Origin of the sequence: Corticimicrobacter populi (assembly GCF_003123725.1) — a bacterium.
GTDB classification, from domain to species: domain Bacteria; phylum Pseudomonadota; class Gammaproteobacteria; order Burkholderiales; family Burkholderiaceae_B; genus Corticimicrobacter; species Corticimicrobacter populi.
Genome location: NZ_QETA01000003.1, coordinates 281110 through 396452, shown reverse-complemented (window position 1 = coordinate 396452; position 115343 = coordinate 281110). Strand labels below are relative to the sequence as shown.

The window sequence follows — 115343 nt, the reverse complement described above, 5'->3', positions numbered from 1 at the left end:
CGGATTTCGTGAATGGGCATGGCGAGGTCTGGTGCAACAAGGCTGGCAGGGTCAATGGCATGTCCGGAGCGGAGCCGGATGCCGATGGTGGCATTTTACATGCCTGCCAGGGCCGGGAAACGGTAGGTCGGCCCTGACGGGACAGAAAGGGCTACATGCCCGAGTAGACCGGACCCTCGCCGCCTTGCGGCGCAACCCAGACGATATTCTGGGTCGGATCCTTGATATCACAGGTCTTGCAGTGCACACAGTTCTGGGCATTGATCTGCAGCCGTTCCGCACCATCCTCCCCGGCGACAAACTCATAGACCCCGGCAGGGCAGTAGCGGGCTTCCGGACCGGCATAGCGAGCCAGGTTGACGTCAACCGGAACTGCCGGATTCTTGAGCGTGAGGTGGATGGGCTGGTTTTCTTCGTGGTTGGTATTCGAGAGAAAGACCGAGCTCAGCCGATCGAACGTCAGCACGCCGTCAGGCTTGGGATAGTCGATCGGGGTGCATTCCGCCGCCGGCCGCAGACAGGCATGGTCGGGTTTGGTGCGATGCAGAGTCCACGGGACGTTGCCGCGCAGCAGCAATTGCTCGACACCCGTCATTAGCGTGGCGATGGTGCGGCCCTTCTTGAACCACTGCTTGAAGTTGCGAGCCTTGTGCAGTTCCGAATGCAGCCAGGATTGCTGGAAAGCGGCCGGGTAGGCTGCCAGGTCGTCATGGCTGCGATCAGCCGTGAGTGCGTCAAAGGCCGCCTCGGCAGCCATCATGCCGGACTTGATGGCTGCGTGGCTGCCCTTGATACGGGAAACATTCATGAACCCGGCTTCACAGCCGACCAGCGCGCCGCCCGGGAACACCAGCTTCGGTAACGACAGCAGGCCGCCGGCAGTCAGCGCCCGTGCGCCGTAGGCAATGCGACGCCCTCCTTCAAAGAAGGAGCGGATGGCAGGATGCGTCTTGTAGCGCTGGAACTCTTCGAAGGGGGACAGCCAGGGGTTGGCGTAGTCCAGTCCGACGACCAGTCCGACCGCGACCAGGTTGTCCTTGAGGTGGTACAGGAAGGAGCCGCCATAGGTGTCGGTGTCGAGCGGCCAGCCTGCCGTGTGGACCACCAGGCCGGGCTGCGAGCGGGCAGGGTCGATTTCCCATAGTTCCTTGATGCCGATGCCATAGCTCTGCGGGTCGGCATCCTTGTCCAGGCCATAGCGCTCGATCAACTGGCGGCCCAACTGGCCGCGCGCGCCCTCGGCAAAGATGGTGTAGCGGGCTAGCAGTTCCATGCCTGGCTGGTAGCCCGGCGTGTGGCTGCCGTCGCGGGCCACGCCCACATCGCCAGTAGCGACGCCGCGTACCTTGCCGTCGTCGGTATAGAGCACCTCACAGGCGGCAAATCCGGGAAAAATATCGACGCCGAGTGCTTCGGCCTGCTCGCCCAGCCAGCGCACTACATCGCCCAGGCGGACAATGTAGTTGCCTTGGTTGTGAAAACAGGCGGGCAGCATCCAGTTGGGGGTGCTGCGTGCGCCTGTCTGGCTCAGGAAAAGGAAGCGGTCTTCCGTGACGGGTGTGTCCAGTGGTGCGCCGGTTTCTTTCCAGTCCGGCAGCAACTCTGTCAGGGCACCCGGATCCATCACGGCACCAGACAGAATGTGCGCACCCAGTTCGGCACCCTTTTCAAGTACACAGACGCTGATCTCGGCGTTGCGTTCGCCAGCCAGCTGCTTGAGGCGGATGGCCGTGGCCAGGCCGCCTGGACCGCCACCGACGATGACGACATCGTATTCCATCGACTCGCGTTGAGACATATCCCGCTCTCCTAGAAATTTCCGCCATTGTATTGCACCGGCGCAACGGCTGGCTTCGCCATTCCCGAAGGGGGGATTCACGCAGGAGCAGGGAGCGAAACGGGACGTTTCAGGGATCGCCCAGGCAGGGCAAGCCGGTTATAATCCAAATTTCCTGTTCACGCTCGATTCAGACGGGCGTTTCCAAAGATGACCAAATACGTATTCGTGACTGGCGGTGTCGTGTCTTCCCTGGGCAAGGGGATCGCAGCCGCCTCACTGGCTGCCATCCTTGAGTCCCGTGGTCTGCAGGTGACCATGCTCAAGCTCGATCCCTACATTAACGTCGATCCGGGCACCATGAGCCCGTTCCAGCATGGTGAGGTTTTCGTGACCGAAGACGGTGCCGAGACGGATCTCGACCTGGGGCACTACGAGCGCTTCATCTCCACCAAGATGCGCCGCGCCAATAACTTCACCACTGGCCGGATCTATGAGTCGGTGCTGCGCAAGGAGCGCCGTGGCGACTATCTCGGCAAGACGGTGCAGGTGATCCCGCACATCACCAACGAAATCCAGGATTTCATCATGCGTGGTGCTGCCTCGGCCTGGGACGGCAAGGCGGATGTGGCCATCATCGAAATCGGCGGTACGGTGGGTGACATCGAGTCGCTGCCGTTCCTGGAGGCTGCCCGTCAGATGGCGCTGCGCCTGGGACGTGGCAACGCGGCGTTCGTGCACCTGACCCTGGTGCCCTACATTCCGTCGGCGGGTGAGCTCAAGACCAAGCCGACCCAACACTCTGTCAAGCACCTGCGCGAGATCGGTATCACGCCTGATGCGCTGTTGTGCCGGGCCGATCGCCGGATTCCGGAAGATGAGCGTGCCAAGATTTCGATGTTTTCGAACGTGCCGGCCGATGCCGTCATCTCGGTCTGGGATGTGGATTCGATCTACAAGATTCCTGCCATGCTGCACGACCAGAGGTTCGATGACCTGATCTGCGAAGCACTCAACCTCAATCCGCCGGCGGCAGACCTGTCGATGTGGAACGATCTGGTTCATGCACAGGAGAACCCGGAGCGAGAAGTGCTGATCGGCATGGTGGGCAAGTATGTCGATCTGACCGAATCCTACAAGTCCCTGACCGAGGCGCTCAAGCATGCGGGTATTCACGCACGTGCCAAGGTGGTGATCGAGTATATCGATTCCGAAGATATCGAGGAGCGCGGTACCGATCAATTGGCCCATCTCGACGCCATTCTGGTGCCGGGCGGTTTTGGCAAGCGTGGCACCGAAGGCAAGATCGCCGCAATCCGCTATGCCCGCGAAAACAAGGTGCCCTACCTGGGCATCTGCCTGGGCATGCAACTGGCCGTGATCGAGTTTGCGCGCAACAAGGCTGGCCTGAGTGGTGCCAACAGTACCGAATTCGACCATGACACTCTGCATCCGGTCGTGGCGCTGATCAATGAGTGGACCGACCGCGAAGGCCGGGTCGAGCATCGCGATGCCGACTCCGATCTGGGCGGCACCATGCGCAAAGGGGCGCAGCGTTGTCCGGTCAAGCCGGATACGCGGGCCTTCCGCATCTATGGTCCCGAGGTCAACGAGCGCCATCGTCATCGTTACGAAGTCAACAACGTCTATGTGCCCAAGCTGGAAACCGCAGGTCTGGTCATCAGTGCGCGCACGCCGACCGAGAATTTGCCAGAAATCATGGAGCTGCCCGATCACCCCTGGTTTATGGGCGTGCAGTTCCACCCTGAATTCACTTCCACGCCGCGTGACGGGCATCCGCTGTTTTCCAGTTACCTGAATGCCGCGATTGAGCTTCAGGCAGGCAAGGCGGCACGCGAGCGTGAAGCATCGCAGGACGTGTCCTGATTCATCCCTAGGAGCGGATATGCAACTGTGCGGTTTTCCGGTAGGCCTGGAACATCCCTTTTTCCTGATCGCCGGACCGTGCGTGATCGAATCCCGGCAGATGGCGTTCGATACGGCGGGCGTGCTCAAGGAGTTGTGCGCCTCGCTGGGCGTTCCATTCATCTACAAGAGCTCCTTCGACAAGGCCAATCGCAGTTCCGGGACGTCCTATCGCGGCCCCGGTCAGGACGCCGGGCTGCAGATCCTCGCCGACGTGCGCGCCGAACTCGACGTGCCGGTGCTGACTGATGTGCATGACATCAACCAGGTTGCCGACGTCGCAGCCGTCGTCGATGTCTTGCAGACGCCGGCCTTTCTGTGTCGGCAGACGGATTTCATCCGTGCCTGTGCCGCTACGCTCAAGCCGGTCAATATCAAGAAGGGCCAGTTCCTTGCGCCGCATGACATGAAGCATGTCGCCGACAAGGCGCGCGCGGCAGCCATTGATGCCGGCGGCGACGGCAGCTCCATCATGGTGTGCGAGCGTGGTGCCTCGTTTGGCTACAACAACCTGGTCTCGGATATGCGTTCGCTGGCCATTATGCGCGAGACCGACTGCCCGGTCGTCTTTGATGCCACCCACTCTGTGCAGCTGCCCGGAGGGCAGGGTACGTCTTCCGGCGGGCAGCGCGAGTTCGTGCCCGTGCTGGCGCGTGCAGCGGTGGCTGTCGGCGTGGCCGGTCTCTTCATGGAAACCCACCCGGATCCGGCCCAGGCATTGTCCGATGGTCCCAATGCCGTGCCATTGGCACGCATGGCCGAGCTGCTTGAGTCCCTGGTGGCCCTGGATCGCATCGTCAAGCAGCGTCCGCTGCTGGAACAGAATTTCTAGTGCCGCATGCGGCACTGACCCTGGATTAATTTTTTTGAGGAATGACTCCTATGAGCGCTATTGTTGACATCATCGGTCGCGAAATCCTGGATTCTCGCGGCAATCCCACGGTCGAATGTGACGTGCTGCTTGAATCCGGCGCGATGGGCCGTGCATCGGTGCCGTCTGGTGCCTCCACCGGCACGCGCGAGGCCGTCGAGCTGCGTGATGGCGACAAGGCGCGCTACCTTGGCAAGGGTGTGCTCAATGCAGTCGAAAACCTCAATACCGAGATTTCCGAAGCGCTGATGGGGCTGGATGCTCAGGAGCAGACCTTCATCGACCGCACGCTGATCGAGCTTGATGGCACCGAAAACAAGGATCGCCTGGGGGCCAATGCCATGCTGGCAGTCAGCATGGCCGTTGCCCGTGCCGCTGCCGATGAGGCAGGATTGTCGCTGTACCGCTATTTCGGTGGCAGCGGTCCGGTCAGCATGCCGGTACCGATGATGAACGTGATCAACGGTGGTGCGCACGCCAACAATACGCTCGACCTGCAGGAATTCATGATCCTGCCGGTGGGAGCCTCCAGTTTCCGCGAGGCGCTGCGCATGGGGGCCGAAGTGTTCCATGCACTCAAGAAGCTGATTCATGACCAGGGCATGTCCACTGCCGTGGGTGACGAAGGTGGCTTTGCGCCCAACGTGGCCAGCCACGAAGCAGCCATCCAACTGATCCTGACCGCCATCGAACGTGCGGGCTACGAAGCAGGTTCGCAGATCGCGCTGGGCCTGGACTGCGCCAGTTCCGAGTTCTACCGCGATGGCAAGTATCATCTGGCAGGCGAGGGCGGCATCAGCCTGACCTCGCAGGAGTTTGCCAATCTGCTGGAAACCTGGGTCGACAAGTATCCGATCATCTCCATCGAAGATGGTATGGCCGAAAACGACTGGGAAGGCTGGAAGCTGCTGACCGAGCAGCTGGGTCGCAAGGTGCAACTGGTGGGTGATGACCTGTTCGTGACCAACACCCGCATTCTCAAGCAGGGCATCGAACAGGGTGTGGCCAACTCCATCCTGATTAAGATCAACCAGATCGGCACCCTGTCCGAAACCTTTGCCGCCATCGAGATGGCCAAGCGTGCCGGCTATACGGCCGTGGTGTCGCACCGTTCGGGCGAGACCGAGGATTCGACCATCGCCGATATCGCCGTGGCAACCAATGCCATGCAGATCAAGACCGGCTCGCTGTCGCGCTCGGATCGCATGGCCAAGTACAACCAGTTGCTGCGCATCGAGGAAGAGCTGGCCGAAGTGGCCAGCTATCCCGGTCGCGAAGCGTTCTACAATCTGCGCTGATCGCCAGCCTCGGACTGATCTATCTTGCGCCCCATCCTGCTCGTCCTGCTGACGTTGCTGTTGCTGATCCAGTACCCACTCTGGCTCGGCAATGGCAGCTGGACACGGGTATGGGTGCTGCGTGAGGATCTGGCTGCGCTGCAGCAGGTCAATGAGGGCCTGCGGCAGCGTAATGCAGCACTGACTGCCGAGGTCAGCGACCTGCAGGACGGCACGGAAGCGGCCGAAGAGCACGCCCGCATCGACCTGGGCATGCAAAACAAGAATGAGATATTCGTCCAGATTCTTCCCGATGCCACTTCGTCGGCACCTTGATCGTCTGGGCTGAGACGGGGGCATTCCGAGCCAGGGTGTTCCTCGGGGTATGGGCAAGTGCTTGTCAGGCAAGTGTTGGGATGCTTCCTGAGAGCTTGAATAGCGTCCCTTCATGTACCGCAACACAATGCAATGCCGCATAATGGCTCATCATCCACTCCAATATGCGTGATGGCATCTGCCTGTCCGGCTGTTGGGGGCGATGTCGTGACGCGGGTTGTGTCTGCGGTAGACTGAGCAGGGGGTGTGGCTGTATCTGGCCAGTGCGTGGGTGCGGCAGCAGGCGGGACAGGTGCGTCTTGGCCGGTTGATGGTGCCCTGCCTTGTTCTGTCCAGTGGCGTGCATGCGACTGCATGCTGGCTTGTGCTTCGATGCGGATGGGCACGGTGGGCAGGCCAGGCAGCCAGGGACGATGCGGGTAATCGAGGGCGAGATGCAGCGTGTTGGCCTCGAAAATGGTCTGCCCTGAATGGGGGCCGCGACCGTCCGGCCAGCCTTGCTCCAGCCGGGTGCGGTGCTGCTCCAGCTGGTAATCATGACGGATGACAGGGGTGTGCGCCTGGGCAGGATCGGGCTGGTCGAAGTCCGCATGGCTGTCTGTCGAGGGCGATATCACCCGCAATTGCCATTGTGTCGCCGAACCGGTCATGCGCTGGCGTAACGGCGTGGGCAGGCTGGAGAGAAATGTGGTGTGGATGGCTGCCGGTGAGGCTCCTGAAGTGCTGCCGGTCCGTGCCGACTCGTGCAGTGCGTGGCGCAGCAACAGGCGTTGCTGGTGCCAGTGCGCGGTTTCTGCCACCAGCATGCCCATGATCAGGAGCGGCAGGGCTGCCAGGGTGAACTCGAGTGTGCCAACGCCGCATTGACGTGTCCGGATTGAGTGGGGCATTGTGTCGTGATCCTGGCAGGGAAAAAGCCAGTCTGCCTGTTCCCGCCGGGACTGTCGCCTGTCAGAAATGACAACCCCCGAGTGTGTATGATGTGTGCGGTTGGCGATGTGTCGTCATGACACGACAGATGGGCGCAAACGAGGCAAGCCGGGCGATTCGCGCTACACTGCTGCCGGTGCCACGCAGGGCAGGTGTCGGATACATGCCTGCAATTTCCTGTTCGTGCGTTGTATGTACGCATGGTCCTGCAATATGGGCTATGCATGTGCTAGAATTAGCGGTTTTCTAACATTTTTTTAAGGAATTACCTATGGTGGTGATTCGCCTGTCCCGCGGCGGCTCGAAAAAGCGTCCCTTCTACAACGTCGTTGCAGCCGATTCGCGCAATCGTCGCGATGGCCGCTTCATTGAGCGTGTAGGCTTCTATAACCCGGTGGCCAACGAAGGCCAAGAGCGTCTGCGCATTGCGCTGGACCGCCTGGAATACTGGAAGAGCAACGGTGCGCAACTGTCGCCGGCCGTTGTCCGCCTGGTCAAAGAGCAAGTCGCTCAAGTTGCTGCCGCCTGAGATCGTTCAAGCAGGCAGCGGCGAGCCGGTGCCTGATGATCTGGTAGAGCTGGGCCGGATTCTTTCGGCCTACGGTGTGCGTGGCTGGGTCAAGATCGCGCCCCATTCGCAGCAGTCCGATATCCTGCTCAAGACAAAGACGTGGTGGATAGCGCCTTCAGCGCAAGCCTCCGCGTCTGTTGTCGTTCCCGTCGCCTGCACGGTGATGGCTGCGCGGCGTCATAGCGCCAGCGTGGTTGCACAGATTGCAGGCTGTACTGATCGGGATGGCGCAGATGCCTTGCGCGGTGCCACTGTGCATATTCCTCGCAGCGCCTTTCCGCAGCCGGCGGAGGGCGAGTATTACTGGGTCGACCTGATTGGCTGTACTCTGTACGGCCAGGATGATGCCGGGGCAGTCGTACCGCTCGGCACCGTGAACGAGGTCATGGACAATGGTGCACATGCCGTGCTCAAGGTGAGCAACGATACGCTGGTGCCCTTTGTCGATGCTCATGTACTGGCTGTGGATATGGCAGCCAGACGCATCGATACCAACTGGCCTGCCGATTTCTGAGTCCAGGCCAGGCGGTGTGCCATGCGTTTCGATTTGATTACCCTGTTTCCTGCCATGTTCGACCCGATTCGGGATCTGGGCGTGACGGGGCGGGCGCATCGCCAGGGGATCTGGCAACTGCACCCCTGGAATCCACGAGATTTCACGCAGGATGCCCATCGTACTGTAGATGATCGCCCTTATGGGGGTGGGCCCGGCATGGTGATGATGGTCGAGCCATTGCGCCAGGCTGTCGCTGCGGCCCGTCAAGCACGCGGGTCGGCGCAGGGCAGTGCGCCGGTGGTGCTGTTCACGCCCACGGGCCGTCGTTTCGATCAGGACGTGGCGCAGTCTCTCTCCGAGGGAGAAGGGGCCATTCTGGTTTGTGGCCGTTATGAAGGCATCGATCAGCGTTTTATCGACCGGGAAGTGGATATCGAGCTATCGCTGGGCGATTTTGTCCTGTCGGGAGGCGAGATTCCTGCCATGGCGCTGATGGATGCCGTCGTGCGGCTGCTGCCTGGTGTGCTCAACGATGCTGACTCGGCACGCTTCGATTCGTTCAATGGTGCATTGTCGGGTCTGCTGGATAGTCCACACTATACGCGGCCTGAAATTCATGAGGGCGAGTCGGTACCGGCAGAACTGTTGTCCGGCCATCACGCACAGATTGCGCTCTGGCGGCGCAGACAGTCGTTGGCGCTGACGGCTGAACGGCGTCCCGACCTGATCGAGCGTGCACGCAGCCAGGGTTGGCTGACCTCAGATGATGAGCGTTGGCTTGCTGGCCTGCCCGGCGGCAGGTGCTAGGTATCGACGATATACCTAAGGGCGTATCGATCGCCCTGATCCTACCTTGATGTGTCCTGTTGCACGATGCCGAACAGGATGCATATCCTGAATCCCTTGCCTTCCAGTCCCGTGCTGCACTGAATCTCCGCCTGGTGCCAATGGGCGATCCGCTGCACCAGCGACAGGCCGATACCGCTGCCGGCCACGGGGGTATTGGCCAGTCGGTAAAAGCGCTCGAAGATGCGTTCATATTCGCTTTCGGGAATGCCTGGGCCATTGTCGGCAACACTGAGTTCGACGCGCTGGTCCTGCGTTGTGCGGCAGATGAGTTCGATCCGGCCCTGTTCCTGGGTGTAGCGCAGTGCATTTTCCAGCAGATTGCGCAGCAGCACGCCCAGTGCGTCCATGTGGCCGTTTACCTGGCAGGGCTCCAGCAACAGCGTAATGCGCTGTTGCTTGCGACGGGCGCTCGACTCGAGGTCGCGGGCCACGACCGTGGCAATCTGGTGCAGCGGAACGTCGGTCTGGCAGGGAGCTTCGCAGGACTGGATGGTGTCCAGGCGTGCCTGTGCCAGGAATTGCTCGGCTAGGCGGCTGGTCGTTTGCGCTGTGGCCAGTAGTTTTTGCAGCGCCTTTTCCGTGTCTTCGGGGTTGCGGCTGCGCGCCGCGATCTCGGCCTGCGTGCTCAGTGCGGCCAGCGGCGTGCGCAGTTCATGTGCCGTATCGGCGATGAAGTGGCGTTCCCGGTCGAGTGCGGTCTTGAGGCGGCGCAGCAATTGGTTGACGGCTTCGATCAGCGGGCTGAGTTCGGTGGGCAGCCGGGTGGGCGGCAGCGGTGTCAGATCGAAGGGGTCACGTGTTTGCAGGGTGGTGCGAATGCTGTCCACCGGTTTGAATGAGCGGCGCACGACGATCCAGACAATCAAGATCTGCAGCAGCATGATCAGCAGGGTGAAGATCAGCGATCCCTTGACCCAGTGCAGGTAATCCTTGCGCAGGAGATCGTGGGAGCGTGCCACCTGCACCTGAAAGCGATGCCCCTTGTCGGAAACGCTGTAGACTCGCCAGCCGCCGGAATCGGGCAGGTTGTGCACCGAGAAGCCGGTATGGAAGTTCGCATTCAGTGGTGTATCCGGTGCTGTGGTCGAGCGCAGCAGCAGGCGGCCCGTGCCGACTTCCCAGACCTGGAAGGTGATCTGTTCGGCGGGCAGGGCACCCAGGTCGGCCGGGTCCACTAGGGGCATGGCCGAGGCATCGTCGGTATAGAGGACGTCATGCGACAGCGTGGCCAGCATTTGCAGGCCGATATCCTGGAGAATGGCGTCCCACTGGCTGCTTTGCGTCCGGTTGAGTTGAACCGATTGATAGGCAAAGCCGGCTATCCAGAACAGGAACAGCGTGAGGAACAGGCTGAGTGTCAGTCTCAGTCGCAGCGAGTGCATGGGGTCTCCAGTCGAAGCCGGTAGCGAGGCTTCCTTTCGTGTGGGCAGGCCTCAGTCGCCGTTGCCCAACACATCTATGCGATAGCCGCTGCCATGTACGGTCTGTATCAGGTCGTTGCCCAGCTTGCGGCGCAGTTGGTGGATGTAGACGGCCACGGTATTGCTTTCGATGGTGCCGTGGTTGCCATAGACGGCATCTTCGAGATGCTCGCGCGCCAGGGTGCGTCCCCGGCTTTCCAGCAGGGCCAGCAGCGTGCGGTACTCATGCTCGCTGAGCGACACCAGGCGGCCGGCCCGGTAGACCTGGCGCCGTGCGGGCTCGATGACAATATCGCGAATCTGCAGCTGGGGCGTGACGGCCTGCTGACTGCGACGGATCACGGCACGTAACCGGGCGCTCAGCTCATCGAGCTGGAAAGGCTTGACGACATAGTCATCGGCACCGGCATCCAGCCCGGCGATGCGTTCGCTGACCTGATCGCGCGCAGTGACAATCAGTACGGGCGTAGCATCGTAGCGGTCGCGCAGGTGGCTCAGCACCTGCAGCCCGGAGGCGTCGGGCAGGCCGATATCGAGCAGCACGGCCTGGTATTCATGCCCGGGAGCCAGGCTGATGCGGGCTGTTGCGGTATCGCGGGCCCAGTCAATCGTGGCCTGCATATCCTGTTGCAGGCCGGTCTGGATGGCGTCGCCCAGCAGGGCATCGTCTTCGACCAGCAGGATACGCAGGGATGCCATGATCTCAGCCTTTGAGTCGGCTGCGCTGTTCGCGCACGCGTGCCAGGGTGTCCTGGAATTGGACCAGGCGTGCTTTTTCCTGCTCAACGACGGAGGCTGGTGCGCGTTCGACGAAGCTGGCATTCGACAACTTGCCTTCGGCCTTGCCGATTTCCTTTTCCAGTCGTTCGATTTCCTTGTCCAGCCGTGCCTGCTCGGCAGCCACGTCGATTTCGACGTGCAGCATCAGGCGGTTGCCACCGACCACCTGCACGGGGGCTCCCAGGTCGGGCAGGGTGTCGGCAATCTGCACTTCGGACAGCTTGGCCAGTGCGGCCAGATAGCCCTGGTTGCGTGCCAGTACGCTCTGGTTGCCGGTCGCGATCAGCGGCACGCGCTGGGCGGGTGACAGGCTCATTTCGCCGCGCAGCGCACGGACGGCTTCGATCTGTGCCTTGAGTTCAGCCATGTCGGTCTCGGCGGCTTCGTCGATGGCGGCAGGATTGGCCTGGGGATAGGGCTGGATGCTGACGCTGCTGGTCTCGTCGGCGCGGCGCTTGCCGGCCACCAGCGATACCTTCTGCCACAGCGCCTCGGTGATGAACGGAATGATCGGGTGTGCCAGTCGCAGCGTGACCTCGAGCACCCGGATCAGGGTGCGTCGGGTGCCCAGTTGCTGCGCCGGCGTGCCGGTCTGGATCTGCACCTTGGCCAGCTCCAGGTACCAGTCGCAGTATTCGTCCCAGACAAAGCGGTACAGCGCATTGGCGATGTTGTCGAAACGGTAGTCTGCAAAGCCCCGCTCGATGTCGGCTTCCAGTTTTTGCAGCAGGCTGATGATCCAGCGATCGGCGAAGGACAGTTCGGCCTGCGAGGCCTCCGGGCTGTCGGCTCGCTCCAGACCAAGTGCATGGCCTTCGGTGTTCATCAGCACGAAGCGCGTCGCATTCCAGAGCTTGTTGCAGAAGTTGCGGTAGCCTTCACAGCGCTTGAGGTCGAAGTTGATGTTCCGGCCCAGCGTGGCATAGGCGGCCATGGTAAAGCGCAGTGCATCGGTGCCGAATGCGGGGATACCGTCGGGATAGGTCTTGCGGGTTTTTTTCTCGATATCGCCGGCCTGTTTCGGGTTCATCAGGCCAGTGGTGCGTTTCTGGATCAGTGTGTCGAGGTCGACGCCGTCGATGAGGTCGACCGGATCGAGTGTGTTGCCCTTGGACTTGCTCATTTTCTGGCCGTCGACATCGCGGATCAGGCCGTGCACATACACATGCTTGAAAGGGATCTGGCCGGTCAGGTGGGTCGACATCATGACCATGCGGGCGACCCAGAAGAAAATGATGTCGAAGCCGGTTACCAGCACGCTGGAGGGCAGGTAGCGTTCGAAATCAGGCGTCTTGTCGGGCCAGCCCATGGTGGTGAAAGGCACCAGGGCCGAAGAGAACCAGGTGTCCAGTACATCGGCATCGCGTGTTAGCGGCCCGGTCACGCCGGCTTCGCGAGCCTGGGCCAGCGCTTCTGCTTCTGTGTGGGCCACGAATACCTGGCCGTCTTCGCTGTGCCAGGCCGGGATCTGGTGACCCCACCAAAGCTGGCGCGAAATGCACCAGTCCTGGATATTTTCCAGCCACTGGTTGTAGGTCGTGGTCCAGTTCTCGGGATAGAACTTGATATCGCCCTTGGCGACTGCATCGAGTGCAACCTGGGTGATGCTTTTGCCGGGATGGAAGGTGCCTTCCGGGGCGGCCTTGCTCATGGCCACGAACCACTGGTCGGTCAGCATGGGCTCAAGGACGACGCCGGTCCGGTCGCCTTTGGGCTGCATCATGGTGTGCTTGTCGACCTTGACCAGCCAGCCCTGGGTTTCGAGTTCCGCTACTACGGCCTTGCGGGCGTCGAAACGGTCCAGGTCCCGGAACCGCTCGGGGGCGTTGTCGTTGATGCGGGCATCCAGCGTCAGGATGTTGATCAGCGGCAGATCGTGGCGCTGTGCGCAGGCATAGTCGTTGAAGTCGTGGGCACCGGTGATTTTCACGCAGCCCGTACCGAATGCCGGATCGACGAAGTCATCGGCGATGATCGGGATTTCACGCCCGCTCAGCGGCAGGACGAGCATCTTGCCGACCAGGTGGCTGTAGCGTGCATCATTGGGATGGACGCTGACGGCATTGTCGCCGAGCATGGTTTCGGGCCGGGTGGTGGCCACGGTCAGGCCGCGCAGTTCGGTCCGGTTGCCTTCGCTGTCGGTGATGATCTGTGGGCCGTCGGCGAAGGGGTAGAGGATGTGCCACAGGTGGCCTTCGGTCTCCTCCATCTGCACTTCGAGGTCGGAAACGGCAGTCAGCAGCTTGGGATCCCAATTGACCAGCCGCTTGCCGCGATAGATCAGGCCCTGGCGATAGAGTCGCACAAAGGTTTCGACCACACCGCGCGACATACGTTCGTCCATGGTGAAGTATTCGCGAGGCCAGTCGGCCGAGGCACCCAGGCGTCGCACCTGGCGGGTGATGGTGGAGCCCGATTGCTCTTTCCAGGCCCAGACTTTTTCGGTGAATTTCTCACGGCCAAGGTCATAGCGGGAGATTTTTTGCGCGTCGAGCTGGCGTTCCACGACGATCTGGGTGGCGATGCCGGCGTGGTCGGTGCCCGGCACGAATACCGTGTCGTCGCCGGCCATGCGCCGGTAGCGGATCAGGCCGTCCATGATGGTCTGGTTGAAGGCGTGCCCCATGTGCAGGGTGCCGGTCACATTGGGGGGCGGGAACTGGATGACGTAAGGAGCTGCCGTGCCGGCCTGGGCCGGGCTGACGTGCTGGCCTGCGGCAAAGTAGCCCCGGCGTTCCCACTCGGGGTACCAGTAGGCTTCCAGTTCGGCGGGTTCGAAGCTCTTGGAGAGTTCGGCGTTGTGATCGGTAGATGAGGTCATTGCGTCTGAAATGGGTATCGTGCTGCCGGCAGGGAATGCAGTGGCAGCAGTTGTAAAGTCAACCCATTATTCTAAGTGAATACGGATTGCAAGGGATGAAGTGTTGTGCTTCGACTGGGGGTGCCGTCACTGATGGGGTGTAATCATTTGTATGAATTTGTGCGTGTTGGCTTAAAATTCCCTGCCACTTCGACAGTGGGGTGGTTTTTCTTGAGATGGAAATTGAATATGCTTGGAAATATCAAGAGTCTCGGTACCGTACTGGATAATGCCGAGGTGTTGAAAGAGGTGCATCGGCGTATCGAGCAGCAGCGTGTGCCTGTGGCTTCACGGGATGACATCGGTCCGCAACTTGTCGAACTGGATCGCTACATGGGCACGGCTGCCTTTACCGGATTGCATGCGCGGGCCAACAAGGCCAATCTCTGGAGTGGCGTGGTGGCGTTGCCGATTCTGTTCTATGGGTTGCTGTTGGCATTCGACAGCATTGTCAGAAAACTTGGGGTGGGAGTCGACAGTGCAGCGTTGTTGCAGGCGGTGAACCTGTGGTTGATCAACAACCTGCTGCTGGTCGGAGCATGGGCCATTCTTGTGGCAGGGGTGATCTTCTATTTCAAATGGCTGAACGGCAAGGTCGAAGAAGCCAAGCTTGCCTTGGTGGACGCCTTTTTTGAAAAGACAGAACCCACGGCACCGTTTGGTGGTGTCTGACTGTGTGACAGACTGCGCAAGATGGGCGTACTGCGGGCGTCCGTCATGCTAGAATGTTGGGCTGGGCATAGTGCCCGGAATCCCTCTGTTTTCAGGCAGACCAACGATTGCATGGCGGACCTGCCAGGCATGCTGCCTGATTCCACCCCGATTTTGATCGTTTCTGTCTGGAGTTCTCCATGTCCGTAGAGCGTACGCTTTCCATCATCAAGCCCGATGCCGTTGCCAAGAACGTGATCGGCCAGATCGTTGCCCGTTTTGAGCAGGCCGGCCTGACGGTCGTCGCTGCCCGTCTGCAGCAACTGTCTCGTACCGATGCCGAGCGTTTCTACGCCGTTCATGCCGAACGCCCCTTCTTCAAGGATCTGGTCGAGTTCATGATCTCCGGTCCGGTGTTCGTGCAGGTGCTCGAGGGTGAAAACGCCATCCAGAAAAATCGTGACCTGATGGGGGCCACCGATCCCAAGAAGGCCGAGGCTGGTACCATCCGCGCCGATTTCGCCGACAGCATCGATGCCAATGCCGTGCACGGCTCCGACGCGCCCGAAACCGCGCGCAACGAAATCGCTTTCTTCTTCCCCGAGTTCAACATTCACAGCCGCTGATTGGCTGCGACAGACCTGCCGTGAACGATATTGTCAGAGAAAATCTCCTGGGGCTGACGCCCGCCGAACTGTCCGATCTGGTCGGAAAGTGGGGCGGCAAGCCTTTTCGTGCACGGCAGTTGCAGCGCTGGATACACCAGCGCGGCGTCGATTCCTTCGATGACATGACGGACCTGGCACGGGATTTCCGTGCCAGCCTGTCAGCGCACTGCACAGTACGCGCGCCGGGGGTTGTCACAGAACACCTCTCGGCCGATGGCACGCGCAAGTGGCTGTTCGATGTCGGCCAGAACAATGCCGTCGAAACCGTATTCATCCCCGAAGACGACCGGGGTACATTGTGTATTTCCAGTCAGGCGGGCTGTACCGTCGGCTGCCCGTTCTGCTCGACCGGACACCAGGGCTTCAATCGCAACCTGCAGACCAGCGAGATCATCGGTCAGCTTTGGTGGGCGCGACGGGTGCTGGCCGAGGCGCAGGCCCGTAGCGGCGAACCGGTACGCGAAGGCTCCGATACCCGGCTGGTGACCAACGTCGTCATGATGGGCATGGGCGAGCCTCTGCTCAATTACGATCAGGTGGTCAATGCATTGCATCTGATGCTCGACGACAATGCCTATGGCCTGTCGCGTCGCCGGGTCACGGTCTCGACATCGGGTGTGGTCCCGATGATGGACCGCCTGTCCAGGGATTGTCCGGTGGCGCTGGCTGTGTCGCTGCATGCGCCCAACGATGCGCTGCGCGACCGGCTGGTACCACTCAACCGCAAGTATCCTCTCAAAGAGCTGCTGGCGGCCTGCGAGCGCTATCTCGATCATGCGCCGCGGGATTTCATTACTTTCGAATATGTCATGCTGGATGGCGTCAATGACGATGACCAGCATGCACGGGAACTGATCCGGATTGCCCGGCAACTGCACTGCAAGTTCAACCTGATTCCGTTCAACCCCTTCCCGCAGTCCGGCCTGCTGCGTTCGCCATCCGCGCGCGTGCGTGCCTTTGCCGGCATCCTGATGGATGCGGGCGTGGTCACCACGGTGCGCAAGACGCGTGGCGACGATATCGATGCCGCCTGTGGGCAGTTGGCCGGTGAGGTGCGCGATCGCACCCGTATCAGTGAACGGATGCCAGGGGCACGTGCTGCCATCCCGATCAAAGAGGTTAGAGCATGACGCGCAGCGTTGAACGCACGGATGATGTGCCTCTGTCCAGGCAACTGGCAACGGGGCTGAGTGATAATGGGCAGGGAGCCGGCGCGGCCTTCAGGGCGTTGCGCGAATCCAAGGGGCTGACCCTGGAGGATGCCTCTGCCTACATGAAGCATCCGGTCAGCCGGATCCAGGCGCTTGAGGACGAGCGCTGGGACGTCCTGCCCAAGGGTACGGCGTTGCGTGGCATGATTCGCAACTATGCCCGCTTCCTGGGGGCTGACGGTCAGGCGTTGGTGCAGGCGCTGGAGCCGGCGATCGGCAAGACCGGTGCCGGGCTCGGTGAAAGCGTGCTGGCCAAGGGTGTACCCGATATCCGCGAACGTGCCCAGGTTGGCAACTGGGTCTGGCTGTTTACCCTGTTGCTGGTATGCGCCGCGGTATTGGTCTATGCCAGCTGGCAAGGCTGGCTGCCTGCAGACTGGTGGTCGGGCGAAGGCAACTGACGGGAGGGCGGCGTATGTCCGGAGACGTGCACAACATGGCATCCTTGGAAGCGGCGCAGTCATACCAGCAGGCGCTGGAAGCTCGCATCGAGCATGCGCCGGAACCCGATGCGGCCGGCGCACAGGCCCGACGCCTGACCCGTCAGGTGGTCGTGCAGCATGGAGGGCGACGGGTCCGGGTGGGCGGAGACGCACCGGTCGTGGTTCAGTCCATGACCAATACCGATACTGCCGATGCCGTGGCGACGGCCATCCAGGTCAAGGAGTTGACGCAGGCGGGTTCCGAGATGGTGCGGATCACGGTCAACAGCCCGGAAGCCGCTGCCGAAGTGCCTGCCATTCGCGAGCAGCTTGACCGTATGGGCGTGGATACGCCCCTGATCGGTGATTTCCACTACAACGGCCACAAGCTGCTGTCCGATTTTCCCGAATGTGCACAGGCGCTCTCCAAGTACCGTATCAATCCCGGCAATATGGGTGGCGGCAAGCGTCGGGATGACAATTTTGCCAAAATGATCGAGGTGGCCTGCCGTTATGGCAAGCCGGTGCGCATCGGTGTCAACTGGGGTAGCCTCGATCATGAGCTGATGGCTCGCATGATGGATGCCAACAACCGTCGTGGCCAGCCCTGGTCGGCTCAGGCATTGATGCGCGAGGCCCTGGTGGTGTCTGCCATCAGCAATGCCCGTCGCGCCGAGGAGCTTGGGTTGCCGGGGGACGCCATTGTGTTGTCCTGCAAGGTCAGTCATGTGCAGGATCTGATTTCGGTCTATCGTGATCTGTCGGCACGCTGCGATTATCCCCTGCACCTGGGGCTGACCGAGGCGGGCATGGGCAGCAAGGGCATCGTGGCCTCCACGGCGGCGCTGTCGGTGCTGATGCAGCAGGGCATTGGCGATACGATCCGCATTTCCCTGACGCCCGAGCCGGGTGGTGACCGTGGTCGTGAAGCCATTGTTGCCCAGGAAATCCTGCAGAGCATGGGTTTGCGGGCCTTTACCCCCATGGTGGTGGCCTGCCCGGGTTGCGGACGCACCAGCAGCACTTTTTTCCAGGAACTGGCCGACAGTATCCAGACTTACCTGCGCCAGCAGATGCCTGTCTGGAAGACCCGCTATCCGGGGGTTGAAAACATGAACGTGGCCGTCATGGGGTGCGTCGTGAACGGGCCGGGTGAAAGTCGGCATGCTGATATCGGTATCAGCCTGCCGGGAACAGGGGAAGTGCCTTCGGCACCGGTATTCGTTGATGGTGAACGCACGGTTACACTAAAGGGTGAGCGCATCGCCGAGGAGTTCCAGGCGATTGTCGAGGACTATGTGGCGCGTCGTTATGGCGCACAGGCCGCCTGTAAACAGGCAGATTCGCAGGCAACATGAGCACTACTTTCCAGAAAGTCGCCGCCATTCGCGGCATGAACGATATCCTGCCCGGCGAGGGCGCACGCTGGGAGCGTTTCGAGGCATTGGTGCGCGATTGGCTGCAGCAATATGGCTACCGCAATATGCGGACGCCGGTGTTGGAGCAGACCCGGCTATTCACACGCGGCATCGGCGAAGTCACCGACATCGTCGAGAAAGAAATGTATACCTTCACGGACTCCCTCAATGGCGAGTCCCTGACATTGCGACCCGAATTCACGGCGGGTGCGGTGCGTGCGGCTATCGAGCACAACCTGATCTATGACCGGCCGCAACGTGTCTATACCATGGGTCAGGTGTTCCGCCATGAGCGCCCGCAACGTGGCCGCTATCGCCAGTTCCACCAGATCAGCGTCGAAGCGCTGGGCATGTCCGGTCCCGACATCGATGCCGAGATGATCGTGATGCTGGCACGGCTCTGGAAGCTGCTCGGGCTGAACGATATTCGCCTGGAGCTCAATTCTCTGGGGGCCAGCGAAGAGCGTGCCGCGCACCGTGCCGCATTGATCGAATACCTGGAGCGCCATCGCGATATCCTTGATGAGGATGGCCTGCGCCGCATGTACAGCAATCCGCTGCGCGTGCTGGATACCAAGAATCCGGTCCTGCAGGAAATGGCCAATGGTGCACCGCGTCTGTTCGATTTCCTGGGTGCGGAGTCGCGCGCCCACTTCGAGGGCGTCTGCCAGCGGCTGGATGATGCCGGCATTGGCTATACACTCAATCCCCGGTTGGTGCGCGGGCTTGATTACTACAACCTGACCGTATTCGAATGGGTGACCGATCGGCTCGGTGCCCAGGGTACGGTGTGTGGCGGTGGCCGCTATGATGGACTGATCGGCCTGCTGGGCGGCAAACCGGCACCTGCTGTCGGTTTTGCGATCGGGATGGAACGCCTGCTCGACCTCTGGAGCCAGGTCGTTCCGGTCGAGGTTGTGCCCGAATGCCAGATCTATATTGTGCACCAGGGTGAAGCCGCTCAGCGCAAGGCTGCCGGGATTGCCGAGTCGCTGCGCGATGCCGGGCTTGCCGTGATCGTGCATGCCGGAACGGGCAGTTTCAAATCTCAGTTCAAGCGAGCTGATGGCAGCGGCGCATCGGTCGCCATTGTGCTGGGTGATGATGAACTGGCCCAGGGTACGGCCAGTGTCAAGTATCTGCGTGCCGATGCGTTGCCTGATGGCGAGGCGCTGGCCGGCCAGCAGACCCGAATTCCTTTCGACATGCTGGCGCAGGCGCTGGCCGAGCATCTGGCCTGAGAGGCCTGCTCATCTCCCCCGACAGACTGATTATTGATTAGGACAGGTGTATGGCACACGATCTCGAAGAACAGGAAAAGCTGGAGGCGCTCAAGGCCTGGTGGGGGCGCTACGGTGCCGGTATCGTTGGCATAATGCTGTTGATTGCCCTGTTCATTCTCGGCTGGCGCGGATGGCAGTGGTATCAGGGGCACCAGGCCGATCAGGCAATGGGATATTTCGAGGCGCTGGAGTCTGCCTCGTCCAGTCAGGGGCCGGAGTCCGTTGATCGCATTCGCTCGGCCAGTCAGGTGCTGCGTGATAAATATGCGGATACTGCCTATGCCGGTCGCGGTGCACTGGCGGCGGCCCATGCGTTGCAGCGCAATGGTGCACCGGATGCGGCGCGTGCCGAACTCGAGTGGGTTATTGCCTCGGGCGATGTGGCGCTGGCACCGGTGGCCAGGCTTAATCTAGCCAGCCTGCTGCTGGATCAGAAGGATTATGATGCAGCGCTGGGCCAACTGGTCAATGCACCCCAAGCCTATCTGGCTCTGTTCGAAGACCGTCGCGGCGATATTCTGGCTGCCCAGGGCAAGCCGGAGGAGGCACGGGCCGCATGGCAACAGGCACTTGATGCGTTGGGGAGCGGCGAGCCGCAAGCGGCCGTGATTCGTCTCAAGCTGGAAACGTTGCCCAATACGGGTGCCTGAGGCACTCGGACTGTTCTGTCGATCAAGGATTCCTATGCAACTGCATGATTATCTGGTTCCAACCTATCGTGCCGCACGGCGCCTGACCTGCGTGCTGGGCATTGCAGCATTGGGTGCCTGCTCGCTGTTTTCGTCCACTGATGAACGCTACGAACCTGCCAAGTTGACCGAATATGCGCCCGAACTGGTGGTCAACAAGGCTTGGACGGCTTCGTTTGGCAGTGGTGGTGGCCTGGGGTTTGTACCTGCCATCGTCGGGCCCGATGTTTATGCGGCAACTGCCAACGGCAAGGTCGCCAAGTATGAGCTGGCGACAGGCCGCCAGCAATGGGTGATCGATACCGATACGGACTTGACCGCAGGGGTCGGTTCCGATGGGCAACTGGTTGTCGTGGCTTCACCGCGTGGCGAGGTCATCGCACTGGATGCGTCCGGCCAGGAAAAATGGCGTGCCCATGCCACCAGCGAAGTGTCGATTCCACCTGCTGTTGGCAACGGTATCGTTGTGGTACGCAGCGGTGATTATCGTATCCAGGCTTTCGATGCCGAGACCGGCAAGCGGATCTGGAGCGTGCAACGTCCGGGCCCGGCACTGGCCGTGCGCGCCGGTACGCAGATGGTGATGATCGATGGCATGGTGCTGACTGGCCTGCCCGGAGGCAAGATCCTGGCACTGGATGCGGCGACGGGTAATGTCCAGTGGGAAGGCACGGTGGCCATTCCCAAGGGCGCGGGCGATCTTGAACGCGTTACGGATGTCGTCGGTGCTCCCCAATTGGCTGGTCCGTTGATGTGTGCAGTGGCCTATCAGGGCCGGGTTGTCTGCTTTGATGTTGCCGCCGGCGGCACGCTGCGCTGGGCAAAGGATTTTTCGAGCAGCTCGGGCATGACGGTGGATCGTCGCAATGCCTATGCGGCCAATTTGCAGGGTGAGGTGCATGCCTTCGCGCTGGATGGTGGTGCCAACCTGTGGCGGCAGAATGCTCTGCGTAACCGCCAGCTCTCGGCACCCGCTGCAACCGGCGACAGTGTTGCCGTGGGCGATTACCAGGGTATCGTGCATTTTCTTTCGCCAGTCGATGGACGCCAGTTGGCGCGTATCTCGGTCGGCGGTGGTGCTGTTGTTTCGCCGTTGCAGGCTACCCCGAATGGTGTGCTGGTGCAGCGTGGCGATGGCGACCTGACTCTTCTGTCGGTGGAATAATACGTGGCCATGCATCCTGTCGTGACGCTGGTGGGGCGTCCCAATGTGGGCAAATCCACGCTGTTCAACCGCCTGACCCGTTCCCGTGCGGCATTGGTGGCGGATTTTCCGGGGTTGACCCGTGACCGGCATTATGGTCACGGACGCATCGGCCCTGTTCCCTATCTGGTGGTCGATACGGGTGGTTTCGAACCGATTGCCAAGGATGGCATTCTCAAGGAAATGGCCCGCCAGACCCAGCAGGCCATCGTCGAGTCCGATGTGGTGATCTTCCTGGTCGATGGCCGGGCTGGCATCAGTGCTCAGGATCACGATATTGCCCGCCAATTGCGACGCGCCGGTCCGACTGTGCTGTTGGCGGTCAACAAGGCCGAAGGTATGAGTACGGGAGTGGCGGCGGCTGATTTTTATGAACTTGGCCTGGGACAGCCCTATGCGATTTCATCTGCTCATGGCGATGGTGTGGCTGAACTGCTCGACAAAGCACTGGCTCCATGGGTAGAGGCACCTGAGTCTGAGATGGACGAGGATGACGCGCCGGCATGGAGCGAGACCGAGCCTGCCCTGGAGGCAGGCGAAGTTTCCGCCGATGCGGGTGTCGAAGCCGAGGAGGGCAGCGAGGCTACGCTGCGTCACCGCATTAAGCTGGCACTCGTGGGCCGTCCCAATGTCGGCAAGTCGACGCTGATCAACAGTTTACTGGGTGAGGAGCGGGTCATTGCGTTCGATATGCCCGGCACGACGCGCGATGCCATCGAAATTGAATTCGAGCAGGGCGGCAAGTCCTATACCCTGATCGATACGGCGGGCTTGCGCAAGCGTGGCAAGGTTTTCGAGAGTATCGAAAAGTTTTCTGTCATCAAGACGCTGCAGGCCATCGAGGCGAGCAATGTCGTGGTGCTGATGCTCGACGCGCAGACCGAGATATCCGAGCAGGATGCCCATATCGCCGGTTTTGTGCTCGAAACAGGACGGGCGCTGGTGGTGGCCATCAATAAATGGGATGGTCTGGACAGCGATCAACGGGAATGGATCCAGCGTGAGCTCCAACGCAAGCTCCGCTTCCTGTCGTTTGCGCGCATGCATACGATTTCAGCGCTGAAGCATCAGGGTATCAAAGGTCTGATGAAGTCGGTCGAGGCGGCCCATGCTGCAGCCTTCGCAAAGCTGTCCACGCCACGCCTGACGCGAGCCCTGCAGGCCGCGATCGAGCAACAACCGCCACCGCGAAAAGGTATTTTCCGGCCCAAGATGCGCTACGCGCACCAGGGGGGGCAGAATCCTCCGCTGATTGTCATTCACGGCAGTGGCTTGGATAATGTGGGCGATTCGTACCGTCGCTATCTCGAGACCCAGTTCCGCGATGTGTTCGATCTGGCTGGCACGCCATTGCGTATCGAGTTCAAATCCTCTCGCAATCCCTATACACAAGGTAATTGAATGAGTCGCTATTGGAGCGCGGTTGTCCAGGGACTGACGCCGTACGTACCGGGAGAGCAGCCCAAGATCCACAATCTGCTCAAACTCAATACCAACGAAAATCCCTACGGGCCCTCGTTCCGCGCGCTGGAAGCCATCAGGGCGGCTGCCGCCGATGGCTTGCGACGCTATCCGGACCCCGAGTCCGATGCCTTGCGGCAGGCGTTGGCAAGCTACCATGGCCTGCAGCGCGAGCAGGTTTTTGTCGGTAATGGTTCCGACGAAGTGCTTGCCCATGCGTTCCAGGCGTTGCTCAAGCATGATGGTCCGTTGCTGTTCCCGGATATTACCTATAGCTTCTATCCGACCTACTGTGGCCTGTACGGGATCAAGTACGAAACAGTCCCTCTGGATACAGACTTCCGTATCCAGCCCCGGGACTACCTGCCGACAGCGCGCAGTGTGCCGGCAGGGGGCATCATTCTGCCCAATCCCAATGCGCCGACAGGTATTGCCCTGACGTTGGAGCAGATCGACGGCATCGTGTCCGCCAATCCGCAGGCAGTCGTCGTGGTGGATGAAGCCTACGTGGATTTCGGTGCGGAGTCTGCTGTCAGCCTGCTGTCGCGGCATCACAATCTGCTGGTCGTACATACTTTTTCCAAGTCGCGTGCGCTCGCTGGGTTGCGGGTGGGCTATGCCGTGGGGCATCCGGCACTGATCGAGGCCCTGGCTCGCGTTAAGAACAGCTTCAACTCCTACCCCCTGGATACGCTTGCGCAGGCTGGTGCGATGGCCGCCTTGCAGGATGAGGCGCATTTTCGCAAGATATGCACAGCCATTCAGAAGAGCAGAGGGCTGCTGGTTGAGGGGCTGCAGCAGCAAGGCTTTGTGGTGTTGCCTTCGAGCGCCAACTTTGTTTTTGCAAGGCATCCCAAGCGTAGCGGTGTATCGCTGGCTGCTGCGCTGCGTGAGCACGGCATCATCGTCAGGAACTTCGGGCATCCTCGTATCGAGCATTTTCTGCGGATTACCGTGGGCCAGGATGCCGAGTGTCGACGTTTGCTGGACACGCTGGGCGAAATCCTGGCGCAATGACTGAAATATGGCCGTCATGCATCGGGCGGCGTTCGCAGGTTGGTGCAAAGGTTGTGTTGCTGCAAACCAACACAACCGGCTGGAAATTGAAGTTATCAGTTCTTAGCAATAGCCAGCCGCGTGAATTTTTGATGCAATAGCACTCAACTTCCCATCGCGGAGTTAGAAGGGGTGGCGGTACACATGTTGTAATGTGCTTCCCTGGTTACTCAATCTACGGAGATTTCTTACATGAAAAAGACTCTGCTTGCTGCTGCTCTGACCGTCGGTTTCGCCGGCGTCGCCAACGCAGAAACTTCTGTCACCCTGTACGGCCTGATCGACACCGGTATCGGCTACACGCAGTTCAAGAACAAGAACACCGACATCAAGACCAAGCGTACCGGTCTGTATGACGGCGTTCAGTCGGGCAACCGCTGGGGTCTCCGTGGTTCCGAAGATCTGGGCGACGGCCTGCGCGCTGTGTTCCAGCTGGAAAGCGGTTTCACGCTGACTGACGGTCAACAAGCTCAAGGTGGCCGCCTGTTCGGTCGTAACGCCACGATCGGCCTGGCCAACGACAGCTGGGGTTCGCTGACCTTCGGTCGTCAAACCAACGTGTCGTCGCGCTTCATCGCTGACAGCGGCATCGCCAGCCCGTTCGGTGATTCGTTCGCCAATGCTGCCATCGGCGAGACCTTCACCTCGGCCGCTACGGTCCGTGCTGATGATACCGTCGTCTACGTGAGCCCGAGCTTCTCCGGCTTCACCTTTGCTGCTGGTTACTCGTTCGGCGTCAATGGTCAAGAGTGGGATGTTACCGACCAAGACGACAACAGCCTGAAGCTGATCTCGACCGGTCTGCTGTATAGCAACGGCCCCCTGGGTCTGGCTGCTACCTACGAGCAAGCTGATGCCGACAACCTGTCGAACAAGATCAAGGCCTGGAACCTGGCTGCTAGCTACGACTTCGAAGTCGTGAAGCTGCACGCTGGTTTTGGTCAAGAGCGCAATGGCACTCTGAACGGTGGTGGTAACGGTGATCGCCTGGATGAAATTGGTGCTCTCCGGACCCGCGCTGCAACGACGGTGCTTGCTAATGGCGAGACGGTCAATGATGTCTACAAGGCCAACAACTGGAGCTTTGGTGTGAGCGCTCCGCTGGGTGCTGGCAAGCTGATGGCTGGCTGGGCTCAGTCGAAGGCCAAGGGCGATCTGCGTGATGCGATCGTTGATGCCAAGACGCAAAACAACTACGCCGTCGGCTACACCTACGACCTGTCCAAGCGCACCAATGTGTACGCTGTCGGTTCGTACATCAAGGGCTACGCCTTCCAGGACGTGACCGCTACCCAAGCAATCGTGGGTCTGCGTCACCGCTTCTAATCAGCACGCATAGCTTGGCTATGCATGTCTGATGCCGGTGCTTGCGCTGGCTTGAAGAAAAAAACCGCTCTTCGGAGCGGTTTTTTATTGCCCAGAAGAATTGTTGGCAACTTTTCTTCGGAAGTTGTGAGGGTGCTTGGTATGTGTGGTCGTGCGCAGGTTCCTCGTAGAGGAAATATTTGTTTTTTATGCGCAGATCATAAAAAGCAATCGCTCTCATCTGTCTGGATTGTGCCCATAAATCAAGCCCATACGTACAGACATTGACGAAAGTCTATAGCTATCGCCGTCGTCGTAAAATGCTACAATCCAAAGGTTTACGCATTATCTGGATGCCTGAATGAACCTGCAACAATATTTCCCCGTTCTGCTCTTCATCATCGTGGCGACGCTGATCGGGTTTGCCCTGATCGGCGCGGGTGCGCTGCTGGGGCCCAATCGTCCCGACGACCAGAAGCTGTCGCCGTACGAGTGCGGTTTCGAGGCATTCGACGATGCGCGCATGCAGTTCGATGTGCGGTACTACCTGGTCGCCATCCTGTTCATCCTGTTCGATCTCGAAATCGCCTTTCTGTTCCCCTGGGCCATTGCCTACGGTACGGTCGGGCTGGTCGGCTTCTGGACAGTCATGGTCTTCCTGCTGGTTCTGACAGTGGGCTTCATCTACGAATGGAAAAAAGGCGCGCTCGACTGGGATTGATCCCGGGGCTGAGGTAAATCATGGCAATAGACGGCATTCTCAAGCAAGGTTTCGTGACCACCAGTGCGGACAAGTTCCTCAACTGGGCGAAAACCGGTTCGATGTGGCCCATGACCTTCGGTCTGGCCTGTTGTGCGGTCGAGATGATGCACGCCGGTGCGGCGCGCTACGATCTCGACCAGTTCGGCATCATTTTCCGCCCCAGTCCGCGTCAGTCCGATCTGATGATCGTAGCCGGCACGCTGTGCAACAAGATGGCACCGGCGCTGCGCAAGGTCTATGACCAGATGCCCGAGCCACGCTGGGTCGTGTCGATGGGCTCCTGTGCCAATGGTGGCGGCTACTACCACTATTCGTATTCGGTGGTGCGTGGTTGTGACCGCATCGTGCCTGTCGATATCTACGTGCCGGGCTGTCCGCCCACGGCTGAAGCGCTGGTCTACGGTCTGCTGCAAATGCAGAACAAGATCCGCCGTACCAACACCATTGCCCGCTAAGGCATCGGTCAGGAAGCAGACATGACCCGACTGGAAACCCTCAAGCAAAACCTGCTGGCTGCGTTCGGTGAAAATGCGCAGATCATTGATGCGCTCGGTGAGCTGACGCTCGAAGTGCCGGCAGAACAGTGGACCGCCACCGCCTTGCGGTTGCGCGACGATGCTCAACTGCGTTTTGAAACCTGTATTGATCTGACCGTGGTCGATTACTCCGCCTGGGGCAATGGCAAGCATGCCGGCCTGCGGTTCGGGGTGGTAATCCACCTGTTGTCAGTGACGCACAACTGGCGCTTGCGTGTACGCACCTGGGCTCCCGATGACGAATTTCCCGTGGTGGCCTCGTTGCTGGATGTCTGGCCCGCAGTCAACTGGTTCGAGCGCGAAGCATTTGATCTGTATGGCGTGATGTTCGAAGGCCATCCCGACTTGCGTCGCATCCTGACCGATTACGGTTTCATCGGCCATCCGTTCCGCAAGGACTTCCCCGTGCTGGGCAATGTCGAAATGCGCTATGACCCCGAGCAGAAGCGGGTGGTCTATCAGCCCGTCACAGTCGAGATCCGCGAGAATATTCCGCGTGTGATCCGCGAAGACAGTTATGGAATGGGGCGCTGAACATGGCAGATATCAAGAACTATACCCTCAACTTCGGCCCCCAGCACCCGGCCGCGCACGGTGTGTTGCGCCTGGTGCTGGAACTCAATGGCGAAGTGATTCAGCGTGCTGATCCGCATATCGGGTTGCTGCATCGCGGTACTGAAAAACTGGCCGAGCAGCGTACCTTCCTGCAGGCGCTGCCCTACATGGACCGACTGGACTACGTGTCCATGATGTGCAACGAGCATGCCTACGTCATGGCCATCGAAAAACTGCTGGGTGTCGAGCCGCCGTTGCGTGCCCAGTACATCCGCGTGATGTTCGATGAAATCACACGTATCCTGAATCACCTGATGTCGCTCGGTTCGCATGCGCTTGACGTCGGTGCGATGGCCGTGTTCCTGTATGCCTTCCGCGAGCGCGAAGATCTGATGGACTGCTACGAGGCAGTCTCGGGTGCACGCATGCACGCAGCCTACTATCGTCCTGGCGGGGTCTATCGCGACCTGCCGGACAGCATGCCGCAGTATGGCGAATCCAGTCGTTTCCGTGGCGAGAAAGAGTTGCGCCTCATGAACGAGGCCCGCTCCGGTTCGATGCTGGATTTCATCGAAGATTTCACCAACCGTTTCCCGGCCTGTGTCGATGAGTACGAAACTCTGCTCACAGACAACCGCATCTGGAAGCAGCGCCTGGTGGATATCGGTGTAGTGGATCCGGATCGCGCCAAGGCGCTGGGCTTTACTGGTCCGATGCTGCGGGGTTCCGGCGTGGCCTGGGATGTGCGCAAGATGCAGCCTTACGAAGTCTACGATCTGGTGGATTTCGATGTGCCGGTTGGCGTCAATGGTGACTGCTATGACCGCTATCTGGTTCGCGTGGCCGAAATGCGCCAGAGCAACCGGATCATCAAACAGTGTATCGAGTGGCTGCGCAACAATCCCGGCCCGGTGATGAGCGATAACCACAAGGTGGCACCGCCCAAGCGCGTTGGCATGAAAACCAACATGGAAGAGTTGATTCACCACTTCAAGCTCTTTACCGAAGGTTTTCATGTGCCGCCGGGCGAAGCTTACGCGGCCGTCGAGCATCCCAAGGGTGAATTCGGCATCTATCTGGTCTCGGATGGTGCCAACAAGCCTTACCGTCTCAAGATCCGGGCACCGGGTTTCGTGCACCTGCAGGCACTCGACGAAATGTCGCGTGGCCACATGCTGGCAGATGCCGTCACCATCATCGGTACCCAGGATATTGTTTTTGGCGAAATCGACCGCTGACCGGATCTCCGGCCATAGGAATAACGCTGTTCGCTTCGAAGGCTCTCGTCACTGGGGCAGGGCAGTCGAAGAGAATGTTTAACTCGGACTTGAACCATGTTGCTATCCGAACAGGCTTACCAGCGCATAGATCGCGAGCTTGCCAAGTACCCGGCTGATCAGCGGATCTCAGCCACCATGTCGGCATTGAGGATCGCCCAGCAGGAGCGCGGCTGGGTGTCGGCAGAGGTCATCGAAGACCTCGCCGACTACATCGGCATTCCGCCGATTGCGGTGCAGGAAGTGGCGACCTTCTACAACATGTACGATCTCAAGCCGGTCGGCCGCTTCAAGCTGACAGTCTGCACCAATCTGCCCTGTGCCTTGCGCGGTGGCGAGCAGACCGCAGATTACCTCAAGCGCAAACTGGGTATCGGATTCAAGGAAACCACGGCAGACGGCATGTTTACCCTGGTCGAGGGTGAGTGCATGGGTGCTTGCGGCGATGCACCGGTCATGCTGAAGAACAATCATCATATGTGCACGCGGATGACCGAAGACCAGGTGGATATCCTGGTTGAGGATCTCAAGCGTCAGGCGCAGGCATCCGGCATGGATGCCGTGCCTGCTTCGAACGGTGCGGAAGGAGCGGCATCATGAGTGGTCTGACTTTTGACGCAGCCGACCTGTCGCGGTCGATGTGCCTGCATGGTCGGCATATCGAGCCGCAGATCATGGCGGGCCTCGATGGCAACAACTGGCGCCTCAAGGACTATGTCGAGCGTGGCGGCTACGAGGCGCTGCGCAAGATACTGACCACCGGCATGACACAGGAAGAAGTCATCGCCGAGGTCAAGGCCGGCTCGCTGCGTGGTCGCGGTGGCGCGGGTTTCCCGACCGGATTGAAGTGGAGCTTCATGCCCCGCAATTTTCCGGGCCAGAAATACCTAGTCTGCAACTCCGACGAAGGCGAACCGGGCACCTTCAAGGATCGCGATATTCTGCGCTTCAATCCGCATATCGTGATCGAAGGCATGGCGATTGCTGCTTATGCCATGGGTATCACTGTCGGCTACAACTACATTCACGGCGAAATCTTCGAGGCCTACGAACGCTTTGAAGAAGCGTTGGAAGAGGCGCGTGCAGCCGGTTTTCTGGGCGACAGGATACTGGGCAGCGAATTCAGCTTCCAGCTGTATGCGCATCATGGTTATGGTGCCTACATCTGTGGCGAGGAAACCGCGCTGCTCGAGTCTCTGGAAGGCAAGAAAGGCCAACCCCGCTTCAAGCCGCCGTTCCCGGCCAGCTTTGGCTTGTATGGCAAGCCGACCACCATCAACAACACCGAGACATTCGCGGCGGTGCCGTGGATTATCCGCAATGGCGGCCAGAAGTATCTCGAGGCAGGCATCCCCAATGCGGGCGGCACCAAGCTGTTCTCGATTTCCGGCGATGTCGAGTTGCCGGGCAACTATGAAGTACCGCTGGGCACGCCGTTCTCCAAGCTGCTTGAGCTGGCGGGTGGCATGCGCGGTGGCCGCAAGCTCAAGGCCGTGATCCCGGGGGGCTCCAGCTCGCCGGTGATCCCTGGCGACATCATGATGGGCCTGACGCTCGACTACGATGCTATCGCCAAGGCCGGTTCCATGCTGGGCTCGGGTGCCGTCATCGTGATGGACGAAACCCGCTGCATGGTCAAGTCGCTGCTGCGCCTGTCCTATTTTTATTTCGAGGAAAGCTGCGGCCAGTGCACTCCCTGCCGTGAAGGTACGGGCTGGCTTTATCGCGTGGTCAAGCGTATCGAGGAAGGGCAGGGCCGTCCGGAGGATCTGGACCTGCTCGACTCGGTGGCCGGCAATATCATGGGCCGTACCATCTGTGCGCTGGGCGATGCCGCAGCCATGCCGGTGCGCGGCTTCCTCAAGCATTATCGCGACGAATTTGCATACCACATTGAGCACAAGCACTGTGTGGTGCCAAGTTATCTGTAGGTTCAGGAACAGCCATGGTTGAACTCACCATAGACGGCAAGTCGGTCGAAGTCCCCGAAGGCAGCATGGTCATGCATGCGGCCCACAAGCTGGGGACTTACGTGCCGCACTTCTGCTACCACAAGAAACTGTCCATCGCGGCCAACTGCCGTATGTGTCTGGTCGAAGTGGAAAAGGCGCCCAAGGCCCTGCCGGCCTGCGCCACCCCGGTCACCAACGGCATGGTGGTCCACACGCAATCCGAAAAGGCCGTGGCGGCCCAGAAGAGCGTGATGGAGTTCCTGCTGATCAATCACCCGCTCGACTGCCCGATCTGTGATCAAGGCGGCGAATGCCAACTCCAGGACCTGGCCGTAGGCTATGGCCAATCCTACTCGCGCTACGAAGAAGAAAAGCGCGTGGTGTTCCACAAGAGCCTGGGACCACTGGTCTCGGCCGAGGAAATGAGCCGCTGTATCCACTGTACGCGTTGCGTGCGCTTTGGCCAGGAAATTGCCGGCGTCATGGAACTGGGTATGCTGGGTCGCGGCGAACACTCGGAAATTACCTCTTTCGTGGGGCGTGCCGTCGAATCCGAACTGTCGGGCAACATGATCGATATCTGTCCGGTCGGTGCCCTGACATCCAAGCCTTTCCGCTATCAGGCTCGTACCTGGGAGCTGGCGCGTCGTCGTTCGGTCAGCCCGCACGATAGCGTCGGGGCCAATCTGGTGGTCCAGGTCAAGGGCGAAAAGGTTCTGCGCGTAGTGCCGTTCGAAAACGACGCTGTCAACGAATGCTGGATCAGTGATCGCGACCGCTTCTCGTACGAAGGTATCAATAGCGATGATCGCCTGACGGCACCGATGGTACGTGCCTGCGGCGGGGAATGGCGCGAAGTATCCTGGTCGGATGCCCTGAGCGCCGTGGCTGAAGGTCTCAAGGACGTGCGTGAACATGCTGGCGGTGCCGGGATCGGTGCGTTGGCTTCCGAATATGCCACGACCGAGGAATATGCCCTGCTGGCACGCCTGATGCGTGCGCTGGGTTCCGAGAATGTCGATTTCCGCCTGCGCCAGACCGATGACGATTTCGACGCTGCCCTTGAGGGCACACCGTGGCTGGGCATGGATATTGCCGATCTCGACAGCGTCGACCGCGTGCTGGTGATCGGCTCGGCGATTCGTGCCGAACATCCGTTGTTGGCACAGCGTCTGCGCCAGGCTGCCAAGCGTGGCACACAGGTATCGTTTATCGATGCGCTGGCCGAAGATCCGCTGCTGCCGGTGGCCGCACGCCTGACCGTGGCACCCGCACAATGGCTGGATGCCGTTGCACAAGTGGTGGTGGCTCTGGCCAAGGCCAAGGAACTGCCGGTTCCGCAATGGGCTGGCACAATCGAGGCCGGCGAGACGGCTCAAGCCATTGCCGCCAGCCTCGTTGCTGGTGAAAAGGTGGCTGTACTGCTCGGCAATCAGGCGCTGTCACACGCACAGGCCAGCACGCTGGCTGCCAATGCTGCGGCACTGGCCGAGCTGGCGGGTGGCACGCTGGGCTTCCTGGGCGCGGGCGGCAATACGGTGGGTGGCTATCTGGCAGGCGCGACGCCGGGCAAGGCTGGTCGCACTGCTGCCTCGATGCTGTCGGAGCCGCTCAATGCTTATCTGGTGCTCCATACCGAGCCGGTGCTGGATGCCGACAATGGTGCCAAGGCCATCGCTGCCCTGCAGGCTGCGCAGTTTGCCGTGGCGCTCACGCCCTATCGTTCGGCTGCAGAAGACTGGGCGCATGTCATGCTGCCGGTGACGCCGTTTACCGAAACCTCGGGTACTTTCGTCAATGCCCAGGGGCTGGCACAGAGCTTCAAGGGTACGACTGCCCCGAAGGGGCAGGCACGGCCGGGCTGGAAGGTACTGCGCGTGCTGGGCAATGTGCTCGGCCTGGAAGGCTTCGATGAGGAAACATCCGAAGCCGTGCGTGACAGCGTGCTGGGGGGCAACATCCGCGCTGCGCTGTCGAACGGCATCAAGGCCGCGCCGGCTGTATCGGCATCGGCTCCGGTCAAGCTGCAGCGCGTGGGCGATGTGCCTATCTACCGCAGTGATGCCATCGTGCGTCGTGCCGAATCGTTGCAGGCCATGCGCGTGTCGCGTCTGCCGGTGGCAGGTATCAATGCTGCAACCTTGGCCGAACTGGGGCTGGAGGCCGGTACGCCGATCCGCGTTGGTAGCCAGGTGGGCAGTATCGAAACCGTGGCGGAACTCGACAAGACCGTGGCCGATGGCTGCATCCGTCTTGCCGCCGCCTTTGAACAGACTGCCGCGCTGGGCGGCAGCCAGGTCGAACTCAGTGTGGAGCGTCTCTGATGGAGTGGCTCAGTTCTCTCGAAGCGCAGGCTGTTGCGCTGGTCGGCCCGACGGTCTGGTTGATCGTCTGGACTCTGGTCAAGATCGTCTGCATTGCCTTGCCGATCATTCTGTGTGTGGCGTACCTGACTTACTGGGAACGCAAGATGATCGGTGCCATGCATATCCGTCTCGGACCCAACCGAGTCGGTTTCCGTGGTTTGTTGCAGCCGTTTGCCGATGTGTTCAAGCTGCTCACCAAGGAAGTGATCCTGCCGAGCAAGTCGAACAAGGTGCTGTATATCCTGGCACCGGTTGTGACGCTGATGCCGGCACTGGCTGCCTGGGCAGTGGTGCCTTTCGGTCCCGATATGGTGCTGGCCAACGTCAATGCTGGCCTGCTGTACATCATGGCGATAACGTCCCTGGGCGTGTACGGCGTGGTAGTCGCCGGCTGGGCTTCCAACTCCAAGTATGCGCTGCTGGCGGCGGTGCGGGCTTCGGCACAGATGGTGTCCTATGAACTGGCACTGGGTTTTGTGCTGGTCACGGTGCTGCTGGTGTCGGGCAGTCTCAACATGAGCGAAATCGTGCTGGGGCAGGGCCGTGGCTACTTTGCCGACATGGGCCTGACGTTCATGTCCTGGAACTGGCTGCCGCTGCTGCCGCTGTTCGTGATCTACGTGATTTCGGCTGTCGCCGAAACCAATCGCCACCCGTTCGACGTGGTCGAGGGTGAGTCCGAAATCGTGGCCGGTCACATGGTCGAATACTCGGGCATGACCTTCGCGCTGTTCTTCCTGGGTGAGTATGCCAACATGATCCTGCTGTCGGCGATGGCGTCGATCATGTTCCTGGGCGGCTGGATGGCACCGATCGATGTCGCGCCGCTGACCTGGATTCCGGGCTGGCTGTGGCTGGGCATCAAGACTTTCTGCGTGGTCTCGCTGTTCATCTGGTTCCGGGCCTCTTTCCCGCGTTACCGGTATGACCAGATCATGCGTCTGGGCTGGAAGGTGTTCATTCCCCTGACCGGCGTGTGGCTGCTGGTGGTGGCGATCTGGATGCAGACGCCATGGAACATCTGGCACTGAGCCGTCGGAGCGGACACGGAGAACGAAAATGGAAGCGATCAAGGATTTTTTCAGCAGCCTGCTGCTGACCGAACTGCTCAAGGGCATGAAGCTCACGGGCAAGTATTTCTTCAAGCGCAAGGTAACCTTGCTGTATCCGCAGGAAAAGACGCCGATGTCGCCCCGTTTCCGGGGACTGCATGCGCTGCGCCGTTATCCGAATGGCGAGGAACGCTGCATTGCATGCAAACTGTGCGAGGCAGTCTGTCCGGCCATGGCGATCAGCATCGAGTCCGATGTACGCGAGGACGGCACCCGCCGTACCACGCGTTACGACATTGATCTGACCAAATGCATCTTCTGCGGTTTCTGCGAAGAAAGCTGCCCGGTCGACTCGATCGTCGAGACGCATATCCATGAATATCATGGCGAAAAACGCGGCGACCTGTATTTCACCAAGGACATGCTGCTGGCCGTGGGCGATCGCTACGAGCCGGAAATCGCCAGCCGCCGTGCTGCCGATGCCCCTTACCGCTAGGCCCGTCACTCACCGTAGATAAAGCCATGACGTTTACCTCAATCCTGTTCTACATCCTGTCGGCGGTGCTGGTCTATGCCGCATTCAGGGTGATTACCGCTTCCAGTTCCGTGGTTGCGGTACTGCATCTGATCCTGGCCTTTTTCAATGCCTCGATGCTGTGGATGCTGCTGGGCGCAGAATTCCTGTCGCTGCTGCTCATCGTTGTCTATGTCGGGGCGGTGATGGTGCTGTTCCTGTTCGTCGTGATGATGCTCGATATCCGCATGGAAGCGCTGCGCGAAGGCATGCGCAGCTTCCTGCCCATGGGGCTGCTGGTAGGGGGCATCATGGTTCTGGAGATGGCCTTCGTGCTGGTGTCTACCTGGGGCGATGCCGGCCCGGCGTTCGCTCAGCCCGATGACTACAACAGTGCCTTGGCGCTGGGCAAGTTGCTGTATACCGAATATGTATACGGTGTGGAAATTGCTGCCGCCATTCTGCTGGTCGGCATGATCGCCGCCATTGCGCTGACCCTGCGTCGCCGCCACGATACCAAGCACAACCGTCCGTCCGAGCAACTCAAGGCACGTGCCAGCGAGCGCTTCCGCCTGGTCAAGATCGAGCCTCAGAGTGAGCGTGCACGCGCCGCTGACCAGAAAAATGCCGCACAGGATCAAGGAGAACAGGCATGACATTGACGCTGGCCCATTATCTGGTTCTGGGTGCCATCCTATTTGCAATCGGGGTGTTCGGGATTTTCCTGAATCGCCGCAATCTGCTGATCCTGCTGATGTCGGTCGAGCTGATGCTGCTCGCGGTCAACATGAACTTCGTCGCGTTTTCGAGCTGGCTGGGTGACACCGCCGGTCAGGTATTTGTCTTCTTCATCCTGACCGTGGCCGCTGCGGAGGCTGCGATCGGTCTGGCGATTCTGGTGCTGATTTTCCGCAACCTGAATACGATTAACGTCGAAGAACTCGACCATCTGAAAGGCTGATGGGGTTAAAGATGTCAAGTACACCCGGTCTTTATCTCGTAATTGCGCTGGCCCCCCTGGTCGGTGCCATTCTGGCAGGCCTGTTCGGCACCGCCTTCTTCGGTCGCCCGCTGGTGGGACGCCGCGGCTCGCACATGATCACCATCCTGGGCGTGCTGGTATCGGCCATCGGTTCGGTCGTGGTGCTCATCGACGTGATCAACGGCCTGCGCTTCGACGGCGCGGTCTACACCTGGTCGCTGATCGGCGATATTCCGATGCAGATCGGTTTCCTGATCGATCCGCTGTCGGCCATGATGATGGTGGTGGTGACCTCCGTGTCGCTGATGGTGCACATCTACACCATCGGCTATATGGTGGATGATCCCGGCTACCAGCGCTTTTTCTCGTACATTTCGCTGTTCACCTTCTCGATGCTCATGCTGGTCATGTCCAACAACATGGTGCAGCTGTTTTTCGGCTGGGAAGCAGTGGGCCTGGTCTCATACCTACTGATCGGTTTCTGGTACACCAAGCCGACGGCGATCTTCGCCAACATGAAGGCGTTCCTGATCAACCGTGTGGGTGACTTCGGCTTCGTGCTGGGCATCGGGCTGCTGTTTGCCTACACCGGCACCATGCACTACGGCGAAGTCTTTGCACAAGCTGATCGTCTGGCAGGCCTGACGCTGCCGGGCACCGACTGGATGCTGGTCACGGTGGCATGTATCTGCCTGTTCATCGGTGCCATGGGTAAATCGGCCCAGGTGCCGCTGCATGCCTGGCTGCCTGACTCGATGGAAGGCCCCACCCCGATTTCGGCGCTGATCCACGCAGCGACCATGGTGACAGCCGGCATTTTCATGGTGGGGCGCTTTTCGCCGCTGTTCGAAATGTCGTCGACGGCACTCTCGTTCATCATCGTGATCGGCGGTATCGGTGCGCTGTTCCTGGGGATCCTGGGGATCATCCAGAACGACATCAAGCGGGTGGTGGCGTATTCCACGCTGTCGCAGCTTGGCTACATGACGGTGGCGCTTGGTGCCTCGGCCTATTCGATTGCAGCCATGCATCTGCTGACGCACGCCTTCTTCAAGGCACTGCTGTTCCTGGGGGCCGGTTCGGTCATCATCGGCATGCACCATGAGCAGGATATTCGCAAGATGGGCGGCCTGCGCAAGTACATGCCGATCACCTGGATCACCTTCCTGATCGGTACGCTGGCTCTGGTTGGCACCCCGTTCTTCTCGGGCTACTACTCGAAGGAACTGCTGATCGAGGCGGCCGGTGAAGCCAATGTCTGGGGAGCCACGTTCGCCTACTACGCGACGCTGATCGGTGTGTTCGTGACTTCGCTGTATTCGTTCCGCGTGTATTTCCTGGTCTTCCACGGCAAGGAACGTTTTGATACCAGTGGGGCGCATGCGCATGGTCACGACGATCATGGCCATGACAGCCACGCGCACGGCGCAGATGCCCATGCGCAAGATGACCACGGGCATCATGGTGGCGTACCGCATGAATCCCCCTGGGTGGTGACGCTGCCGCTGGTGCTGCTGGCCATCCCGTCGGTGATCATCGGCGCGCTGGTCGTGCAGCCCATGCTGTTCGGTGATTTCTTCCAGGGCGTCATCGCAGTGTTCCCGGAGCATCCTGCGATGGCCGAACTGGCTGCCAAGTGGCATGGCTGGGTGGCCTATGGCCTGCACGCATTCATCACGCTGCCGTTCTGGCTGGTGGTGGCGGGTGCGGTGATTGCCTGGTACTGCTATCTCGTCAATCCCAAGGTGCCGGAAACCATCCAGCGCAACCTGCGTGGCGTGAACAAGGTACTGGAGAACAAGTACTACGTTGACTGGGTCAATGAGCAGATCATTGCGCGCGGTGCACGCTGGCTGGGTACGAGCTTCTGGCAGAAGGGTGATCGCGGCCTGATCGACGGTTTCATCGTCAATGGCAGCGTCAAGCTGGTGGGCTGGATCGCGGCCGTGAGCCGTCACGTACAGACCGGCTATATCTACCACTACGCCTTTGCCATGATCATCGGCATCATGGCCCTGATTACTTTCTTTGTGCTGGTGCATCACTGATGGCAAGCGAAATGGCAACTTCAAATATTCCCTGGCTGACGCTTGCGATTGTCCTTCCCATCCTCTCGGGCCTGCTGGTGCTGGCCGTGGGGCGGGACGATCGCGCCAACGCGACCCGCTGGCTGGCGCTGGTGGGTGCCGTGATCAGCTTCCTGATCACGATTCCCCTCTATCTCGGCTTTGACAGCAGTACGGCCAGCATGCAGTTTGTCGAGAAGGCATCCTGGATCGAGACTTTCAACGTCTTCTACCATCTCGGCGTGGACGGCATCTCTCTGTGGTTCGTATTGCTGACCGCTTTCATCACCATCATTGTGGTGCTGGCTGGCTGGGAAGTAATCAAGGTACGCGTTGCCCAGTACATGGCAGCCTTCCTGATCCTGTCGGGCCTGATGGTAGGTGTGTTTGCATCGCTCGATGGCCTGTTGTTCTATGTCTTCTTCGAAGCCACGCTGATCCCGATGTACATCATTATCGGTGTCTGGGGCGGTCCGAACCGCGTCTATGCCGCGTTCAAGTTCTTCCTCTATACGCTGCTGGGCTCTCTGCTGACGCTGGTCGCCTTTATCTACCTCTGGAATGTCTCGGGCGGCAGCTTCGACATCCAGACCTGGCACCAGACCAAACTGGGCATGACGCCGCAGATTCTGATCTTCCTGGCGCTGTTCATGGCGTTTGCCGTCAAGGTGCCGATGTGGCCGGTGCATACCTGGTTGCCGGATGCCCACGTCGAGGCCCCGACGGGTGGCTCGATCGTGCTGGCGGCGATCATGCTCAAGCTGGGTGCCTACGGTTTCCTGCGCTTTTCCCTGCCGATCACGCCCGATGCCGCGCATAGCCTGGCGGGCCTGATTATCGCGCTGTCGCTGGTCGCTGTGATCTACATTGGCCTGGTGGCCCTGGTGCAGGATGACATGAAGAAGCTGGTGGCCTATTCGTCGGTCGCTCACATGGGTTTCGTGACCCTGGGTTTCTTTATCTTCAACCAGGCGGGTGTCGAAGGTGCAATCGTGCAGATGGTGTCGCACGGTTTTGTCTCGGGGGCCATGTTCTTCTGCATTGGCGTGCTCTATGACCGGGTGCATTCGCGCAAGATCGCCGATTACGGCGGTGTGATCAACGTAATGCCCCGTTTCGTGACCTTCTTCGTGCTGTTCTCGATGGCCAACAGCGGCCTGCCGGCAACCAGCGGTTTCGTGGGCGAATTCTTCGTCATCATGGGTGCGGTTGAGTACAACTTCTGGATCGGCCTGCTCACGGCCACCGCCCTGATCCTGGGGGCAGCCTATTCGCTCTGGATGGTCAAGCGCGTGGCGTTTGGTCCGGTCGTGCATGATCAGGTTGCCAAGCTGCAGGATGTCAGTTCCCGAGAATTCCTGATTCTGGGCATTCTGGCGATTGCCGTGCTGTTCATGGGGATCTATCCGAAACCCTTCACCGATGTGATGCATGTCTCTGTCGAGGCGCTGCTGCAACACGTTGCTTCTTCCAAACTGTAGGCGTCGATTATGCATTCTCAATTCGACTTCGCGCTTGCTGCGCCCGAAATCATCCTGCTGGCACTCGGTCTGGCTATTCTGCTGATCGATGTGCTGAGCAAGCATGCACAGCGCCTCGTGACCTACTGGCTGACCCTCGGTACGCTGGCCGTCCTGACCGTCGTGAGCTGGGCGCAGTGGCAGGCTGGTGTACAGGGTGTGACTTTCCATGGCCTCTATGTGGCCGACAATTTGTCTCATCTGCTCAAGATTGCCAGCTACATCGCAGTCGCCGCCACGGTGATCTACGGTCATGCCTATGCACTGGAGCGCGACATGTTGCGCAGCGGTGAACTCTATACCCTGATTCTGTTCGCCTTGTTGGGACAGATGGTCATGATTTCGGCCAGCAACCTGGTCAGCATCTATCTGGGCCTGGAGCTGATGTCGCTGTCGCTGTATGCGCTGATCGCACTGCGTCGCGACAATACCGTAGCCACGGAAGCTGCCATGAAGTATTTCGTGCTGGGTGCGCTGGCATCGGGTTTCCTGCTGTACGGGATGTCGATGATCTACGGTGCCACAGGCCAGCTTGAACTCGCCGCCATTGCCCAGGTGCTGGCCTCGGGTGAGGCACCGGCCATGGCGCTGGCTTTTGGTGTGGTGTTTGTGGTCGCAGGTCTGGCCTTCAAGCTCGGTGCAGCTCCGTTCCATATGTGGGTGCCGGATGTGTATCAAGGTTCGCCGACCGGCATTACGCTGGTGCTGGGCGGGGCCCCCAAGTTGGCTGCCTTTGCGATTACGTTGCGCCTGCTGACGGATGGTCTGCACAGCCTGGCCTTCGACTGGCAGCCCATGCTGATGATCCTGGCCGTGCTTTCGCTGGCGATCGGCAACCTGACAGCCATCATGCAGACCAATTTCAAGCGGATGCTGGCCTATTCGACCATTTCGCACATGGGGTTCGTGTTGCTGGGACTGTTGTCTGGCGTGATCGATGGCAAGCCTGATGCTGCAGTCGGTGCCTATGGCGCATCGCTGTTCTACATTCTGACCTATGTACTGACGACGCTGGGCAGCTTCGGCATGATTCTGCTGCTGGCGCGCAATGGCTTCGAATGCGAGGAAATCAGCGACCTGAAGGGATTGAACCGCAAGCATCCCTGGTATGCCGCCATCCTGCTGTTGCTGATGTTCTCGCTGGCGGGCATTCCGCCGCTGGTGGGTTTCTATGCCAAGCTTGCTGTACTGCAAGCCGTCGTCGAGGCCGGCATGGTCTGGCTGGCGGTCGTGGCTGTCATCTTCTCGTTGATCGGTGCTTTCTATTACCTGCGCGTGGTCAAGGTGGTCTACTTCGACGAGCCTGAAGAGCAAGGGTTGCAGGCCCAAGAGCAAGCGGTTGCTCTGGCAGTGACCCCGCTGTGCCAGCGTGGTCTGATCTCGCTCAACGGTATTCTGCTGCTGGTGTTTGGTATCCTGCCGGGCGGCTTGATGGCACTCTGCATCCAGGCGCTGCAATGAACCAGGCGCTGGCAGTCTGGCTGTTGCTTGCGCTGGCGCTGGTGGCGGCCAATCTGCCATTCCTGACCGAGCGCGTACTGGCGGTGGCGACCTGGAAGCAACAGGGGCAGCCGACTGCCAAGCCGCTTTGGTTGCGCATGGCGGAACTTCTGTTGCTGTATGTGGTGATCGGCGCTGTGGGCTTTGCCTTCGAGGGCACTCTCGGTAACCGTTTTCGGCAAGGCTGGGAGTTCTATGCCATTACGCTGTGCCTGTTTCTGGTCATGGCTTATCCGGGTTTTGTCTATCGCTACCTGTTTCACAAGCGCAAGACCTGAGCTGTCTGCCCCTGTACGTTGACCGGAATTGACAGTTCCGAGGTAGACGGACGGTGCCTGAATTTCCTATCATGAGCCCGTCGCATGCGTTTCGCATGCGGCGGGTTTTTTTTACCAGGAGAAAAGCGCATGGGCATTATCTGGATGATTGTTGTGGGTTTCATCGTGGGTCTGCTGGCACGCGCCATCATGCCGGGCGAACAGAAAATGGGCATCGTCCTGACTGTGGTGCTGGGTATCGTAGGTTCGGTCGTGGCCGGTTTCCTGGGCGGTGCATTGGGAATCTATCAACCAGGAGAAGGGGCGGGCTGGATCGGTTCGATTGTCGGTGCACTGATCGTGCTGTTCCTGGTTGGCAAATTTTCCAAGCGCGGTTGACGTGTAAAAAATCGTCATGCTAGAATGCATGACTTCGCCGCTTTAGCTCAGTTGGTAGAGCAGTTCATTCGTAATGAAAAGGTCGCCAGTTCGAATCCGGCAAGCGGCACCAGATTAAAAAGCAGCCTTCGGGCTGCTTTTTGCACTTTCGGGCAGGGGGCTTTTGCTATGGTCCTGATGGTCGTCAAGTTGCTGGGGGGCATCGGCCTCTTCCTGACCGGCATGGTGCTGCTCACCGACGGTCTCAAGGCTTTCAGCGGCGATGCATTGCGTCGGGCACTGCTGCAGTTCACGGGTACTCCCTTCAAGGCTTTTACTTCCGGTACGTTGCTGACCCTGCTGGTCCAGTCGTCGGCGGCCACTACCATCACCCTCATTGGTTTCGTCAGCGCGGGTCTGCTCAGCTTTCCGCAGGCGGTTGGCGTCGTCATGGGGGCCAGCCTGGGCACTACAGGTACGGGCTGGCTGATCTCGTTGCTGGGACTGAAGGTCAGTCTGGGGCTCTATACGATGCCGTTGATCGGTATCGGTGCGCTCATGAAACTGCTGGCGCGGGGCCGTGTGCGTGCGCTGGGCATGGCATTGTCCGGTTTCGGCATCATGTTTGTCGGCATCGATTTCATGCAACAGGGCATGCAGACCCTGTCCGAGCATTTTTCACTGCGTGCCATGGACATGGATGGTCTGGGCATCCGGTTGGCGACGATGCTGATCGGTATGGTCGTTACGGTGATGATGCAGTCCTCCACGGCTGTGGTGGCCATGACGCTGACGGCACTTTCAACGGGGACGGTCAGTTTCGAACAGGGGGCTGTGCTGGTGATCGGTGCGGCTATCGGCACGACCATGACGGGCGTGCTCGCTGCCATCGGCGGCTCGGTGCTGGCCAAGCGAACCGCGCTGGCACATGTGCTGTTCAACCTGAGTACAGGATTGCTGGCACTGTTGTTGTTGCCGGCCTTCATGGCGGCGCTGGGATGGGCACAGCATTATCTGGGTCTGCAGCCTGGTGCGGTCAGCCTGGTCGCTTTCCATACCTTGTTCATTGGTGTTGGCGTCTGCCTGTTCCTGCCCTTTGCTGCACCTTTTGCGCATTTGATCGAGCGATTGCTGCCGAGCCGCCCGGATACGCTGGTCAATCTGTTGGACGAGTCGCAATTGCAGGTGCCAGAAGTGGCACTGGATACGACTCACAAGGCGCTCGAGCGCATCAGTCTCGAGATGTTCGACCTGCTGGCTGTGGCGGCCCAGTGTCCGGTGCGCAATGATGGACAGGCTCCGGTGTTGGAAGAGCACAAGGTCAAGAAGCTCAAGCAGGCCCTGCGACAGGTGCGTGATTTCTTTGCTCGAATTCCGGTCGATGAGGAGTCTGTCTACCTGATGCCGCGCCGGCTGGAGCAGATGCATGCCATCGACCATCTGGTCCGGCTGCAGTCGCGTTTGAAGTTGCCGGAGCAGTTGTGCGATATTGGCATCAATCCGCAGGCGACCGAAGGGGCAGCGATCGCCCGGCAGGTGCTGGAAGAGGCTCGGCGTGCCGTCGAGGATCCGGCCGTAGCGCACGCAGAGGCGGAAGCAATGGCCAGGCAGACGGCACGCTTGCTCGAATTGCGGCAACAGGTGCGCCTGGCTGTGTTACGTGAAAGCGCCGGTGGGCACCGCGATTCCTTCGATGCGATGAAAGTCATGGACGTGATGCGCTGGTTGGAGCGGGTGGCTTATCACAGCTGGCGGGTTTGCCATTCGCTGTCCGGCGGAACGACGCCCGAACCCGAACAGGCCGATCTGGACTGAGTCGCTGACGTCTCTTGGTTGGGGGGGTGTGGGCAGTGCAGTGGTGTGCTGAATTTACGCATGCTGTTCATATATACAGTATAATTCGGTGCATAATTCGTATGTCAGGCGCTGCGTTGCGCAGCGGCCTTCACTCGCACCACACGACCACAAGGATCATTCATGGATGCAAACTCCAAGGCCGGCACTGCAGCCAAGGCCGAAAAAGCCAAGGCCCTGGCAGCCGCCCTGTCGCAGATCGAAAAGCAGTTCGGCAAGGGTTCGGTGATGCGCTATGGCGACAACCAGATTGAACACGATATCCAGGTTGTCTCGACCGGTTCGCTCGGGCTGGATATCGCTCTCGGTGTTGGTGGTTTGCCGCGTGGCCGTGTGGTCGAGGTCTATGGTCCGGAATCTTCGGGCAAGACCACGCTGACCCTGCAGGTCATTGCTGAAATGCAGAAAATTGGCGGCACCTGCGCCTTCATCGATGCCGAGCATGCACTCGACGTACAGTATGCCGCACGCCTGGGGGTCAATCTCGAGGATCTGCTGATTTCACAGCCCGATACGGGGGAGCAGGCACTCGAGATCGCCGATGCGCTGGTGCGTTCGGGCTCCATCGACCTGATCGTGATCGACTCGGTGGCGGCGCTGACCCCCAAGGCCGAAATCGAGGGCGACATGGGCGACTCGCTGCCCGGCCTGCAGGCCCGCCTGATGAGCCAGGCATTGCGCAAGCTGACGGCGACCATCAAGCGCACCAACTGCATGGTGATCTTCATCAACCAGATCCGCATGAAGATCGGTGTGATGTTCGGCAATCCCGAAACCACGACCGGTGGCAACGCACTCAAGTTCTATGCATCCGTGCGGCTCGATATCCGTCGCATCGGCTCGATCAAGAAGGGTGATGAAGTCGTCGGCAACGAGACACGCGTCAAGGTCGTCAAGAACAAGGTGTCGCCACCGTTTAAGCAGGCCGAGTTCGACATCATGTACGGTGCCGGCATTTCGCGCGAGGGCGAAGTCATCGATCTGGGCGTGCAGGCAGGTATCGTCGACAAGGCCGGTGCCTGGTACAGCTATAACGGTGATCGGATCGGTCAGGGCAAGGACAATGTGCGCGACTACCTCAAGCAGCGTCCCGAACTGGCGCTGGAAATCGAAAATCTCGTTCGCGAAAAACTCGGTGTGGCCACACGTCCCGCAGGTTCCGTGCCGGTAGCTGCACAGCCGGATCAAGATGGGGATGACGCCTAAGTCCGGCCGTACGCCCTCGCTCAAGTCGAGGGCGGTGGCCTTGTTGTCCCGGCGCGAACACAGCCGCCAGGAGTTGTTGCGCAAGCTGCAGCCCCATAGCGAAATGCCGGGCGACATCGAAGCTGTTCTGGATGAACTTGAGCGCGCCGGCTGGCAGTCGGATGCGCGCTTTGCTCAGGGGCTGGTGCAGCGCAAGGCACACAAGCAGGGGGCTGCTCGCATTCTCGATGAGCTGCGCCAGCATGGCATTCCGGCCGAACAGATGGTCGAGTTGCGCGAAGCGCTGCGAGGCAGCGAATTGCCCAGGGCCTGCGAGGTCTGGCAGCGCCGTTTCGGCGGCGAACTTCCGCAAGCGCCGGCCGATTATGCGCGCCAGGCCCGCTTTCTGGCAGGCAGGGGCTTTTCACACGATGTAGTCAAGAAGATCCTGGCTGGCGGATGCCCGTCAGATTCTTGAAGCAGACCGTACGTGCCACGTCCATGAAATCCTGGATGTAGGGCGCATCCACATCTTCGGTGCGTACCGTGGCATAGAGCGTGCGCCAGATGCCTTCGGCACCCAATCGGCAGACCGCCAGCCAGTCGTGCTGCATGTACTCCATCAAGGCCCAGTTCGGCAGGGCCGCCACGCCGCGACCGCTGGCAATCAGCTGCAGAATGATGGGCGTCAGCTCTGCTGTGCGCACTGCTGCAGGCTCTACTTCAGCAGGATCCATGAATACCGTATAGACATCGAGTCGCTGCCGGTCCACCGGGTAGGTGATCAATGTCTGGCTGGACAAGTCCTCGGGATGGACATAATCCTGCTGGCATATCGGATTGGCCCGGTTGGCCGCGAGCACCAGTTCATAGCTGAACAAGGGCAGGTATTGCACGTTGTCCAGTGGGGCTGGATCAGATGTGATGACCAGATCGAGATCGCCCCGTACCAGGGCTGGCAGCGGTGCAAACGAGAAGGCAGCTGACAGGTCCAGCATGACGTCGGGCCATTGTTGACGAAAATTGTCGAGTGCCGGCATCAGCCATTGGAAACACGAGTGGCAATCAATGGCCAGGTGCAGACGGCCGCTGCGTCCCTGTGCCAGTCGCTGCAGTTCGCGTTCCGTGCTGCGGATGCGCGGCAGCACCTCCTCGGCCAGTGACAGTACGCGCAGGCCTGCTGTGGTCAGGCGGGCAGGTCGGGTGCGCCGGTTGAGCAGAGCAACGCCGAGGCGTGTCTCCAGGTCGCGCAATTGATGTGACAGGGCCGACTGGGTGACGTGCAGCCGGTCGGCTGCTTCGTTGAGCGATCCTGTTTCATGGATGGCGTGAATGGTTTCGAGGTGTCTGAACTCAAGCATGAATTATTTTCAACTTATGGATGAAGACATTGATTTTGCATTGTAGCGCCGATCCCGCAGAATACCGATCCTGAACGCCTGTACTTGAACGCAGGCATGGATTCTGAATCTTCTCGTGGGTGGTGTTTTGATATGACCGTTATTCATAATCTTGGTTTTCCCCGGATCGGCGTGCAGCGTGAACTCAAACGGGCGGTCGAAGCGTACTGGGCAGGCAAGCAAAGCCGTGAAGCGCTGGAGCAGGCTGGGCGTGAACTGCGTGCCCGTCACTGGCGGCAGCAGGCCGATGCCGGACTGAAATTCGTGCCGGTGGGGGATTTCGCCTGGTACGACCAGATACTGGAGTGGACAACGCTGCTGGGGGCGATTCCTGCACGCTTCGGCCAGACTGCCGGTGCGCCTGTCGATCTGGATACCCTGTTCCGCCTGGGACGCGGCCGCGCACCGACCGGTACGCCTGCGGCAGCCTGCGAAATGACCAAGTGGTTCGATACCAACTACCACTATATCGTTCCCGAGCTGTCGCCCAACCAGCAGTTTCGTATTGCTCGCGAGTACCTGTTTGAGCAGGTGGAGGAGGCTCGTGCTCAGGGATATGCCGTCAAGCCGGTGATTCCCGGTCCGTTGACCTGGCTGTGGCTGGGCAAGGGCGACGCTTTTCTGAATGGTGCCCAGGACGAAGGCAAGCTGAAGTTGCTGGAGGCGCTGCTGCCTGTCTATCGACTGGTATTGGAGCGCCTGGCGGGGCAGGGTGTCGAGTGGGTGCAGATTGATGAGCCGATCCTGACTCTGGACTTGCCACAGGCTTGGAAAGAGGCTTTTGGTCAGGTCTATGCCGAGTTCCAGACGGCTCCCGTCAAGATTCTGCTGGCGACCTATTTCGACGGTCTGAAAGACAATCTGGCGACGGCGTCTGGACTGCCGGTAGCCGGGTTGCATGTGGATCTGTCGCGTGCGCCGGAGCAACTGGCATTGGTGGCGGCCGATCTGCGTCCGGACCAGGTGTTGTCGGCGGGCTGGATCAGCGGCCGCAATATCTGGCGTACCGATCTTGAGGCGGCGGTAGCGGCGCTGACCCCGATCAAGGCTGCACTGGGTGACCGTCTCTGGCTGGCTCCCTCATGCTCACTGCTGCATGTGCCGGTTGACCTGGAGCAGGAAACCGAACTCGATAATGAACTCAAGAGCTGGCTGTCGTTTGCTCGCCAGAAACTGGCTGAGTTGAATCTGCTGGCGCGCAAGCTGGATGGTATCGATGATGATGCCACGCGAGCGGACTGGACGGCACAGCAGAATGCGCTGGCCGTGCGTCGTGCTTCGGCTCGTATCCACAATCCTGCCGTGGCGCAGCGCCTGGCCGAGTCCCGTAATGTGTCGCGTGACCGTGCCGCCTTCGCTGCCCGCATCAGCAGCCAGCAGGCCGCGCTTGATCTGCCGGCTTTCCCCACGACGACGATCGGTTCCTTCCCGCAGACTCAGGAAATTCGGACGCTGCGGCGCGACTGGAAATCCGGCGCACTGACGGATGCGCAGTATGAACATGCCATTCGTGAAGAGATCGAGCGCGTGATCCGCTTCCAGGAAGAAATCGATCTTGATGTACTGGTTCATGGCGAGCCCGAACGCAACGACATGGTCGAGTACTTCGGTGAACTGCTGGCCGGCTTTGCCTTTACCCGCAATGGTTGGGTACAGAGCTATGGTTCGCGTTGCGTCAAGCCGCCCATTATTTTCGGTGATGTGGCCCGTCCGGCACCGATGACGGTTGGCTGGTCGTCGTATGCCCAGTCGCTGACCGCGCGTCCGGTCAAGGGGATGTTGACTGGCCCGGTCACCATTCTGCAGTGGTCGTTCGTGCGTGATGACCAGCCGCGTGAGACCACCTGCCGCCAATTGGCGCTGGCGCTGCGCGACGAGGTCAACGACCTGGAAGCCGCAGGCATCAAGGTCATCCAGATCGACGAGCCAGCCATTCGCGAAGGGTTGCCGCTGCGCAAGGCCGACTGGAAGCATTACCTGGGCTGGGCGGTAGACTGCTTCCGTCTGTCTACCTCGGGTGTGCAGGATGACACGCAGATCCATACCCATATGTGCTATTCGGAATTCAACGACATTATTGATTCGATCGCAGCCATGGATGCGGATGTGATTACGATCGAAACCTCGCGCTCCAATATGGAGTTGCTGGAAGCGTTCGAGGACTTCCACTATCCCAATGACATTGGTCCAGGCGTCTATGACATCCATTCGCCCAATGTGCCGGAAGTCCAGTGGATGGTGGACCTGATGAACAAGGCGGCCGCGCGCCTGCCCAGGGAGCGTCTCTGGGTCAACCCGGATTGCGGCCTGAAGACCCGTGCCTGGCCTGAAACCCGTGCCGCGCTGGTGGCGATGGTGCAGGCCGCCAAGGATCTGCGCGCAGCAGCCTGATGGCCGTTGCCGGAGTCCAGTCAGCTGGCTGGACTCCGGGTTCATCTATACGACATCGAAAGCGATACACCTGAGTGCGCTATACTCGACCGGATTTGATTTATGTCAGACATTTCGGTCCGCTCCATGTCGCTACCTCCCGCCGCTGCATCACGCCGAGCCCTGCATCGCCGCACGATACAGGTCGAGAGCTATGAGCGCGAAGACGGTTTCTGGGATCTCGAGGCACGGCTGACGGATATCAAGCACTATGATTTCGGCCGCAGCGATGGCAGTACTCACCATAGTGGCCGTCCCGTGCATGACATGTCGCTGCGCATCACCATCGATGCGGATTTCAGTATCGTGGCTGCATGTGCCACCTATGACGACGCACCCTACGATCATCACTGCAAGTCCATCGAGCCGGCTTATGCCGGCCTGGTCGGGCTGAACCTGCTCAAAGGCTTTCGCCAGCAGGTACGTGCCCGCTTCGGACGTGATGCCGGCTGTACGCATATGAGCGAGCTGACGGCCGTGCTGCCGACGGTCGCCATCCAGACCATGACTTACCGACGCCCGCCCCAGGATGACCAGGGTGGCACGATCAAGCCGTTCCAGCTTGATGGTTGCCATGCGCTGAGCACGCAGGGCGAAGTGGTGAGACAATATTATCCCCGCTGGTATGTCGGCCATGAAACGCCGACGACTGTTTCTTTTTCTTAACGTCCTGACAGGTAACACATGAAAATTCACGAGTACCAAGGCAAGGAACTGCTGAAAAAATTCGGCGTGCCCGTGCCGCGCGGCATTCCCGCTTTTTCGGTAGACGAGGCTGTGGCCGCAGCCGAAAAGCTGGGTGGCCCGGTATGGGTGGTCAAGGCCCAGATTCACGCAGGCGGTCGCGGCAAGGGCGGCGGCGTCAAGGTGGCCAAGTCGATTGATGACGTGCGCAAGCTGGCGTCCGACATCCTGGGCATGCAACTGGTCACGCACCAGACCGGCCCGGCAGGACAGAAGGTCAAGCGCCTGTACATCGAAGACGGTGCCGACATCCAGAAAGAATACTATGTGTCCGTGGTGACCGACCGCGCCACCCAGAAGGTGGCTTTCATCGCTTCGAGCGAAGGCGGCATGGACATCGAGGAAGTGGCCCATTCCACGCCCGAGAAGATCGTGACCGAATACATCGATCCGCTGACCGGTTTGGAAGATGCGCAGGCTGCCAAGATCGCTGCTGCGATCGGACTGGAAGGCGAATCGGCCAAGCAGGCCGTGGATGTCTTCAAGAAGCTGTATCAGTGCTACATGGATACGGATGCTTCGCTGGTCGAGATCAATCCGCTCAACCGTGACAGCAAGGGCAATATCATTGCTCTGGACGCCAAGTTCAATTTCGACTCCAATGCGCTGTTCCGTCATCCCGAGATCGTCGAGTACCGCGATCTGGACGAAGAGGATCCTGCTGAAATCGAAGCCAGCAAATTCGACCTGGCCTACATCCAGCTCGACGGCAATATCGGCTGCCTGGTCAACGGCGCTGGCCTGGCCATGGCGACCATGGACACCATCAAGCTGTTTGGCGGCGAACCGGCCAACTTCCTCGATGTCGGTGGCGGTGCCACGGCAGAGAAGGTGACCGAAGCGTTCAAGATCATGCTCAAGAACGATGACGTCAAGGCCATTCTGGTCAACATCTTTGGTGGCATCATGCGCTGCGACGTGATCGCGGAAGGCGTGATCGCGGCCTGCAAGGCAGTCAACCTGAACGTGCCGCTGGTGGTGCGCATGAAGGGCACCAACGAAGAACTCGGCAAGCAGTTGCTGGCCCAGTCCGGCCTGCCCATCATCAGCGCCGATACCATGGCCGAAGCGGCAACCAAGGCTGTTGCAGCCGTCAAGTAATCTTGCCCAAGGATATTCAAAAATGTCGATTCTGATCAATAAAGACACGAAAGTCATTACCCAGGGCATCACCGGCAAGACGGGCCAGTTTCACACCCGCATGTGCCGCGAGTACGCCAATGGCAAGAACGCCTTCGTCGCCGGGGTCAATCCCAAGCGCGCAGGCGAGGATTTCGAAGGCGTGCCCATCTTCGCCACGGTCAAGGATGCCAAGGCCGAAACCGGTGCCGACGTATCGGTGATCTACGTGCCGCCCGCAGGCGCTGCGGCTGCGATCTGGGAAGCCGTCGAGGCCGACCTGGATCTGGTGGTCTGCATTACCGAAGGCATTCCCGTGCGCGACATGCTGGAAGTGCGCAACAAGATGAAGGCCAAGGAAGCCGCCGGTGGCAAGAAGACTCTGCTGCTGGGCCCGAACTGCCCCGGCCTGATCACGCCCGATGAAATCAAGATCGGCATCATGCCTGGTCACATCCACCGCAAGGGCCGTATCGGCGTGGTCAGCCGCTCCGGTACGCTGACCTACGAAGCCGTGGCGCAAGTCACCGAGCTGGGCCTGGGGCAGTCGAGCGCAGTTGGCATTGGTGGCGACCCCATCAATGGCCTCAAGCACATCGACATCCTCAAGCTGTTCAACGACGATCCCGAGACCGATGCCGTCATCATGATTGGCGAAATCGGCGGCCCGGACGAAGTCGAGGCTGCACGTTGGGCCAAGGACAACATGAAAAAACCGGTGGTTGGCTTCATCGCTGGCGTAACCGCGCCTCCCGGAAAGCGCATGGGCCACGCCGGTGCGCTGATCTCCGGCGGTGCCGATACGGCAGATGCCAAGCTGGCCGTGATGGAAGAGTGCGGTATTCGTACCACGCGCAACCCGTCTGAAATGGGCAAGCTGCTGAAGACCGTGCTGTAATCTTCATCGCTGATTGACCATCGAAAAGCCGCCCGGTTCTTGTGCCGGGCGGCTTTTTTTTGCCGCCGGGCCGCCCCAAGGCAAAAAGCGCCCCCCTTGGAGGGCAGCAAGCCGAAGGCGCAGCGTGGGGGCATTTTTTGTTGGATTGACTGGATTACAATAGCCCCCTTTACGACCTTATCTCCGCAGACAGGACACTCACAACATGATGGAATTTTTGCAGACGGTCAGTTGGGCTGCCGTATTCCAGATCATCCTGATCGATGTTCTGCTGGGGGGGGATAACGCGGTCGTCATCGCCCTGGCCTGCCGCAACCTGGCCCCTGCGCAGCGACTCAAGGGCATTCTCTGGGGCACGGCGGGTGCCATCGTCCTGCGGGTGATCCTGATCTTCTTTGCCCTGACGCTGTTGGCAGTACCGTTTCTCAAGATCGCCGGTGCGCTCATGCTGGTCTGGATCGGCATCAAGCTGATGCTGCCCGACGAGGATGAACATGCCAATATCCAGGGAAGTGCCTCGATCCTGGCTGCGATCAAGACCATCATCGTGGCGGACTTCATCATGAGCCTGGACAATGTCATTGCCATTGCCGGTGCCGCACAGGGAGCCCATGCCGATCATCAATTGGCGCTGGTGATCTTCGGCTTGCTGGTCAGCGTGCCGATCATCATATGGGGCAGCACGCTGGTGCTCAAGCTGATCGACCGCTACCCGGTGGTAGTGACATTCGGGGCTGCGCTGCTGGGCTGGATCGCGGGCGGCATGCTGGTGACCGATGTGCTTGTCACAAATCAATGGGGCGAGCCTGCGACCGTGGTCAAATTGGGCTTTGAGATCGCGGGCGCGCTGCTGGTGGTCGGTGTCGGGCGTGTGCTCGGTGAGCGCCGCAACCGCAAGGCCCGTCAGGCCTGATGATTGCAATGAAAGGAGCTGCGTGACCATGAGTGTGGACACATCCAACAAGAATCGCTGTCAGGGGCTGAGCATCCTGCAGACCCTGCTGCTGGTCGGCGTGCTCGGACTGGTGCTGTCCATCGTGGCGTCGAGGTGGCTGTGAGCACGACATCCTTTCCCCGGAAACTGGTCATTGCGACCCGCGCCAGCCGTCTTGCGCTATGGCAGGCTCATCACGTGGCAGATCTGCTGCGTAACCGCTATCCAGGATGTGAGGTCGAACTGCTCGAGATGACGACGCGCGGCGATCAGATCCTCGACCGCACGTTGTCCAAGGTGGGCGGCAAGGGCCTGTTCGTCAAGGAACTGGAGACGGCGCTGCACGATGGTCGTGCCGATCTGGCGGTACATTCGCTCAAGGATGTGCCGATGGAGCTTCCCGAAGGTTTCTCGCTGGCAGCCGTGCTGCCGCGTGGCGACGTGCATGATGCGCTGGTGTCGTCGCGTTACGACTCACTTGAGGCACTGCCCGAAGGGGCCGTCGTGGGCACGTCCAGCCTGCGGCGCGAGGCACAGATCCGGGCACGCTGGCCGCATCTCGACATCAAGCCGCTGCGCGGCAACCTCGATACCCGACTGGGCAAGCTCGATGCCGGTGAGTACGATGCCATCGTATTGGCAGCCACAGGGCTGCAGCGACTGGGCATGGCCGAGCGCATACGGACCGTGTTGCCTGCGGCTCTCAGCCTGCCGGCTGCTGGGCAGGGAGCTCTGGGGATCGAAATTCGCGCCGATCGGACTGACGTGGCTGGTTGGTTGGCACCGCTGGTCTGCCCGGCCACCACGGCCCGCGTGGCTGCAGAGCGGGCCGTGTCGCGGGCGCTGGGCGGTTCCTGCCAAGTGCCTCTGGCCGCCTATGCCGAGATCGATGGCGGCGATACCCTATGGCTGCGTGCGCTGGTGGCCACGCCCGATGGGCGTACGGTGCTGCGTGCCGAGCAACGTGGTGCGATTGCAGATGCCGAGGTATTGGGGACCGAAGTTGCTGCCGCCTTGCTGCAGGATGGCGCTGCCGCCATTCTGGAAGGACTCGGTATCGAGGTGCCTTCCAGGCAGGGCTGACGTGGTGCGGCGCGCCGTTCTGACCCGGCCCCAGGGGCGCAACGAGACGCTGGCGGCGCATCTGGTGCAACAGGACTGGCAGGTGTTGATGTTGCCTGCCATGACCATAGAATCCCTGGATCATGTGGCCTGGCGTGCGCCGGCAGATTACGATCTGGTGATGTTTGTCAGTGGTAATGCCGCCCGTCTCTATGTCGAGGGAATGCGGCAGCAGGCAGGAGAAGGCTGGCACTGGCCATCTGACACCCTGGCAGCCATGGTCGGGCCGGGCAGTGCCGATGCTTTGCGTGCTACCGGTGTTCTGACATCCGAAGCTCGGTTGCTGTATCCCAGCGATACCCGCGAGGGCCTGGATTCAGAGGCGCTGTGGCGCTTGCTGCAGCCTGAACTGGAGCAGTTGCGCCGCGTCCTGATCGTACGCGGCGAGCAAGGACGGGATTGGCTGGCCGAACAGTTGCGATTGAGAGGTATCCAGGTTGATCTGCTGCCGGTCTATCGCCGTGTTCCGGCGGCCTGGACCGAAGCGGCTACCGAGACCTTGCAGATCTGGCAGAGAGAGGGACTGACCGTCACCTGGCTGCTGAGCAGTATCGAGAGTTTTCGGGCGCTCCATGTGCGTGTGATGGCGCTGGGATGGGAGGAGTGGTGGCGTACATGTTGTTTCATCACAACGCATCCGCGCATCACCCAATCCTGTCTTGAAACCTTGTATGCTGGTGCTCGCGATTGCCGCCGGGTTGTGACGAGCCAGCCGCTGGACGATAGTTTGTTACACGCTTTTCTGACCGCGCGGCAGGCAGGAACCGACAACATATTACAATCCAGGCTATGACCGATATCACACCCGAGATTGAGGCACCTGCCCGGCAGGCTGCCGCCGAGACCCAGCCCGAATCTGCCCGGCGTGGCGGCAAGGGAGGCTGGCTGACCATACTGTTGCTGGCTGTGCTGGTGATTGCCGCGCTGTTGAGCGCGCTGTGGTACCAGCGCCAGGAGTTCCAGCAGGGCGGTCGTGAACTGGCCGGCCGTCTAAGCACGGTCGAAACGCAGTTGCAGCAGACCCAGCGACAGGCTGACGAGGCGCGTGACATTGCCCAGGGCCAGCAGGCCAAGGTGCAGGCACTTGAAGAAAAACTGACCGATCTCAGCAGCCGCTACCAGGTGCTGGAGCAAGCCTGGCAGAACCTGACGGACGAGGGCGGCGATGTCGTTCTTTCCAATGATCTTGATCGCATCCTGACCCTGGCCAGCCAGCAATTGCGCCTGGCCGGACAGGTCGGCAATGCCATCGTGGCGCTGGAAACGGCACAGGCCCGCCTGGCAAGCGCCGACCGGCCCGGTTTCGCGATGGTGCTGCAGGCGGTCAATGGCGATCTCGAACGCCTGCGCATGACGCCCCAGGTTGATATCCCGGCACTGTCGCGGCGTGTCGATGCGCTGGTTCGCCAGATCGATACTCTGCCTTTGCTGGCACCAGGCGTGAATGCCGTGATCGATGCCTCGCCTGCAGCCCAGCCTCCTGTGGCGACAGCAGGCGACAGCGCCGCTGTGCCGGCGACGCTGGTGGTGGATCCTGATGCCTCGTGGTGGGTACGCTGGCGCGCCGAGATGGAAACCTGGCCAGGTCGCCTGGGTCATGCGATTGCCGGCGAATTTTCCAATCTGGTCAAGGTCCAGCGCATTGATGCGCCGGATGCCCTGTTGCTGTCGCCCGACCAGGCCAGCCAGTTGCGCAGCAACCTGCGCCAGCGACTGCTGACGGCACAGGTGGCCTTGCTGGCCCGCCAGCCTGATGTCTGGAAGAGTGAGCTTGATATTGTGGCGCGTGCGCTGTCGCAGTATTTCGACATGCAGAATGTCGACGTTGCCCGTGCCTTCACCCAGGTTGAAGCCCTGGCCCAGGCACCGATCAAGGCCGATATTCCGGATATTGGCAACAGCCTGCATGCGCTGGAGGCTGCGCGTGCCAAGGCAGCACTGCCGGCCGAGTCCGGCGCACAGGAATAATGCCATGAGAGCCTGGTTCTGGACTCTGCTCCTGGCGGTCGTCGCAGTGGCGGCGGCAGTGTTTCTGCGACAGCATGCCGGCAATGTCGTCATCCTGGTGCCGCCGTATCGCATCGAGCTATCGATCATGCTGGCCGTGGCCCTGATCGTCGGTTCGTTCATCCTGCTGTATGTCGGTCTGCGCTTCCTGAGCTGGCTGTTGTCGGTGCCGGGGCGCTGGCGCGGCTGGCGCGGCCGGCGTGCCCAGCATCGTGACGACAATCGCCTCGAGCGTGGCTGGATCGGTCTGCTGGCAGGACGTTATGCCCAATCCGAAAAAGACCTGACCAAGCTGCTTGGGCAGACGCGCAACCACAATCGCAAGGTTCTGGCGGCCCTGTCGGCGGCACGGGCGGCTCATGCCCAGGCGGCCTATACCCGCCGCGATGAGTTGCTGCGGCAGGCCCAGGAGTTTGCCGGCGAGAAGGCTCTGGTCGATGCCGTCGGTGCCCTGTGGGCCGAACTGTTGCTGGAACAGGGACAGCCGCAGGCGGCACTGGAAAAACTGCAGACGCTGCCTTACGAAGAAGGCGCACGCTACGTCAACATTACCCGTCTGTTGCTGCGTGCGCATGTCGATCTGGCGCATCACGAACAGGCCTACCTGCTGGCTCGCGCGCTTTTCAAGCGCAAGGCGCTGGAGCAGACAGAGGCGGAACGCATCATTGGTGTTGCAGCCGCCGGTCGCCTGCTCGAGGCTGGCGACGACTGGCGCACGGTCTGGAAGTCCCTCAAGTCCACGGAGCGCACCTTGCCGCCGGTTGCCCTGGCTGCGGCCCGCTTGTTCGATGCCCAGGAGCAGGGCAGCGAGGCCAGCAAGGTGCTGGAGTCCGCGCTCGATGTGCAGCTCGATCCCGAATTGCTGGCTGCCTATGCACGCTGCGCCCCTGCCGATGTACAGCGCCGCCTGAGCAAGGCCGTGCGCTGGCTCAAGGATCATCCCGATCATCCCGACCTGCTGCGTGCCATGGGCGTGCTGTGTCTGCATGGGCAGATCTGGGGGCAGGCTGAGCGTTACCTGCGCCGCAGTCTCGCCATACAGCCGACAGCCGGCACCTATGCGTTGCTGGGCAGTCTGAGCGATCGCCTGGGACGGCGCGATGACGCACTGTCCTATCTGCGCCAGGCCACTGCGGCCAGCGTGGGTCTGCCCGACCTGGCCGCGTCGGCGGCATTGCCGGCCGCAGACGTACAGGCCGATCCGCATCACCTGGTGGCCGACAATCCCGAGGATTTTGTCCTGCCCGATCCCCAGACGGCCGATTCTCCGGATATCCTGCACCAGCGTGATGGCATCAGCGACTACGATGTGCACGGTGGTGTGCTACCGTCGCGCCACGAAGCCGTGGTCGCCAGCAGCGATCGTGATGATGCCTTCCATGAGTATTTCGACAGTGCGCCGATCCCTGCCGCTTCACTGGGTACCGAAGAGCCTGCCGCATCGTCAGAGGCGGCACGCACGGACAGCGACAAGCCCGCTGCCTACTGATTTCCACTTTTTACATACAAGGTAGAAAATGAGTCTTTTGAATGTCGGAGCAGGCAAGAACCTGCCGGATGATTTCAATGTCGTCATCGAAATTCCGATGAATGCCGACCCGATCAAGTACGAGGTGGACAAGGATTCGGGCGCGCTGTTCGTCGACCGTTTCATGCTGGCCGCCATGCACTATCCGTGCAACTATGGCTACATTCCGCAGACGATCTCCGATGATGGTGACCCCGCCGACGTACTGGTGATCACTCCGTTCCCGATCCAGGCCGGTGCCGTGATCCGCTGCCGCGCCATTGGTGTGCTCAACATGGAAGACGAAGGCGGTGGCGATGCCAAGCTGCTGGCGCTGCCCATCGACAAGCTGTATCCGGTCTATCGCAAGATCCAGTCCATCGACGATCTGCCGATCGAGGAAATCGAGCGTATCCGCCACTTTTTCGAGCATTACAAGGATCTCGAGAAAGGCAAGTGGGTCAAGCTGACCGGCTGGCAAGGCCCGGAAGCCGCCCGTGCCGAAATCCTGAAGAGCGCCGAGGCCTGGCGTCTGCAGAACGACGCGTGATTTATCGGCCTGTCCGTGAGGACGGGCGGTTGCAGGTGAAATAGGCGACGCCGGTCAGGGTCGCCTTTTTTCTTGGCTGCGAGGTTGCTGAGCACATCCTGATGGCAAAGAGGAGACGGCAGGTTCAAGTTTTCCATGCTGGACAATAAGAATCATTGCTACTATATCGAGTTCGATACACCTGCCGTTGTTTCTGTCATCCATGTCACGCTCACCTGTGTCCAGAAAAGGTTGGCTCAGCCATTACGGCGAGCTGGTCGGGACGTGGGTGCGACGGGCTGACAGCCGGGCCGATGCCGAGGATGCCACGCACGATACGATCGTCAAGGTGCTGGAGCATGATGCCGCTGCACTGGTCAATCCCGGAGCCTATCTGCATCGCAGCGTGCGCAACCGCCTGATCGACAAGCACCGCCAGGCACGGTTGCTGGATGTCGTGCCGTTGCATGAGCTCGGCGAGGATGAGCATCCCCTGCTGGGTGATCCTGATGCGCATGTACGGACAACCGAGTTGGTGTGTTCCCTGAAAGACGCATTGCAGGAGTTGCCACTCAAGTGCCGGCAGGTTTTTCTGCTGCACAAGCTGGAGGGATACAGCCAGCAGGAGATCGCCCAGCAGTTGGGCATTTCCGTCAACATGGTCGAAAAATACATGATCCGGGCCGCCAGATATCTCAGGGAACGGTTGCAGAACCATGCCCCGCACTGAGTCTGGACCCAGGTATTCAGCAATGAGCACAGACAGCCCAACACTTCCTGACGATCCGCGCGATGCTGCCGCCTATTGGTTTGCCCGCGTGCATTCCGGTCATTTCACTGTTGCCGAGCAGGCTCATTTTCGGCAGTGGCGTCAGGCCGATCCGCGCAACGAACACGAATACCGGGCGCTGGATGAGATCTGGCAGGCTACCAGTCTGGTGCCGGAAGATACGCTGCGGGAATTGCTGATGGCGCCAGAGCCAGCAGAAGCGTGTCGGCAACGCACCCGTCGGCGCTGGCTGGTGGGGGCGGGCGCAAGCTGTGCCGTGGCTGTCGCGGTAGGCGTGTTTGGCTACAGCCATCTGCTGGAGTATCCGGAACAGGTCTTGCGCTACGCAACGGTGCATGGAGAGCAACGAGCGGAGACCTTGCCCGATGGCTCGGTCATCGAGATGAATGTCGCCACGCAGTTGGTGGTGCGCTATTACGGGGATCGCCGCGACGTCGAACTGCTTGAGGGCGAGGTGGCATTCGACGTGCGCAGCAATACCGCTCGCCCGTTTTTAGTGACGGCAGGTGAGGTCAATGTTCGGGTCACAGGAACGGTTTTCACCGTGCGGAAACAACAGGACCGGATTTCGGTGGCCGTTGAGTCGGGGACAGTCGAGGTGACATCCGGACGCTGGTGGGCACGCGACCAGGCTCTGCTGACGGCAGGCCTGGCAGCAAGCGTGCGTGGCGATGCGCAACTGCATGTCGCGTCAGCGGATGTCGCTGCGCTTACCGCCTGGCGTCAGGGCAAGGTGGTTTTCCGGGACCAGCCACTGGAAAGCGTGGTACATGAGATGAACCGCTACCTGGCCCAGCCCATCCATTTTACGGACAGCAGACTGAAACGCCTGAGCATGGCGGGCGTTTTCAGTATCAAAGATGCGGAAGGCTTTCTGCAGGCCTTGCAGAACCAGATGCCGGTCATCGTCGTGCATCGTCCGGACGGCGGTGTCGATCTTTCGTTGCTGCGCTGACGCATCAGGCACAAGCGGTACACATTCACGACTGCGTTCTTGAGTCCTTGGCTTGGCCAAGGGCGTACTGATGTGCGCGCTTGCTATCCATTCTTAAAAATAATTGTTGTTGTTACAACTTTTATTTGGATTTCATTCAGGGTTTTGACGCGTCGCTCGTCGTACTTAATGAGGGGGCGTGTTTCCCGCCGGGAGGCGTCACTTCGCAAGGATTCTTTGGCTAAATTCTAGTATCAGGAAACTCTCGTGATTGACCGGACCATTCCCGCAATACACAAGGCTGGTGGCAAACGATGCCACACTGCGGCCATCTCTGCCGTGTCATCGGCCACTCTGGTCGTTGCCTTCTCTGTTGCATTGGCTGCTGCGCCACAGGTCGTGCATGCACAGGATGCCGTGACCCAGATCAGTATCCAGCAGTCGTCTCTCAGTGATGCGCTGTTGCAGCTTGGACAGCAGACAGCACTGCAGTTCATTTATACCTCTGAGCTGGTACGCGGGTTGCCTGCCCAGGAGGTCAGTGGGCAGATGACGGCAGAGGAGGCGTTGAAGCGTCTGCTGGCAGGAACGGGGATTGAGTATTCACGTACGGGCAATACGATCAATCTGTGGAAGGTAGCCGAGACGACGCAACTGGCTCCGGTCAATGTGACGGGCCTCTATCGTGCCGATCTGACGCCGGTGTATGCGGGCGGCAAGATTGCGACAGGCAGTCGGATCGGCATGCTGGGCTATCAGGATTTCATGGAGACACCGTTCAGTACCATCAGCTATACGCAGGACGCGATACAGCAGGCACAGGACCTGGCCCGTGTCGTCGGGGTGACCGATGCGTCGGTATACGACATGGGCATGCGCGGTACCGTGCGCGAGGCTTTCGTGGTGCGCGGATTCGATGTGGGTTCGGGCGACGTGGCGTTTGGCGGGCTGTACGGTTTGCTGCCCTACAACCGTGTGCCACTGGAACTGGTCGAACGGGTCGAAGTGCTCAAGGGGCCTTCTGCAATGCTCAACGGCATGCCACCAGGCGGATCGGTTGGCGGCAGTATCAATCTGGTGCCCAAGCGTGCGACCGAAACCCCCTTGACCCGGCTGACCGGGATGTTCGTGTCCGATGGCCAGTATGGCGCTCACCTCGATATGGGGCGCCGGTTTGGTGATGCACAGCAATTCGGGATACGGTTCAATGGCCTGTACCAGGACGGCAATATGGCCGCAGATGGACAGTCAAAGCGTGCGCAACTGGGCGCGCTGGGTCTGGATTGGCGTTCTGAGCGAGTCAGGCTTGCTGCGGATATGTACAGCAACAGGGACAAGGTCAGTGGCGTGACACGTGGCGTTACGATTGCGCCGGGGCTGGGTGTGCCGGATGTACCCGATCCGCGCCGTTCGCTGATGCCCGACTGGACATTTTCCAGCGCGGAAGATTCGGCGTTCGTGTTGCGGGGTGAGGCAGACGTGACCGAGGACGTGACCGTATATGCGAACTACGGTCAGGGCATGACGCATTACAACGGTTTGCTGGGCGTGACGTTTGCCGTCATGGATGCGCAGGGAAGATACCGCACCAATTTCGGCCAGCAGCGTCAGGTTCTGGATAGAAAGGCGGGTGATGTCGGCATCATGGCTCGTTTGCGCACGGGGGAGATCCGCCACGAATTGGCATTGAGCGGTTCGTTCTATGAGCAGGAAGTGCGCTCCAGGACGGTAGTGGGGCTGCTGCCGCAGGATTGGTACACCAATATTTATGATCCTTCCTGGGGCGCAGCCCCCGAGACGGTGATCCGCAAGTCCGATGTGCCCAAGACCGCCGAGTCACGCTTGAGCAGCGTAGGTATCGCCAACACGATGTCGGTTGCCGACGATCTTGTGATGCTGACGCTGGGGGTGAGACGGCAGAACGTTGTCAGTGATACCTTCAGTGCCGCCACGGGGAAACGTACGGCACGCTATGACGCCTCGGCGACAACGCCGAGCGTGGCGCTATTGGTGAGAGTGACGGATGAAGTGTCCCTCTATGGCAACTACATCGAAGGCCTGAAAGAAGGGGCTATCGCGCCGACTGGCACCAACAATGCCGGGGAACTGTTCGCACCCTACAAGACCAAGCAACACGAGGTAGGTGTGAAAGTCGATCTTGGCAGTTTCGCGGCGACGTTGAGCGGCTATCAGATCCGCATGCCCAACAGCTATATCGACCCGGTCAGCAACCTTTTTTCCTTCGAGGGTGAACAGCGCAACCGAGGCGTGGAACTGGGTTTCTTTGGGGAGCCCATTGACGGTTTTCGCCTGATGGGGGGCATCGCCTATCTGGATGCCAGGCTGACCAAGACAGCGGGTGGCGTGGATGAGGGCAGTTTCGTCATGGCACGTCCGAAATGGCAGGGCAAGCTGGGTGTGGAGTGGGACCTGCCGGGTGTGACGGGCTTGACCCTGACGGGCAATGTCCAGTCTGCCTCGGGACAATATTTCAGCCGTGACAATACCCTGAAGACGGTCGGCAGGACGCTTTTTGATGCTGGTCTGCGATATCAGACCGCAATCGATGGACGTGCAGTGACGCTGCGCGCGGATGTGCTCAACGTGGCCAACAAGGCTTATTGGGCTGGTGGGGGCAGCGGCAAGCTGTGGCTGGGGGCACCGCGTACGGTCATGCTGTCCGCAAGTGTCGATTTCTAGGCAATCAAAGGATAGGTAAATGCGAATGAAACCGTGGGGAATGGGCAGTTTGCTGCTGTGCGCGGGAATACTGGCCGGGTGTGCAGATACGGCACACTTGGGCGTATATGGCGCAGCAACGGCACCTGTTGCGGAGCCGGCCATCGGCTCCAGACTGTCTGAGTTGCAGCGGCAGGAGATTGGGATGCGGCTTTACGAACTGGCGTTTTCTCCCCGACACCAGGCTGTATTCGTGGTATCGGCCGGAGGCGAGGATGCCGTGCATGATCCGTCCCAGGTGCTGCGCCTGGACCCGAAGGATCTGTCGGTGCAGGCGCGGATTCCACTGGCACGCAGAGGGTTCGGGGTGGCGCTGGACGATGCTGACAATCGCTTGTACGTTGGCAATGCGCTGGATGCATCGGTGACGGTCGTGGATCTTGGCACTGACGAGGTCATTGGTGTGGTGCAATTGGCCGATCCCGTGCGACAGGATGGTGACAAACCCATCTATCCCCATCTGTTGCGCACGCTGGCCGTCGATGCGAAGCGGCATCGTCTTTATGCACCGGGACTGAGCGCGCAGGGCAGCGTGCTGTACGTCATCGATACGCGTACGCTGGCGCTGGAACGGGTCGTGCCCGGTCTGGGTGCGGGCGCAGCAGGTATCGTGCTGGACGAGGTGGGCGGCATGCTTTATGTTTCGAATCTGCAAGGCCAGGTTTTTGCCTTGAATGCACAAACCCTGGCGATCGAGATGCAATGGGAAGTGCGGGCCGATCAACTGCTGAATCTTGATCTTGACCGCAGTCGTCAACGCCTGATTGCGACAGACCTGGGGTCGCCACGACTGGACGAGGCGCGTCGCCAGAAGGCTGGGTTGGTCGACTACGAGAAACGGGGCGAAGGGCACCGTGTGGTTGTCTTCGATACGGCCGATGGGCATACTGTAGCGAGCATTCCCACCGGGCAATCACCCATCGCGCCGTTGGTCGATGAGCGTCGGGGCCGAGTGTATGTCACCAACCGTGATGCCGGCACCCTCACGATACTGGATGCCAATGACTATACGGTGATCCGCGATGTGGCATTGCCTTCGCATCCGAACAGCCTGACCCTGGATCCGGATACCGGGACTGTCTTTGTTTCGATCAAGGAGCCTTCCCGGCAGGCACGCGAGAGTGTTGCACGCATCCCCTACGAATGATGGAAGACGGGGTGGGCGGTCATGGCTGAAGCCGTCAATACCCATGTGACACTTTGAGCCAACTCGGATAGTCCGAATTGGCTCCACGCCGATCCGCAACGACACTGGTGTTTTCAATCGCTGTCGGAGGCGGCTATGAAAACATCGGCAGGAGCAGGGTACAGGGCGGGCTTGCGCAGGCAGCGCCAGCGCGGACAGGGGATGACCGAATACATTATTGTGGTCGCCCTGGTTGCCATTGCGGCCATCGCGGTCTACCAGTTGTTTGGGCAGGTAGTCCGTTCGCAGACGGCTGCCATGGCCAGGGAACTGGCCGGCGAGGATGGCAGTGCCGAGTCGCAGGCCGCGCAGTCTGCAGCCGAGGCCGCCGCCGGCCAGACCCAGGCGCGTTCACTCAAGTCCTTTACCGGTAACGTTACTGCGGGTGGTGCCCAATGAGGCCGCCCGGTATGCGCCAGTCCGGCCAGGCACTGGTCCCGGGCATGCTGCTGTTGGCGGCGGGCGTACTGGTCTGGGTGTATTTCTACAATGGCAGCCAGGTCATCGCAGCCCGAGGGCGCCTGACGCACACGGCCGATGCCATGGCCTACAGCGCGGCACTGGTGCAGGCGCGCACGCTCAATTTCCATGCCTATATCAATCGCACGCAACTGGCGCATCAGGTGGCGATGGCACATGTTGTCACCCTGGCAGCCTGGGCACGCCTGGGCAGTACGCAAGCCCGGCAGGTCGGACGCGGCAATCCTCCTGCGACGTTGATCGGCATGATGTTCGGCCCTGCCCATGCAGTGGCTTATCGCAGCAGCCGGGCTGCGGCGGCAGGCGGAACCGCAGACGGTGCGCCTGCCGATCTGGCACAGGCCTATGGCACCCATGAGCGGGCCGTGCACGAAATACTGTCGCGCAGCAGGCAGCAGTTGCTGGCCACGGCACGATCCAGTCGCGACAGTGCCTTGCAGGCGGTGCTGGCGGCCAACCATCCCGTCAATGTCGAACAGCGCTGGCCGGGAGAGCTGCCCGCTGTGCAGTGGCTGACTGATGATTGGCATGATGCCGTACGACCATTTTCTGCCCTGCGTGACCCGGGTGTTTTGGGCCTGCTGGGCGACATGCAGCGCCAGTATGGATTCCTGCATCCGCGTGATCATACGGCGCGCAACACCTGGGCCGTGCAGCGCCGCTGCCCGATTAAACGGCATGAATTGCGTCATCGTGGCCGTACCCAACTGGATGAAACAGGACGCTGGCAGGCTCACGATACGCAGTCCTATCACGCGCTGCGCAGCAATCGCTGGATAGGATGCTATTACTGCTAGTATTTATCAAGCACTTATCCTATTGATTATATTGAAATTTTTTCTATATGGTTCCAGCAAGGTACAGAATCAGAGACAAGTCTTTGATGGCTATGCTAGGCCGCGTGTCTTGGCTGGCTTTTTGAGCAAAAGGGGAGGCTCATAGTGCGGATTCCGATAAACTCATGTCTTCTAGGTCTGCGTTGTCAGACCCTTAATAGATATTGCGGGGATGGCAGAGCATGGCTGCATCGGTTGAGATTGATCTATTCAATGCGTGTAAGGAGGTTGCCAGGCGGGTTCTATGGCAAAACGGGGCAGCTTCCAGTGATGTCGTAGAAACGTTGGCAGGGAAGTTTCTGGCTATCGCGGAGGAACACCAGGATTTTGTCCGAAAGCAGCGAGAGACTGATGTAGTCATTGCACAAGCAGTTCGCTACATCGCGCATGTCCACGCCATTCCTCCTGCGGGAACGGATACTCAGTGGTTCCGGAATGCCTTGGCCGTGCTGATGGAGTTAGCCGTACCCAATACAGGGCTTGACGAAGAGGTCGCTCAGTTCTTGAGCTACGTTCAGGAGGGTATTCGTGAGTCGCTTGCGAATGTTTCCGTGTCTCGTAGCGCCATGCGCATAGAAGATGAGGATGCCGCCGAGATCAGCCGTATGCAGGATGCAGGAATCGAGTACGGTGTGACGTCAGATTTGCTTGATCTGATTGAGAAGCTTTTCCATGGGGATCCTCTGACGGAAGCAGATCAACGATTCTTCCACCTTGCAGCAGTTGCGGCACCGATGACCCGCCCAAAACGGGCGGCCAAAGGCCTAGAGTAGTCTTGAAACATCAAAGGCAGATATTCAGGCGAACTTGCCAGCAGCGCTAAGCCACACGCCGAGCACAGGTTGGACGTGACGCCTATACAGCCCATTCACGTCGAACGTTAGGATGAACGGATCCGTGCAGCCTTGCTGTTGATACAGATAAACGGTCTTGCAAATCAGGGCAACCGCTAGCCGAATCATCGTGTCATCGTAGTTGGCAGGGACTGTCTGCTCGTAGTAGTACCGACACTGTTTGAATGCGTCCTGATGCTTGGAGATGTTGTCGTCATCGACCTCATTCAGCAGGTAGGCTTTGATGGCAGCGGGCAGGGCGTCGACCAAGTGCCGCAGGTTGTGCTGGTCTATGGAGCGGCTTTTGCGCGAAGCTTTGCTAGATTTCGCCGTGCCATCCGCACTCACGGTCTGCAGCAATGCGTTCCTATCGAATGCGTACCGCTCATCGAGAGTGCCGTGATTTGCGGTGACGACGGCGTTGTAGCTTTTGAGAACGATCTCAATGGCCAATGTGCCGAGCGCCTGGGTCGCCATGTCCAGACCATTCCGTTCGGCGTCAGCCAGGCCGGCGCGGCAGTACTTCCACGCGACTTCGATCATGAAGGGCCTTGGGGCGACGGGTGGAACTGCTGACACATCAGGACAGAAGGTCATAAAAAGACTACTGCTACGGGGCGAATGAAGCAGTCTGGTTTATAAGCAGAGGCCAATCTTGGTTTCCTTGTTATTCATGCTGGCTACGTTGCCCTTTCTGTTTTTCGAGGATGCGAGCGGGTTCTTTATTGTGCCTCCCCGCGCTGAGATCTAAGACCACCACATCTATGAAGGAACGTCGTGATACCGGAATGCGTTCTATGAGCATCGTACGCATTTCCTCTGCCGATTGCGGCGCCTGTTGCTCATCTGGAGGGGGAGTTAAACGTCTGCGTGATGAGGTTGGGACGTCTCCAAACCAGAGTACGCAATATATTCCGCGTTGTTCAGAACGCCAATCGATAAGATAGTTTGCATCAAGTTGCGTAGATGCCGCTGTCCAAACCTCTGGATGCCATTGGCCTTTGACTTCCATAGGGAGCTGGAACTGACCATATGCGAACGCAAGATCGGCACGCTTGCTTTTTGGCATATCCGCCTCAGTGATTCTTTGAATGCCATACTGCTCCAATACTGAGGTCAGCATTAGCGTCAAGCGATCACGGCAGGTGTTTTCGTCATAAGGGAAACCGGTGTCTGTCCAAAATATCCGAGCTCGATCTATGTCGTCACCCAGGAGTTGACGTTGGATTATTGCCATCTCGTCGAGGATGATTGACTTGAGGTCCTCGGAATTGGTAGGTGAACCATGAGCAAGCAAGCCTTTGAGATCTTCCGGCAATAGGGGAGAGAATGCTTCCTCGGCCTGCTTCTGCCGTTGTTCCGCCGACATATGTCGTATGAAATCGCTATAAGTGTCTAGTGGTCCTGCGGTTAGCGCTTGCATTGCTTCACTAGCTTCTGAGGAAGTGTCGTCGGAAAGCCTGGCTATCATTGCACGTAGAAAATCAGTTGCGTCGTACGGATTGGTGTTGCCTGATCCGGAGCCGATGAGCGTCGCGTATGGCCACTGAGTACGGAATTCTGAAATGATCCATTTGGCTTGATGCACGCTAACCTGAGGCATGGCATTGCCACGTTCAAACTGAAGTCGGTTTCGCAGATGCCAAATGAATTCAGGACGTCGAGCACCAATTCCGACGAAGTCAGTTTGTGTATCGTCGAAATCCACTATGAATTTTATTGCTAGCCGCGTAAGCTTGCGTTCTTCACTTTCCCACACAACTGTGGTAGAGGCATTAACTAAGTTTGCCAACGCTGAATAGCTTCCAGATCTTACCAAGAAGTCTACCAGTTCAATTTCGACAGTTTCAGGAAGGTTTTGGTGTGTCGTTAGCCACTCAGGTGCTAGTGTAATAGCGGTTTCTCTCCATGCATCATTTCGAGTCAACGTGTATAGGCCCGAGACATGCTTATCCTTTGCTACTAGTCCAGGTTCGATCCAAAGACGTGCAAATTGTTGCCGAGCAGCGGCGGTGCGTAAGACAAGAGGCTCAAGCGATTCCTGAAGCAGGGGTAGATCGCCGACGTCATTGGCGAAGAGACCATCATAGCAAAGCAGGAGTCCGGTTGCTTGCAGGTCGGCCGGAAGGTCCGATAAATCCCGCCCCGCACGTAGACGAGCCAGCATGCCAGCCAAGATTGCGAAACAATAGTTCCATCGTGTCTGTTGCGCAAAGCTGTCCGCCACGTCTTTCGAGGTCGGAATATCGCTACGATGCAGCACGGCCTCAAAGCCTGCTATGGCATCGGTGGCGAGTTCATCATTAAGTAGCGCTACGAGGCGTTCTCTCGGTGTGGTATCGCCGTCTTTCCCTAGATTCAGCCCCAGGTAGGCTATTGAGAGGTTAACTACAAACCTCAGATCTCCTGCTTGCAGTTCATCGCGATGGCGCTGGTAGTGGTTGCAACGGTCTATCCTAGCTTTTACTCTTTCGGCTTTTCGTTGGGCAGCTCGTTGGTTTTCCTCTTCTTGCCACGCCGGTATGGCGGGATTTTCGATCTGGTAAACGAACGCTTCAAGTTCCTGATCATCGGATTGAAAGAGCCGACTGGCATCACGGACATCAGAACTGAAGCCATCTTGGGTGACGGCAAGACTCATCAGGTCGCACCATTTTTGCCGTAGAAGGGGATCTGTATTATCGGCACCTTCAAGTTCTCTCAAAAAATATGCTGCATCTGCGGAACGGCCTGAGAAATCTATCATTCGCAGACCGAGTTCATATCTTAAATGTCCGACATGGGACTGGGCTGATGCTTCATCGAGGCCATATCGCTGAATAGCACGCCGCAGATCATCATGGCCATCAAGTAGAGCTCGTAGTCGTTGCGCATTTTCATGACCATAATGATGGGCCTCTCTAGATACTTCTAGCCACAGCCAGAGCCGGGGGGCATCTTCAGCGGTGAGATGATCTTCTTCTAGCGCTCCAGTTAGCAGAGATGCGACCAATGCACTTAGGTCGGCATTAGTCTCCCAGTTGTATTCATCAACAGGGCGTGCATAGTGGCAGAGGAGGTCTAGGATTTTAGGTATTCGTTCTACACGTAGGGAGGATTCAATGCCTTTGAAATAGGGAATAACTCTGGTTTTCTTTTCCCTTGGATATGGGCAGAGAGTTACCCCTATTTCGGCGAGTAGCGTAGCTGCAAGTAGCTCATCGGGTACATCGCAATCAATAATTTCGATGATATGTTGCGCTAGCCGAACCGAATCTTCCGTCGACTGATCGTGAAGGGCGGAAACGGTCTTTTGCCACCAACTTCGGTCTCGATGAGGCAGCAGTGCATTGGCCGCTGCACTACGCTCATGGTAAAACCGGTCTGTCGAGAGCACGATAGCTTCCAACGTTTCGGCAAGGTTGCGTGCGAGCGGTGTATTCTCTAAGCCTTCTATCAGTAGACTTCGCAGATGGCTATTGCTGGTTATGGACTCAATGACAGCCTTGATTTTTGGAAGTAAGCTAGGATGTATCAGGCTGGCAGCGGAATATCCACCTCTATCGTGGTGTCTGAAGTATGGATCAGTTTCTGCAAAATTCTTTAGCGATTCGAATAGATGGTCAGCTTGCTCGCTGGTGAGCGACGCAGTATCTCCATACAGGAGAATTCCAAATGGGTCTGCTTGGATTATTGCCCTTGATAGAGTCAAGCTGTGAAACGCGAGCCACGCATGTAGACCGCGCAAACTGGCGGGAACCGCACCGCCGCTATGTAGTTGAGCCAGCAGGCGACGCTGTGAACGTCTATCTTGTGTGTGGTCGGCGAGCCAGCGGGCACCTAGAAATTCCGCGATAACGCGGTGAACGGGCCGTACGCGACCCACGTCGACGTTGTGGAATAGTTTTGAAGCAATGATAGTCCTTGCAGCTTCAGCGCCAGGAAGTGTCTGAAGATCAGCAAGACGAATGTCTCCTTCTTGAAGTGCCGTGCCCATTTGGATAATCGTGCCAGCACCTGCTAGCAGTGAGCCCGCCATAATTGCACCAGCAGCGGATAGTGCGCTTTCTTTGCTGAGGAGCGCAATGGCGCTGTCTTGACGGTCTGGGCCGTATTCTTGCCAAATCAGATCACAGACCCGCTCGAACAATTCGGCACGAGTTCCAGGCAGTTGTGCTGTATGGTCTGCGACTTGGCCCATCAGGCCAAGAGTCAACGGATTGCCATACAAGTCTTCGAGCCCATGGTTATCGAGGTGTTCAAGAACCTGGTCTGCATCGAGATTCACAAAGCGGGCCTGCAAAAACTTTCGAGCGTCAGCTTGGTTGAGTGCCTCTATCTTGAAAAAGGTTGGAGTGGTTTTGCAGATTCTTTTCAGGTTGATCGCGGTTCGTTCTTGCCAGTCTCGTACCCGGCAGGAGAGGATGAAGTCGACGGCACCAATATCGTCTAGGCGTTCCAGTACGCGATCTACGGCGTCACCTTCTCGTCTGGACATGGCTTCATCCAGTCCATCTATAAGAAGAGGCTTGCCTGAGGACATAAACTTCACCGGGTTTTGCGCGTTGATGAGACGCATTGCGGTGATTGAAGTCGTGTCGAGCTGGCGAGCGAGTTCGTCCATCAATGTGCTTTTACCCATCCCTGGTTCGCCGAGCAAGACTTTGGGACCATCGATAGCCAGTAAAACCATGTCGTTAATGATTGAACCTCGCTCTTTCCCATTCGTGAGCAGGAGCCGCCGAGGGAAATAGTCGTCGGCAGGTGGATTGGGCTCTATGGGGTGCACGTTCATCATGATAGGGGCGGCGTTCCTAAGTGCGTTCAGGCCATTAAGGGCCGGCAAACGGATGCGGAATAATCCGCCTGGCAATGAAATGTCCCACCATTTGCGCACCAGGATAGACCTCAGCCAGTTTGCTGGTCACGGCGACATAATGAGCGCCCGTGGTGAGCATATCGTCGAAGACGAAGAGCACGCCCGGCGGTTCATGTTGCCGCCCACTGGCTGGATCGAAGTTCAGTGCGGCATAGAGCTCGTCGGGAGAGGGGCGCTGCGGGCCTTCATGACTGGCAGCGTGAACACCGCTGAAGCTCAAGCAGTCCCGGATATCTAGAGCAACGTCTGCATGATGCGCAAGCTGCTGAAGCATGGCCAGCATCCGAGCATCGTACATGGGGTTGCCGCGAGCCTTGGAGGGAGGAACCGGAATCAGAGCCAAGCGGTAGTTCTGATGTATTTCAGCCCACTTCCAGAAGCCCGCAAAAGCCTGTGCAACTTGTTGGATAGCTTGCTGCTTGTATTGCCAGCCTAGTCTGCCCTGGTGTTCGAGGCCTTTCTTGAAGTTGGTGATGAGGCGGTTCGTGGGGGAGTAGTCCCAGCGTTTGCCCTGGGTATGTTCGTAGGGAGTGTATTCGCCCCAGAAATAGCATTGGGCGTCGGGTGGGATGTAGCGGTGGTCAGGCCGTTCGAGGTCGCCGATCACCGTTAGGCGCAGCGGCATCATCATACGAACTCTTGTGGCGTGCTCTCGAATTCGCGCAGGATGTCGTCGATTTCGCGCACCCGAATGGCGCCGCGTTGCTCAAACTTCGCGGGCCAGGTGATCGCCGGGTTCTGGAAGTTGCTTTCCAGGATGAAGAGTTTGCGGCCCTGGTCGAGGGCTGCGCGCGCCTGGGTCAGTGTGCCAGAGGTCTCACTGGCCTCGACAATGATGGTTGCTTCCGAAAGCGCCGACATCGTCTTATTGCGCTCAGGAAAGAAGAAGCGGTTCACGTGCGCACCCTGGGCTTTGTAGCGCAAGAGAGGAACCTGGCTGACGAGCAGGAAATCGCTGGCGATGCGGCGTTGCAGCGCGGCGTTTTCCTTCGGGTACACCTCGGAGATTGGCGTGCCGATGACTGCGATCGTGCGACCGCCGGCTTCGATGGCGGTCTGGTGGGCGATGGTGTCCACGCCCTGGGCCAGACCTGAGACGATGGTGAAGTCTTGATCGACCAGGCTTCGCACCAGCTTGCGCGTGCGGGCAGCACCTTCGTTGCTGACCTTGCGGGTGCCGACAATCGCCACGCGGCGCGGTGCTTCGGCCAGCTCCCACGAGCCCAGGAAGTACAGCAACTCAATGGGTTCAACCGCGTCACGCAGCCGGGTAGGGTAGTCGTGCGTGCCGTTGATGCGCAGGCCAAAGCGCTGGATGCCGCGCTTGGAAAAATGCTGGATGACCTCTTCGGCGGCGAGCAGGGCAGCGTCTTCGTCCACCAGATCCGACGGCAGGCTCCCGGGATTGGCTTGAAACAGTTCCGCCAGACTCTTGGTGCTGGATTTCGGCTGTTGCCACAGGTACTCGTACGCACCCATTTCGATACGGGTATCGACAGGTTTGTGCGCAAGTAACTCTGGCCATGGGCTCATGACGGCTGCTCCAGTGTTTTTGTCAGTGTATCCCGGGTGTTCTCGTAAATTCAGCATGGGCATAATTAACTGTCTAAATATACAGTATTAATGGGTGGTTGTCATCCCCGTCGGTTGCCGCCGTTTGGTATTCATGGCGTAGGTTCGTCTTCCATGGTTTCGGCCACGTAGCCGCTGGGGTTGTCGATCCATGCCTGTAAGGCGTTGGCAGTCCAGCCGCTGGCCCGGCCGCCGAGCTTGACTGGCGGGGGAAAGCGTCCGGCGGCGATACGGCGGTAGAGGGTGGGACGGCTCAGGGCGGTGATACGAATCACGTCCTTCATGCGATAGAACGCGGGCTGAAAGCCTCCAGCGGCGTTGTCTTGTCTCGGAGTGGTCATGGCTATCTCCCAATGTGTCGACATGGTTCCGTTATCCGGCTGACCGCTTGTCGGGCTCAACCTAGTAGGGCGTAGCGGGGCGTAATGCCACCTTGCATGGCCAGTGGATGGTTCGTCCTGTCGGCGTCAGCGGATCATCCTGCATGCATTGCGCAGTATCCACCCGTCTCGCATGTGGTTTTCCAGGCGGAGGGCTCCAGGAATGTGGCGCTGACGATGGTGTTGCGGCAGCGATAGCCCTTCTGTGTCGTTGCGGAGCAGTACACGCTTCCTTGGCTGGTCAGCCACTCGATGTAGTCCGTGCGGTTCAAACCCATTAGTTCGCCATAGGCTTCCTGCTTGTCTTGCAGCAGCCTCAATGCCTGTTCAGGGGTCGCTATTACGGTGTGGCTTCCGGTCAGCACCGGCACTTGCACGGCCAGTTGGCAGCCCGCGTCTGCCAACGCCCTGAGTAGATTCAGCTTCTCCATGTGCTTGTCCCCGCAATGGTCAGTGTATGGATGAAGACGTGTCGTCGTAGGTATGTTTCCCGAATGCCGTCCTGTCCATCATTGTCTGGAAAATCTGCATGATCGCGGCTTCGCTGGGTTGCTCCAGCACCTTGCCAGCCAGGCGCACAGCGGCGGTTAGTGCGGCTTCGACATGCTGGGTTACCACGTACTGCGGTGCTGTCCAACCGGGAAAAGGGGCATCGCATGGCGCAAATGCTTCGTCGTTGTCGTCTTGATGGAACATGCCTCTGTCCTGTTTTGCGTATTGACCTCATTTTCCGCGACAGGGTAGGGGATGTCTATTCGTAGTTCTGACAGGGGGGATACGGTTGAGGATGCTCGCTGGCCTATGGAATATGGCCTGCGGATTGGCGTATGGTGCTGCGCTATCGCTTGGGCAGGTGTTCTTCGATCTCTTTGTTCAGACGGAGGAAGCCTTTGGCAAGTTCGGGAGCTTGATAGGAAAAATCAATAAACGTGCTCAGGCAGGTGGGTGCCTTGGGCCGTTCGGCTAGCCAGCTCTCGTAGGCCCCAAGGGCAAGTGACGACCCTGGCCCCAGATAGTAGGCCTTTTGTAGCTCCAAGACGGCATCACTCATGTCGAAGTATCTCTGCGTTGCACAAAGCCAATAACCTCGCTCAGCCATTTTTTTTGCTTCTTGGGAGATTGGATCATACATCCCGCCTTGAACCTGGGTGAAGAATGAAAGCAAGTCAAACTGCGCCTGTTGACGACCAGGTTTGAGGACGTCGCTCCCTAGGGCGCTGGCGAACCACGCTAACATGGCAAGACCGCCCAAGCCATAAAAAATCATAGAGCCATCTTTTTCCCGGGGGCAGGAAATACCTAAGGTGCAGGCTGCGCAGGCCAAGCCTGTTAGAAGCCAGGCGCCAACAGCCCAATAGTTCTGGTTGCTGATTGCCTGAATCATCAGCGCAAGCATGATGAGTAGGACAAGAGCTGTTGCACCGATACGCATTGTCATGATGAACGTTCTCGCAGTTAAAACTGAGTAAGAAACGGCATCCTGACAGAAATATTTAGCGATTACCGGAGCGTCTCGTACAGCACGCATATCGAGGGGGGGCTTGATCTGGTTTTCCTGGACCGTTATGGTCGGATATTGCGGATCGACATCCGCGTTTTGCCTGGGCGCATATGGCGTGCTGGAGTTACGCGGCGGCGTCCTCGCTGACGGGCCGTTCAAAGATGTCCGTATAGATCGCATAAAAACTGCAGTACAGCACAGCGCTCAGGAATACCATCAGCGGCGCCTGCAGCATGCCGAGGATCTGGACCGGAATGCCAGCCCCCAGCAGCAGCGACAGCAGCAGGTCCACGCCCAGGAACAGGGCGGCCCAGCACAGTCCATACAGGAACAGCGGCAGCTTGTTGCGCCAGCAGGCGATCCACGAAAAGAAGAGCGACTGCAGCAGGGCAACCCTGTGCCAGAGCACCAGTGCAGGGGCCTGCCAGAACAGTGCTGACAGCAGCAGGTAATAGCCGGCAAATAACAGGACGGGGGTACGCAGCGCCTGCAGCAGGGGCGTGATGTCGGAATCGGGTGTCAGCGAATCGACTACGGTCGCCAGATTATCCATGAAAGGCAGGAAAATCAGCACACCACCCGCCAGGCCCAGTGCAATGTAGAGGATGCCCATCATCAGCAGTCGCTTGAGGACACCGGGTTCCTTGAGAGGCCGATTCCAATCGGAGAGCGCCATGCCCTCGCCCTGGTCAATGCGTCGGCAGGCACCGAGCGTGACGGCGGTGATGGTGGGAATCAGGATAATGAAGATGGCTGGCCCGAACGGTGGCGTGAGCTGGGCGAGCAGCAGCATCAGGCTGATCAGCACCGACAGACTGAGCATGGGCATGGGCTGGCGCATGACCAGTGCGTAACCGGTACGGATCCAGTGCCAGCCGTAGCGTGCGGGAAGAGAAGCAGCTTGCATATGATGGGCTAGGGTCTGTTCACACAGGTTCAGGGCAGGGCCGGGACGACTTCGCTGCGTCGCAGTTGCAGCACGCGTTCGAAGTGGCGCGGGTCGTGGGGTTTGAGCGTCTGTGCCGGGCGCGGCAGGTAAAAATCATACAGCCGCGAGATCCAGAAACGCAGGGCGGCGGCGCGCAGCATGTGCGGCCAGGCTTCGCGCTCGGCGGCCGTGAAGGGCCGCACGCTGGCATAGGCCTGCAGCCAGGCCTGAACCAGTTCGGGTTTGAGCTGGCCATTGTTGCGATGAATGCACCAGTCGTTGACGGCGACGGCGACATCAAACAGCCAGCGATCACAGCCGGCAAAATAGAAATCAATGATGCCGCCCATGTGTGGGTCTTCGTTCGTGCCGGCGAACAGCACATTGTCCCGGAACAGGTCGCAATGGGCCGGTCCCAGCGGTAGCGACTGCCATGCCGGGCTGGCATCGAGCTGTTGCTGATGTGCCAGTTCATCCTGCAGCATGGCGGACTGGTCAGGCGTCAGAAAAGGCAGGACGCTGGGCACCGTGTGTGTCCACCACGCCAGACCACGCAGGTTGGGCTGGCTCAGCTCGAAATCGGCTGAGGCCATGTGCGCCCGTGCGAGTGTGGCACCGATCAGTCGGCAATGCTCGATGCCAGGCTCGGGTTCGTAGCCACCGGGCAGGCGCGAGACGATGGCGCTGGGCTTGCCGTGCAGCGTACCGATGCGGGCACCATCGCGGCGGGTCTGGGGCGAGGGCACCGGAATGCCGCGTTGCGCCAGGTGATGCATCAGTTCGATGTAGAAAGGCAACTGCTGGTGCGTCAGGACCTCGAAAATGGTCAGGACGTATTCACCGCGCGTCGTATTCAGGAAATAGTTGGTGTTTTCGATGCCGGCGGTAATGCCGCGCAGGGAGACCAGACTCCCGATGTCGTAATCGGCCAGCAACTGGCGGGCATCGTCGTCGGTAATGGTGGTGAATACGGCCATGGCTCAGGTCGTGGTGAATCGTGAGACTGTCGGAGTGGCAGCCGTGCGGACAGGCATGGCCCGTGGCTGGGAAACTTCACATTCTAGCCGGTTTGGGGGAACGGCAAGCGGGCGGATGGCAGTCAAATACGCCATAATGCGCAGTGTCGGTTTGCCGGCGACTTCTGTTTTTCGGTTCCAGCCTCGTTGGCTGAACCATTTGCACGTCATGACCATGCAAGATTCTCACCCTGAAACATCTGCCGCCAGCATGCCGGCTTCTCTGGAAACTGTTGGCTCGCAGCACGGGCATCCCCCGTTGCCCATCGCGCGTCCCTGGGCACTGTGCGTAGCACCCTTGCTGGATGTGACCGACCGCCATTGCCGCTTTTTCCATCGCCTGCTGGCCCCTGCGGCGCGGGTCTATACCGAAATGGTGACCACAGGGGCGCTGCTGTACGGCGATGCGGCCCGTCACCTCGATTTCAGCGAAGAAGAACATCCCGTGGCCCTGCAACTGGGTGGCAGTGAGCCGGCCGACCTGGCTCAGGCAGCGAAGCTGGGCGAGCGCTGGGGATACGATGAAATCAACCTGAACTGCGGCTGCCCATCGGAGCGTGTGCAGAAAGGGGCATTCGGGGCCTGCCTCATGGCAGAGCCGAAGCTGGTGGCCGACTGTGTGCGGGCCATGCAGGACGCCGTCTCGGTTCCGGTCACGGTCAAACACCGGATTGGCCTGGATGATGGCGTGGCGTATGGCTTTGTCCGCGATTTTGTCGGGACGCTGCATGCTGCCGGCTGTCGGGTGTTCATCGTGCATGCGCGCAATGCCGTCCTGAAAGGATTGTCACCCAAGGAAAACCGCGATATCCCGCCACTGCGCTATGACGTGGCGCTGCAGCTCAAGGCCGATTTTCCCGATTGCACCATTGTGCTCAATGGCGGGATTGTGGAAGTCGATGCAGCTACGGCACACCTGGCGGCTTTCGATGGCATCATGCTGGGGCGGGCTGCCTGGCATCAGCCGCGCATTCTGTCGGCATTGCAGCAGGTGCTGGATCCGTCCGTGCCGGTGCCGGATGATGAGGCCGTGATTGAGGCCATGATGGCCTATGCCGGTCGCCAGGTTGCGCGGGGCGTACCCTTGCGTTTCGTGGCTCGGCCGATGCTGGACATGATGTCGGGCGTGCCGGGTGCACGCCGCTGGCGCCAGATGCTGTCGGATGCAGCCCTGCTGGCGCGCAATGAGCCGGAATTGCTGCGTCAGGCGTTCGGGGCGCTGTCGTTGGGCCAGGCGCGGATATAGGCCTTGAGCATCTTGTTCTCGAACTTGTCGGCCTTGGCCAGCGCCTGCGCCATGTCGTAGAACGAGATGACACCCAGCAGCGTGGGGCCGTCGAGCACGGGAACGTAGCGGGCCCGCATTTCGAGCATGATGCGCTGCACTTCTTCTACCGAGGTATTGGGCGTGACACTGACTGGCGCGTCGTCCATGATGCTGCGGATGGTCGTGCTGCCGATCTCGCCGCCGCTGGTATGCAGGTAGCGGATGACTTCGCGGAATGTCAGCAGACCCACCAGTTGGCCCGACTCCATGATGACCAGGGAGCCGACGTCGTTTTCGCTCATGGTGATGACGGCCTGCTGCACCGGCGCATCCGGGTGGGCGGTGAAGAGGATGTCACCCTTGACTCTGAGAATTTCGCTGACTTTCAACATGATGATGCCCTTCCGGCAAGACTGCGTACGACGAACCAGCTTACATTATGTCAGCTTTTCCGTGGCCGTGTGTGCGCCGGACCGCAGAATCTCGTCGAGCGATGGCTCGTGTGGCGGATCTGCAAGATAGCCGGCCAGGGCGTTTCGGAGCGCCGGGTCGCGGGCGAGCGCCGGCTGGTGACGTGCCAGCAGCAGGCGGTCGAACAGGGGGCCCAGCGTGGTCGTGTCCGGGTCGCAGACCAGCGCCCAGCGATCCTTGCCATCCTCCTGGATATGCGTCACGTAGTTCAGTGCTGCCAGCTGTTCCAGCCGCTCCTGCACATCGACCGGGTACAGTTGCAGGGACTGGCTCAGCGAGGCCAGGGTCAGGCCGACTTCGGGGGGCTGGCGGGCCTGCATCAGCGCCCGCAGGACGGCAACCGATTGCACCATGGCTGCGCCGATCTGGTGTTGGTGACGCCAGCGGCCGGTGCGCACGGCGGGAATGTTGGCCGTGATCAGCGCACCGAACAGGACTGTCAGCCAGGAAAGGTAGATCCACAGCAGGAAGATCGGTACGATGGCAAAGGCACCGTAGATGACGGTGTAGGAGGGAAAGCGCGTCAGGTAGGCGGCAAAGCCGGTTTTCATCAGTTCGAGCACGATGGCTGTGCCGAAGCCGCCCATCAGGCCGTCGCGCCACCTGACGGTACGGTTGGGCACGACCACGAACAGCGCCGCAAAGGCAAAGCCGGCCAGCAGCAGCGGAATGGCCTTGAGGGCGATCTCGGTGCCGAACGGCAGTTCGCCGACCAGACCGAGCGATTCGCGTGCCAATACCGCCGTGACCCACAGGCTGGCACCGAGCAGTACCGGACCCAGCGACAGGATGGCCCAGTAGACCAGTATCCGCTGGGTCAGGGGCCGCTGTCGACGCACGTGCCAGATATCGTTGAGCACCGTATCGATGGTCATCATCAGCATCACGGACGTGACCATCAGGAAAATACCCCCGATCGCCGTCAGGCGCGAGGCCTGCTGGGCGAACTGGTTGAGGTAGGCCATGATATTGCCCGAGACGATCTCGGGCATCAGGTTGTGCGTCAGGAATTCTTCCAGCGCCACCTGGAACTGCTGGAACAGCGGGAAGGCCGTAAACAGCGACAGCACCACGGCCAGCAGCGGCACGATTGCCAGCACGGTCGTGAAGGTCAGGCTGGAGGCCACCTGGGTCAGGCGGGCTTCGTCGATGCGGGCCAGGGCGAACCGCAACCCCTGGCGCAGGTGCGCCAATCGGTGGGCCGTACGGTGCGAAGCAGGGGCGTCTGTTTTTGTGGTCGTCATGCAGGCGATAATAGAGATTATGGATCATGAACTCAACCCTCGTCTCAATCCCCGTCTGCGCCAGGGCGCGACCTTCTGCCTGCTGGCGCTGATCGTGCTGTGCGTGCTCTGGGAAACCGTGCTGGCCCCGATTCGGCCGGGCGGTTCCTGGCTGTTCCTCAAGGCCCTGCCGCTGGCTTTCCCGCTGCGCGGCGTGGCGCGTGGCAACCTCTATACCTATCAGTGGGCGTCGATGCTGATTCTGCTGTATGTCATGGAGGCCGTGGTGCGGGTCATGAGCGATCCGCCCGGACCGTCGATTGCACTGGCCTGGATCGAACTGGCACTGTCGGTCGGATTTTTCTTTTGCGCGATTTTCTACGTCCGGCCTGCCAAGAAGGCGGCGCGGACACGACAGCGGATGCAAAGAGAGGAGGGGGCATGAGCGAAGTTTCCCTGGCCACTTCGTTGCAGGACCTGCACATGGTCAACAGCTTTGCGGGTCTGCCGGATGCGTTCTATACGCGCCTGCCGCCACGGCCGCTGACCGATCCCGTCCTGCTGCATGCCAATGCCGCTGCGGCCCGGAGCTGCCTGGGGCTGTCTCCTGCGGCATTGCAGACGCCGGCTTTCCTGGATGCCGTGTCGGGTGCCGCGCCCTGGCCGGGTGGCGATTGCCTGGCGGCGGTCTACAGCGGCCATCAGTTCGGCGTCTGGGCCGGGCAACTTGGGGATGGCCGGGCCCATCTCCTGGGTGAGGTCGATGGTCCTGATGGGGGCTGCGAATTGCAGCTCAAGGGGGCCGGGCGCACGCCGTATTCCCGCATGGGCGATGGCCGTGCCGTGCTGCGTTCGTCGGTGCGCGAGTATCTGGCGTCCGAGGCCATGCACGGGCTGGGCATTCCGACGACGCGCGCGCTGGCGCTGGTGGGGGGCAGCAATATGGTGCAGCGCGAAACGCCCGAGACGGCGGCGATCGTGTTGCGGCTGGCTCCCAGTTTTATCCGCTTTGGATCGTTCGAACACTGGGCCGCTCAGCGGCGTCCCGATCTGCTGGCGACATTGACGGATTATGTGATTGATCGCTTCTATCCGGCGTGTCGCGACAAACAGACGGGAGATGCTGAAAACGGGCATAAACAAGCCGGACCGGTCCTGGCCCTGCTGCGTCAGGTATCACGACGCACCGGCGAACTGATGGCAGCCTGGCAGTCAGTCGGGTTCTGTCATGGTGTGATGAACACGGACAATATGTCCATCCTGGGCCTGACGCTGGACTATGGACCCTATGGCTTCATGGATGGTTTCGATATCCGGCATGTCTGCAATCATTCAGATACGCAGGGGCGCTATGCCTGGCATGCCCAGCCTGCCGTGGCGCAATGGAACCTGCTGCGGCTGGCCAATGCGCTGTTCCCGCTGGTGGAAGACGAGGCTGCGCTGCGCGACGCGCTGGGCACATACGAAACCGCCTTCATGTCGGCATTCCAGCAGCGCATGGCAGCCAAGCTTGGCCTGCAGGACTGGGATGGCGAGGGCGGTGACGATGTGCTGCTCGATGATCTGTGGAAGCTGATGCACAGTCAGCAGGCCGACTTTACGTTGACCTTCCGTCGATTGGCGGATGTCGTGACAGGTGAACCGGGCAACGGGCCGCTTCTGGTCAATGACGATGGGTTGCGCTGGGATGATCATTTTGCCGACCGTGAGCCCGCCCGACACTGGTTGGCGCGCTACCGCCAGCGCCTGGGCCGGGACGGCAGGCCGGATGCCGAGCGGGCTGAGGCCATGAATCGGGTCAATCCGCTCTATGTGCTGCGCAATTACATGGCAGAACAGGCGATCCGGCAGGCCCAGGCCGGAGATACGAGTGAAATCGACCGTCTGATGCGGTTGCTAGCCCATCCGTTTGCCGCTCAGTCAGGCTATGAGCGGTATGCCGAGCCGCCACCGGACTGGGCAGGGGGAATCTCGGTCAGTTGTTCTTCATGAGTAGATATAATCTCCCTATCCTTTTCGATTGATCTGACTCTCGGCCTCAGGCCGCTTCTTGCTGGGGTGTTCCCGTATGGCTGGCAGTACGTTCGGTACCTTGTTCCGTGTAAGCAACTTTGGCGAATCCCATGGCCCGGCCATCGGCTGCGTGGTGGACGGCTGTCCTCCGGGCATGCCGCTGACGGTCAAGGATATCCAGACACAGCTCGACCGCCGCCGTCCGGGTACTTCCCGCCACGTGACGCAGCGCCAGGAAGCTGATCAGGTCGAAATTCTCTCCGGTGTGTTCGAAGGCGTGACCACGGGTACGCCGATTGGCCTGCTGATCCGCAATACCGATGCGCGCAGCAAGGACTATGCCTCGATTGCAGACAGTTTTCGCCCCGGGCACGCCGACTACACCTACTGGCACAAGTTCGGTGTGCGTGATCCGCGCGGGGGGGGGCGTTCCTCTGCACGCCTGACGGCACCGACGGTTGCTGCTGGGGCCATTGCACGCAAATGGTTGGCCCTGCGGTACGGCACGGTGATCCGTGCCTATATGAGCCAGCTCGGACCGATCCGTATCCCTTTCCTGTCATGGGATTTTGTCGAGCAGAATCCGTTCTATGCGCCCAATGCCGATGTGATCCCCGAACTGGAAGACTACATGGATGCCTTGCGCAGGGATGGCGACTCCATCGGCGCGCGCATCGAGGTCGTGGCCGAGCAGATCCCGGCAGGACTGGGCGAGCCCATCTATGATCGCCTGGATGCCGATATCGCCTATGCCATGATGGGCCTGAATGCGGTCAAGGGCGTGTCGATCGGGGCCGGTTTCGAGAGCATTGACCAGCGTGGCAGCGAGCATGGCGACGAGATCACGCCGGAAGGCTTTCTGAGCAATCATGCGGGTGGCATCCTGGGTGGCATTTCGAGTGGCCAGCCGATCACCGTGTCGCTGGCTATCAAGCCGACGTCCAGCATCCGGGTCGAGCGACGTTCGGTCAACCGGGCTGGCGAACCTGCCGTAGTGCAGACGCTGGGGCGCCATGATCCCTGCGTGGGCATCCGTGCCGCACCCATTGCAGAAGCCTTGCTGGCGCTGGTGCTGGCCGACCATGCCCTGCTGCATCGCGGACAGTGCGGAGAGCGCGAAGATGCGTAGTCGGCTTGCCATGCTATTGCGCGGGTTCGGGGTTGCCGGCGTGCTGGCCCTGACGGCGTGCGCAGGTGTACAGACGACCCAATCGGGTGCCATCGGCATCAATCGCACGCAATACATGTCGAGCATGGTGCCCGAGTCGCAGTTGCGGCAGGAGGCGGAGACGCAATACGAGCAGGTGATTGCGCAAGCTCGTACGCAGGGCAAGCTTGATCGCAATGCCAGTCAGGTCAAACGCGTCCAGACCATCACCAACAAGCTGGTGGCGCAGGCCGGCATCTTCCGCCCGGAGGCCGTGAACTGGCCCTGGGAAGTACATGTTATCTCCTCTGACGAGGTCAATGCCTGGTGTATGCCGGGTGGCAAGATCGCTGTCTATACGGGGTTGCTGGACAAGATCAAGCCGACCGATGCCGAATTGGCTGCCGTGCTGGGTCATGAGATTGCCCATGCGCTGCGTGAGCATGCGCGCGAACGGGTCTCGCAGCAGATGGTCACCAACGTCGGTCTGACCATTCTGGCGGCTGTAACCGGCTCAAAGGCCACGGCCGATCTTGGCAGTTCGCTGACCAGTGTGATGTTTACCCTGCCCAACAGCCGGGAGCATGAGACCGAGGCTGACCGCATGGGCGTGGAGCTGGCGGCGCGTGCCGGTTATGACCCACGTGCGGCCGTGACGCTGTGGCAGAAAATGGCCCAGGCCGGGGGCGGTGGGCAGCCCGAGTTCCTCTCCACCCATCCGTCGCCGGCCAGCCGTTCGGCAGACCTGCAGCAGGCCGCCGCCCAGGTGATGCCGCTGTACGAGGCGGCCAGGCGTTGATTCGCAGGGAGCCAGGCACTGCCTGGCTCTGTAGTTCGTTCACTGAAAAGTGAAGGTCGGTATGCCCAGAGGATCAGTCAGCCAGGCTGTCTGCAGCCCGGACAGCCTGGCAGAATGCCTGAATACTGGCTGCTGATTTTTCGCCCGGCGCGGATTCGACGCCACTGCTGACATCCACAGCCCAGGGCCGCGTGCGTGCAATGGCCTGGCTGACGTTGTCCGGCTTCAGGCCACCCGCCAGGATGATGGGACGTGTAGTGGGCAGGGTGGAGACAGCATCCAGCAGATCGTGGTCAAAGCCATGGCCGCTGCCGCCGTAGCCCGTGCTGTCGCTGTCGAACAGCCAGGCGCTGGCTGCTTCCCAATGCTGGCAGGTGGCTGCTACGGCAGCCGCATCCGGCAGGGCCGGCCCGCCAATGCGAAAGGCCCGCAGGAAACGCTGGCCATGGCGCTGGCATGCCTCGGGTGTTTCGTCGCCATGAAATTGCAGCAACTCGGGCGCTACCTTGTCCTGCACTTCGCGTATCAGTGCCGTGTCGGCGTTGACGAACAGGGCCACCACATCCACGAAAGCCGGTATCCGGTGTCGCAACTGCGCAGCCCGATCCGGCGAAACGTAGCGCCGGCTGGCTTCGAAGAAGACGAAGCCGAGGGCGTCGGCACCTTCCTGTACTGCGGTGTCGATATCCGCTTCACGTGTCATCCCGCAGATTTTGATGCGGGTGCGCCGCCCAGCTGCGATGGCAGAGAGGGCGGGTTGCGCGGCGGATGGCAAGCTGGATGGCATTACTGGAAACCTGCGCCAGGGTCGGCATTGTCACCATTGCCGTAGCCGTAGATGTCATCATCGCCATAAGCCGTGCCCACATCGATCTGCACCGTGGAGGGATCCACATCCGTCAGTTCGGCCTTGTAGTGCATGACCATGCCGGGGAAGACCATGACGGCGACGACCATCAGCAGTTGGATGCCGATGAACGGCACCGAGCCCCAGTAAATCTGGCCGGTAGTGACCCTGGGAATCATTTGTCCCGTGATTCGGTCCCGGTAGTCGTCGCGCGGCGCGACAGAGCGCAGGTAGAACAGTGCGAATCCGAATGGCGGATGCATGAACGAAGTCTGCATATTGACCGCAATCAGCACACCGAACCAGATCAGGTCGATGCCCATCTTGTCTGCCACCGGCCCCAGCAGGGGCACGATGATGAAAGCCAGCTCGAAGAAGTCTAGGAAGAAGGCCAGCAGGAACACCATGATGCTGACCACGATCAGGAAGCCCCATTCGCCGCCCGGCAGATCGATCAGCAGATGTTCGACCCACAGGTCGCCATCCACGGCGCGGAAGGTCAGGCCGAAGATGGTCGATCCGATCAGGATGAAGAGCACGAAGCACGACAGCTTGGTGGTGGTGTCCATGGCCTGCTTGAGCAGCGACCAGCTCATGCGCCGACGCAGCAGTGCCATGATCAGCGCACCGACCGCGCCCATGGCCCCACCTTCGGTGGGGGTCGCCACGCCGATGAAGATGGTGCCTAGCACGAGGAAGATCAGTGCCAGGGGCGGGATCATCACGAAAGTGACCCGCTCGGCGATTTTGGAGAGCATGCCCAGGCGCAGGACCTTGTTGAGCACGGCGATCACGAGTGCCGTGACGCCCCAGATCAGGATGCCGATCACGATTTTTTCGTCGATGGGCGAGGTTTCGTCGTTGAGATGACTGCTGACAAACCAGGAGACGGCGACCGAAAACAGCATCAGCACGACCAGCGAACGGATGCCGCTGTGACCGTTGGGCTCATGGAAGTCGCGCGCTTCGGGCGGCATGGCGGGCGCGCTCTGCGGGCGCAGCCATGCCATGATGAGCACGTAGGCGATGTAGCTGCCGGCCAGCAGGAAGCCCGGAATGATCGCACCCCGGTACATGTCGCCCACCGAGCGACCGAGCTGGTCAGCCAGGATGATCAGGACCAGCGACGGCGGGATGATCTGCGACAGCGTGCCGGAGGCCGCAATCACGCCGGTTGCCAGCTTGCGGTCATAGCCGTATCGCAACATGATGGGCAGCGAAATCAGACCCATCGAAATCACCGAGGCCGATACCACGCCCGTGGTGGCGGCCAGCATGGTGCCGACCACGACCACGGCCACGGCCAGACCGCCCCGGATCGAGCCGAACAGTTGGCCGATGGTTTCGAGCAGGTCTTCGGCCATGCCTGAGCGTTCGAGGATCAGGCCCATCAATGTGAAGAAGGGCACGGCCAGCAGGGTGTCGTTGGCGACGATGCCGAAAATGCGTTGCGGCAGGGCCTGGAACAGCGCCGGCGTCAACAGGCCCAGTTCGATGCCGACCAGACCGTAGAGGATACCGTTGGCAGCCAGCGCAAAAGCGACTGGAAAGCCGAGCAGCAGGAAAAACACCAGCGTCAGGAACATGACGGGTGCGAGATTGGCGATCAGGAATTCCATGATGGTCGTTGTCCCGTGAGGTTACTGCTGGGGGCGGCCCGACTGGGCTTCGACAGGTGGCGGGGCCGTGGTGCCGTCGCGCTCAAGCGCCTCGCGGGCGATTTCATCAGCCAGTGCTTCTTCGGCCGTCTTGGCCTGTTCGCGTGCCAATGGATCAGGGCACAGACCCTGCAGGTAGCCGATGCACTTGATCAGGTGGGAGATGCCGGCCAGGACCAGCAGCAGGAATCCGACCGGAATCAGCAGCTTGACGGGCCAGCGGACCAGTCCCCCCGTGTTCGATGATTGTTCGTGGGTGACCCAGGATTCGATGAACATGGGCCACGACAGCCACAGTACCAGCAGGCTGGCCGGAAGCAGGAAGAACAGCACGCCGAAAATCTCGATCTTGATCTGGGTACGGCGGCTCAATCGCTGGGCCAGGACATCCACGCGCACATGTTCGTTCTTGAGCAGGGTGTAGCCGGCTGCCAGCAGGAAGATGGCACCGAACATGTACCACTGCAGCTCCAGCCAGGCGTTGGAACTGATGTGCAGAGTTTTACGCACGACGGCATTGGATGCGCTGACGATGGCCATGAGCAGGGTCAGCCAGATGACGACGCGGCCGACACGCAGGTTGATTCCGTCGATCAGCCGGGAAAGGGCAAGTAAGGCTTGCATGGCGAGTGTCCGTTCGGATGGAAGGAGGCGGGGCGACCATAGCTTCTGGTGCCCAAGCCCGCCGTAATGTGGCCGGCAGGCAGGGGCATTATTTTAGCTGATGTGCTCAACGTCGTGTGACGGCGGCCATGAACTGGTCGAAGCTGCCTTCCGATACGCGGAACCAGGGCACCAGTTCGTCACGGAAAGCGGTGTAGTTGTCGAGAATTTCCTTGAAGGCAGGGTCCTTGGCCGCCAGCTCTGCGTAGAGTGCATTGGCTTCGCGATAGCAGGCATCCATCACGTCGCGCGGGAATGACTTGAGCTTGGCACCCTGGGCGATCAGGCGGCGCAGGGCGGCCGGGTTCTCGGCGTCGTAGGTGGCCAGCATGTCGAGCGTGGCCGTGGCCGTGGCCTGGTCGATGATGTCCTGGTAGCGCTTGGGCAGCGTGGCGTAGGCATCCTTGTTGACGTACAGCGAGACTTGCAGCGTGCCTTCCCACCAGCCCGGAAAGTAGTAGTAGGGAGCCACCCGGTTGAATCCGAGTTTTTCGTCGTCATAGGGGCCGATCCATTCGGCGGCATCGATGGTGCCTTTTTCCAGCGCGGGATAGATGTCGCCGCCGGCGATCTGCTGCGGGACGACACCGAGCCGCGAGAGCACCGCGCCGGCGAATGCGCTGGAGCGGAACTTGAGCCCCTGCAGGTCAGCGACCGAGTTGATTTCCTTGCGAAACCAGCCGCCCATCTGCGCACCCGTGGCACCGCAGGGGAAGTTGACAATGTTGTACTTGTCGAAGACGGCGCGCAGCAGTTTCAGGCCATCGCCGTGGCGCATCCACGCGTTCATCTGGCGGGTGTTCAGCCCGAACGGCACGGCACCGTCAAAGCACAGGATGGGATCCTTGCCGTAGTAATAATAGGAGGCGGTGTGACCGCACTCGATGGTGCCATTCTGGACACCGTCGAGGACCTGCAGGGCCGGCAGGATCTCGCCGGCAGGGAAGACGCGGATGTTGAATTTGCCATCGGTGGCTTCGGCCACATATTTGGCGAAGTTGACGCTGCCGTTGTAGATGGCATCGGCACTGCGGGGAAAGCTGGAGGCCAGGCGCCAGTTGAGTGCCGGACTGTCCTGTGCAAATACGGGAGCTGCGAGTGTGGCGCTGCCGGCGGCGGCCCCACCGATGACCGCCTGCTTGAGGAACGAGCGTCGTTGCATGGAATATCTCCGCGAATAGTAAGTATTGTTATCGAGGTGTTTGCAAGCCTCGTACGTAATTCTACGGAGAAAATGGGAAAACCCAGCGCTATCGTTTTCCCTAGAAAACGCCAGTCAGATACGCTCAGCGGTGTTTGTCAGCAGCCAATCAGGGGCAGCAGCGAGGCATCTGCGTCCTGTTCGGGCAGGCCGAATTCACGGGGATATTCTGCGGCAGCCAGGTACAGTCCGTCGGCTGCGAAGGTGGGGGCGGCCCGGGTCCGGTCGCGGGCGGCCAGTAGTTCAGCCATGTCCATTTGCTGGCGTCCCTGGCCGATCAGGACCAGGGCACCGACGATATTGCGCACCATGTGATGCAGGAAGGCATTGGCCCGGAACGTCAGCACGACCCACTGGTCGCGCTCGCCGCGCGACTCGATGTCGAGCTGATGCATTGTGCGCACCGGGTGTGCCGCCTGGCATTGCGATGAGCGAAAGCTGCTGAAATCGTGCGTGCCCAGCAGGACCTGGGCTGCTGTGCGCATGGCTTCGATATCGAGCGGACGAAAGGCCCAGCCGGCCCGACCTGCCCAGAGCGGCGAACGCACCCGGGACTGATGCAGCACATAGTGATAGGTACGTGACTGGGCCGAGAAGCGAGCATGGAACTCGGGCGCAACGACCTGTGCCCACAGCACGGCAACACTGTCGGGCAGATGGGCATTGAGGCCGCGTACCCAGGATTCCATACGCCTGTCGAGGGGAGTATCCAGGTGCACGACCTGACCGACGGCATGGACGCCGGTATCGGTTCGGCCGGCGCAGACCAGTTCGACTGGGTGGTGCGCGAAAGCCTGTAGCGCATTCAGCAGGGTGTCCTGGACTGTGCGGCCGTTGGGCTGTGTCTGCCAGCCTTGCCACGGCCTGCCGTCATAAGCGATACCCAGTGCAATGCGCATGCTGTATGCAGACCTTAGCGTGCCGATGGATCGTGACGGTTCTGGCCGGGTGCGGGGTCGAGGTCCAGGTCGATGTCGTTGAGCTGGCTCTGAACCTGCTCGGATGAATACGGCGATATCGGCGTGCGGCTACGGCTGTCGAGACGGATCAGCCACAGGACCACGGCAGCGATCAAGGCCAGCAGGATACCGATGGCCAGCCAGACATTGTCCAGCAGCCAGCCGAGCACACCCTGGGCGGCTGGCGTGGGGGCCACTGTGCCGGTCAGCGCCTGCGAGGTGCTGGCGGTTGTCGTGCCTGTGACGCTGGATGTGCCGACAGCCTGGTTGGTGGCTTCAGTCGTATCCTGTGCCGATTCTGTCTGGTTGTTGCCAGACTGGCCGGATGTATTGGCGTTGCCATCGGCAGTGCCACGACTGGCCAGCAGGGACTGCATTTCGAGAATGTTACGCTCCAGTTCCGCAACCTTGTCCTGTGCCTGACGGGTGGCTTCGCCGGTGGCAGAACGGGCGTCGGCACGGGCATCCTCAAGTGCCTGTCGTGCGGCGGCCAGCGATTGCGGTGTGACCGTGTCGGCCGAGAGTTGCAGGCGGTCCTGGTCGACGGGCGCGGATTGTGCACCGCGCACCGAGGCACCCGACAGCGCGCCCTGGCCCGCCTGACCACCAAGCGCGGCCTGTCCGCCGCGTACGCCTCGGGCGACGTCGCCACGATATTGCGCAAAGGCCTGGGCCTGCTCGCGGTAGAGACGGGTGGCCTCGGCGGTCGAAATCGCCTGTGCCTCGGCCGCATCAGGAATACGGAGCGTGGAACCTGCGCGCAGCAGGTTCATGTTGTTCTGGATGAAGGCATCCGGATTGGCCCGCCAGAATGCGGCCAGCATCTGCAGTTCACTGGCACCTGGCTGGCCGTAGCGGCGAGCCATGGCGAACAGGGTATCACCCTGCCGGACCTGCACGCTGCCTGCCGTGCCCTGGTCATTCTGGCTGGCCGGTGTGGTGGCCGGTGCCGGTGTGGCGAGACGGGGTGCCACGGGGGCACCATCGGGTACCAGGACACTGACCTGCACATACTGGCGGTTATTCTCGGTGTCGAGTTCCAGCAGCAGATCCAGTGCCTGCGTGGTGGGTGCCTGGGTCGAGCGGATATGGACAGTGCGGCTTTCGGCATTGCGTCCCGGTTCTGCCGCGAGGGTCAGGCTGTCGAGTGCTACCGGAGGTGTCAGTCCAGCCTGGTGCCAGGCACTTTCGGGCGCGATGCCGATGCGCAGGCCTGCTGCTTCGCCGGGCAGGATATCGTTGACGGACACATCGACCTGCAGTGGCGCGCCCTGCGGCGATACCACCCGTGAGTGGCCGATGCGCGCCGCCTCGGCAGTCGTGGCCTGGACCAGCGCGGCGGAGGCCAGCGCCAGGGCCAGCAGGGTGGGAACGAAACGGCGGGTGCTGCGGGTCGATGATGTCGTCACGATAGTCTCCGGGTCAGGCCTGGCCGAGGGCGATGCGCAGCATGCGGCGCAGCGGTTCGGCTGCACCCCACAGCAGTTGGTCGCCGACGGTGAAGGCGGACAGGTATTGCGGACCCATGGCCAGCTTGCGCAGGCGACCGACCGGAATGGTCAGCGTGCCGGTCACGGCTACGGGCGTGAGATCCTGCATGGTGGCCTCGCGCGTATTCGGGACGACCTTGGCCCAGGGGTTGTCGTTGCGCAGCAGGTCTTCGATCTCGTCGAGCGGAATGTCACGGGTCAGTTTCAGCGTGAGTGCCTGGCTGTGGCAGCGCATCGCACCGATACGCACGCACAGGCCGTCGAACGGAATGGCCGGGGCGTCAAAGCCCGGACCACGCCCGAGGATCTTGTTGGTTTCGGCACCGCCCTTCCATTCTTCGCGGGACATGCCGTTGTCGAGATCCTTGTCGATCCAGGGGATCAGGCTGCCGGCCAGCGGTACGCCAAAATGCTCGTGGGGCAGGGCGGCATCCTTTTGCTTGGCCAGGACCTTGCGATCGATGTCGAGAATGGCAGCAGCGGGATCGGCCAGTTCGCCGGCCACTTCGCCAGACAGCAGACCGAACTGGGTGAGCAGTTCGCGCATGTGCTGCGCACCGCCGCCCGAGGCAGCCTGGTAGGTCATGCTGGTACCCCATTCGACCAGACCGTTGCGGAACAGGCCACCCAGGCCCATCAGCATGCAGCTGACCGTGCAGTTGCCGCCGACGAAATCCCGCACGCCACGTGCGAGTGCTGCGTCGATCACGGGACGGTTGACAGGGTCGAGCACGATGATGGCATCGTCTTTCATGCGCAGGGTGCTGGCGGCATCGATCCAGATGCCGGTCCAGCCCGCTGCGCGCAGCTTGCCATATACGGCGGTGGTGTAGTCACCCCCCTGGGCCGTCACGATGATCGGCAGCTTCTTGAGTGCCTCGATATCGTAGGCATCCTGCAGGGCAGGGGCACCATCGGCCCAGGCGGGGGCCGCACCGCCCACATTGCTGGTGGAGAAGAAGACCGGTTCGATCAGGGAGAAATCGTTTTCGTCGCGCATGCGCTGCATGAGGACAGACCCCACCATGCCACGCCAGCCGACCAGACCCACTGCTTGCGTCATAATCAATATCGCTTGTCGAAGTTGAGAAACCTGAGTGTCGCTGCGCCTCGCGGCGCAGGCAACGGCACCCTGGGTGGCCGTTGCCTTCGTCGTTGCCGGATTTGCCTATTTTAGGGCCTGAATCACTGCATCGCCTATGGCGCGGGTGCCGACTAGAGTGTCACCGGGTTGATAAATATCAGCGGTTCGCAATCCCTGGGCCAGCACGGTGCGCACGGCCTGCTCGATCCGGTCGGCCTGGGCCGACAGGTTCAGCGAATAGCGCAGCAGCATGGCGGCCGACAGGATGGTGGCCAGCGGGTTGGCCTTGTCCTGGTTGGCGATGTCGGGTGCCGAGCCGTGACTGGGCTCGTACAGGCCCTGGCCCTGCTCGTTGAGCGAAGCCGACGGCAGCATGCCGATCGAGCCGGTGAGCATCGCGGCCTCATCCGACAGGATGTCGCCGAACAGGTTGCCAGTGACGATCACATCGAATTCGCGAGGTGCCCGCACCAGTTGCATGGCGGCATTGTCGACGTACATGTGCGACAGTTCGACATCGGGGTATTCGCGGGCCACGTCGATGACGATATCGCGCCACAGTTGCGAGGTCTCGAGCACATTGGCCTTGTCCACGCTGCACAGACGCTTGTTGCGCTTGCGGGCGGACTGGAAGCCGATATGGGCGATGCGGCGGATCTCGGGTTCGGCGTAGCGCATGGTGTCAAAGCCTTCGCGCAGGCCGGTGAACGCACCGTCGGGTGCCTCGCGCACGCCACGGGGCGTGCCGAAGTAGATGTCGCCGGTCAGTTCGCGCAGGATCAGGATGTCTAGGCCCGAGACCACTTCGGGCTTGAGCGTGGAGGCGTGTGCCAGCTCGGGGTAGAGCACGGCTGGCCGCAGGTTGGCAAAGAGGCCCAGCGACTTGCGCAGGCCAAGGATGGCCTGCTCGGGGCGCAGCTCACGGGGCAGAGAATCGTATTTCCAGTCGCCGACGGCACCGAACAGTACGGCATCGGCTCCTTTGGCCAGTTCCAGCGTGGCAGGGGGCAGCGGATGGCCGGCCGCTTCGTAGGCTGCTCCACCTACGGGTGCTTCTTCCAGTTGCAGCGGCAGGTCCAGTGCCTGCAGCACGCGCACGGCCTGGGCGACGATTTCGGGGCCGATGCCGTCACCAGGCAGGACTGCGATTCTATGACTCATGGTGTTTCCTGGGTATGAAAAAGAAATCCTTGCGCGGGCGGCGGTCAGGTCGGGGTCAGCCGCGCTGTGGCGCGATATTGATGGGCTGGGCGTCGAGCCAGGGCTGGCGGGCCAGCCGTTCGGCTTCGTAGGCGCGGATCTTGTCGGACTGGCGCAGGGTCAGGCCGATGTCATCGAAGCCGTTGAGCAGGCAGTATTTCCGGAACTCATCCACATCGAAGCCGATGGCACGGCCCTCGGGGGTGATGATGCGTTGCTCGCCCAGGTCGATGCGCAGCTTGTAGCCGTTGAAGGCCCGGACCTCATCGAACAGCCGGGCTACCTCCAGCTCGGACAGGATGATGGGCAGCAGACCGTTCTTGAAGCTGTTGTTGAAGAAAATATCTGCGAAGGACGGCGCGATGATGGCCCGGAAGCCGTACTGGGTCAGCGCCCAGGGCGCGTGCTCGCGGCTGGAGCCGCAGCCGAAATTCTGGCGAGCCAGGAGAACGGTTGCGCCCTGGTAGCGCGGCTGGTTGAGGACGAACTCGGGGTTGAGCGGACGCTTGCTGTTGTCCATGCCCGGTTCGCCATGATCCAGGTAGCGCAGTTCGTCGAACAGGTTGGGGCCGAAGCCGGTGCGCTGGATCGACTTGAGGAACTGCTTGGGGATGATCAGATCGGTATCGACGTTCTCGCGATCCAGCGGGGCGACCAGTCCTTCGTGCGTGGTGAATGCTTCCATGTTGAACCTCAGCGCAGGGTGCGGATATCGACGAAATGACCGGCAATGGCAGCGGCTGCCGCCATGGCGGGGCTGACCAGGTGGGTGCGGCCACCCTGGCCCTGGCGGCCTTCGAAATTGCGGTTCGAGGTGGAGGCACAGCGCTCGCCCGGCTCCAGCCGGTCGGCATTCATGGCCAGGCACATCGAACAGCCCGGTTCGCGCCACTCGAAACCGGCTGCCAGGAAAATCTTGTCCAGTCCTTCGCGCTCGGCCTGCAGCTTGACCAGACCGGAACCTGGTACCACCATGGCCTGGCGGACATTGGCCGCGACCTTGCGGCCGCGTGCCACGGCGGCGGCGGCCCGCAGATCCTCGATGCGCGAGTTGGTGCAGGAGCCGATGAATACCTTGTCGATGCGGATGTCGGTCAGCGGCGTGTTGGGCGTGAGGCCCATGTATTCGAGGGCACGTTCGATGCCGCTGCGCTTGACGTCGTCTTTTTCCTGCTCGGGATCGGGCACGCGGGCATCGACCGGCAGGACCATCTCGGGCGAGGTGCCCCAACTGACCTGCGGCTTGATGTCGCGGGCGTTGACTTCCACCACCCGGTCGAAATGTGCGCCGGGATCGCTGTGCAGGGTACGCCATTCGGTGACAGCGGCATCCCACATGGCACCGTTGGGCGCAAAGGGACGACCGCGGAAGTAGTCGATGGTCGTATCGTCGACGGCCACCATGCCGGAGCGTGCGCCGGCTTCGATGGCCATGTTACAGACGGTCATGCGACCTTCCACCGACAGCGCACGGATGGTGCTGCCTGCAAACTCAATGGCATGGCCGGTACCGCCGGCTGTGCCGATGATGCCGATGACATGCAGGATCAGATCTTTGGCCGAGCAGCCGAAAGGCAGTTCGCCCTCGACCTTGACCAGCATGTTGCGGGCTTTTTTCATGAGCAGCGTCTGGGTAGCCAGCACGTGCTCTACCTCGGAGGTCCCGATGCCGAAGGCCAGGGCACCGACGGCACCGTGTGTGCTGGTGTGCGAGTCACCGCAGACCACGGTCATGCCGGGCAGGGTTGCGCCCTGCTCGGGGCCGATTACGTGGACGATGCCCTGGCGCAGGTCGCTCATGTCGAATTCGGTGATACCGAATTTGCGGCAGTTGGCATCGAGCGTATCAACCTGCAGGCGCGAGACCGGATCACTGATGCCTTCGGCACGGCCCTGGGTGGGTACATTGTGATCGGCTACCGCCAGGTTGGCGCTCAGGCGCCACGGCTTGCGGCCGGCGATGGATAGCCCCTCGAACGCCTGCGGGCTGGTCACTTCGTGCAGCAGCTGGCGGTCAATATAAAGGAGACAGGTACCATCGGGTTCCTGGTGGACGACGTGGGCGTCCCAGAGCTTGTCGTACAGGGTTCTTGCCATGGCGGTATCACTCGCGGCACAAATGCCGGAAACTACAGGGTAGGGTGAACCTTTGATTATGCCATAGCAGGGACCGCTCAGCCCATGAAGCGGCTCCAGGCAATCAGGCCCCAGGTCAGCAATGCCAAACCGAGCATCACGAATACCGCTGCCGAACCCAAGTCCTTGGCACGTCCGGAGAGTTCGTGGCGCTCCAGTCCGATGCGATCGATGGCGGCTTCCACGGCCGAGTTCATCAGTTCGGTGGCGAGCACCAGCAGGCAGGAGCCGATGAGCAGGATGATTTCGACCACGTCGCGCCCCAGCCAGCAGGCTACGGGGATCAGAATCAGGCACAGGGCTGCTTCCTGCCGGAATGCAGATTCGTACCGTATAGCCGCACGCATCCCTTTGAGGGAGTTGCCGCAGGCGCGCCAGATGCGAATCAGGCCAGTGTTGGTGGGGTCTTTCATGGGCAGGAAGGAGAGAGCAGGGAAACGCCGCGATTATACGGGTGTGCCGGCTTGCGTTGGGCTGGATCTGCTGGCCGAGGGGTTAGAATCACGCGCTGGTGTTTACAGGAAGAAGATGACGGAGTGATGACCGCAATGGTGCAAGATGATATGCCCTCCCGCCCCGAGGTGACCGGCTGGGAAGCCTGGCTACGGGATAACCGGCAATATTGGATGCTGTTGGTGCTCGGTGCGCTAGGTCTGACTCTGGGGCGGGTCTGCCTGATGTGGTGGCAAGCACCGACGGACTGGCAGTCCGATGCTGCAGAATTGAGGCAGGCGTTCTGGATAGGAACACGATTCGATCTGAAAAATCTTGCCATCTTACTGGGAGCTCCCGTGCTGCTTCTGGGGATGGCCGTATGCATGTTACCGGTACGTATCCAGCGAGTATGGAATGGCGTGGTGCAAGGCTGGATGTGGCTGGCCATGCTGCTGGTCAACCTGCTGATGGTGGTCAATTATTATTATTTCCAGTTCTACCAGGGGCCGATCAACGGTCTGGTGTTCGGTTTCGCAGAGGATGATACCGGTGCGGTGCTGAAGACGTTGTGGAGCGATTTTCCTGTCATACGCTTATTGCTGGTCGTGATCCTGCTGACGGTTGTGCAGGTGCGGTTGTCACGATGGTGGGCACTCAGCCGCTCTGTCTCCCGGGTGGCGGCCTGGAAAATCGTTTTGACCGTATTGTGCAGTATGGTGCTGACAGTCGGACTGGCCCGCGGCAGTCTGGGCAAGTTTCCGTTGCGGACCATGCATATGGCGGTATCCAGCGATACCTTTACCAACAACTTGGTGCCCAGTGGTGTGTTGGCATTGCTGCAGGCCTGGAAGGAAAGGCAGGTGTATGACCTAGGTGACGATCCAGCAGCAGGACTCAGGCAGTACGGATTTGGTAGCATCGATGAGGTATACCAGGTGTTGGCTCGTCAGTCTGCCTTGACTGCAGGAGAGGGTGGCAATATGGCAGGAGGCGCAGTGACAGGAACAGCGCAGGCTGTGTCTGCGGAGGCAGTGTTGTGGCGTGACTTGCCGCAGCAACCTGCCTTGTTGCAAGTGCGCAAACCTCATGTCGTGGTGGCCGTGATGGAAAGCTGGGGTAGGCACATGCAGACTTTCGACGATCCTGACGGAAATGATTTGCTGGGAGATTTGCGTCCTTGGATCAACAGCGGTCGGCTGGATTATTTTGGCAAGGCACTGTCGTATCAGCATGGCACGCATCCGAGTCTCGAAGGACTGTTGCTGGATACGCCGATTACACCGCTAACCCAGAGCCGTTATGGCTACCATGCGTATTCCACTGCAGTCGCACTACCATATCGACAGGCAGGCTATCGTACGGTTTTTCTGACGGCCGGACCTTCTAGTTGGCGCCGGCTCGACGTGGCGCTGCGTCAGCAGGGTTTTGACGAGGTGCTGGGCGAGAGCGCAATCCGCGAGCGTTTTCCCGAGGCGACGACCAACACCTGGGGGCTGGATGATGAATGGATGTTCCGTTACGGTCGCGAACTGCTGGCGCAGGCCGATGCGCAGGGACAGCCAGTCATGCTGGTGATGCTGTCGGTGACCAATCATCCGCCGTACCGGATTCCGGAACACTACAAGGCGGGTCGGCTTGACACTGGCCGTCTCGGTGCAGCTCTGGCGACCGATGCGGATACCGGCCGTTCAATTCTCGAGACCTACCAGTACAGCAGCGATGCGCTGGGTGAATTCCTGGATGGCCTGGAAGGCGATGGCCTGCTGGAGCACACGCTGTTTGCTGCGACAGGGGATCACAATACGCGCACGATTTTTGCCTATCCGGACAGCCGCCAACTGTTCTACAAATATGGCGTTCCCATCGTGATGCGGATTCCCGAAGCCTATCGGCTGGGGGGGACGGCGCATACCAGCGAATGGGTCAGTCACCAGGATATCTTTCCCACCTTGTGGGCGCATTCCCTGTCCGGCGTGCGGGTGCCGCGCATCGGTCGCGATATCTATGCAGACAGTACCGACCCTGCTGCCGTGTCTTTCATCAGCGAGGACGGGCAGGGTGGCATGGGCATCCTGATCAGCGCTCAAGGGGCTGTCACCGGTTTTGTGCGGCCGACCTATTATGAATGGGATGCGACAGGGCAACTGAAGCCCACCACACAACCCTCGCCTGAACTGGTGCTGCTCTGGCAGCGCGAGCGCGCCGGGCTGGCGTTGCGGGACTGGCGCATTCGCAGCGAAGCACTACAGTAAACTGGCAGTCTTTATAAACGGGTGTGGAGAACCTAATGTCCGTCATCATCAAAGAAGAGGATTTCATCCAGTCGATCGCGGATGGCATCCAGTTCATGAGTTACTACCATCCGGTAGACTACATTCGCCACCTGGCACGTGCCTACGAGCGCGAGCAGAGCCCGGCGGCGCGTGATGCCATGGCACAGATCCTGACCAATTCGCGCATGTGTGCCGAGGGGCGCCGTCCGCTGTGCCAGGATACGGGTATTGTCAATGTCTTCCTGAAGGTCGGCATGGACGTGCGCTTCGAGTCCTGTAGGAGCTTGCAGGAATTGTGCGACGAGGGTGTGCGGCGTGGCTACACGCATCCGGATAATCCCCTGCGCGCCTCCGTACTGGATGATCCGCTGTTTGCGCGGCGCAATACCCGCGACAACACGCCCTGTATCCTGCACGTCGAGCTGGTACCGGGCAATACGGTCGACGTGCAACTGGCTGCCAAGGGTGGAGGCTCTGAAAACAAGTCCAAGTTCGTGATGCTCAACCCCAGCGATTCAGTCGTCGACTGGGTGCTCAAGACCGTGCCGACCATGGGCGCCGGCTGGTGCCCGCCAGGCATTCTCGGCATTGGCGTGGGCGGTACGGCCGAGCGTGCCATGCTCATGGCCAAGCAGTCGCTGATGGACGATATCGACATGTTCGAACTACTGGAGCGCGGACCACGGAACAAGCTGGAAGAACTGCGCATTGAACTGTACGAGAAGGTCAATGCACTGGGGATCGGCGCACAGGGCCTGGGTGGCCTGACCACGGTGCTCGACGTCAAGATCCATACCTTCCCGACGCATGCGGCCTCCAAGCCTGTCGCCATGATCCCGAACTGTGCTGCGACTCGCCATGCCCATTTTGTGCTCGATGGTTCCGGCCCGGCTGCGCTGACGCCGCCGTCGCTGTCGGAATGGCCTGACGTGCACTGGGCTCCTGACTACAACAAGTCGCGCCAGGTCAATCTCGATACGCTGACCCGCGAAGAAGTTGCAAGCTGGCAGCCAGGCGAGACGCTGCTGTTGTCCGGCAAGATGCTAACGGGGCGTGACGCCGCCCACAAGCGCATCCAGGATATGCTGGCCAAGGGCGAGAAACTGCCTGTGGACTTCACCAACCGTGTGATTTACTACGTCGGTCCGGTCGATCCGGTGCGCGATGAGGTCGTTGGTCCGGCTGGCCCGACGACGGCGACCCGCATGGACAAGTTCACTGAGATGATGCTGGCCAATACCGGCCTGATCTCGATGATCGGCAAGTCCGAGCGCGGCCCCGTCGCCATCGAGGCCATCCGCAAGCATCAGTCGGCCTACCTGATGGCAGTCGGGGGCGCGGCTTACCTGGTTTCCAAGGCGATCAAGCACGCCAGGGTACTGGCTTTCGACGATCTCGGCATGGAAGCCATCTACGAGTTCGATGTCAAGGATATGCCGGTGACGGTAGCGGTCGATGCCAAGGGTGAGTCCGTGCATACGACAGGCCCGAAAAAATGGCAGGCACTGATTGCTCAGATGCCAGCGGAGACAGCACCGGCCTGATTTTCCTGTGAGTGGGCCAGCTCACGCCATGTCACGACTACGCTGTCGGTCTTCATGGAGTGAGCGGTCTGCTTCAGGCTATCAATGCACGTGATCTGATGCTTTTTGTCGCCCATTCTGCGTTGAATCGTAATACTATTTCTTTTTTTGAAATGGGAACGAGGAAAACCTTATGCGTTTGAAGCAACTGTCGGTCGCCTGCATGATGTTCTGTCTGTCGGCTGTCGCCACTGCCGCCGAGTATTACGTCGACATCAAAAACAAGACCGGTGTCGATATCTATTTTGTCTATGTCAGTCCGCAATCGACTACCGATTGGGAAGAGGACGTCATGGAAGAAGATATCCTCGAGAATGGCGAGGAAATCCGCATTACCCTGACCAATTACGATGATCCCATGTTCGATATCAAGCTGGTGGACGAGAACGACAAGAGCTATACGTTCTATGGCGTGAATGTCGAAGAGCGTGACATCGTTGCCACCAAAAAGAACATGGATAAAGGCGACTGATCAGGTTATGTGTGCCATGAGCTGAGCTGTTTCACGAGAGAAACAGGCTGGCTCATAGATAGATGTGGAGCCGCTTCAACTGCCTGTGGGGCTGAAACTCACAGGCAGTTTTTGCAGAGGCTGGGCGTCACCGATGCGTGCCAGCCATTCATGCAGAGACTGGTCTTTGATTTTCATGTCAGGCTCGATATCCAGCAAGGGCTGCAGCACGAAGGCACGCAGGTGTATGCGAGGATGGGGGACGACCAGTGTGTCGTCATCAATCCTGAGGTCTTCATAGAGCAGCAGATCCAGATCCAGTGTGCGTGGGGCGTTCTGATAAGGCCGCTGGCGGCCATGCTGTTGCTCGATGCGCTGCAGCAGTGCCAGCAGCGCATGGGGGGGCAGGGACGTGTCAATGCGCGTCACGGCATTGACGTAGTCCGGACCGGAGGAATCGACGGGGGCGGTGCGGTAGAACGATGACGTGGCCTGCACGATTACATCTTCGGCCTGCGCGAGTTCGCGCAGGGCCATCTGCAGGGTGACCAAGGGGTTGCCCAGGTTGGCTCCCAGGCCGATCCAGGCTTGCATTATGCGTCTGTGCTCTGGGGCGTGGTCGCACCGGTGGCAGCCGGCTTGCGGCGTGGCCGGCGACGGCGCTTGCGACTGCTGGCTGGTGCCTGTTCAGCGTCGGGCAGGCTAGCCAGAGCCTCGATCATTTCGCCGCGCGTGATGTCATCGCCATTGGCCAGATCCATCCACCATTGCGCCTGCACGCTGTCGAATTCGCCGCTGGCGGCACGCAGTTGCAGGAAATCGCAGGCCGCCCGAAAGCGTGGCTGTTCGAGCATGCGGCCCATGCCTTTGCCACCCCGGCGCTCGAAGCGGGGTTGCATGAACCAGATTTCGCGCATATCGGAAATATAGCGTTTTTGGATGGCGAGCTTGCTGGTCTGTTCTTCCAGTACCGAGTCGGCTGCCTGCGACAGGGCAGGGATGCTGTGCTCGCCCAGTGCGCGCAGGCGATGCCAGCGAGTCTCGACCTGCTGCCAGAGCAGGGCGGCAAACAGGAAACTGGGACTGATCGTCTTGCCGCTGCGCACGCGGGCATCGGTGCGCTCCAGGGCGATCTGTACGAAACGGGCCCCACCCGGCTGCTCCAGTACGACATCGAGCAACGGCAGCAGCCCCTGGTGCAGGCCTTCATCGCGCAATTGCTTGAGGCAGTCAAGGGCATGGCCGCAGGTCAGCAGTTTGAGCATTTCATCGAACAGACGCGATGACGGCACATTGCCGATCAGATGCGCCAGTTCGCTGATGGGCGCACGGGTGGCCGGATCGATCGTGGCGTTGAGCTTGGCCGAGAAGCGCACGGCACGCAGCATCCGAACGGGGTCCTCGCGATAGCGCGTGGCGGCATCACCGATGATGCGCACGACTTTGCTCTTGAGGTCGGCCACGCCATCGTGATAGTCGATCACGTTCTCGGTGAGCGGGTCGTAGAACAGCGCATTGAGGGTGAAATCGCGCCGGGCGGCGTCCTCTTCCTTGGTACCGAAGACGTTGTCGCGCAGGATACGGCCATGCTCGTCCGTATTCTCGCCTTCCTGCGCAGCCGGTGCGCGGAATGTCGATGTCTCGATGATTTCACGGCCAAACACGACGTGTACCAGCTTGAAGCGGCGACCAATGATCAGGGCGCGGCGAAACAGCGGGCGAACCTGTTCGGGCGTGGCATTGGTGGCGACATCGAAGTCCTTGGGCTCAAGGCCCGATATCAGGTCGCGTACGGCACCGCCGACGACATAGGCTTCATAGCCTGCCTGTTGCAGCACTTCGCAGACCTTGATGGCATGACGCGATACCAGACGCCGGTCGATGCCGTGTTCCTGGCGCGAAATGATGCGTGGCTTGTTTGCCTTGCCCAGCGTGAGGATCTTGCGGACGATGCGTTTCAGGGTGCTCATGATTTTTGGTCTTCGTGATGATCGAACAGATCCAGGATGCGCCAGCCGCGCTCGTGTGCGATGGTGCGCAGTGCCGGACTGGGGTTGGCTGCCACGGGATCGCTGACGCGTTCCAGCAGTGGCAGGTCGTTGATCGAATCGCTGTAGAAGAAAGTCTTTTCGAACTGGCCGAAGGACAAACCGTGGGACGCCAGCCATTGCTCGACGCGCACGATCTTGCCTTCTCGAAAGCTGGGCGTGCCCAGCAGACGGCCGGTATAGCGACCGTTGCGATATTCGGGGGTGGCACCGATCAGGTGAGGAATACCGAACGCACGGGCGATGGGCTCGGTGACAAAGGTGTTGGTGGCCGTCACGATCAGGCACAGATCCCCGGCGGCAAGGTGTGACTCCACCAGTGCCAGCGCCTGTGGCTGGATGGCTGGGCGGATGATGTCGCGCATGAAGGTTTCATGCCATGCCGCCAGGTCGCTGGGGCGATGGCCAGCCAGCAGGCCAAGCATGAACTCGGCGGACTCGGCAGCCGTCAGGTTGCCCTGGTTGTAGCGATCCATCAGTTCATCGTTGCGGCGGCGTGCTTCGGCGGGGTCGCCGGCATGGCCGCTGCCGGCCAGGAAGTCGGCCCACTGATAATCACTGTCGAGTGGCAGCAGCGTATGGTCCAGATCGAACAGTGCCAGCCGGGAGTCGGGAGCGAGGGAGAGCGTAGTGTTCATGCGACGGTGGTATTGGGGTCGGCCAGCATGGCGCGCAGCAAAGGCACAGTAATGGCGCGCCGGGTAGCCAGGGAGTAGCGGTCAAGCGCATCGAGCAGGGCGCTCAGGCGACGCATGTCGCGTTCGTAGTGGGTCAGGATCCAGTTCAGCACTTCGGGCGAGAGCTGCAGGCCGCGTGCCGCTGCCTGGGTTTCGAGGGCATGGCGCTTGTCGGCGTCGGACAGCGGTGTCAGCCGGAAGACCAGGTCCCAGCCGAGGCGGGTGCGCAGATCTTCGCGCAATGGCATGGTCATCGGAGCCTGGTTGCCGGCCACGGCCAGGGCAAAGCCCTGCGGCGAGGCAGCCGAGGCGCGCCAGCGGTTGTAGAGTGCGAACACGGCAGCCTGCTGGTCTGCGTCCATGCGATGCAGGTCGTCCACGGCCAGCAGTCGCGGCAGATGGGGCGTTGCATCGGTGTCGGCGAGGGTGCGGATATGTTCGGCAGAAGCGTCCAGCGTCAGCAGCAGGCCGGCCTCCTGCTGGCACAGGGCGGTCAGCAAGTGTGTACGACCGCAGCCGTCGGCACCCCAGAGGTATACGGCCCGGCCAGTCAGCAGGTTCTGCAGGGCAGACAGCGCTTCGGCATTGTCGCCAGCGATGTAGTTTTCGAGGGTAGCGCCGGGTGCCGGCAGGACATCCAGGACGAGTTGACGGTTCATGTGCGGCGACAGGGCATTACAGTTTCGCGCATCCGGGTAAAATAGAAGACTGTGCGTGTAAATACGCAATTGTCACATACTTGGCGACTTTTCTCATGACATCTCAAAACAATGCTCCCCTGACCTACCGCGATGCCGGTGTTGACATCGATGCGGGCGACGCGCTGGTCGACCGTATCAAGCCCCTGGCTGCGCGGACGATGCGTCCGGGCGTGCTGGCCGGCATCGGTGGTTTCGGTGCCCTGTTCGAAGTGCCGCAGAAATACCGCGAACCGGTGCTGGTGTCGGGCACCGACGGTGTCGGCACCAAGCTGCGCCTGGCCTTCGATTGGAACTGCCATGACACCGTGGGTATCGACTTGGTGGCCATGAGCGTCAACGATATTCTGGTGCAGGGTGCCGAGCCGCTGTTCTTCCTTGATTATTTCGCCTGCGGCAAACTGTCGGTGGATACGGCCGCCCGTGTGGTGGGTGGTATCGCCAAGGGCTGCGAACTGGCAGGCTGCGCCCTGATCGGCGGCGAAACGGCCGAAATGCCCGGCATGTATCCCGAGGGCGAGTACGATCTGGCCGGCTTTGCCGTTGGTGCGGTCGAAAAATCGGCCATGATCAATGGCAAGTCCATCCGTCCGGGCGATGTTGTGCTCGGCCTGGCCTCCAGTGGCGCACACTCCAACGGCTATTCGCTGCTGCGCAAGGTGGTCGAACGCACCCAGGCCAAGCCGGACCAGGACTTCCAAGGGCAACGCCTGTCTGACGTGGTCATGGCACCCACCCGTATCTACGTCAAGTCGGTGCTGCAGGCGCTGGCGCAGCATGGCACTGCCATCAAGGGTCTGGCGCACATCACCGGCGGCGGTCTGCTCGAAAACGTGCCGCGTATCCTTGAGCCCTCACTCAGCGCCCGCCTGCATCGCGATGCCTGGACGCGTCCGGCGCTGTTCGACTGGATGCAGCGTGAAGGCGGCATTGCCGACCAGGAAATGCACCGTGTATTCAACTGCGGGATCGGCATGGTCATTGTGGTGGATGCACAACAGGCCGATGCCATTGCGGCCACGCTGCGTGAGCAGGGTGAAACGGTCTGGGCGCTGGGCGAGATTGTCGAGCGCGCAGAAGGTGTCGCGCAGACTACGGTCGAGTAAGATCGTTTCGGATCACCTGTCGTGATCGTCTCAAACCGCAGTCACGACGCTGACTGCGGTTTTTTTACGCCATCCAGTGTCTGCTGAATTTGGCTATGTGTCCGGTATGTCAGGGCAGGGGCAGCCGTTCTGATATTTCGATCAGGTTCAGGTCCGGATCACGCAGGTAGATCGAGCGGATGGGGCCAGTGGCTCCGGTCCGGTTGACGGGGCCTTCAGTGATGTGTACACCGCGTCCGCCAAGCCTGGCAATAACGTCATCCAGGGGAATCGCTGCGATAAAGCAGAGATCCAGCGCGCCGGGGACAGGCAAATGTGCCTTGGGCTCGAACTCATGGCCCCTGACGTGCAGATTGATTTTCTGGTTGCCGAAACGGAATGCCTTGCGGCCCTGGCCGAATGTTTCGAGCTGCATGCCGAGTACATCGACGTAGCAGTGCACGCAGGCCGGCTCATCGGTGGTGGTGAGTACGAGATGGTCCAGGTGATCGATCATGCGGTTTTCCGCCCCTTGGCGTGCTGATTGGTCTCTCTTGTGAGGCTACTACGCGTAGCCATCCAGTATGGGGGCTGCGGCATCGATCAGTCTGGCGACAGCCTGGGGATCCAGGCAGTCAATGATCGTGCGGTCGGGCAGTGCGCGCAGCCAGGTAATCTGGCGTTTGGCGAGTTGTCGGGTGGCTGCTACGGCCTGTTCTTCGGCAGTATGCAGGCTGACTTCGTCTGCCAGGTATGACCAGATTTGCCGATAGCCCACGCAGCGGATGGAAGGCAGGCCCGGGTGGAGGTCGGGCCGCTGCCTGAGTTGGGCCACCTCGTCTATCAGCCCGTTGGTCAGCATGCTGCCGAAGCGTTGTGCGATGCGTCGGTGTAGCACCAGCCGGTCGGATGGCTCCAGGCTGATGGTCACGAATTGCCAGCGGGTATCTGCCGCAGGGCGCTGTGCCGGATCGGTGAGCAGATCGGACATGGGGCGACCGGTCAGCAGGCAGATTTCGAGGGCGCGCTGGATGCGCTGGCTGTCGTTCGGTGCGAGCCGTTCAGCGGTGGTTGGGTCAAGCTGGCGCAGGTCTGCATGCAGGGCCGGCCAGCCGCGTTCGGCAGCCTGGCGATCCAGGTCTGCGCGCAGCGCCGGATCCGCCTGAGGCAGGTCGTCGAGACCTTCGCGCAATGCCTTGAAATACAGCATGGTGCCGCCTGCCAGTACGGGAATGCGGCCGGCTGCCCGGATGCGTTCGACCAGCGTCTGGGCATCCTGGCGAAATTCGGCTGCCGAATAGGCCTGGGCCGGGTCGCGGATATCGAGCAGGTGATGACGAAGCTGGTTGCGTTCCTCCTGGTCCGGCTTGGCCGTGCCGATATCCATGCCGGTATAGATCGTCGCGGAATCAACATTGACAATGTCGATGGGCCAGCGTGATGCCAGCGCACGCACCGAGGCGCTCTTGCCGGCAGCCGTGGGGCCGGCAAGGCAGAGTACGGGTAAGGGACCGCGCGTGTCGTGGAACTGGGTCATGCGTATGCCGTGAGGGTCTGGAGGCGAGAGCAGGCTGGTAAGGTGCTTACTGGCCGCGGAGAAACAGCTTGTCCAGATCGCCAAGAGACCATTGTATCCAGGTCGGGCGGCCGTGATTGCACTGATCCGAACGCTCGGTGGCCTCCATCTGGCGCAGCAGTGCATTCATCTCCGGCAGCGTTAGTTGGCGATTGGCTCGCACCGAGCCATGGCAGGCCATGGTCGAGAGCAGTTCATTGCGTTGTTCGGTCAGTTTGCGCGATACGCCGACGTCGGCCAGATCACGCAGGACGGCACGGGCCAGTGTTTCGATGTCGGCCTGGGACAGCGGGGCTGGAACAGCGCGTACCGCGATGCTGCCGGGTCCTGCCGGTCGCATCTCGAAGCCCAGGCCGGACAAGGCTTCCTGGTGTTCTTCGACCAGGGCGATATCGGATTCCGGCACATGGAACACGACCGGTACCAGCAGGGCCTGTACAGGCATTTCCTGGGCGTCGTGTGCCTGTTTGAGGCGTTCGTACACAATGCGCTCGTGTGCCGCATGCATGTCCACCAGAACCAGTCCACGAGCGTTCTGAGCAAGGATATAGATGCCATGCAACTGACCCAGCGCCAACCCCAGTGGCAAGGCGTCGAGCGCAGCCTGCGTCGCGGGCGGTGACAGAGGGGGTGTTGCCGGTACGGACGAGGCTGGACGCGGCGCATAGGCCGGTGCAGGTTCGCGCAGGAAGGGCGAGGGCGCGGCTGTCTGGGAAAGGGGCGCGGTGGCCGGCTGATGCGTGCCGGACGGCGGATTGCCCACAGAGGCTGTACCTGCATTCGACAGAGGCTGATAAAAGCGGCTCCATTCTTGCGCCTGGCTGGCGTCGAACGGAGCAGGGCGTGCGCTCAGTGGCATCTGGACATGCGGCGTACGTTGTGCCGGTGCCGGGTGGCTGGCGACACGTTCAGCCTGCACATCATCCACGGCAGGGGTGGCTTGTGTCGTTGCATCCTGCTGTCCCTGTGCCGAAGTGGCCGAGGCCAGCGTCTGTCCCACCGTATGGGCGACAAAGCGGTGAACGGCACCGCTGTCGCGGAAGCGGACCTCATGCTTGGCTGGGTGGACATTGACATCGACCGTGGCCGGGTCGATGTCCAGAAACAGGACGAAGGCGGGCTGACGGTCACCATGCAGGACGTCGGCATAGGCACTGCGCAGGGCATGAGAGACGGTACGGTCGCGCACGAAACGGCCATTGACGTACAGATACTGGCGGTCGGTGCGGGCCCGTGCCGCAGTGGGGCGTACCACCATGCCGCCCAGGCTGATCAGACCATTGGCGGCCTCGACCTCCAGGCACTCCTGTCCGAATTCAAGGCCCAGCACATCACGTATGCGCTGCAGTGGCGTGGCGGGCAGCCACTGGCGATAGGCCTTGTCATTGACGAAGATGCGAAATGCAATACCGGGATGCGCCAGTGCGATCCGCTCGGCGGCGGCAACACAGTGCGACTGCTCCGTGGTTTCCGAGCGCAGGAACTTCCGACGTGCCGGCACACGGTCGAACAACTGCCTGACATCCACGGTCGTGCCGGGTGGGCCGGAGGCCGGTTCGGGCTCGATGGAAGGCGGCTGCAATTGCCAGGCATGGGCACCGTCGCGAGTGCGCGAGATCAGCGTGACTTGGGCGACGGAAGCGATGGAAGCCAGAGCCTCGCCGCGAAAACCCATGGAGTTGACTGACTCAAGCTCGGCCAGAGAGCGTATTTTGCTGGTGGCGTGGCGCGTCAGCGCCAGCGCCAGTTCTTCGGGGGGGATGCCAAAGCCATCGTCGGTGATGGCAAGGCGGCGAATACCGCCGCCTTCCAAGCGGATGTCGATGGTGCGTGCGCCGGCATCGAGGGCGTTCTCGACCAGTTCCTTGAGTACGGAAGCGGGGCGTTCGATGACTTCGCCAGCGGCAATCTGGCTGACGAGCAAATCGGGCAGCGCCGTGATGGAACGGCGTGGGGTCTGAGCAGCGGGTTGGGTCATCCCGCCATTATATTCTCAGCCCTGAATCAGCCGGTGGCCTGCGCGATATGCGGATTGGCTGCAAAATAGCTGCGCACGCCGCCCAGGATGGCATTGGCCAGCTTATCCTGGTGGGCTGCCGTTTTCAGCAACTGTTCTTCGCGAGGGTTGCTGATGAAAGCGGTTTCCACCAGGATGGAGGGGATGTCCGGTGCACGCAGCACGGCAAATCCGGCCTGTTCGACGCGAGGCTTGTGCAGGCGGTGAAACTGTCCGATCTGGTCGAGGACGTTGCCGCCCACTTGCAGCGAATTGCTGATCTGTGCCGTCGTGGAAAGGTCCAGCAGGACGCTGGCGACCTGGCGATCCTGGCTGCCGAGATTGACGCCACCGATCAGGTCGGCCGCATTTTCGCGAGCGGCCATCATGCGTGCAGCGGTACTGCTGGCTCCGCGTTGCGACAGCGCGAAAACCGAGGAGCCGTTGGCACTGGGTCGGGTCCAGGCATCGGCATGGATGGAAATGAACAGATCGGCCTTGACCCGGCGCGCCTTCAGGACGCGTACATTCAGCGGCACGAAGAAGTCACTGTCGCGGGTCATGTAGGCACGCATGCCGGGTGTGGCGTCAATGAGACGCTGCAGGCGCTTGGCGATCTGCAGTACCACGGTTTTCTCGTGGGTGCCGCCCGGGCCGATGGCACCAGGATCTTCTCCTCCATGGCCAGGATCGATGGCCACGATGAGCGTGCGGGTACGGCCTCCACTGGTTGCGGGGGGGCGTACCGGCTGCTGGGTGGGACGCGTCGGCTGGGCTGGTGCCGTTGCCACGGCAGGGGGCGAGGTCGGACGCGCTGGTGTTTCGGCTGGGGCCGGCTGTGATCCGGCCGGACTGCGGGAAATGTCTTCCAGGATGCGGGCCAGCGGATCGTCATCCTGCTGGGAGATATCCTTGAGCAGGGCGGTGAGTGAATCCTGGGTGGCGTGCGGATAGAGGTCGAGCACCAGACGGTACTGGTAGTCGGCCACCGGTTTGAGCGTGAAGACCTGCGGGGCGATGGCCTGCTTCAGGTCGAATACCAGGCGCACGACATTGGGGCGGTTCTGAGCGACACGCAAACCGGCAATATAGGGGTCATCGGGTTTGACCTTGGAAACCAGGTCGTTGAGCGCCTGTGCCATGGTCAGCCCTTCGATATCGACGACCAGTCGATGAGGATTGTCCAGGGTGAAGTGCTCGGCCTTGAGTTCGGTGTCGATCTCCAGGGTGACGCGTGTGTAGTCGTCAGCCGGCCAGGTACGCACGGCCAGGATGCTGGCAGCCTGGGCCGTGCGCGGCCAGACGGGCAGCAAAGCCAGTGTGGCTGCTGCGCCGAGCAGGCGGCGGCGGGTGCCGCTGCGGGGAATCAGAGATGAGTCAGCCATGTTCGCCCTCGCATCGTGTAGGCAGTCAGTCTGGCGATACGTCCGGCAGCGGGGTCAGGACCGGTTGCATAATCCAGTCCGATCAGCAGATCGGGGAGGGGCAACCGCCCTGCTGCACGCTCCGGCCATTCGATCAAAACCAGGGCGGGTTCGAGCAGCAGTTCGTCGAATCCTGCATCCAGCCATTCGTCAGAATTGCTAAATCTATAGAAATCAAGATGATGCAAGTATAAGCTAGAAATTTTATAAGATTCAAGCAAAGCATAGCTTGGGCTCTTGATCCGGCCCTGAACGCCGCATGCGCGCAACAGCGCACGGGCAAAGCACGTCTTGCCCGCACCCAGGTCGCCCTGCAGGTGGATATGCGCCACGGGATGGGTTGGCCGGTCATGTCCGGCTGCGGTTGCCTGGGGAGCAGTATCGGCCAGGATGAGAGTGGCCAGCTTCTGGGCCAACTGTTCGGTTGCCTCGCTGTCGGGCAGGGTCAGTTCGCGCTGCTCAAGCGCTGGCAGGGGGGCATGGGCGGACATGGTGGTGACGGCTGGGGTGGCAGGATTGGGCAATCGGGCGTATCTTCGGCAGAAGATATGCAGTGGCAACGGCGGCAAGCCGCAAGAATACCGTATAAATGTCTTCTGATCCCGGGCCGATCTGGGCTTTGGCAGCAGAGTTCCCGCATCTGCTAAGCTAACGATTTTACTATCCATAACCGTTTTCATTTGTGGTGGAGCGCAGTATGAGCATTCGTATCGAAAAAGACACCTTTGGCCCGATCGAGGTGCCGTCCGAGCATCTGTGGGGCGCGCAGACGCAGCGTTCCCTGCATCACTTCGCCATCTCGACCGAGAAAATGCCGGCGCAACTGATCGACGCGCTGGCCAGGCTCAAGCGCGCCGCCGCGCATGTCAATGCAGAACTGGGTCAGATCGATGGCGGTATTGCCAAGGCCGTCATCGCTGCTGCCGACGAGGTCGTGGCCGGCAAGTGGCCGAATGAATTCCCGCTGTCGGTCTGGCAGACGGGATCCGGTACGCAGAGCAACATGAACATGAACGAGGTTCTGGCCAACCGGGCTTCGGAAATTCTGGGGGGCGAACGCGGCGAGGCACGCAAGGTACACCCCAACGATCACGTCAATCGTGGCCAGTCTTCCAATGACGTCTTCCCGACGGCCATGCATGTGGCGGCAGCGGTGCAGGTCGAGCAGGTCCTCTTGCCGGCCCTGGTGGCGCTGCGCAAGACGCTGCAGGCCAAAAGCGAGGCCTTTGCCGATATCGTCAAGATCGGTCGTACCCACCTGCAGGATGCCACGCCGCTGACGCTGGGCCAGGAACTGTCGGGCCATGTGGCCCAGCTTGAGCTGGCCGAACAGCAGATTCGGGCGACATTGCCCGGACTGCATCAGCTGGCAATCGGCGGCACGGCTGTCGGAACCGGCCTGAACGCACATCCGGAGTTCAGCGCGCGCGTGTCGGCCGAACTGGCGCGCGATACGGGGGTGTCCTTTGTATCGGCCCCCAATAAATTCCAGGCCCTGGCCTCGCATGAGGCGCTGCTGTTCACGCATGGTGCCCTCAAGACGCTGGCCGCTGGCCTGATCAAGATCGCCAATGATGTGCGCTGGCTGGCCAGCGGCCCGCGTTCGGGGCTGGGTGAAATCAGCATTCCCGAGAATGAGCCGGGCAGTTCCATCATGCCGGGTAAGGTCAATCCCACGCAGTGCGAGGCGCTGACCATGCTGGCGGCTCAGGTGCTGGGCAACGATGTGGCGATCAATATGGGTGGGGCCAGCGGCAATTTCGAGCTGAACGTGTTCAAGCCGCTGCTGATCCACAATTTCCTGCAATCGGTGCGCCTGCTGGCCGATGGCATGCACAGCTTCGACGAGCACTGCGCACGGGGCATCGAGCCCAACCGCGAACGCATCGAGGAACTGGTGAATCGTTCGCTGATGCTGGTCACGGCCCTCAATCCGCATATCGGCTACGACAAGGCCGCCCAGATCGCCAAGAAGGCACATAAGGAAAATCTCTCCCTCAAGGAGTCGGCCCTGGCGCTGGGCTATGTGACCGAGGCGCAGTTTGCGCAATGGGTGGTGCCTCAGGACATGACCAACTCGCGTTAAGGTGCAAGGTACTGCCGGTCTTGTACCGGCTGTACCTCTGACAGTGCCTCTCATGCACGCTTATTGCACCTGGATAGCGGCCGGCAGCATGAGCAGCCAGAGCGGGATGGTCAGCGCCGACAGCAATGTGCCTGTCGAAATCAATAATGCAACGGTGCGCCCATCGCCTCCCATGCGGATCGCCAGAATGTAGGCACTCGATGCGGTAGGCAGCGTGGCAAACAGCAGCAGCATGGCCTGTTCCACTGCAGGCAGGCCGAATGCCAGACCGATTGGCCAGGCCAGGGCAGGCATGGCGATCAGCTTGACCGCCAGCATCCAGGTCATGGTGCCGACCTGTCCCTTGCCGCCTTCCCAGGACAGGTTGGCCCCCACGCAGACAATACCCAGTGCAATGGCCGCCGCCCCGAGCTTGTTGGCAAAAATCTCGACAGGTCCGGGCAGGTGCAGCCCCAGCATATTGCCTGCCAGCCCGAGCACGGTTGCCAGCAGCAGTGGATTGCGCAGCAGTTCACGGCCGACACTGCCGCCGTTGGTGCGTGCCAGTCCGAAGACGGCGGCTGCATTGACGATCGGCACGGCCAGGCCGATGATGATGGCCATGATGCTTTGACCACGCGTGCCGGCCAGACTGAACGCGATGGCCAGTCCCAGATAGGTATTGAAGCGGTATCCGCATTGCGCTACGCAGGCATGCTCGAAAGCAGGCAGGCGCAGCAGTGGCCGGGCCAGTTGCGCCAGCAGGATGCCGATTGCCAGCAGTGCCAGGGTGGCACCGATCAGATTGATGGCATCGTCCAGCACGATGGGCGCGCGCAGCGTAGCCTGAAACAGCAGGGCGGGAAACAGGACGTAATAGATCAACCGCTCCAGCGGCATGAAGAAACTGCGTTCGTAGCCCAGGCGGTGCCGCAGCAGCCAGCCGAGCAGGATCAGCATGAAATCAGGCAGGACGAGCAGGAAGGTGGACATGGTGCAGCGGTGGTATGGAGTCGTGTGATCTGTATGGATGATGACTGTATCGCATAAGCATATTCCAGAAGCCTGGACTTCTGACTGTTTGGTTCGCCGGCTCGACCTGATTCGGCAAACGTCTTAAGATCGCCCCGGAATGTTTTTTGTTGTCGGGTTGTCCCAAGACAAGAAGTTCCCCTTGGGGGGCAACGCTGGCGCGTAGCGACGAGCGTGGGGTTTTTTCTGTCGGAGCGTCATGTTTATGGAGTTATCCTGATGTCGGACGTGGATGCATTCATCGATGCGCTATGGCTGGAAGATGGCCTGTCGAACAACACACTGCAGGCGTACCGTCGTGACCTGCGTGCATTCTCGGGCTGGCTGGCGCAGGCAGGAAAGACCTCGCCAGATCTGAATGCGGTGCAGCCGCACGATATCCAGGGTTGGTTTGCAGCCTGTCATGCGCAGACACGCGCCAGCACGGCCAACCGCCGTCTGGCGACTTTGCGGCGCTACTATGCCTGGGCGCTGCGAACCGGACGGGCCGCGCTTGATCCCTGTCAGACCATCCAGAGCGCCCGGCAGCCGGCCCGCTTGCCCAAGACGCTGTCGGAGCGGCAGGTCGAGGCGTTGCTGGCCGCGCCCGTGACGGAAAACCCGATGGGACTGCGTGATCGTGCCATGCTGGAGACGCTGTATGCCACCGGCTTGCGGGTCTCCGAACTGGTGGGGCTGAATGTGCTGGATGTCAGTCTGGACGAAGGCGTGCTGCGGGTACGCATGGGCAAGGGGGGCAAGGACCGGCTGGTGCCACTGGGGGCGGAGGCCTGCCACTGGCTGGCACAGTATCTGGCACATGGCCGGCCATTCATGCTGGGCCAGGCGCGCAGCGATGCGCTGTTCCTGACCAACCGCAGTGCCGGCATGACGCGGCAGATGTTCTGGGTGCTGGTGCGCAAGTATGCGGTGCTGGCCGATATCCATGCCCCGCTGTCGCCGCATGTGCTCAGGCATGCCTTCGCCACGCATTTGCTCAATCATGGTGCCGACCTGCGCGTGGTGCAGATGCTGCTGGGTCATGCCGACATATCCACCACGCAGATCTATACTCACGTGGCCCGGGAGCGGCTGAAGACCTTGCATGCCGCTCATCATCCAAGAGGTTGAATTGTCCAATGAGCAAGTCCGCACATGTCTCCGAAACACCTGCCACACGCCTGTTGAAGCAGCAGAAGGTGGCTTTCGAGGAATATGTCTACGAATATGTCGATCATGGCGGGACCTCCGAAGCGTCGCGCCAACTGGGCCTGGACCCGCATAGCGTCGTCAAGACGCTGGTGATGGAAGACGAGCGCAAGCAGCCACTGATCATCCTGATGCATGGTGATTGCGAAGTGTCCACGCGCAACCTGGCAAGGCAGGTGGGCGTCAAGCGCATCGAACCCTGTGCCCCTGAGACTGCACAGCGGCATTCTGGTTACCAGGTGGGGGGGACGTCGCCGTTTGCAACCCGCAAGCGCATGCCGGTCTGGGTGGAGTCCACGATCCTGGATTTGCCTGGCATCTATATCAATGGTGGTCGCCGGGGTTATATCCTGGGAATGGATCCTGCCGTGCTGCGCAGCTTGCTGGATGCCCGTCCCGTTCAGGTGGCGCTGGTCGACTGAACTGGTTTTCCGCTGTCTTGTGACCAATAGCAGACGCAGTTCCGGCCGCTGCGCTTGGCCAGATACAGAGCACTGTCGGCCTGTTCCAGGCAGGTTTCGGGGTTGGGAGGGCTGCTCAGCGTGGCGATGCCGAAGCTGGCAGTGAAACTGACTTCGCCTGCATCGGTATGGGCTGGTTGCTCGGCGATTGCGAGGCGGATACGCTCGGCAATATCGATGCTCTGGGCGAGCGAGGTGTCGGGCAGCAGCAGCACGAACTCTTCGCCGCCGAGGCGTCCGGCCAGATCATGGGCGCGCAGCGACACGCGCAGAATATCGGCCAGGTGCGATAGTGCCTGGTCTCCGGCGTGGTGTCCGTAGGTGTCGTTGACACGCTTGAAATGATCGATATCGATCATGACCAGCATCGCGGCAGGCGTCGGTTGTCTGTCAGGGCCGTGCAGGAGGTGGTGAGTGGGCAGATGCGCCAGGGCATTCATGAAGGCCCCCCGGTTGGTCAGGCCAGTCAATGAGTCGCGGGTGGCCAGTGTTTCGAGTTTGCGTTCACGCAGCTTGCGTTCGGTAATGTCCTTGAGCAGCCAGAGTGTGCCGAGGTGCTGGGCCTGGGCGTCCAGGCCGATCCTGTCGATCTCCAGGGTCCGGCCGTCAGGCAATTCATATTCCAGGCCCAGCGCTGCGCCGTCGATGTCCTGGGCTGTAGGCGGGAGAGGCTGGTCTATCCAGTCCAGCATGCCTTGCGGGGCGCGTTCGCGAAACGCTTCGCGGGTATGGGCGGTGAGGCTGTCTGGGTTGATGTCCAGAGCCAGTAGGCGGCACAGCGTCTGGTTTGCAACGATGGGGTTGCCGTCCTGGTCTTCGACCAGCACGCCGCCCGGAAAATGATTGATGATGGCACTCTGGCGCCGCGCGGTGTCGGTCAGCATGGCGACACTTTTTTCGCGCTGCAACAACAGATAGCTGATCCATAGCGAGGCGATCAGAATCAGGATGCCGCCGATGGTGTTGTTGGTCAGGATCCGCGTGATGGCATGTTCGGATTCCGTCGTGGCCTGGGCCTTGTCCAGCCCCAGGCTGATGATCAGCGGATAGGATGCCACTCGGCTCCAGGCATAGTAGCGCTCGATGTCGTCGAGCGCGGCAGTGGTTTCGTAGGTGCCGTGCGTCTTGCCTGGGTCTTGCAGGAATGTTCTGCTTGTCGGGACATGTTTGCCGATCGCCTGGTCCTCGTCGAGAGACCGGGCCAGATAGTAGCCATCCTGGTTCAGCAGCATGACCACGTCGCTCGAGTTGTCGAATACCTTATGGAAGAGGCTTGAGAGGTAGCGGGGGGAGACGGACAGCACGATCACGCCGGCAAATTCGAAATCCCGGTACAGTGCGCGGGAAAACTGGATAGTGTATTGTCGGGACAGGCGTCCGAAGACCGGGTCGCTGATGTACAAGCCATGAAAGGTGCCTGTCGCGTGCACCGTGAAGTGCCTCCGGTCCCGGATTGATGCGACCTGCCCATCGTTGCGCAATGAGCCCAGGCTGGAATAAAGCAGGGTACCTCTGGCATCGGCAATGGAGATCTGGGTAATGGTGCCTTCCGGAAAGGTGTTTTGCATGGTGGCGACACCCTCTTCGAAGCCCAGTTTGTTGCCAGCCTGATAGCTATTGGCGAGATCCTTGAGGGCATAGTCCAGCCCCGAGACCAGGGCTTCCATTTGTTGGGCCAGGAGATTGCTCATCTGTGCGGCCCGCAGATAGGTGTCGTGTTCGACGCGGATACGCTGTTCGTCGATGCCGCGCATCAGCATGGTGACATAAATGGCAAAGCAGGCTACCAGTACGAGCAGGCCGGGCACAATCATGGTCAGCGAGCGCTGCAGCGACAGGCGCTCGGTGGCGAAACGGTACCGGAACAACGTAGTCTCCCTATCCAGCAGGTCTGGGTGGCAAGGTATCGTATCCCGCCTGTTTTGTTAAACAAAACGTTTTAATTGTAACTTTAAATTTAACAAAAAAGCGATGCAGGGAGTGCAATGCACGTGGCCTCGCCGACAGGAATCGAACCTGTAATCTCCCCTTAGGAGGGGGAAGTTATATCCATTTAACTACGGCGAGAAAGGCCTGCCGGATGATGTGCTGCGCTGTGAAAAGGCAGTATCGACCCTAAAAGGGCGACCGGCTTTTTTGATTTGCTTTTTGTTTTTAGCTGCTTGATTTGAAAATCAAATAGCTTTTCATCTTAGCATGTTTTGCGCATGACGAGACACGGTTATAGTAGGCAGACAACAAACCGATGAGGAGACATGTCATGTCCAGGCTGCCGAGTACGTTGTCTGCGTTGCGTATCCCTGTCATTGCTGCCCCCATGTTCATCGTCAGTACGCCGCAACTGGTGCTGGCGCAGTGCAAGGCCGGCATCGTCGGCAGCATGCCGGCACTCAATGCCCGTCCTGCTTCGCAACTCGACGAATGGCTGGCCGAAATCTGCGAAGGCCTGGCCGCGCATGATGCACGGCATCCCGAGCGTCCGGCAGCTGCATTCGCCATCAACCAGATCGTGCATCCAAGCAATGCCCGCTTGGAACAGGACATGGCGTTGCTTGAAAAATATCGTGTGCCGCTGGTGATCACTTCTCTGGGCGCGAGGCCTGAGGTCAATCAGGCCGTGCATGCCTACGGGGGGCACGTGCTGCATGATGTGATCAACAATACCCATGCCCGCAAGGCTATCGAAAAAGGAGCCGATGGGCTGATTGCGGTGGCGGCAGGGGCGGGCGGCCATGCCGGGGTGAAGAGTCCTTTCGCGCTGGTCCAGGAGATCCGGCAGTGGTTCGATGGGCCGCTGGCCCTGTCGGGGGCGATAGCCAATGGCGGGGCCATACTGGCTGCGCAGGCCATGGGGGCGGATTTTGCCTATATCGGTTCGGCTTTCATCGCGACCGAAGAGGCGCGCGCCAGCCAAGCCTACAAGCAGGCCGTGGTGGATGGATCGTCGGACGATATCGTCTACAGCAGTTTTTTCACGGGCGTGGCGGGCAACTACCTGAAGGCCAGTGTCGTGGCGGCCGGACTGGATCCGGCCAACCTGCCGGCAGGCGACCTTGCCAGCATGGACTTTGGCGGCGATCATGCTGCCAAGGCATGGCGAGATATCTGGGGGAGTGGTCAGGGGATTGCAGCGATACACGGTGTGGTGTCGGCTGCCAGCCTGGTCGAACGCCTGGCTGCAGAATATGCGCAGGCGCGTGGACGCCTGCTGGGAGGCATCGGCAACTGAGT

Annotated in this window: 108 protein-coding genes and 2 tRNA genes (1 of these 110 running past the window's edge); 68 read left to right on the top strand and 42 right to left on the bottom strand. The window is 60.4% G+C overall.

The genetic code is table 11. From position 1 onward, the window contains the following. A protein-coding gene (gene upp / locus DD235_RS09840; protein ID WP_109061889.1) for a uracil phosphoribosyltransferase crosses the window boundary here: on the bottom strand, window positions 1–20 show its 5' portion. Its footprint begins 613 nt before the window's first position; only the first 20 of its 633 coding nucleotides appear in the window; its start codon is at window positions 18–20; its stop codon lies beyond the left edge, outside the window. Between the two features lie 131 nt (window positions 21–151). Further along, window positions 152–1798, bottom strand: a complete 1647-nt coding sequence (locus DD235_RS09835) for an electron transfer flavoprotein-ubiquinone oxidoreductase (RefSeq protein ID WP_162300460.1) — start codon at window positions 1796–1798, stop codon at window positions 152–154. A gap of 189 nt (window positions 1799–1987) precedes the next feature. Here DD235_RS09835 and DD235_RS09830 point away from each other — a divergent pair, with 189 nt between their 5' ends. The 4 genes from DD235_RS09830 to ftsB are packed head-to-tail and all read left to right on the top strand — an operon-like array spanning window position 1988 to window position 6187. Beyond that, window positions 1988–3664: a CTP synthase gene (locus DD235_RS09830; RefSeq protein WP_109061887.1), complete on the top strand. Its 1677-nt coding sequence runs from the start codon at window positions 1988–1990 to the stop codon at window positions 3662–3664. 19 nt (window positions 3665–3683) lie between these two features. Next, window positions 3684–4535 (top strand): 3-deoxy-8-phosphooctulonate synthase, encoded by an 852-nt coding sequence (gene kdsA, locus DD235_RS09825; RefSeq protein ID WP_109061886.1) that lies wholly within the window; start codon window positions 3684–3686, stop codon window positions 4533–4535. A gap of 50 nt (window positions 4536–4585) precedes the next feature. Beyond that, window positions 4586–5872: a phosphopyruvate hydratase gene (gene eno / locus DD235_RS09820; RefSeq protein WP_109061885.1), complete on the top strand. Its 1287-nt coding sequence runs from the start codon at window positions 4586–4588 to the stop codon at window positions 5870–5872. A 24-nt stretch (window positions 5873–5896) separates the two neighbouring features. Continuing rightward, a complete protein-coding gene (gene ftsB, locus DD235_RS09815; protein ID WP_109061884.1) occupies window positions 5897–6187 on the top strand; it encodes a cell division protein FtsB in 291 nt (96 codons plus the stop codon). A 110-nt stretch (window positions 6188–6297) separates the two neighbouring features. Here ftsB and DD235_RS09810 read toward each other — a convergent pair whose 3' ends face one another. Continuing rightward, window positions 6298–7077 carry a TadE/TadG family type IV pilus assembly protein gene (locus DD235_RS09810; protein ID WP_109061883.1) on the bottom strand — a complete coding sequence of 260 codons (780 nt, stop codon included), beginning with the start codon at window positions 7075–7077 and terminating at the stop codon, window positions 6298–6300. Window positions 7078–7388: 311 nt separating this feature from the next. Between DD235_RS09810 and rpsP the strand changes: the two genes are divergently transcribed. From rpsP to trmD, 3 genes are read left to right on the top strand one after another with little or no spacing between them, the layout of a single operon-like run. Then, on the top strand, window positions 7389–7646 hold the full coding sequence (gene rpsP, locus DD235_RS09805; RefSeq protein WP_109061882.1) for a 30S ribosomal protein S16: 258 nt from the start codon (window positions 7389–7391) through the stop codon (window positions 7644–7646). A gap of 1 nt (window position 7647) precedes the next feature. Next, window positions 7648–8202 carry a ribosome maturation factor RimM gene (gene rimM / locus DD235_RS09800; protein WP_109061964.1) on the top strand — a complete coding sequence of 185 codons (555 nt, stop codon included), beginning with the start codon at window positions 7648–7650 and terminating at the stop codon, window positions 8200–8202. A 21-nt stretch (window positions 8203–8223) separates the two neighbouring features. After that, a complete protein-coding gene (trmD, locus tag DD235_RS09795) occupies window positions 8224–8991 on the top strand; it encodes a tRNA (guanosine(37)-N1)-methyltransferase TrmD (protein WP_109061881.1) in 768 nt (255 codons plus the stop codon). A 41-nt stretch (window positions 8992–9032) separates the two neighbouring features. Here trmD and DD235_RS09790 read toward each other — a convergent pair whose 3' ends face one another. From DD235_RS09790 to DD235_RS09780, 3 genes are read right to left on the bottom strand one after another with little or no spacing between them, the layout of a single operon-like run. Continuing rightward, complete coding sequence (locus DD235_RS09790; RefSeq protein WP_109061880.1) at window positions 9033–10415, bottom strand: ATP-binding protein; 1383 nt, start codon at window positions 10413–10415, stop codon at window positions 9033–9035. A gap of 51 nt (window positions 10416–10466) precedes the next feature. Next, a complete protein-coding gene (locus DD235_RS09785; RefSeq protein WP_109061963.1) occupies window positions 10467–11144 on the bottom strand; it encodes a response regulator transcription factor in 678 nt (225 codons plus the stop codon). Window positions 11145–11157: 13 nt separating this feature from the next. Then, window positions 11158–14055: a valine--tRNA ligase gene (locus DD235_RS09780; RefSeq protein WP_162300458.1), complete on the bottom strand. Its 2898-nt coding sequence runs from the start codon at window positions 14053–14055 to the stop codon at window positions 11158–11160. Window positions 14056–14283: 228 nt separating this feature from the next. On the opposite strand from DD235_RS09780, the gene DD235_RS09775 reads away from it, so the two are divergent. The 31 genes from DD235_RS09775 (at window position 14284) to recX (ending at window position 44697) form a co-directional block, all read left to right on the top strand. After that, window positions 14284–14766 (top strand): DUF6097 family protein, encoded by a 483-nt coding sequence (locus DD235_RS09775; protein WP_109061878.1) that lies wholly within the window; start codon window positions 14284–14286, stop codon window positions 14764–14766. Between the two features lie 179 nt (window positions 14767–14945). After that, window positions 14946–15371 (top strand): nucleoside-diphosphate kinase, encoded by a 426-nt coding sequence (gene ndk / locus DD235_RS09770; protein ID WP_109061877.1) that lies wholly within the window; start codon window positions 14946–14948, stop codon window positions 15369–15371. Window positions 15372–15391: 20 nt separating this feature from the next. After that, a complete protein-coding gene (gene rlmN, locus DD235_RS09765) occupies window positions 15392–16543 on the top strand; it encodes a dual-specificity RNA methyltransferase RlmN (RefSeq protein WP_109061876.1) in 1152 nt (383 codons plus the stop codon). After that, the gene (locus tag DD235_RS09760) at window positions 16540–17025 is read left to right on the top strand and encodes a helix-turn-helix domain-containing protein (RefSeq protein ID WP_109061875.1); all 486 of its coding nucleotides are present in this window, start codon (window positions 16540–16542) and stop codon (window positions 17023–17025) included. Before rlmN ends, DD235_RS09760 begins: the two co-directional genes overlap by 4 nt. Window positions 17026–17060: 35 nt before the next feature. Continuing rightward, window positions 17061–18404: a flavodoxin-dependent (E)-4-hydroxy-3-methylbut-2-enyl-diphosphate synthase gene (gene ispG / locus DD235_RS09755; protein WP_109061962.1), complete on the top strand. Its 1344-nt coding sequence runs from the start codon at window positions 17061–17063 to the stop codon at window positions 18402–18404. Beyond that, complete coding sequence (gene hisS / locus DD235_RS09750) at window positions 18401–19705, top strand: histidine--tRNA ligase (RefSeq protein ID WP_109061874.1); 1305 nt, start codon at window positions 18401–18403, stop codon at window positions 19703–19705. Before ispG ends, hisS begins: the two co-directional genes overlap by 4 nt. Window positions 19706–19755: 50 nt before the next feature. Further along, window positions 19756–20397: a YfgM family protein gene (locus DD235_RS09745; RefSeq protein ID WP_109061873.1), complete on the top strand. Its 642-nt coding sequence runs from the start codon at window positions 19756–19758 to the stop codon at window positions 20395–20397. Window positions 20398–20431: 34 nt separating this feature from the next. Beyond that, window positions 20432–21601, top strand: coding sequence for an outer membrane protein assembly factor BamB (gene bamB, locus DD235_RS09740; protein WP_109061872.1), 1170 nt, complete (start codon window positions 20432–20434; stop codon window positions 21599–21601). A 3-nt stretch (window positions 21602–21604) separates the two neighbouring features. Further along, window positions 21605–23041, top strand: a complete 1437-nt coding sequence (der, locus tag DD235_RS09735) for a ribosome biogenesis GTPase Der (protein ID WP_109061871.1) — start codon at window positions 21605–21607, stop codon at window positions 23039–23041. Beyond that, complete coding sequence (hisC, locus tag DD235_RS09730) at window positions 23042–24118, top strand: histidinol-phosphate transaminase (protein WP_109061870.1); 1077 nt, start codon at window positions 23042–23044, stop codon at window positions 24116–24118. A 231-nt stretch (window positions 24119–24349) separates the two neighbouring features. Further along, complete coding sequence (locus DD235_RS09725; protein ID WP_109061869.1) at window positions 24350–25483, top strand: porin; 1134 nt, start codon at window positions 24350–24352, stop codon at window positions 25481–25483. A gap of 340 nt (window positions 25484–25823) precedes the next feature. Further along, window positions 25824–26183, top strand: a complete 360-nt coding sequence (locus DD235_RS09720; RefSeq protein WP_109061868.1) for an NADH-quinone oxidoreductase subunit A — start codon at window positions 25824–25826, stop codon at window positions 26181–26183. Window positions 26184–26203: 20 nt separating this feature from the next. After that, window positions 26204–26680, top strand: a complete 477-nt coding sequence (locus tag DD235_RS09715) for a NuoB/complex I 20 kDa subunit family protein (protein WP_109061867.1) — start codon at window positions 26204–26206, stop codon at window positions 26678–26680. Between the two features lie 21 nt (window positions 26681–26701). After that, a complete protein-coding gene (locus DD235_RS09710; protein WP_109061866.1) occupies window positions 26702–27295 on the top strand; it encodes an NADH-quinone oxidoreductase subunit C in 594 nt (197 codons plus the stop codon). 2 nt (window positions 27296–27297) lie between these two features. Then, on the top strand, window positions 27298–28554 hold the full coding sequence (locus DD235_RS09705) for an NADH-quinone oxidoreductase subunit D (protein ID WP_109061865.1): 1257 nt from the start codon (window positions 27298–27300) through the stop codon (window positions 28552–28554). A gap of 96 nt (window positions 28555–28650) precedes the next feature. Continuing rightward, window positions 28651–29193 (top strand): NADH-quinone oxidoreductase subunit NuoE, encoded by a 543-nt coding sequence (gene nuoE / locus DD235_RS09700; RefSeq protein WP_109061864.1) that lies wholly within the window; start codon window positions 28651–28653, stop codon window positions 29191–29193. Then, entirely contained in the window at window positions 29190–30524 is a 1335-nt protein-coding gene (gene nuoF / locus DD235_RS09695; protein WP_109061863.1) for an NADH-quinone oxidoreductase subunit NuoF, read from the top strand. The genes nuoE and nuoF overlap by 4 nt, the downstream gene beginning before the upstream one ends. A 14-nt stretch (window positions 30525–30538) precedes the next feature. Beyond that, on the top strand, window positions 30539–32869 hold the full coding sequence (nuoG, locus tag DD235_RS09690) for an NADH-quinone oxidoreductase subunit NuoG (RefSeq protein ID WP_109061862.1): 2331 nt from the start codon (window positions 30539–30541) through the stop codon (window positions 32867–32869). Next, window positions 32869–33942 carry an NADH-quinone oxidoreductase subunit NuoH gene (gene nuoH, locus DD235_RS09685; protein WP_109061861.1) on the top strand — a complete coding sequence of 358 codons (1074 nt, stop codon included), beginning with the start codon at window positions 32869–32871 and terminating at the stop codon, window positions 33940–33942. The genes nuoG and nuoH overlap by 1 nt, the downstream gene beginning before the upstream one ends. Before the next feature lie 28 nt (window positions 33943–33970). Further along, window positions 33971–34459 carry an NADH-quinone oxidoreductase subunit NuoI gene (gene nuoI, locus DD235_RS09680; RefSeq protein ID WP_109061860.1) on the top strand — a complete coding sequence of 163 codons (489 nt, stop codon included), beginning with the start codon at window positions 33971–33973 and terminating at the stop codon, window positions 34457–34459. Window positions 34460–34485: 26 nt separating this feature from the next. Beyond that, the gene (locus DD235_RS09675) at window positions 34486–35133 is read left to right on the top strand and encodes an NADH-quinone oxidoreductase subunit J (RefSeq protein ID WP_109061859.1); all 648 of its coding nucleotides are present in this window, start codon (window positions 34486–34488) and stop codon (window positions 35131–35133) included. Continuing rightward, on the top strand, window positions 35130–35438 hold the full coding sequence (gene nuoK / locus DD235_RS09670; protein ID WP_109061858.1) for an NADH-quinone oxidoreductase subunit NuoK: 309 nt from the start codon (window positions 35130–35132) through the stop codon (window positions 35436–35438). The genes DD235_RS09675 and nuoK overlap by 4 nt, the downstream gene beginning before the upstream one ends. Before the next feature lie 11 nt (window positions 35439–35449). Further along, a complete protein-coding gene (nuoL, locus tag DD235_RS09665) occupies window positions 35450–37507 on the top strand; it encodes an NADH-quinone oxidoreductase subunit L (protein ID WP_109061857.1) in 2058 nt (685 codons plus the stop codon). Continuing rightward, entirely contained in the window at window positions 37504–39006 is a 1503-nt protein-coding gene (locus DD235_RS09660) for an NADH-quinone oxidoreductase subunit M (protein WP_109061856.1), read from the top strand. The genes nuoL and DD235_RS09660 overlap by 4 nt, the downstream gene beginning before the upstream one ends. Window positions 39007–39012: 6 nt before the next feature. Beyond that, on the top strand, window positions 39013–40506 hold the full coding sequence (nuoN, locus tag DD235_RS09655; RefSeq protein ID WP_109061855.1) for an NADH-quinone oxidoreductase subunit NuoN: 1494 nt from the start codon (window positions 39013–39015) through the stop codon (window positions 40504–40506). Next, on the top strand, window positions 40503–40823 hold the full coding sequence (locus DD235_RS09650) for a DUF2818 family protein (RefSeq protein WP_109061854.1): 321 nt from the start codon (window positions 40503–40505) through the stop codon (window positions 40821–40823). Before nuoN ends, DD235_RS09650 begins: the two co-directional genes overlap by 4 nt. 129 nt (window positions 40824–40952) lie before the next feature. Then, window positions 40953–41201 (top strand): GlsB/YeaQ/YmgE family stress response membrane protein, encoded by a 249-nt coding sequence (locus DD235_RS09645; protein WP_109061853.1) that lies wholly within the window; start codon window positions 40953–40955, stop codon window positions 41199–41201. 36 nt (window positions 41202–41237) lie between these two features. Beyond that, a tRNA-Thr gene (locus tag DD235_RS09640) sits at window positions 41238–41313 on the top strand. A 56-nt stretch (window positions 41314–41369) separates the two neighbouring features. Further along, window positions 41370–42995: a Na/Pi cotransporter family protein gene (locus tag DD235_RS09635; RefSeq protein ID WP_109061852.1), complete on the top strand. Its 1626-nt coding sequence runs from the start codon at window positions 41370–41372 to the stop codon at window positions 42993–42995. Window positions 42996–43157: 162 nt separating this feature from the next. Next, window positions 43158–44240 carry a recombinase RecA gene (gene recA, locus DD235_RS09630; RefSeq protein ID WP_109061851.1) on the top strand — a complete coding sequence of 361 codons (1083 nt, stop codon included), beginning with the start codon at window positions 43158–43160 and terminating at the stop codon, window positions 44238–44240. Further along, the gene (gene recX / locus DD235_RS09625) at window positions 44230–44697 is read left to right on the top strand and encodes a recombination regulator RecX (protein ID WP_143858654.1); all 468 of its coding nucleotides are present in this window, start codon (window positions 44230–44232) and stop codon (window positions 44695–44697) included. The genes recA and recX overlap by 11 nt, the downstream gene beginning before the upstream one ends. On the opposite strand, the gene DD235_RS09620 is transcribed toward recX, so the two are convergent. Further along, window positions 44657–45580: a LysR family transcriptional regulator gene (locus DD235_RS09620; RefSeq protein ID WP_109061849.1), complete on the bottom strand. Its 924-nt coding sequence runs from the start codon at window positions 45578–45580 to the stop codon at window positions 44657–44659. The genes recX and DD235_RS09620 overlap by 41 nt on opposite strands. 132 nt (window positions 45581–45712) lie before the next feature. On the opposite strand from DD235_RS09620, the gene metE reads away from it, so the two are divergent. The 17 genes from metE to DD235_RS09535 all read left to right on the top strand — a co-directional run bounded on the left by metE (window position 45713) and on the right by DD235_RS09535 (window position 64647). After that, a complete protein-coding gene (gene metE, locus DD235_RS09615) occupies window positions 45713–48010 on the top strand; it encodes a 5-methyltetrahydropteroyltriglutamate--homocysteine S-methyltransferase (protein ID WP_109061848.1) in 2298 nt (765 codons plus the stop codon). Window positions 48011–48136: 126 nt separating this feature from the next. Beyond that, the gene (locus tag DD235_RS09610; RefSeq protein ID WP_109061961.1) at window positions 48137–48715 is read left to right on the top strand and encodes a DUF2889 domain-containing protein; all 579 of its coding nucleotides are present in this window, start codon (window positions 48137–48139) and stop codon (window positions 48713–48715) included. A gap of 18 nt (window positions 48716–48733) precedes the next feature. Continuing rightward, the gene (sucC, locus tag DD235_RS09605; RefSeq protein WP_109061847.1) at window positions 48734–49894 is read left to right on the top strand and encodes an ADP-forming succinate--CoA ligase subunit beta; all 1161 of its coding nucleotides are present in this window, start codon (window positions 48734–48736) and stop codon (window positions 49892–49894) included. Window positions 49895–49916: 22 nt separating this feature from the next. Beyond that, window positions 49917–50810: a succinate--CoA ligase subunit alpha gene (sucD, locus tag DD235_RS09600; protein WP_109061846.1), complete on the top strand. Its 894-nt coding sequence runs from the start codon at window positions 49917–49919 to the stop codon at window positions 50808–50810. A 205-nt stretch (window positions 50811–51015) separates the two neighbouring features. Next, window positions 51016–51723 carry a TerC family protein gene (locus DD235_RS09595; protein ID WP_109061845.1) on the top strand — a complete coding sequence of 236 codons (708 nt, stop codon included), beginning with the start codon at window positions 51016–51018 and terminating at the stop codon, window positions 51721–51723. A 141-nt stretch (window positions 51724–51864) separates the two neighbouring features. Further along, entirely contained in the window at window positions 51865–52827 is a 963-nt protein-coding gene (hemC, locus tag DD235_RS09590) for a hydroxymethylbilane synthase (protein ID WP_109061844.1), read from the top strand. Window position 52828: 1 nt separating this feature from the next. Next, entirely contained in the window at window positions 52829–53659 is an 831-nt protein-coding gene (locus tag DD235_RS09585; protein ID WP_162300456.1) for a uroporphyrinogen-III synthase, read from the top strand. Beyond that, window positions 53656–54834, top strand: coding sequence for a uroporphyrinogen-III C-methyltransferase (locus tag DD235_RS09580; protein WP_109061842.1), 1179 nt, complete (start codon window positions 53656–53658; stop codon window positions 54832–54834). The genes DD235_RS09585 and DD235_RS09580 overlap by 4 nt, the downstream gene beginning before the upstream one ends. A 4-nt stretch (window positions 54835–54838) precedes the next feature. Next, complete coding sequence (locus DD235_RS09575; protein ID WP_109061841.1) at window positions 54839–56362, top strand: heme biosynthesis HemY N-terminal domain-containing protein; 1524 nt, start codon at window positions 54839–54841, stop codon at window positions 56360–56362. Window positions 56363–56390: 28 nt separating this feature from the next. Further along, the gene (ppa, locus tag DD235_RS09570) at window positions 56391–56930 is read left to right on the top strand and encodes an inorganic diphosphatase (RefSeq protein ID WP_109061840.1); all 540 of its coding nucleotides are present in this window, start codon (window positions 56391–56393) and stop codon (window positions 56928–56930) included. Between the two features lie 202 nt (window positions 56931–57132). Further along, window positions 57133–57639, top strand: a complete 507-nt coding sequence (locus tag DD235_RS09565; RefSeq protein WP_109061839.1) for an RNA polymerase sigma factor — start codon at window positions 57133–57135, stop codon at window positions 57637–57639. A 22-nt stretch (window positions 57640–57661) separates the two neighbouring features. Then, complete coding sequence (locus tag DD235_RS09560; protein WP_162300455.1) at window positions 57662–58654, top strand: FecR family protein; 993 nt, start codon at window positions 57662–57664, stop codon at window positions 58652–58654. A 246-nt stretch (window positions 58655–58900) separates the two neighbouring features. After that, window positions 58901–61333 (top strand): TonB-dependent receptor, encoded by a 2433-nt coding sequence (locus DD235_RS09555; RefSeq protein ID WP_109061837.1) that lies wholly within the window; start codon window positions 58901–58903, stop codon window positions 61331–61333. A gap of 19 nt (window positions 61334–61352) precedes the next feature. Continuing rightward, window positions 61353–62519 (top strand): YncE family protein, encoded by a 1167-nt coding sequence (locus DD235_RS09550; protein WP_146193487.1) that lies wholly within the window; start codon window positions 61353–61355, stop codon window positions 62517–62519. A gap of 135 nt (window positions 62520–62654) precedes the next feature. Next, entirely contained in the window at window positions 62655–62957 is a 303-nt protein-coding gene (locus DD235_RS09545) for a hypothetical protein (RefSeq protein ID WP_109061835.1), read from the top strand. An 11-nt stretch (window positions 62958–62968) separates the two neighbouring features. Then, window positions 62969–63835 (top strand): hypothetical protein, encoded by an 867-nt coding sequence (locus DD235_RS09540; protein WP_109061834.1) that lies wholly within the window; start codon window positions 62969–62971, stop codon window positions 63833–63835. 221 nt (window positions 63836–64056) lie between these two features. After that, entirely contained in the window at window positions 64057–64647 is a 591-nt protein-coding gene (locus DD235_RS09535) for a hypothetical protein (protein WP_109061833.1), read from the top strand. A gap of 24 nt (window positions 64648–64671) precedes the next feature. Here DD235_RS09535 and DD235_RS09530 read toward each other — a convergent pair whose 3' ends face one another. The 10 genes from DD235_RS09530 to DD235_RS09475 form a co-directional block, all read right to left on the bottom strand. Then, window positions 64672–65250 carry a hypothetical protein gene (locus tag DD235_RS09530; protein WP_109061832.1) on the bottom strand — a complete coding sequence of 193 codons (579 nt, stop codon included), beginning with the start codon at window positions 65248–65250 and terminating at the stop codon, window positions 64672–64674. A gap of 124 nt (window positions 65251–65374) precedes the next feature. Continuing rightward, window positions 65375–69484, bottom strand: coding sequence for an NACHT domain-containing protein (locus DD235_RS16750; RefSeq protein ID WP_146193483.1), 4110 nt, complete (start codon window positions 69482–69484; stop codon window positions 65375–65377). A gap of 34 nt (window positions 69485–69518) precedes the next feature. Further along, window positions 69519–70196: a hypothetical protein gene (locus DD235_RS09510; RefSeq protein ID WP_109061828.1), complete on the bottom strand. Its 678-nt coding sequence runs from the start codon at window positions 70194–70196 to the stop codon at window positions 69519–69521. Further along, window positions 70193–71098: a DNA-processing protein DprA gene (locus tag DD235_RS09505; protein WP_109061827.1), complete on the bottom strand. Its 906-nt coding sequence runs from the start codon at window positions 71096–71098 to the stop codon at window positions 70193–70195. The genes DD235_RS09510 and DD235_RS09505 overlap by 4 nt, the downstream gene beginning before the upstream one ends. 131 nt (window positions 71099–71229) lie before the next feature. Then, complete coding sequence (locus tag DD235_RS09500; RefSeq protein WP_109061960.1) at window positions 71230–71478, bottom strand: helix-turn-helix transcriptional regulator; 249 nt, start codon at window positions 71476–71478, stop codon at window positions 71230–71232. Between the two features lie 134 nt (window positions 71479–71612). Continuing rightward, entirely contained in the window at window positions 71613–71948 is a 336-nt protein-coding gene (locus DD235_RS09495) for a hypothetical protein (RefSeq protein WP_109061826.1), read from the bottom strand. A gap of 19 nt (window positions 71949–71967) precedes the next feature. Then, a complete protein-coding gene (locus DD235_RS09490; protein WP_109061825.1) occupies window positions 71968–72213 on the bottom strand; it encodes a hypothetical protein in 246 nt (81 codons plus the stop codon). A gap of 142 nt (window positions 72214–72355) precedes the next feature. Further along, entirely contained in the window at window positions 72356–72955 is a 600-nt protein-coding gene (locus DD235_RS09485; protein WP_146193481.1) for a hypothetical protein, read from the bottom strand. A 187-nt stretch (window positions 72956–73142) separates the two neighbouring features. Beyond that, window positions 73143–73925, bottom strand: a complete 783-nt coding sequence (locus DD235_RS09480; RefSeq protein ID WP_109061823.1) for a BPSS1780 family membrane protein — start codon at window positions 73923–73925, stop codon at window positions 73143–73145. Window positions 73926–73954: 29 nt separating this feature from the next. Continuing rightward, complete coding sequence (locus tag DD235_RS09475; protein WP_109061822.1) at window positions 73955–74923, bottom strand: homoserine kinase; 969 nt, start codon at window positions 74921–74923, stop codon at window positions 73955–73957. 304 nt (window positions 74924–75227) lie between these two features. Here DD235_RS09475 and dusA point away from each other — a divergent pair, with 304 nt between their 5' ends. Further along, window positions 75228–76208 carry a tRNA dihydrouridine(20/20a) synthase DusA gene (dusA, locus tag DD235_RS09470; RefSeq protein ID WP_109061959.1) on the top strand — a complete coding sequence of 327 codons (981 nt, stop codon included), beginning with the start codon at window positions 75228–75230 and terminating at the stop codon, window positions 76206–76208. On the opposite strand, the gene DD235_RS09465 is transcribed toward dusA, so the two are convergent. Both DD235_RS09465 and DD235_RS09460 read right to left on the bottom strand, forming a co-directional pair. Continuing rightward, window positions 76166–76621: a CBS domain-containing protein gene (locus tag DD235_RS09465; RefSeq protein ID WP_109061821.1), complete on the bottom strand. Its 456-nt coding sequence runs from the start codon at window positions 76619–76621 to the stop codon at window positions 76166–76168. The genes dusA and DD235_RS09465 overlap by 43 nt on opposite strands. A gap of 45 nt (window positions 76622–76666) precedes the next feature. Beyond that, window positions 76667–77944, bottom strand: a complete 1278-nt coding sequence (locus tag DD235_RS09460) for a YihY family inner membrane protein (protein WP_109061820.1) — start codon at window positions 77942–77944, stop codon at window positions 76667–76669. Between the two features lie 19 nt (window positions 77945–77963). Between DD235_RS09460 and DD235_RS09455 the strand changes: the two genes are divergently transcribed. The 4 genes from DD235_RS09455 to DD235_RS09440 all read left to right on the top strand — a co-directional run bounded on the left by DD235_RS09455 (window position 77964) and on the right by DD235_RS09440 (window position 81882). Further along, entirely contained in the window at window positions 77964–78368 is a 405-nt protein-coding gene (locus DD235_RS09455; protein ID WP_109061819.1) for a DUF2069 domain-containing protein, read from the top strand. Then, window positions 78365–79915, top strand: coding sequence for a protein adenylyltransferase SelO (locus tag DD235_RS09450; RefSeq protein WP_109061818.1), 1551 nt, complete (start codon window positions 78365–78367; stop codon window positions 79913–79915). The genes DD235_RS09455 and DD235_RS09450 overlap by 4 nt, the downstream gene beginning before the upstream one ends. 76 nt (window positions 79916–79991) lie before the next feature. Continuing rightward, window positions 79992–81065, top strand: a complete 1074-nt coding sequence (gene aroC / locus DD235_RS09445) for a chorismate synthase (RefSeq protein WP_109061817.1) — start codon at window positions 79992–79994, stop codon at window positions 81063–81065. Then, window positions 81058–81882, top strand: a complete 825-nt coding sequence (locus tag DD235_RS09440) for a M48 family metallopeptidase (RefSeq protein ID WP_109061816.1) — start codon at window positions 81058–81060, stop codon at window positions 81880–81882. The genes aroC and DD235_RS09440 overlap by 8 nt, the downstream gene beginning before the upstream one ends. A gap of 73 nt (window positions 81883–81955) precedes the next feature. Here DD235_RS09440 and DD235_RS09435 read toward each other — a convergent pair whose 3' ends face one another. The 11 genes from DD235_RS09435 to DD235_RS09385 form a co-directional block, all read right to left on the bottom strand. Further along, window positions 81956–82669: a phosphoribosylanthranilate isomerase gene (locus DD235_RS09435; protein WP_109061815.1), complete on the bottom strand. Its 714-nt coding sequence runs from the start codon at window positions 82667–82669 to the stop codon at window positions 81956–81958. Next, window positions 82669–84348 carry a TRAP transporter large permease gene (locus DD235_RS09430; RefSeq protein WP_109061814.1) on the bottom strand — a complete coding sequence of 560 codons (1680 nt, stop codon included), beginning with the start codon at window positions 84346–84348 and terminating at the stop codon, window positions 82669–82671. Before DD235_RS09430 ends, DD235_RS09435 begins: the two co-directional genes overlap by 1 nt. A gap of 21 nt (window positions 84349–84369) precedes the next feature. Beyond that, window positions 84370–85011 (bottom strand): TRAP transporter small permease subunit, encoded by a 642-nt coding sequence (locus DD235_RS09425; RefSeq protein WP_109061813.1) that lies wholly within the window; start codon window positions 85009–85011, stop codon window positions 84370–84372. A gap of 106 nt (window positions 85012–85117) precedes the next feature. Then, window positions 85118–86212 carry a TRAP transporter substrate-binding protein gene (locus tag DD235_RS09420; protein WP_109061812.1) on the bottom strand — a complete coding sequence of 365 codons (1095 nt, stop codon included), beginning with the start codon at window positions 86210–86212 and terminating at the stop codon, window positions 85118–85120. Between the two features lie 137 nt (window positions 86213–86349). Then, window positions 86350–87150, bottom strand: a complete 801-nt coding sequence (gene truA, locus DD235_RS09415; RefSeq protein WP_109061811.1) for a tRNA pseudouridine(38-40) synthase TruA — start codon at window positions 87148–87150, stop codon at window positions 86350–86352. Between the two features lie 14 nt (window positions 87151–87164). Next, the gene (locus tag DD235_RS09410) at window positions 87165–88619 is read right to left on the bottom strand and encodes a FimV/HubP family polar landmark protein (protein ID WP_109061810.1); all 1455 of its coding nucleotides are present in this window, start codon (window positions 88617–88619) and stop codon (window positions 87165–87167) included. 13 nt (window positions 88620–88632) lie between these two features. After that, a complete protein-coding gene (gene asd / locus DD235_RS09405) occupies window positions 88633–89763 on the bottom strand; it encodes an aspartate-semialdehyde dehydrogenase (RefSeq protein WP_109061809.1) in 1131 nt (376 codons plus the stop codon). Window positions 89764–89868: 105 nt separating this feature from the next. Then, window positions 89869–90945, bottom strand: a complete 1077-nt coding sequence (leuB, locus tag DD235_RS09400; protein WP_109061808.1) for a 3-isopropylmalate dehydrogenase — start codon at window positions 90943–90945, stop codon at window positions 89869–89871. A 55-nt stretch (window positions 90946–91000) separates the two neighbouring features. Next, complete coding sequence (gene leuD, locus DD235_RS09395) at window positions 91001–91669, bottom strand: 3-isopropylmalate dehydratase small subunit (RefSeq protein WP_109061807.1); 669 nt, start codon at window positions 91667–91669, stop codon at window positions 91001–91003. Between the two features lie 8 nt (window positions 91670–91677). After that, entirely contained in the window at window positions 91678–93081 is a 1404-nt protein-coding gene (leuC, locus tag DD235_RS09390) for a 3-isopropylmalate dehydratase large subunit (RefSeq protein WP_109061806.1), read from the bottom strand. Window positions 93082–93158: 77 nt separating this feature from the next. After that, window positions 93159–93533: a diacylglycerol kinase gene (locus tag DD235_RS09385; RefSeq protein WP_109061805.1), complete on the bottom strand. Its 375-nt coding sequence runs from the start codon at window positions 93531–93533 to the stop codon at window positions 93159–93161. A gap of 150 nt (window positions 93534–93683) precedes the next feature. Between DD235_RS09385 and DD235_RS09380 the strand changes: the two genes are divergently transcribed. From DD235_RS09380 to DD235_RS09370, 3 genes are all read left to right on the top strand, one after another. Continuing rightward, entirely contained in the window at window positions 93684–95807 is a 2124-nt protein-coding gene (locus tag DD235_RS09380; protein WP_162300454.1) for an LTA synthase family protein, read from the top strand. Between the two features lie 35 nt (window positions 95808–95842). Further along, on the top strand, window positions 95843–97372 hold the full coding sequence (locus tag DD235_RS09375; protein ID WP_109061803.1) for a fumarate hydratase: 1530 nt from the start codon (window positions 95843–95845) through the stop codon (window positions 97370–97372). Between the two features lie 172 nt (window positions 97373–97544). Next, entirely contained in the window at window positions 97545–97883 is a 339-nt protein-coding gene (locus DD235_RS09370) for a hypothetical protein (RefSeq protein ID WP_109061802.1), read from the top strand. A 75-nt stretch (window positions 97884–97958) separates the two neighbouring features. Here DD235_RS09370 and folK read toward each other — a convergent pair whose 3' ends face one another. From folK to hda, 4 genes are read right to left on the bottom strand one after another with little or no spacing between them, the layout of a single operon-like run. Beyond that, window positions 97959–98456 (bottom strand): 2-amino-4-hydroxy-6-hydroxymethyldihydropteridine diphosphokinase, encoded by a 498-nt coding sequence (folK, locus tag DD235_RS09365; RefSeq protein WP_193519581.1) that lies wholly within the window; start codon window positions 98454–98456, stop codon window positions 97959–97961. Further along, on the bottom strand, window positions 98456–99832 hold the full coding sequence (gene pcnB, locus DD235_RS09360; protein ID WP_109061800.1) for a polynucleotide adenylyltransferase PcnB: 1377 nt from the start codon (window positions 99830–99832) through the stop codon (window positions 98456–98458). The genes folK and pcnB overlap by 1 nt, the downstream gene beginning before the upstream one ends. After that, window positions 99829–100548, bottom strand: coding sequence for an HAD family hydrolase (locus DD235_RS09355; RefSeq protein ID WP_109061799.1), 720 nt, complete (start codon window positions 100546–100548; stop codon window positions 99829–99831). The genes pcnB and DD235_RS09355 overlap by 4 nt, the downstream gene beginning before the upstream one ends. After that, window positions 100545–101246 (bottom strand): DnaA regulatory inactivator Hda, encoded by a 702-nt coding sequence (gene hda, locus DD235_RS09350; RefSeq protein ID WP_109061798.1) that lies wholly within the window; start codon window positions 101244–101246, stop codon window positions 100545–100547. Before hda ends, DD235_RS09355 begins: the two co-directional genes overlap by 4 nt. Window positions 101247–101341: 95 nt before the next feature. On the opposite strand from hda, the gene purM reads away from it, so the two are divergent. Further along, complete coding sequence (purM, locus tag DD235_RS09345) at window positions 101342–102391, top strand: phosphoribosylformylglycinamidine cyclo-ligase (protein WP_109061797.1); 1050 nt, start codon at window positions 101342–101344, stop codon at window positions 102389–102391. Between the two features lie 109 nt (window positions 102392–102500). On the opposite strand, the gene DD235_RS09340 is transcribed toward purM, so the two are convergent. From DD235_RS09340 to tsaE, 5 genes are read right to left on the bottom strand one after another with little or no spacing between them, the layout of a single operon-like run. Beyond that, the gene (locus tag DD235_RS09340) at window positions 102501–102887 is read right to left on the bottom strand and encodes a VOC family protein (RefSeq protein ID WP_109061796.1); all 387 of its coding nucleotides are present in this window, start codon (window positions 102885–102887) and stop codon (window positions 102501–102503) included. Between the two features lie 48 nt (window positions 102888–102935). After that, the gene (miaA, locus tag DD235_RS09335; protein WP_109061795.1) at window positions 102936–103907 is read right to left on the bottom strand and encodes a tRNA (adenosine(37)-N6)-dimethylallyltransferase MiaA; all 972 of its coding nucleotides are present in this window, start codon (window positions 103905–103907) and stop codon (window positions 102936–102938) included. A 46-nt stretch (window positions 103908–103953) separates the two neighbouring features. Further along, entirely contained in the window at window positions 103954–105924 is a 1971-nt protein-coding gene (mutL, locus tag DD235_RS09330) for a DNA mismatch repair endonuclease MutL (RefSeq protein WP_109061794.1), read from the bottom strand. Window positions 105925–105950: 26 nt separating this feature from the next. After that, window positions 105951–107327, bottom strand: a complete 1377-nt coding sequence (locus DD235_RS09325; protein ID WP_109061793.1) for an N-acetylmuramoyl-L-alanine amidase — start codon at window positions 107325–107327, stop codon at window positions 105951–105953. Further along, window positions 107309–107857: a tRNA (adenosine(37)-N6)-threonylcarbamoyltransferase complex ATPase subunit type 1 TsaE gene (tsaE, locus tag DD235_RS09320; protein ID WP_109061792.1), complete on the bottom strand. Its 549-nt coding sequence runs from the start codon at window positions 107855–107857 to the stop codon at window positions 107309–107311. Before tsaE ends, DD235_RS09325 begins: the two co-directional genes overlap by 19 nt. A gap of 206 nt (window positions 107858–108063) precedes the next feature. Between tsaE and fumC the strand changes: the two genes are divergently transcribed. Beyond that, complete coding sequence (gene fumC / locus DD235_RS09315; RefSeq protein WP_109061791.1) at window positions 108064–109452, top strand: class II fumarate hydratase; 1389 nt, start codon at window positions 108064–108066, stop codon at window positions 109450–109452. A gap of 60 nt (window positions 109453–109512) precedes the next feature. Here fumC and DD235_RS09310 read toward each other — a convergent pair whose 3' ends face one another. Further along, window positions 109513–110424, bottom strand: coding sequence for an AEC family transporter (locus tag DD235_RS09310; protein ID WP_109061790.1), 912 nt, complete (start codon window positions 110422–110424; stop codon window positions 109513–109515). Window positions 110425–110682: 258 nt separating this feature from the next. On the opposite strand from DD235_RS09310, the gene xerD reads away from it, so the two are divergent. Both xerD and DD235_RS09300 read left to right on the top strand, forming a co-directional pair. Then, window positions 110683–111573 (top strand): site-specific tyrosine recombinase XerD, encoded by an 891-nt coding sequence (xerD, locus tag DD235_RS09305; protein WP_109061789.1) that lies wholly within the window; start codon window positions 110683–110685, stop codon window positions 111571–111573. A gap of 8 nt (window positions 111574–111581) precedes the next feature. After that, window positions 111582–112073, top strand: coding sequence for an aminoacyl-tRNA deacylase (locus tag DD235_RS09300; RefSeq protein WP_109061788.1), 492 nt, complete (start codon window positions 111582–111584; stop codon window positions 112071–112073). Here DD235_RS09300 and DD235_RS09295 read toward each other — a convergent pair. Next, window positions 112052–113980, bottom strand: coding sequence for a sensor domain-containing diguanylate cyclase (locus DD235_RS09295; protein ID WP_109061787.1), 1929 nt, complete (start codon window positions 113978–113980; stop codon window positions 112052–112054). The genes DD235_RS09300 and DD235_RS09295 overlap by 22 nt on opposite strands. Window positions 113981–114104: 124 nt before the next feature. After that, window positions 114105–114179 (bottom strand) — tRNA-Arg (locus DD235_RS09290). 193 nt (window positions 114180–114372) lie between these two features. Between DD235_RS09290 and DD235_RS09285 the strand changes: the two genes are divergently transcribed. After that, window positions 114373–115341 carry an NAD(P)H-dependent flavin oxidoreductase gene (locus DD235_RS09285; protein WP_109061786.1) on the top strand — a complete coding sequence of 323 codons (969 nt, stop codon included), beginning with the start codon at window positions 114373–114375 and terminating at the stop codon, window positions 115339–115341. The last annotated feature ends 2 nt before the right edge of the window (window positions 115342–115343 follow it).

Excerpts from the sequence above, each read along its gene's own strand:
- DD235_RS09835 (WP_162300460.1), bottom strand. The coding sequence starts at position 1,798 with ATGTCTCAACGCGAGTCGATGGAATACGATGTCGTCATCGTCGGTGGC.
- DD235_RS09830 (WP_109061887.1), top strand. The coding sequence starts at position 1,988 with ATGACCAAATACGTATTCGTGACTGGCGGTGTCGTGTCTTCCCTGGGC.
- kdsA (WP_109061886.1), top strand. The coding sequence starts at position 3,684 with ATGCAACTGTGCGGTTTTCCGGTAGGCCTGGAACATCCCTTTTTCCTG.
- eno (WP_109061885.1), top strand. The coding sequence starts at position 4,586 with ATGAGCGCTATTGTTGACATCATCGGTCGCGAAATCCTGGATTCTCGC.
- DD235_RS09810 (WP_109061883.1), bottom strand. The coding sequence starts at position 7,077 with ATGCCCCACTCAATCCGGACACGTCAATGCGGCGTTGGCACACTCGAG.
- rpsP (WP_109061882.1), top strand. The coding sequence starts at position 7,389 with ATGGTGGTGATTCGCCTGTCCCGCGGCGGCTCGAAAAAGCGTCCCTTC.
- trmD (WP_109061881.1), top strand. The coding sequence starts at position 8,224 with ATGCGTTTCGATTTGATTACCCTGTTTCCTGCCATGTTCGACCCGATT.
- DD235_RS09790 (WP_109061880.1), bottom strand. The coding sequence starts at position 10,415 with ATGCACTCGCTGCGACTGAGACTGACACTCAGCCTGTTCCTCACGCTG.
- DD235_RS09780 (WP_162300458.1), bottom strand. The coding sequence starts at position 14,055 with ATGACCTCATCTACCGATCACAACGCCGAACTCTCCAAGAGCTTCGAA.
- DD235_RS09775 (WP_109061878.1), top strand. The coding sequence starts at position 14,284 with ATGCTTGGAAATATCAAGAGTCTCGGTACCGTACTGGATAATGCCGAG.
- ndk (WP_109061877.1), top strand. The coding sequence starts at position 14,946 with ATGTCCGTAGAGCGTACGCTTTCCATCATCAAGCCCGATGCCGTTGCC.
- DD235_RS09760 (WP_109061875.1), top strand. The coding sequence starts at position 16,540 with ATGACGCGCAGCGTTGAACGCACGGATGATGTGCCTCTGTCCAGGCAA.
- ispG (WP_109061962.1), top strand. The coding sequence starts at position 17,061 with ATGGCATCCTTGGAAGCGGCGCAGTCATACCAGCAGGCGCTGGAAGCT.
- hisS (WP_109061874.1), top strand. The coding sequence starts at position 18,401 with ATGAGCACTACTTTCCAGAAAGTCGCCGCCATTCGCGGCATGAACGAT.
- DD235_RS09745 (WP_109061873.1), top strand. The coding sequence starts at position 19,756 with ATGGCACACGATCTCGAAGAACAGGAAAAGCTGGAGGCGCTCAAGGCC.
- bamB (WP_109061872.1), top strand. The coding sequence starts at position 20,432 with ATGCAACTGCATGATTATCTGGTTCCAACCTATCGTGCCGCACGGCGC.
- hisC (WP_109061870.1), top strand. The coding sequence starts at position 23,042 with ATGAGTCGCTATTGGAGCGCGGTTGTCCAGGGACTGACGCCGTACGTA.
- DD235_RS09725 (WP_109061869.1), top strand. The coding sequence starts at position 24,350 with ATGAAAAAGACTCTGCTTGCTGCTGCTCTGACCGTCGGTTTCGCCGGC.
- DD235_RS09720 (WP_109061868.1), top strand. The coding sequence starts at position 25,824 with ATGAACCTGCAACAATATTTCCCCGTTCTGCTCTTCATCATCGTGGCG.
- DD235_RS09715 (WP_109061867.1), top strand. The coding sequence starts at position 26,204 with ATGGCAATAGACGGCATTCTCAAGCAAGGTTTCGTGACCACCAGTGCG.
- DD235_RS09710 (WP_109061866.1), top strand. The coding sequence starts at position 26,702 with ATGACCCGACTGGAAACCCTCAAGCAAAACCTGCTGGCTGCGTTCGGT.
- DD235_RS09705 (WP_109061865.1), top strand. The coding sequence starts at position 27,298 with ATGGCAGATATCAAGAACTATACCCTCAACTTCGGCCCCCAGCACCCG.
- nuoE (WP_109061864.1), top strand. The coding sequence starts at position 28,651 with ATGTTGCTATCCGAACAGGCTTACCAGCGCATAGATCGCGAGCTTGCC.
- nuoF (WP_109061863.1), top strand. The coding sequence starts at position 29,190 with ATGAGTGGTCTGACTTTTGACGCAGCCGACCTGTCGCGGTCGATGTGC.
- nuoG (WP_109061862.1), top strand. The coding sequence starts at position 30,539 with ATGGTTGAACTCACCATAGACGGCAAGTCGGTCGAAGTCCCCGAAGGC.
- nuoH (WP_109061861.1), top strand. The coding sequence starts at position 32,869 with ATGGAGTGGCTCAGTTCTCTCGAAGCGCAGGCTGTTGCGCTGGTCGGC.
- nuoI (WP_109061860.1), top strand. The coding sequence starts at position 33,971 with ATGGAAGCGATCAAGGATTTTTTCAGCAGCCTGCTGCTGACCGAACTG.
- DD235_RS09675 (WP_109061859.1), top strand. The coding sequence starts at position 34,486 with ATGACGTTTACCTCAATCCTGTTCTACATCCTGTCGGCGGTGCTGGTC.
- nuoK (WP_109061858.1), top strand. The coding sequence starts at position 35,130 with ATGACATTGACGCTGGCCCATTATCTGGTTCTGGGTGCCATCCTATTT.
- nuoL (WP_109061857.1), top strand. The coding sequence starts at position 35,450 with ATGTCAAGTACACCCGGTCTTTATCTCGTAATTGCGCTGGCCCCCCTG.
- DD235_RS09650 (WP_109061854.1), top strand. The coding sequence starts at position 40,503 with ATGAACCAGGCGCTGGCAGTCTGGCTGTTGCTTGCGCTGGCGCTGGTG.
- DD235_RS09645 (WP_109061853.1), top strand. The coding sequence starts at position 40,953 with ATGGGCATTATCTGGATGATTGTTGTGGGTTTCATCGTGGGTCTGCTG.
- DD235_RS09635 (WP_109061852.1), top strand. The coding sequence starts at position 41,370 with ATGGTCCTGATGGTCGTCAAGTTGCTGGGGGGCATCGGCCTCTTCCTG.
- recA (WP_109061851.1), top strand. The coding sequence starts at position 43,158 with ATGGATGCAAACTCCAAGGCCGGCACTGCAGCCAAGGCCGAAAAAGCC.
- recX (WP_143858654.1), top strand. The coding sequence starts at position 44,230 with ATGACGCCTAAGTCCGGCCGTACGCCCTCGCTCAAGTCGAGGGCGGTG.
- DD235_RS09620 (WP_109061849.1), bottom strand. The coding sequence starts at position 45,580 with ATGCTTGAGTTCAGACACCTCGAAACCATTCACGCCATCCATGAAACA.
- metE (WP_109061848.1), top strand. The coding sequence starts at position 45,713 with ATGACCGTTATTCATAATCTTGGTTTTCCCCGGATCGGCGTGCAGCGT.
- DD235_RS09610 (WP_109061961.1), top strand. The coding sequence starts at position 48,137 with ATGTCGCTACCTCCCGCCGCTGCATCACGCCGAGCCCTGCATCGCCGC.
- sucC (WP_109061847.1), top strand. The coding sequence starts at position 48,734 with ATGAAAATTCACGAGTACCAAGGCAAGGAACTGCTGAAAAAATTCGGC.
- sucD (WP_109061846.1), top strand. The coding sequence starts at position 49,917 with ATGTCGATTCTGATCAATAAAGACACGAAAGTCATTACCCAGGGCATC.
- DD235_RS09595 (WP_109061845.1), top strand. The coding sequence starts at position 51,016 with ATGATGGAATTTTTGCAGACGGTCAGTTGGGCTGCCGTATTCCAGATC.
- DD235_RS09580 (WP_109061842.1), top strand. The coding sequence starts at position 53,656 with ATGACCGATATCACACCCGAGATTGAGGCACCTGCCCGGCAGGCTGCC.
- DD235_RS09575 (WP_109061841.1), top strand. The coding sequence starts at position 54,839 with ATGAGAGCCTGGTTCTGGACTCTGCTCCTGGCGGTCGTCGCAGTGGCG.
- ppa (WP_109061840.1), top strand. The coding sequence starts at position 56,391 with ATGAGTCTTTTGAATGTCGGAGCAGGCAAGAACCTGCCGGATGATTTC.
- DD235_RS09565 (WP_109061839.1), top strand. The coding sequence starts at position 57,133 with ATGTCACGCTCACCTGTGTCCAGAAAAGGTTGGCTCAGCCATTACGGC.
- DD235_RS09560 (WP_162300455.1), top strand. The coding sequence starts at position 57,662 with ATGAGCACAGACAGCCCAACACTTCCTGACGATCCGCGCGATGCTGCC.
- DD235_RS09550 (WP_146193487.1), top strand. The coding sequence starts at position 61,353 with ATGCGAATGAAACCGTGGGGAATGGGCAGTTTGCTGCTGTGCGCGGGA.
- DD235_RS09545 (WP_109061835.1), top strand. The coding sequence starts at position 62,655 with ATGAAAACATCGGCAGGAGCAGGGTACAGGGCGGGCTTGCGCAGGCAG.
- DD235_RS09540 (WP_109061834.1), top strand. The coding sequence starts at position 62,969 with ATGCGCCAGTCCGGCCAGGCACTGGTCCCGGGCATGCTGCTGTTGGCG.
- DD235_RS09535 (WP_109061833.1), top strand. The coding sequence starts at position 64,057 with ATGGCTGCATCGGTTGAGATTGATCTATTCAATGCGTGTAAGGAGGTT.
- DD235_RS09530 (WP_109061832.1), bottom strand. The coding sequence starts at position 65,250 with ATGATCGAAGTCGCGTGGAAGTACTGCCGCGCCGGCCTGGCTGACGCC.
- DD235_RS16750 (WP_146193483.1), bottom strand. The coding sequence starts at position 69,484 with ATGATGAACGTGCACCCCATAGAGCCCAATCCACCTGCCGACGACTAT.
- DD235_RS09510 (WP_109061828.1), bottom strand. The coding sequence starts at position 70,196 with ATGATGATGCCGCTGCGCCTAACGGTGATCGGCGACCTCGAACGGCCT.
- DD235_RS09505 (WP_109061827.1), bottom strand. The coding sequence starts at position 71,098 with ATGAGCCCATGGCCAGAGTTACTTGCGCACAAACCTGTCGATACCCGT.
- DD235_RS09500 (WP_109061960.1), bottom strand. The coding sequence starts at position 71,478 with ATGACCACTCCGAGACAAGACAACGCCGCTGGAGGCTTTCAGCCCGCG.
- DD235_RS09495 (WP_109061826.1), bottom strand. The coding sequence starts at position 71,948 with ATGGAGAAGCTGAATCTACTCAGGGCGTTGGCAGACGCGGGCTGCCAA.
- DD235_RS09490 (WP_109061825.1), bottom strand. The coding sequence starts at position 72,213 with ATGTTCCATCAAGACGACAACGACGAAGCATTTGCGCCATGCGATGCC.
- DD235_RS09485 (WP_146193481.1), bottom strand. The coding sequence starts at position 72,955 with ATGACAATGCGTATCGGTGCAACAGCTCTTGTCCTACTCATCATGCTT.
- DD235_RS09480 (WP_109061823.1), bottom strand. The coding sequence starts at position 73,925 with ATGCAAGCTGCTTCTCTTCCCGCACGCTACGGCTGGCACTGGATCCGT.
- DD235_RS09475 (WP_109061822.1), bottom strand. The coding sequence starts at position 74,923 with ATGGCCGTATTCACCACCATTACCGACGACGATGCCCGCCAGTTGCTG.
- DD235_RS09465 (WP_109061821.1), bottom strand. The coding sequence starts at position 76,621 with ATGTTGAAAGTCAGCGAAATTCTCAGAGTCAAGGGTGACATCCTCTTC.
- DD235_RS09460 (WP_109061820.1), bottom strand. The coding sequence starts at position 77,944 with ATGACGACCACAAAAACAGACGCCCCTGCTTCGCACCGTACGGCCCAC.
- DD235_RS09455 (WP_109061819.1), top strand. The coding sequence starts at position 77,964 with ATGGATCATGAACTCAACCCTCGTCTCAATCCCCGTCTGCGCCAGGGC.
- DD235_RS09450 (WP_109061818.1), top strand. The coding sequence starts at position 78,365 with ATGAGCGAAGTTTCCCTGGCCACTTCGTTGCAGGACCTGCACATGGTC.
- aroC (WP_109061817.1), top strand. The coding sequence starts at position 79,992 with ATGGCTGGCAGTACGTTCGGTACCTTGTTCCGTGTAAGCAACTTTGGC.
- DD235_RS09440 (WP_109061816.1), top strand. The coding sequence starts at position 81,058 with ATGCGTAGTCGGCTTGCCATGCTATTGCGCGGGTTCGGGGTTGCCGGC.
- DD235_RS09435 (WP_109061815.1), bottom strand. The coding sequence starts at position 82,669 with ATGCCATCCAGCTTGCCATCCGCCGCGCAACCCGCCCTCTCTGCCATC.
- DD235_RS09430 (WP_109061814.1), bottom strand. The coding sequence starts at position 84,348 with ATGGAATTCCTGATCGCCAATCTCGCACCCGTCATGTTCCTGACGCTG.
- DD235_RS09425 (WP_109061813.1), bottom strand. The coding sequence starts at position 85,011 with ATGCAAGCCTTACTTGCCCTTTCCCGGCTGATCGACGGAATCAACCTG.
- DD235_RS09420 (WP_109061812.1), bottom strand. The coding sequence starts at position 86,212 with ATGCAACGACGCTCGTTCCTCAAGCAGGCGGTCATCGGTGGGGCCGCC.
- truA (WP_109061811.1), bottom strand. The coding sequence starts at position 87,150 with ATGCGCATTGCACTGGGTATCGCTTATGACGGCAGGCCGTGGCAAGGC.
- asd (WP_109061809.1), bottom strand. The coding sequence starts at position 89,763 with ATGACGCAAGCAGTGGGTCTGGTCGGCTGGCGTGGCATGGTGGGGTCT.
- leuB (WP_109061808.1), bottom strand. The coding sequence starts at position 90,945 with ATGAGTCATAGAATCGCAGTCCTGCCTGGTGACGGCATCGGCCCCGAA.
- leuD (WP_109061807.1), bottom strand. The coding sequence starts at position 91,669 with ATGGAAGCATTCACCACGCACGAAGGACTGGTCGCCCCGCTGGATCGC.
- leuC (WP_109061806.1), bottom strand. The coding sequence starts at position 93,081 with ATGGCAAGAACCCTGTACGACAAGCTCTGGGACGCCCACGTCGTCCAC.
- DD235_RS09385 (WP_109061805.1), bottom strand. The coding sequence starts at position 93,533 with ATGAAAGACCCCACCAACACTGGCCTGATTCGCATCTGGCGCGCCTGC.
- DD235_RS09380 (WP_162300454.1), top strand. The coding sequence starts at position 93,684 with ATGCCCTCCCGCCCCGAGGTGACCGGCTGGGAAGCCTGGCTACGGGAT.
- DD235_RS09375 (WP_109061803.1), top strand. The coding sequence starts at position 95,843 with ATGTCCGTCATCATCAAAGAAGAGGATTTCATCCAGTCGATCGCGGAT.
- DD235_RS09370 (WP_109061802.1), top strand. The coding sequence starts at position 97,545 with ATGCGTTTGAAGCAACTGTCGGTCGCCTGCATGATGTTCTGTCTGTCG.
- folK (WP_193519581.1), bottom strand. The coding sequence starts at position 98,456 with ATGCAAGCCTGGATCGGCCTGGGAGCCAACCTGGGCAACCCCTTGGTC.
- pcnB (WP_109061800.1), bottom strand. The coding sequence starts at position 99,832 with ATGAGCACCCTGAAACGCATCGTCCGCAAGATCCTCACGCTGGGCAAG.
- DD235_RS09355 (WP_109061799.1), bottom strand. The coding sequence starts at position 100,548 with ATGAACACTACGCTCTCCCTCGCTCCCGACTCCCGGCTGGCACTGTTC.
- hda (WP_109061798.1), bottom strand. The coding sequence starts at position 101,246 with ATGAACCGTCAACTCGTCCTGGATGTCCTGCCGGCACCCGGCGCTACC.
- purM (WP_109061797.1), top strand. The coding sequence starts at position 101,342 with ATGACATCTCAAAACAATGCTCCCCTGACCTACCGCGATGCCGGTGTT.
- DD235_RS09340 (WP_109061796.1), bottom strand. The coding sequence starts at position 102,887 with ATGATCGATCACCTGGACCATCTCGTACTCACCACCACCGATGAGCCG.
- miaA (WP_109061795.1), bottom strand. The coding sequence starts at position 103,907 with ATGACCCAGTTCCACGACACGCGCGGTCCCTTACCCGTACTCTGCCTT.
- mutL (WP_109061794.1), bottom strand. The coding sequence starts at position 105,924 with ATGACCCAACCCGCTGCTCAGACCCCACGCCGTTCCATCACGGCGCTG.
- DD235_RS09325 (WP_109061793.1), bottom strand. The coding sequence starts at position 107,327 with ATGGCTGACTCATCTCTGATTCCCCGCAGCGGCACCCGCCGCCGCCTG.
- tsaE (WP_109061792.1), bottom strand. The coding sequence starts at position 107,857 with ATGTCCGCCCATGCCCCCCTGCCAGCGCTTGAGCAGCGCGAACTGACC.
- fumC (WP_109061791.1), top strand. The coding sequence starts at position 108,064 with ATGAGCATTCGTATCGAAAAAGACACCTTTGGCCCGATCGAGGTGCCG.
- DD235_RS09310 (WP_109061790.1), bottom strand. The coding sequence starts at position 110,424 with ATGTCCACCTTCCTGCTCGTCCTGCCTGATTTCATGCTGATCCTGCTC.
- xerD (WP_109061789.1), top strand. The coding sequence starts at position 110,683 with ATGTCGGACGTGGATGCATTCATCGATGCGCTATGGCTGGAAGATGGC.
- DD235_RS09300 (WP_109061788.1), top strand. The coding sequence starts at position 111,582 with ATGAGCAAGTCCGCACATGTCTCCGAAACACCTGCCACACGCCTGTTG.
- DD235_RS09285 (WP_109061786.1), top strand. The coding sequence starts at position 114,373 with ATGTCCAGGCTGCCGAGTACGTTGTCTGCGTTGCGTATCCCTGTCATT.